Below are 115,343 nucleotides of genomic sequence, written 5' to 3' on the forward strand. Positions count from 1 at the left end.
GATGGCATCCGTCGTGGCGGAAGGCACCACCACCGCCTGATCGAGCAGCTTGTAGTGCTCAGCGCCCATTTCGAAAGGGGTCTGGACAAATGAGAAATAGGGATAGTAGGGCACGATGGTTTCAGGGAAAACGGCAAAGTTCACGCCCTTTTCGCCCAGTTCAAGAATCTTGTCCACCACCTTGGCCACGGTGCCTTCACGGCTGTAAAGCACGGGAGATATTTGTACGGCGGCTGCTTTGACGATAGTCATGGTAAAGCTCCTCACTGATGGGTTGGGTCTGTAGTGAGGTTTATATTACAAGTGAAATCTATCGGCCATAGGTCGCAGGTGCCACCTTTTCGGACAACCTGCGTTTTCTACCGCCGGCTATATATCGCTGGCCTATGGCCGGTTATGCGCGCCTGGTAGCCGGCATCGACGGGCATTGATGAATTATGCGCGCAATGTTTTCATAAACACTTGCGGCGGCTGACCATAAGCTCTGATAAAGGCGCGGCGCATGCGCTCAGGGTCGCCAAAACCAATCTCGGTCGCCACGACATCTATAGAGTGATGTCCGGCTTCCATCATCATGCGCGCAGACTCCAGGCGCAGATTTTCAATGGCTTTTGCGGGAGACTTGCCTGTTTCGGCGAGAAACACCCGGCTGAATTGCCTGGGACTTAAATGGGCCACGTCCGCCAGCGTCCCGACCGAGAGATCCGTTTTCAGGTGCTGGCGAGCGTACGTCAAGGCTGCCTGGACACGATCGCTTTTGGGATCTAAATCCTGCATCACGGAAAACTGTGATTGGCCGCCGGCCCGGCGGTGATACAACACCAGCTGTCTGGACACCAGACGCGTTATCCCGGCGCCGAGATCGTTTTCCACCAGGGCCAGCGACAGATCAACGCAAGCGCTCATTCCCGCCGCGGTCCAGATTGGGCCGTCATTAACAAAAATGCGGTCTTCATCCACCTTTATTTTGGGATAGGACTTTTGCAGGTCTGGGGCATGCTGCCAGTGAGTCGTCGCACGGCGGCCATCCAGTAAACCTGCTTCAGCCAGCGCCGCGGAACCGGTACAAATAGAGCCGATACGTCTTGTAGCCGCACTGGATTGACGCAAATACGCAATCAACCCCGGGGAGGCGGGCCGTACGACATTATCGCCCAACACCAGGAGGGTATCAAAGCGCCGGTCATCAAAGGCATGGGTGTCTACCCCAAAGCCTGCCGAAGTCATGACCAATCCGCCATGCTCCGATACCAGCGTTATTTCGTAGATAGGTTGGCGCGTAACTATATTGGCAACTTCAAACGTCGCCGACATGGAAAGCCCTATAACCTGAAAACCCGGATAGAGAATCAGCCCTACGCTATGCATGGTTTCCCCGTCCTGTGATCTTAAAGGGGCCGATATGACATCCAGGCCTTTAGATTTTGTTATACCCTTATCGTCCTGAAAAGCCAACGTATCCGCATATAAAGTGCGGCGAACCTCGGCCTGTGCCCTTTCTTCTTTCTTACGTCAACGGTAAAAAAAGGTTTTGACGTCGGTCGAACCGCAGGTGACCCTCAGGCCACGATTTTCACCGGTATCAGCCTTATCTTTATCTGTGGGTTCCATCATTTCTATCGCTTTTGTGGGTCGAGACTCCCCCTCTTGTTTCCCTGCCATACAGACTCCGTTATCATGGGCGCTAAGCTATCAGTGATAACCCATGAGAATAATCATCATCACTACACCCCTTCAATTTAACGAAATGGATATCATAACTCCATGAGTACACCAGAAAATTCTGACGAACATACCCCCATGATGCATTGGTGTGTTGGTATTGATATTTAACATTTATTTTTATAAATAAAGAAAAGACTATACTTTAACCTACATTTTTATAACTGATTGATTTATAGGTCATTACTTTCCTTTGGACGATTATATACCCTAAATAGTTCGAGTTGCAGGTAGGCGGCCACCGAATGAATCCCCAGGAGCTTACTAAGGTAAGTGACTGGGGTGAGCGAGGACAGCCAACAACCCTGCAACTCGAAGTATGACGGGTATAGCACTATGATTGAAGGCTGACCCGGAATACCGATACCCGTAAAGTGGATTGCCCCGATGAACCGATATGATGTTTCCAACAGCGAAGGAAAGTTTGCCGAAAGCTCTGGCGAACAGGTCTTGGCCAACAAGCTGGGGATTTCGAAACCTGATGAAATCAATGGCGCGGAATTGGTTCTGCTGGAAAAATTTTATCAGACTATTTTTGAACAGCAATTCCCCCTTGGGCGCATAACGCTTGCCATGATAAAAAGCTGGCATCGCCGTTGGTTAGAGAGCGTCTATGAGTGGGCTGGACAGGAAAGAACGGTGAATATCAGCAAAGGCGGCTTTATGTTTGCGCCTTCAGCCCAACTACCGAAATTGTTGAGTGAGTTCGAAAAAAAATACCTCGCCAAATACACACCCTGTTCGGGGATGGATAAAGAGCAAGTCACTGAAGCGATCGCCATTGTCCATGTCGAGCTGATACTCATCCATCCCTTCAGGGAAGGCAACGGGCGCTTATCACGGCTTCTGGCTGACGTTATGGCAGTACAGGGAGGGTTTAACCCTTTGAATTATGGATGCTGGGAGCAAAACAAGAACCAATACATATCAGCTATTCATGTAGGTATGTCCATGAATTATGAGCCGATAAAATATTGGGTTAGTAAAGCACTTGAAAACGCTTAATCCCCTAGACGGAGATGGGCGAATTTTTTGCGCTGGGCTTTCAGGGAAGCCTCGATTTGCTCCGAAGACTGACCGGTTTCAATTGCCGTCGAAGTCACCACCGAACGGACGATCTGTTCGCGCGAGGGCTTGTTATAAGATACCACCACTTTTTTACTACTACTCATCACAACTCCTGCGCTGACGGCTGATTGTAGGAACACATTATAAGCCAAAAATGGTGCTGGTGTGTTGGCATTTTTGTCAGTGGAAAAGGTTAATTGGATTAGATGCACAATATTCAGTCGGTCATCTCGTTGGTATGAATTCGTTATAGCATACCCACACCGAGCAACTGCAACATCTTAAATCCTCGCAGTGTAACGGATTAGTTAAATCGCATTATTGCCAATAGCGTTAAATTGCAATTAACAGTTTTTATTATTGGCTGAAAAATCTCAAGAATAATATCGATACTACCATGACACTGAATTTGCCGAACGGCTGCTCGGTCAGTTGCCTCCAGGTTCAGTGAATAGGCCTTATGCAGACCTTATCCTTGTGTTAACGCCGCAACACATCTGGCCGTTTGCCGAACGGCTGCGCGCAGAGCAACGGATGGCGTTCATCCTGTGCCTGCTGGAAACTGCCAAACTGAACTATCATGACCTGGATTGCCCCTGTCCCTCAATCCTGCCCAATTTATAACAATAGTTCCAGCATTGCTGGCTTTCTTGAACGAAGTTGTGCTGATGAAAAAAATCATGATTCACCGACGCGTAGATTCCCTTTCACTCAATAAATTTGAGCGGGGTACATCGATGGCCGAAATCGGCGTACAAGCAATAGGCGACTGATAACAAAATTGACATAAATAATTTATGGTTACTTTTATTCATCAGCTTGACAAAATAGACAAAACGCAAGATTATGCTTAGACATTTCACCGAATCCCTTTTAGGGCTACACAACTTTATACATAAGGTAACTGTTCGCAATGAAGCAACCCTGGGAACTAAACCCTGCTCTAACTCTGGAGCACCTGAAGCAACTGGCGTCCCTGATTCGAGACGTCAGAGATGATGTGGTTGACAGACATGACGAAGATCTTGGTGATTCGGCTCGTTCGACGGGATTAAGAGCTTACGAATGCTGTCGTATGAGAATTATTCGAGCTTCGACAAAGAATAAAGAATGGCCTTGGCTTGGTATAGTAAAAGATGATGGCAGATTTACCTTTTCTATCGATTCCGTTCCAGTACGTTTGTATCGAGGGGGGCCTAGTCGTCCAGAAGAGCGGAGATTAATTCCTTGCGTGGAAGCACTCAGTCAAATGACTTTATTACCTGCTGAAGTAGGTGAAGCTGCTTCCATACTGTGGTTTTTTGCTATCGAAGTTGACGAATTCCGTTATGTAGAACGAGTAACGTTCACAGGTTTTTCAGATGGAGTGCAGGTTTCATGTTGGGAAATCCCTCTTGATGAACGAGTTTCTGCTTTCAGCTTAACTGATGCTGAACTACCAGAACCAGTAAAAACTCAGAAAGCATCAGTCTCTGTTAAAAAGAAGGACAAAAAGGCCGAGAATGATGATTCGAATAATGGTTAGTAAATTATGTCCATAGCATTTTATGGCGAGCGGCTACGGCTCGCTCGCTTATTGAAAGGGTATACGCTACAAGAACTCGGCGATGCCGTTTCGGTAACCCGGCAAAGTATAAATCAGTATGAAAGTGATGTTAGAGCCCCAGCTACTGATGTGCGAAATGCATTGGCTGAATTCCTTCAGGTATTTCCTGATTTTTTTGGTATTCTACTTTCAGGTGATGTTAAACCTGAGCAGTGTCACTTTCGCAAGAGACAAACAACCCCTGCTGGGGTTAAAGAGCGAGTGCAAGCATATAGTACGGTTCTTGAACAACTTGTTGCCGAGTTGCATGAGCATCTAGACTTACCAGAAAACCGTTTTAATTTGATAGATAACAGCAAAATCTCAGAATTAACACCTCTTGTGATTGAAAAAATAGCAGAAGGCGCTCGTATTCGTTGGGGATTAACGCCTGATGCACCGATCGATAATATGGTGAATGTCGTTGAGAACCAGGGGGCTATTGTTACTTGTTTCGATGGCGTCTCTGAGAAAGTTGATGCTCTATCAGTGAATCGGAAATTTCCCATTATAATTCGTAATACAGCTAAAGAAAGCGCATGTCGAATGCGTTTTGATCTGGCTCATGAAAGTGGCCACCTGATCATGCATGATGGTATTGAGACTGGCTGTAAGCAAACCGAGCGAGAAGCCGATGCTTTCGCTAGTGCTTTTTTATTCCCTCGTAAATCTTTTGCGAGAGAGTTTCCTGATTGCTTAGGGAGCGGAGGGGCTATCGATTGGAAAAGGGTTTACAGCCTAAAAATGCGATGGAAGGTAAGTGCCAGAGCGATCGTTTATAGAGCTCATTTTTTAGGATTTATTAATGCCCAACAATATAGAAGTGCTAATGTCTGGTTTAGTCAAACACGGCAAACTAAAAGTGAGAAGTTTGATGACCAAATTCCTTTAGAAGAACCTCATGTTCTAGAAGAAAGTTTAACTATATTGAAAGAACAGTTAGGTATATCTTTCGAAATGTTGGCTAAGAAATTGGGGATCAAACCAGAGCTATTAGCTGATATTTCCGGTGTTAAATATGTAGCCGATCATGATGATGGATTTGATGATGTAATTGTCCCCTTTAACTTTTAAGGAATGATTGATATGCCGGCTTGCGAATAAGCGGCCGGATTATTTATTCGTAAAGGTTAAGTAATTTATTAAAGTTCGTAGATTTTAAAGCTTGTTTAGAATTTGTAAGGATCCTTGATTCTTTAGCTTACGAAATATGATCCTTATGAGTAAAACCACCTGCAACGACATGGTACGGCGGGCCTAATAATTTATTAACGGTGCCCAATCTTGCCAAGTCCGCTTTATTGGTAAGGCGAAAAGTAGTAAGGGGACGGGCGTCTCGCCTTGCTCACGAAATACCATTCCAGCATTCTGATCTCACCCCATAAAATCGGTGTGAGATGGATCATGACGAAACGTTATTCCCTTAGTGAAAGACAGCAACACCTTGATGCTTGGCAATGCAGTGGATTAACCAAACAAGAATATTGTCGGCAGCATCACATAACCGTTAGCGCCTTTTATTATTGGATAAAACATCATAAGGATGAGGTTACCGCGACAGAGACCACCGCCTTTATCCCCGCGCGCCGGGTTGTGGCTGAGAATAATAATGCTAGTGCAGTAACGCTGAACCTGCCTAACGGCTGTTCGGTCAGTTGTCTTCCGGCCCAATTAATGACCGTGATGCAGGCTTTATCACTGTGTTAACGCCACCATGCATCTGGTTGGCACGCGAGCCGGTGGATATGCGCCGTGGCATCGATACGTTGACGCAATACATCACTGATAATTTGCACCAGCCCTGGCAGGAGGGCGCCGCCTTTGTGTTTTGCAATAAAGCCCACTCGCGCATGAAGGTCCTGCGATGGGATAAGCATGGCGTCTGGCTCTGTCTGCGTCGGTTGCACCAAGGCCATTTTGTCTGGCCAAAACAAGGTGATATCGCCTGGATGCTGTCGCCGGAACAGTTCGACTGGCTGATAAAAGGCGTGGACTGGCAGCGCGTTGACGGCCTGGACTTAACCCAGTGGGAATAATGATAAAAATGAATTAATACATTGATTTTAAATGACAATAATAATCTGTTTTGATAAAATCAATGCATGGATATCGACTCGCTGCTGGCCTCACAAAACCCCGATGATCTGCGCTCCCTGGCGTTGAAATTACTCGCGGACCTAGAGCAGAAAACCCAAAAAAACCAGGCATTGGCGCAGTATATCCAGCAACTGGAAGAAGCGCTAAAAAATGCCCGTCACTGGCGCTTCGGACGTAAAAGTGAAGCCTTCCAGGGCGAACAACGCGGCTTGTTCGATGAAGATATCGAGGCCGATGCCGCCGATATTGAACAGCAGTTGGCGACCTTGTTACCTGAGCCAAAAGAATCCCTAGCGGCAACACCTAAACGCCGACCTCTGCCGCCGGAATTACCCCGTGAGGATATCCACCTGGCCCCCGCATCCGATAGCTGCCCGGACTGCGGACATGCCCTGCGCTTCATCCGCGATGAGATCAGCGAGCGGCTGGAATATGTCCCGGCACGTTTTATCGTGCATCGGCATATCCGTCCGCAGTTCAGCTGTGAACACTGCGATACCGTAGTCAGTGCACCACTGCCGGCGCAACTGATCGAAAAAGGCCAGCCCGGTCCAGGTCTGCTGGCGCAGGTGGTCAGCGCCAAATGCCTCGATCACCTGCCACTCTATCGCCAACAGGTTATCTATCAACGCAGCGGTGTTGATATCCCGCGCAGTACGCTGGCCGGTTGGTTCGGCGCGGTGGGCGCGGCGCTCAAACCGCTGGCCGAGCGGCTGCATCATGACCTGCTGCAGCATCCGGTGCTGCAGGCCGATGAAACCACGCTCTCCATCCTTGACCCTGGCAAAGGCAAAACTCTACGCGGTTATCTCTGGGCCTATGTTACCGCCCACAGCGCCGAGCAGGCGATAGTGCTATATGACTGCCAGCCAGGGCGCAGTGGCCAATATGCTCGCGATATCCTTGATGGTTGGCACGGCATCCTGGTAGTCGATGGATATAGCGGTTACCAGGCCTTGTTCGGCAAAACCAAAGACCAGGAAAAAGCCGAAGACAAAGCCAAAGCAAAAGCAAAAGCTAAAGAAGCCGGCTGTATGGCCCACGTTCGGCGTAAGTTCTTCGAGCTTTTTATCGCCAACAAGAGCCCGGTGGCCAAACAGGCGCTGGATATTATCCGCGAGTTATATAAGCTCGAGCGCAAAATTAAACATCGCCCGGTAGAGAAACAGCGCCAGTGGCGACAGCGCTACGCCAAGCCGCAAATGGACGCCTTCCATAAGTGGCTGCTGTTGCAACATTCCCGATCTGCGCCCAACTCCGGACTGCGGCGGGCTCTGGACTACACTCTAAACCGATGGCCGGCTCTGCTGTGCTACCTGGAGGACGGCCGGGTTCCCATAGATAATAACCGTTGCGAAAATGCAATGCGCCCGGTGGCCGTGGGCAGAAAAAATTGGTTATTTGCTGGTTCGTTACGCGCCGGGCAACGCATGGCCGCTATCCTCAGCCTGCTGGAAACCGCCAAACTGAACGGCCACGATCCTTATATCTGGTTGCGGGACGTATTAACGCGCCTCCCCACTTGGCCCAATAACAGAATAGCCGAGCTGTTGCCCTACGCCGAAAATAGCTTCAGTTGATACTGGTCAGTCTATAACATTATTTTATCCGCACAACGTGAGTTCACCGACCCCTTACGAAAAGTATCGACCGGCCAATATCTGACAGCGGGAAAGTTCACCATCCATTTACATCTCATTCATTAATCACAACATTTTAACCGTGTTTTGATTAAGGCTTTCAATTTACAACTCCTTAGGATGTGTAATCCGCTCAGTCTATAACAGGAACAATTAAGCAGAAGCGAACAGAAGTTCTTCTACAATAGCTTGTGCACTTGAGACTACCTTACCCATAAAGACATTCACTCCATCCGTCATCGGAGTTATGTTTTCCAAGTATTCATTAAAGCGTCTAATCATCTCTATACGGCTTTCATTGCTTATCTTTCCAGAAATGCCGAGAAGTCTTAAAGCAGTGATCATGTACGAGCAGTCCGAGTTGCAGAGCAAATTCTGCAGCACAACTTCTGCCGATGAGGAAAATGACCATTTTCGTAGTGCCTCTTGATATTGGGTTGGTAATGCACTCCCTCTTTCCCAAGTAGCATTAATCATTGCTTCAATACAAGTTAGCGCTTTGGCTTTATCACCGGTTATACCGCAAAGTGAAAGTACAATATAAATGGGCATCTTGGGTTGCTCCCCCCTCGCCAATACCGTTTTAAGCAGGTTAGAATCTGGCCACCCAAGTGCTAAAGCATATAACACATTAATTAACAATCCTGTTTTGGGTTCTTTATCTATACCCAAGGATACCCATGTTTCCGCTAACGAGCATAGTGCATCCTCGTTGCCTTCGAATTGCTCTGCGTAAATTCGTTGGGCTTCAGCAATGTTGTCTTCTCGAGTGAAAGATTGCCGATCATTCATCATCTCAACTAAACAAGTGCGTAGTTCATTTGATACAGGTAGAAGTTCAGCCATCAAATTCAAACTTGATGGATTATGTTCTTTAAGTGGCAATGTTTTCAAATGCGCTACTAATTGGTTACGAGAAGAACCATTAATCAAAGCCTCTCTAGCTGTTCCGTTATATATGAACGCGCTCCAATTTATTTCAATACTTTTGCCAAGGAGGCGAGAATCATTGTGTAATTCATCCCAGTGTTCAAATAGGATACGAGCCGCCAAGTTATCTGCTTCATGGTAATCGCTAAGCCAATGGAGAGTAAAGGAAGAGTCTTTGGTTAATATATCAATACATTCTTTATATTTATCAAGGTAAAGCAGAGCAGTAAATGCACTACGTTTACGCATTTCAAAATAGGCTCCCGATGAATTAAATTCTTCATGAAGGTTGTTCAGCAAAGGTGCTATGGTTTCGGGTAGTTGCTGACCTGCAATGCATCTAGCTATAAGCCCAGAGGTACGAATCTGATGATTGCCTTCAGCAAAAATTGCAGAAGTTAACCGCTGAATAATTTCAGGGTTGATGGGGTGTTCACGTATTATACGAAATATTTCGGCTCTAGCATCAGACCTAGCTGGGCGCGCTGTTTTCAACACTTTTGTACGGATTGTAGGATCGTGTTCATGGCTAATGGCTATTGAAGCGATTGAAAAACTATCAATATTTTCGAATGCAGATTCAACCCATTTTTTTACATCATGATCGTTCGCAAAAGTTTCAATTAGCCTATTTTGTATATCAACTTTATTGTAGAACCAAAGTTGTTGGGATAAGGCTGCCTTGACAACATCTAGACATTCGTTATCCTTGAATTCGTCGAGTAAGCGGCCGATAGCGGAGCTGATGTCTCTTTCATTGCCCTTTTTTATCGCTTCAAGTAGCCAACTACGCCTTGCTTCTTTCTCCTTTATAAATAGACGTACCCAGTTGGCAAGGATTGCAACCTCTCCAGGCGGCTTCAAATATTCACTGGATATTAATGCAATCACCGCATCGTCTTTATCCCATCCATTCATAAGGGTAGAACATATCCAGAATTTATCCATACTCTTAGTTGCGGTTAAATAGGCTTCGAGCAACTCTAATTTTTCAGTATCACCACCAAGTGCCAAATAGGCGAGTTGTGTATCCGGCCCCCAATAGATAGCTTGGTATTTTTCTCTACGTTCATCTAATACTTGTCTAATTGTATTCGATAATTGAGGGATACCACTAAATCCTGTCCGTATAGCTTCCCATAAGGATTTTTGATGCATAAAGGACAAAGAAAACTTATGAACATAATTGATAACACAAGGAGCAACTTCTATATCTCCCGGCCATGAATATGTCAAAAATGCAATTAACCGTTCTTGTTCGAATGGAGAATGATTATGCAAATTACGCAACTCTGCCAAAGCAAGCTGCTTTATCTCTACATCTTTTCCCCACCCTTGAATTAATACACGGCAACATGTGTCTTGCAGTTCATATGAGACGGACCCATTGATGAACATCAGCCAAAGTTTCTGGCGATCATCTTTGCTATGCAAACCTTTTGAGATTCGAATTGAAATTCCCATCAGAGCCAAATCCATATTCATGGATTGGCGAGCATTATCTGCCAGTTCATCTAATACATAATGGTTTGGCCAACCTTTCCACAAAGTGTACAAAAAAGCTGCACGCACCCCCATATCAGGCCAGTTTCTGGCTTTTTGGGCTAATTCGTTTCCTATATCACCATCGGAAGAAAATACCTTTGCTAGGCTTTCTGCTGCAGACCATCGACATGTAAGAGCCTCGTCATGCAATGCTAACTTCAGTGTATTTAACAAGTCGTTAGATGGTTTCCACTCACCTAGGGCCCTGATAAGATTAGCTCTGTCCCATTCCGGTCGCGCAGGAATCCAATTAGTTATATGGCTTTCGCAAGTATTGGCTACCGAAGGAGAGCGAAGGCCCTGGGCAATATAACCAGCCAAAACCTGCCGTAACTTTTGAAAAGGCGTCGTATCTACTTGCTCTGCCGCCTCATCAATAGTAGCACGAGCTTCCCTTGGAGAAAGACCAAAATCATTCGAAGCAAGTTCGGTTCGGAGCAATAGAAGTTGGATTTTCTCCCAAGGTGAATTAACAGATTCCTTCAAGTAATCAATGGCATGCTGGGTAGCCCCTTTGCCTTGATCATTCCCTAAAATGCTAAACCATGCCAGAACTACTTCACGCCATTGTGGTTGGTTCCATACTCGAGCTAGCCAAGCAAGTTGTTCTTTCTCATCCTTGCGGATCATAGACTGAGCAGCAAGATACTCCTGAATTGTCAGATGGAAGAAGCCTAATTCGTTCGGTGAACGCTCTACCATCAATCCTAAACCAGACAGTGCGTAATCTGTAATTACTTGAGCTTGACGTTTGGCATCATAATTTGTTAGCCCCGGGCCATGAAGATCGTCAGTTAAAAAAGCACAAAACGAAGCCTGACAAATATCTACGGTAATGACCCCCGCACCTCCCCCCTCCTGAATCTGCAATGCCAGCCTCATCAGCATTTCGCGCATGTCTTCTATGCGAGGAACCATATGACTAGGAAGCCCGGCAGCTTGAAAACGCGCCGCCGGATGGTCCGACAGGAGCATTTCTATTATTTTTTCATATACCCTAACCCGCTGTTCAGGTAGGTGATGAGAATAACGAAAAATATCGACTAAAAGCTGACAGAAAAGCGGTGTTTTTGCAAGTTCCATTATTCGTGGGTTGACTTGGGTTGCTTTCAGAAATTCTTTTGTGCGCTGATAAACATTTTCTAAAGATCCCTCATTGGATGTCGTTTCCGGGAATTCTAGATATTCGAACCACATATTGGCAAACTGTTCGATTTGCTTTTCCTCAAACGCTCCCAAGCGAATGACTGGCCAAGAACCATCAGGGCGAACTCGCTCATAACCTCTTGGCCTACTTGTAAAAACAGCAGGTATAGACCTAATTGCCAAGAATACACTAATTCTATCCATAGCTTGCCTGGCCGCATCCATATCTTGCCCTTCGTCCAAGCCATCAACGAGAAGAAGCATATCACCTTGTCTGACAGCTCTCCGAAATAGTGGGCGGATATCATCTGCTGCATTTTGATGAAGCCAACTATCAAAATAATCCTCAAGGCTGAGATTGGATTGGACCTGGACGGCAGAACTGAAACCACCAAAGGAAATCCAAACAGGTAGTAATCTGCTCCACGGAGTTTTAACAGGGTCATCAGATTTTGAGAGCAATTGCAAAGCAATGATACGCAGCAATGTACTTTTACCATATCCTGGTTCCCCAAGTACTACGCTCCTATTATTCCTTGAGAACCATTCGCCAATAGGGAAGCGAATTTCTTGAGTGATAGTTGACTGTATTCGGGGACGCTGGGGGTGTTGCATTTCTGCATTACTGGGATTTTGCTCTTCCTGTTTAAAAGGAGGTGAAGCCGTTAATGGCTCAGAAGTTGTAATGTTTCGTGATTCAATAACAGCAGGCGCAATATAACGCTTGAGTAACGAGGCGGGCCGTTGAGAACCTAAACGCAATCCCTGGTCATGCCGGAGAAATAATGTCGTATAAACTTCATAAAGTTGTAAACGTAATTTCCCCAGCTCAACTCCATCGAGCTTTTCACCAAGAGATCTCGCTTCCTCCTCACCGTTGAAACGACGGACCCATTCTCTAAGGAAGAAATCATCAACAATATCTGGATATCTTTTAAGTTTCTGAGCTAGCTGACCCCCTTCAGAACCATCCCAAACCTCAAAATTGATATTTACTGCAGCCAGGCGGGCATGCTGGTTAGCAATTTCATCAACCTGCTCTGTTTTGCTAAGAGCTGATGATACGCACAAAACAAAACTTCTTGTTTTGTCAACCCATTTACCAACCAAAAATTTATCAACTGCCTTCTTGATGTCGTCACCAGAAAAATCTTTGATACGTTTGCACTGATAACAACAAAATTCATCAGGTGCTTGCTTTCGGGCTGCAAGGATATCCAGCCCGTATTGAGTTTGTCCAGGTGTTCCGTAAATCCAGCACGCAGAGACTGTTGACTCTCTATCTACCAAACGCCTAATGAGGCGTTCGAAATTTTCCCAAGTTAACTCACAAAAAGGGAGAGTTTGGACACGAGTATCAATTGGCAAAGAAGGGAACTCTCCATCAGGGGGAGCACTCAGCCATGCTGGGATGTCCCCAGACATTTCGGTTGAAATTATGGAAGGTTTAGTTTGTTTGTGCGTATTCAAACTATTGTACAAATCAACCATATCTAATTTTTCGCCTCAATGCCTGCATTAACTGTTAGCTCTGTATCTTAGCTGTACTTTTGGCCAAGATTCTACTTTCTTTTGTCAACACATATCCTCGACAGCAATGGTAAAATCAACCATAGTGATTACCCCTGCCAGCGATACCAATAATCTATTGTAGCAGTCGACGGTTTCTGTTTGGGTGGATGCTATATCGCCGTTCTGTGATGAAAATATCATTTTGGAACATATCAGCATTGGTACCACCACGGCACATGCGTTGGATTTCAAAGTGGTTGGCACGAATATTATTATCTAGCGATATTTCGGACCAATCAACAAATTGATTTTCATCAAGAATTGAGAGCAATTTATTGAAAATAAGATCAATAATACCTGTTTTTAACCATCGGTTAAATGGTTATCAACCGTCTTTCTTGGGCTATAGCGTTCCGGGTATATCCCGCCATGGTGCTCCCACCAAAACATCCCGTTGATGATTCGACAATGCTCTAAGTAACGATGTCCGATGCGTTGGGAATGCTCGATAGACAAATATGGAAGAATGATTTCCCATGCAGGATCAGGAATATCGTAACGAGCCATATCCTAATATATTGATAAATAATTGAATTATTCTATCATTAATAATTAAGGGACCAGTCTAGTAAATCCGGTTCCCGTAATCCCATTACAGAGTTTTTCCGAGTATTCCAAGATTATTGATTACCTGCGGCAAATGTCGCATATGGCATAAGCATCCAACAACGCCATCCGATGCTCTTTTATCACTTTGCTGTGCGTCTCACAGCCGTTTTCAAGTTGGGGCGTGGTTCCCTCCTTTAGATTTGTCGACACCAATGATATCAGTTGTCAACGGCGATTTAAAACTGATACAGGGGGGTGCGGACGTTTTCTTGGACTGGTTTATATTGTCATTCCCAGTTTTTGCCGGTATTTAACCGGACTCATCGCACCCAACGACAGTTTGATGCGTCGTTCGTTATACCACCGGATGTAGGTGTCCACGCTCTGCATAAATCTTTCCAGCGTAGCCCCCGACCAGTCACGACCATAATACATTTCATTCTTAAGCCGTCCAAAGAAGCCTTCGCAGGCAGCATTATCGGGAGAACATCCCTTGCGTGACATTGAGCGGACCAGTCCCGCTACCCGGATACGTTCAAGCCAGCCAGGCCACCGGTAATGCCCGCCTCTGTCGCTATGTATGATCGGCCTGTCATCACCGGTAAGCGTGCTGATGGCTCCATCGAGCATGGTATTGGCCAACTGCGCGTCAGGTCGCGTTCCGATCGACCAACTCACCACTTTACCGTCAAAACAGTCGAGCATGGGTGACAAATAGACCTTCCCTGCCGGAAGCTGGAACTCCGTGATATCCGTCAGCCATTTTTCGTTTGGAGAGCCTGCATTAAAATCTCTTGCGAGCAGATTTTCGGGGGCGGGACCGATTTCACCACAGTAGGAACTGTAACGACGGCGACGAGACTGGCCGACAACGAGCTGCTCCTCTGCCATCAGCCTGCGGATGACCTTTTCTGATATCAAAGTCTCGTTCTGACGCAGCTCGGCATGAATGCGGCGGTAGCCGTAACAGCGGTAATTAATATTGAAGATCTGTGTCATGGTGGCGCGAACATCCGCGTACTTATCGTTCAGGCGCAATCCCGCTCTGTGATAGAAGTAGCAGCTACGTGCAAGTTGCATGGTGGTAAGCAATTCCGCCAGGGGATAAGCCTTTCTCAGGGCATCAACGACCTTTGTCTTCTCCCTGTTTTTTAGGGTCAGGATGTTGATGCCCAGGCCTTTTTTTATCAGTTCACTCGCCTTCGTGAGGATATCCCGTTCCAGCTGTAACCGCTGTACTTGTTGTTTAAGCTGAGTAATTTCATCGAGCAGAGCATCGCGCGTATCCTCAGGCGAAGCCACGTTACGTTTGCGCATGGATTGATATGCCTCGTCACCAAGCATTTCATCCTTCCATTTGTACAATACCTGCCGGCTGACGCCAAGCTTTTGTGCGATGACCCGCGCCGGGATGCGGCGCATGCACAGGTCCCTGACCGCCTGCCGTCTCTGTTCGGGCTCAAAAGTAATGTTATGCTTTTTGGTACTCGTGATCACCCGGAGCCTGCCGGGATGCAGCTCGTCAATCCAGCGCACCAGAAGCTCACTGCAAGGGTATCCAAGTGTCCTACGAGTATATGCTAAACAACAACCGTGGGTCAGATAATGCTCTACTGCAGCCTGTTTTTGCTCGGGCGTATAGCGGGACACCCGCCACTTTTTCCCAGTTAATTCTCCTGAGGCTTCCCATGCACGAACCCAGCGAATAAGATTTTTACGGGATGGATACCCCAGCTCGCGAACAACCGGCGACGCTTTTCTGCCATATTTGACATAGAGTTCAACAGCACGGATACGCTCTTCGAACGAATACATGGACTACCTCCAAAGCAGTCCAAGTTTTCGTCCGCACCCCCCAGTTGCGCCCCCATAGGACTGAAATACCACTGAATTTTACACAATCATTTTTCCTATTTTCAATGGGTTACAGAGCTTCCCCGCCCTGATTTCCGGTTACTGTGTCTCAAAACAAGTGAGGACGAGCCCCAGCCTGGCGACGCATTCTGGCCAATATCCCCAAACTTTTTCCTCCTCGAACAGCGTCAATTCATGTTTATCAATGATCCGTCTAATCTTTCGAGATATCCTCGGCGACTCCGTAGAGCGGCATAAGTGATTCTTCAACCATGTAAGCGTATAATGTTCAGGTCTATTAGCCATAAGTTGCACCATCTTAATATCTTGTAACATCCCCCTGGAGTGGATCTGCAGACGCCTGAACGGGTAGGCCATGTTTACCAGCTCCGACAACATCAAGCATTTATGATTTTGTGACACCGGTCCAGGCTTGTCCCTAGCCTCAATGCGCAGAAAACGGGGAAAATGCTCCAATTCAAGATCCAACTTGCCGCCTTTTTCACGAAACACTTTAGTATCACATCCGACAGCATCTACTTTCTCATAGCAGAGGATATGCAAGGAAGACCGCTTGCTTCCCAACTGTAATCCGGGAAGCCCGTGCTTTTTCTTGTAGCCTTTAAAAACACTCGCATCTTTCAGCCCCCATACATAATCGCAGAGACGGCAGCCATAAACATCCAGCGCCACGTCCACCTGCGTCACCCAGGCTTCTTCCAGCAGAGTCATGAACACGTTATAGCCAATACGTACCGCTAGCCACAGTAACAGCATATCCAGCTCGCGTGGGGTCATATGCTGCGGACCAAATTCAAGCCGGACAGCGCCTGTTTTTTTATTCCGCGGTTCAAAATCGATACGTACCAGCATTTTATTATCTGACTTCCGCCGTATAATTAATCCTTTCCAATAGGGATGACGCTTACCCGTCTTTTTCTTAAACTCCAAACTGATTTTATAACACTTCCATTTTGTTTTACTCATACTGATAAGACGGCCATCAATTTCGTCATAATCTAGCATTTCTTTATATATAGGTAGAATTACCACCAATTTATCTACCCGCATTTTTAACTGATATCCATAATAATCAATCCCGATATCCACCGACTGATTAATTTCCACATTTTTTTTATTAATTAGCATGGCTCCCCCACATTTTGGGAACAGAGACTGTCTGTCGCTGATTACTACTCAGCAAGCAATAGCAACTACTTCAACTCAGCTAACTGGATTGTCCCTGTATGAATGATTGTGTGTGCGTATAACGTGCTATTAGAACGGTGTGCTTATCAGCACACAATCACTACAGTTTCAGCGCCACTTTTTGCAGTTCGCTGATATGGGCCTGAACCTCATCCTGACGCCAGGCAACACGCCTTACCCCTAGCTGAACGGGTTCCGGGAAGATACCGGCTTTAATCTGCCGATAGAGTGTCGCGCGTGAAACCGGATAGATGCCGAGAACGGTTTTGAGATCGATAAGTTTGCAGTTATTCATAATATATCGCTTTAAAAATCCACCCCCACGAGTGGCTGCTGCTGCTTTACAACAGCGATCTCAATCTCTCTTTTTTGCTGAAAAACGGCCTATTTTTGCCTAAAATCAGTAAACCGGTGCAACGGTCACGTTATTATCCCAACGGTTTGCTTGTTTAACAGAGTTTCTCTATAAAGCATTGGATTTAACTGTTGTGACAATCACAACGGTTACGTGACCGTTTTTAGAGTAAGATATGAACCTGGTGACGAGAAACACAAATGACAAAGGATAGAAAAAATGGCAAAGGCTAAAGACAAAAAAATAAGTACTGCCCCTAAATCAAATGCAGAAAGACAAGCAACCAGAAGGGCTAAACTTACTAAAAAAATCGGACCGGCGGTAGCCGTTCATATGGCGGATGATGACAAAATGAGGCTTGACCGAATCGCAAAGATACTCACCGGAAACAAACGACCTGGAACACAGGAACGGAGTCTGGTTATAGCCGAACTGATCAATCAGTATTATACCGGATATGTTATGAAGCGCACCGGGAAAATATCAGAATATATTTATGACAAGTACTGTGAAATTTGGGAAATGCAGATAACTAAGAAAATGGAAGATAAAGATATTGCCACATTAATGAACAAGAGTGGCGAACGGGTGCCGACTAAAATCAATGACGGTTTTATTTCACTGGAAAAACGAGAGTGGCAGGAGAAAGATGCTTATTTATATAGGAGTGCAAAAAGGGTTTACTACCTTTTGAAAAAAGCCAATAAAACGCCCGATAAGTAAAAAGCAGGAATGCAGTACAGTTACATTGGGCATCAGGTATTAATAATGCGGATGCAGCCAGCTGATATAATGGCTATATATACAGACGTCAAAATCGCAGCACCAAAGAGACATGGGCCAGCGCAATCGCTGAGCGCCGATCATACAGCGCTGACGTGTAGATGTCACTGTATCCCGCCAGTTGGCGCACAATATTGATATCCACCCCCCGCACCAATTGCCGGGTGATAAAGGTGCGACGCAGGCGGTCGTAGGGCGTGAAAGGGTAGCTCTAAGCGGTTTTTTCTGTAGCTAACGCAGTATTTTCCGTCAGTCCGGCAGTGGTGAGTGGCAGGCCTGTGATACCCCGGTTCCGGTCTCCAGCAACGATAAAACGATTAAGCGTCCCGACATCGACTAACTCCTATGCATCCCTGCTGACAGCAGCTTTCTCGCCTGCTCACTCAGTGCATATTCCTGCGTTTTCTTGGCTATCTTTCCCCCGTTCAATAAAATAAATGGCTTCCTTGAACAATTGATGCTTTCCGGTCTGCGCACGAAGTGAAAAACCCCGACGGGAAATGCGCTGGTATTTGTAGCTGTCAAAAAAATACAGCCAGTCATTGTCCATCTGAGTAACGACAGACCAGTGATATTGGTCTGAGATCAGCACCACCCTATCCTGGCGTTGAAACAGCCATTGATGGCACTGTTTAAGTATTTTGGTCGTCGTCGAGGGAGTGAAATGTTGAAAAGGTTTCATGATGGTGACCGGATATCGCCGGTAATAGCCGTGCCCGAGGAAAGACAGCAACTTGTCAATCAATGGTGAATCCATCCCTTGAGTCAGACATTCTTCAATAGGTACCAATTCACTGAGATGGCGTACTAGGGCCCGAAAAAGCGGCTTCCGGCGGATGCTATGCCCATATAGCCAAAAAAGCGCATTGACCACGCTATAAAGGCCGCAAAGGCTGTCGAGGTCTCCTTGTCGGGACGGGGTCAATGTTACTTGCGTTTGTTTTTTCATTGCTGAGCCACACTGTTGCTGCTCATGACGTCATGAAGTTTTGCGCGCTGTTTAGGTTATCTTGCCGTGATGGCCAATCCGGCAGTTTTCTGGTTTAGTCTTCTCTCTGGACGGATACTGTATATATATTCATGCGCCAATATTGAATAAAGTTGCGTTGCCACAGTTCAAACAGGGCACCCCCTTCTTCAGGGTCCATATCCCCTATCAGATAGTGCCATATATACTGCTGGCTCCAACTGATATCCATTTCTTTCTCCAATTCAGACCACGGGCTGCCCATAAAGCTGAAGTCGGTAATATAATCATAGTACCACCTATTTTCCCGGTATATCAGCCGTATTTCTACGGGATGGAAACCCCCACTTTCCGCACTATATTTTTGGTCACGAAAGTTGATAACGACGGCGGAACAGGTTTGGCCCGCTGGTGGAGAATAGGATAATGCTTCGTACAGGATATTAATGAAAGCCTGACTGATGGGCAAATGCAGCCCTGACTGATGAACAGTCATTTTAATTTCCATAACAAACTCCAGTGAGTTAATAGCAGTAATATAACTTCATACGGTAATCAGTGGATAAAATATAGATTAAGTAATAGAGTGACTTCATTACTAAGTGAAAACAGTCGACTTTATAAAAAAATGATATGGCCCCTATTTGCATCCAATCATATTTCTCATCTAACTGATTAATAAATTTCCATCGATGAGTTTATAATGCAATAAAAACATTTTATAACTCATATTTTTAATGCCAGTAACCCTCCCCACGGAAGGATAATAAGTACGTATGGTTATATAGCATTGTGTAATGCGTACTGGTACACAGTAAAAAATATATAGCGCCAGTACAGTTAATTATACCAAAACAATGATTGGAAGTAAAACGATTTAAAGTATAAAATATATATAAATCAGGTAGTTATACTGACATCATAAATCATCACGTGCTGGTTCCTGGGGCCTGGAAATATCTTCCGCCACCTGCTTGAGAGCCAGTTGCAGCAGTTTTTCACGGGATGCCGGGCTCATGGATTTGAAAAGCTGTATCCAGAGATTCAGCTTTTCATCCGGTATCATCTGCACGTTCTCACGTTCACTCTTTAACGACATACCCATGGCGCTGATGTGATAAACGAATCCTTTTCCCCGGGTCCGCTTGCGCTTAATCTCAGGGTGCAGTTCAGCCAGTTTTTCAAGGCGCAGGCGGGCACCTTTGGTCGTCCCCGGCATCCCTTCCCTATTAACAAATTGCACTGCTGCCAGCCACTCCTGGTCTTCTGGACCGACAACGGTGGGTGAGACTGACGCAGAGTTCATGCATTCTTCTTTAGTCATAAAAATTTCACCAGATATCAAAGCATTGACAAAAGGAACTCAAATACAATAAAAAGGAACTTGATAAGTTCTCTTTATTCGCTTTTAATATCCCTGTACTGATTCAGCGGAGTTAATACAGTGAATAACTCATCAGCATCGCAAAAAAAGCGAACTAAAGGAAGTCCTCAGGACTGGCACCGGGCTGATATTGTGGCTGCGCTGCATAAACGTGGAGTCACCTTGTCTCAGTTATCTCGCGATCAGGGGCTGGCGGCCAGAACACTTAACAATGCCTTCGAACGCCATTATCCCAGGGCTGAAGGGCTGATCGCCCATGCACTTGAAATGGAGCCGGAGGAAATATGGCCCAGCCGCTACCTTGATAAAACAGCAAAAAGGAAGTCGGAATGAGTACCACTGCATGCCAAGTGATGGAGGGCATCGAATACTGGTTTTGTTCTCTCTGGCGGAAGATGTTTGTCGGAACACTGAGGCTTCATGAATGTACCGAAAGGGAACTGTTAGTATGGGTTCGTTACTATCTTTCGGGAGGGATTACTGACCAGTTCACGTCAGAAGTCACGAGGGAACTTCCGAATGCTGTATGGGATAACGACTATATAGATTTTGTCACTGATGACGTGGTGGAGAGGACGAGGTTAGTTTTCCGGGGACTCGGTGTGTTCATATCAACAGTATCCATTGCCGTGACCGGTGCGGAAATAAAGAAACTGGTAAAATACGACGGCAAAGCCCTACTGGAAATGTTCGATCTCCCGGAAACGCCTTATTCAGAGGCTAGGTTAAGATGTTTACAAAACAAAATTTCTAACGTTAAAAGAAATCATAGCAACGGTATTCAACGTGGGTCGTTTTTATATCGATCACAGCTAATTAATTTTATTGAAATTTTAAGAATAGCATTATTTATTAGTCAGGCTAAGGATCAGCTGCGTTGTAAATCAAGTAAAACTAGATTGTTAATACTTGAACATAAGTACAATTCAAATTATTAATACTACGAGAAAACTCAAAAAAAAATGGAGTTTGGCATTATGAAAAAAATGTTATTGTTGATTGTATTATTTTCCCCGTTTGTCGTAGCAAAAACATTACAACTAGCCAGTCCGACCGCCACTCTGACGGTTAATATGGGTGATAAAACCAGCGCGCCGATCAAGTTCGATGTTATCGGTAACGGACCGGGAATGAATGATCTGCCTAGTGTTTGCGAAATAAGTGGAGAGGCAAAATTTTGGGTCGGAACAGACTTCGGATCATCTTGGATGTATTTGTCACCGGACAGAAAAACGATGGTTATTCTTAAAGGGCGTACCGATGGTAAATGGACCGTTATGGGATTTGTGCCAGACGGGCCTTGTGGCATGGGTTCAGAAAACTCACTTGATGGCGTATATGACCATAACAAGTGAATCATCATTCTGGTAAACCTATTAATATCATTTAATAATCTACAAATTCAGTAGGGGAACATCATGTCTTTGACAAGTAAATTGAAAACCAATCAAGAAAAAAGAAAGTTAAGAGAAAAGAAATTATTGAATGGTGAATATGGGCTAGCGAAAACATTCTGGCTGTTCTGGTTTCTTCCTATAGCTATATTTTCTATTATCGAATATTTCATTGACTCGCGTTGGAATGATGCAAAAATCGATGCCGGTATGATGATATGGAGCTGCGTAATACTAGTAAGTTTGTGGAATACTTCCGGAAAGAAACTATGGAAAACTTTAGCATTAGCCATTACGGGTTTTAATACGTTACTGAACCTGTACACACTTATTCTTATTTTTTCGTAATGCGGGAGAAATTGAAATGTCATGCTTCCGATTGATTATAACCTGTCTAGCTACAGGAATGCTGCTGTCAGGTTGTAACTCAGGTACACCAAAGTGCAATAGTGATGACGCCAGAAATCTGGTGATTAGCATTGCCCGTGAGCAGGTAGCTAAAGAGTTTACCGCGATTAAAAGCTCGCAGTTGTCAGAGATGTACCCTAAAAATATCGATGGAGTTAAATTTTCGGTGAAAAATGTCAGGACAACGAAACATCAGTCATCGCCCGATATTTATGAGTGCGCCGCAGATTTAGAAATGTCAGGTATTGGAAATCCCTCATCACTCCCGATTACGTATAATATTCAGAAAACAGACGATGGTAGTCAGTTCTATATTAATGTGTTAGGGCTGTAATTTTTACGGCGAGGGCATAACGTTGTTCCTGTTTAATACTTATATCAGAAATGGACCGATGGCCGGTCTTGCTGCGTTAGCTGGAGGACAGTCGCGTACCCATCTATAATAAGCGTATCGAAGGTGTCATGCGCCCGGTGGCAGTAAGTAGAAAAAATCTGGCTGTTTGCCGGGTCGCTACGCGCCGGACTGCGAATGGCGGATATCCTGAGCCTGCTGGGAACCGCCAAACTCAACAGTCATGACCCTTATATTTGGCTGAGGGATGTGCTAATGCGGTTGCCTTCCTGGCCCAACAACTGGATAAACGAGCTGTTGCTCTACGCCGAAAACCACTTTGCCTGAGACCCACCCGGTTCGATACGTTATTGATATCCCACCTCGCCGACGCAAGACCCACTGATAAGATGACGCTCCAAACGGAACCGGTCGGTTGATGGGTGGTCGGACCCAGAAAAGTTCGACCAGTACTACGAGCTCACTCACCGTTCTACGTTCACAGCAAAGGAATGAGAGTGAGGTTTATAGTGACAGGGCTGGACTCAATGGTTCCTTAACAGTTCCAAAGTTGCCAAATCTGTTTATGGGAAATGCGAGAGTATCAACCGGTTAATATAGGATGGTAAGGTGACATCCCCGCTCGATTACCTTTTATTTCCTTTACCGCCGTATAAAGAACAAAATTATATTGTCAATATAGTTAAAGAGCTGTTTACTCTATGTGAAACCCTTGAATCTCGCCTGCAATCCGCACAACAAACCCAGCTTCATCTGGCGGATTCGCTCACTAACGTAGCGCTAAACTAATGAACAAAACATGTCGATTCATCGTGCTATCTGGCGCATGAGTGAAAACCCTGAGCCGCTAGCCGCCTGGCTAGCGAGCAAAAATGATCCTGCACGATCCCGTCATTCTATCGAACGAATGGATGCTTATTGGTCATCAGGAGCGCACGCTGGACGGTGGGCGCAATGATCTGCTGGCGATTGGACACCCGATGCCTCGCTGATCCTTATCGAGCCAAAACGTGGCCACACACCATGCGAAGTGGAAGCACATGCATAGATTTTAACAAGGTCTTTGGAGCGTAATATATGGACAGTTATATTTTCAAAAATAGTGACAATGAAATTGGATATTATCAAAAATATAGTGATTATGGGTACATTTATTTAAAAAAACATATTTTTTCTGGTTCTTCAGATATAAGGAAAGTTGATTTATCAACATGGACAAGTTTTCTTCAAAACCCGTCATCTCAACCATTACCAGTTATTTCTAAAGATCCTATATGTCGAGAAATTGGTTATTATTCCTGGTATAACTATATTAATAATTGTCCTGACATTGTGGAAGCAGTCAAGATCTCTGATACAGGTTTATTTTTCTGTAGGACAAACAGGAATGAGCCTGGTCTATATGAATTTACTTATTCTGAAAATAATGTAACTGATGAAGTGCGAGCTTATAATAATATAACGAGTTATTTACTGAATATTTTTGATTTCATAGAACCTGATTACAAAAATCTATCAGCCTTTGGAAACAAAATCAGAGAGTTGCTAATTCTTTCCTGCACGGAAGTCGAATATTTATTAAGCAGTTTTCTAAAAGACAATAATTTTAAAATCGAGAAGGGTTTTCTTACAATGAAACATTATGTAAAAGCATTAAGTCTTTTGAAACTTAACCAATACGAGGTTAAATTAATATTATTTCCTTCTTTAGGAAAATTCAGTCCTTTCAAGGTTTGGGATGAGTTAGAACCATCAAAAACTCTTCCTTGGTATGCTTCGTATAATGCTATTAAACATAACAGAGGAGATAATAAAGGATTAGCCACTCTAGCTAACTTAATTAATGCGGTTGCAGCCATCCATATTTTAATAGAATCTCAGTATGGTGCATTTATTTTTGACAAGCCCCTACACTCAAACTATGAAAGTGTTTTTATTACCAATGAAAATCCAACTTGGGAAATTCAAGATATGCAAGCTCCTCTATTAAAAGATGACGCATTCGAATGGACAGGAAGAAAAAAAATTTTTGATAACATTACTCAATAAGATAATCAATCAACATATTGTAAAGTATATTTTCCTTGCTATATTCAAACCCAAATAAATGGCGTTCAGGATATCTTACAATTATTCCTCTATGCCATACCCGATCACTCGAACCATAATGATGAATCTGTGCAATCCTCTGCGCGGCACCTCCCGCAATGGTCACCTCTGCCGTAATCGCGGTGACTTTGGCTTTCATAAACCTTACGGGGCACAGTTTGGTAAACATCTTACTTCTCATGGAATGCGTACTGTAAAGCGAACCATCAAGATCCAGCTTTTTAAGCCATCCATGAAAATACGGTTATATTGCCTAGTCGGTATATATTGGGAGGATCCAACACGGGATTTAAAGAGATAATCAGAATTACGCAAGTTGGCTATTTCTATCCATACAGCAACTGCTTCTCTTCTTCCTCTGGTTAACTCAAACTGGACAGGGCTACCAGTCTTCTGTTGCAACACATTTGCCCTGCTTAAAATAGAGCGGCCACAAGTAACATCTGACATTTTGAGCTTCACCAAATCGCAGCCGCGAAGTTTGCTATCAAGCGCCAAATTAAAAAGAGCGAGATCACGCGTTTTACCTTCCAGCTCCAGCCTGATTCGAATTCCTCAGATATGAAATATCTGAAGAGGTCTTTTTTGATCGATGATACATTTTTTGTTCCAAGGTGACGTAGTCATAGTTATTCACCTATAATGAGGGAGATTTAATTATGGCTGTCTTACATGAGCGAGAAGTGTACATAACGCCCGCCATAAACGACGCGGGGAAGAACGTCTGCCAACCTCAAGGTGCATATTTGATGGTACTGGTAAAATGTATTTTGCGGGTGAATAAACAACTAGCGAGAACTAAGAAGTAGTGGATACCCCAAACAATCGAGAGTGATTACCTAAAATAAAAAAGTCTAAGCAGTTTACAATGATTAAGCTAATAAAACCAAAGATCGTGCAAATATTTCCTACCATAGTCACCCCCTCTCGAATGCCAGCTATTGAATCGAGTCCCCATTAATCTTCTTAACTTTTCAATCTCTCGATTGAATGGGGCGGGACGGAAAAAACGGTATCATGAACGAGCAGCCTTGTCAATTGCATTGCACAACCCACTTGCAGTTACAATCCGATAAGGCAAAGTGCCGTTAAGTGCAAGCAAGCCACGTTTAAGCCTTTTTTCTCCAAGTCGCTCAATAAGACTTTGTAGTGTAAGAGCATTTATTTTCCCACCCTTTAAGTGTAAAACTCGGCTATTTTGTATCTTTGAATTAAATTTGAATCCATCTAACAGTGTTAAGATTTCTTGAGAAACTTCGGGTGATGGTTGCCGATTAAAAATTCTATTGTTTTCACCAATTACAATACTTTTAGCAACGACAATATTTGTGTTTACAAAAATACAGTTATCAAAGGTACAATTTTTGAAGTTGCTTTTTTCCATCAACACTCTAGAAAATATGCAATATTTGAACGTGGCATTAGTGAAATTTGATTTTTTTATGTTTGTACCTAAAAATTCGACTTGCGTAAATTTAGCGTCTTTGAATTTACAGCTAGTCAAAATTGCACCTTTGAAATTGACATTCACAAAGGATGAATAGGAAAAGTCAGCACGAAAGCACTGCGCCTTTGAGTAGAATTTATTTCGAATATTCCTCGTTTTAGTTTTGCAGCAAAATACAGATAAACGAGATAGGCCTTTTTTACCTTTTGGAAGCATAATACTCTCCAACTTCCTATTCTTATAACGCCCGCGACACCGGACAACTTTGAGCACAGCGAAATGTTGTCTCAAGTGTTTGCTATTGTTAGACAGATAATCTAGCCAGCCTTTTATCCAATGCCCATTCCCAAAACTCACGATTTTTAAGTGAAAGGAGAAACTCATTTTCCTCCTCAAAGGCAGCAACGAATTCTTTACTTATTTCGTCAATAAATACGTCAAGATTTTCCAGCATTTTAATTGTTTTTTTTATCTTAGGATGCTGCCTGTTAAGAGAATAACAACTGTTATCAACATCAAGATACTGCTTACCGACTGCCTCGTCTGCCTCGTCTCTCGTATCTTTATCCTTGAAAGGATCCAAATAAGTGGATTCTCCAGAACCAAAGGCTTTGCACATAACTAGTGAAACGACTCTTGGCAACTCCATTAATTGTGCAACTGCGATCCGGATAAGTTCATCAAACTCATCTTTTTCAGATGAATGCCTCTTCTTGACAGCACGCACTTCTGACTGGTCTTTGCATTGCTCTAGCTCTTTCACTAATATCGATAATTTTTCGTTGTCATCATCTATCTCGGCTAAAGCTGCTTTCGTTTCAGATAACTCTTTTTTCAAAGCCTCATACTCTTCAATCGGAATAATGCTTGGTGCACCGCATTCTGAAATTCGGTCAGGTAGATGCTGGATAAATTTTTTACTCTTAACATTCCACCTTGGAATGCTTACTTTTACCGACGGAACAATATCTTTCAAATCGTTTGCAAATTGACTCAGGGCATTTTCATCATCTATGCGTACCAACTGCGAAGCCTTTAGCACTCCTTGCACATCAGCATATTTCAATGGCGGAACTAACAGAGGAAGAAGTTTATGTGACATTGCCCAAGCTGCGCCAAGTTCACACATGCAGAATTGGGAAGCAAGGTAGTTTTTTGAGATAATCGCGACCACCAGCTTCGGCGATTGGATCTGACCCTTGATATGATCTATGAAGTTGTCACCCGCTGAAATACCTAAGCCTTCAAGCGAAGAACAAAAAACATCATCGTAAGCTAAGTTTACACCCGTTTGAAGAAGGTCTACAAATGCATCAGCCAGCGCTTTGTTGCTAACAGCATGACTTATAAAAATTTGTTTGCTCAAGATGCAACATCTCCTTGCTCAGTCTAACGCTTATTCGCCAGGACAACCCGTGTTTAAGTATGGGTTGCCACGCCTTTATAAATTCAATGTGATAAACATCATGCTGCTTTTCACCAAACTACAAAGAATTATAGGTACAAATGGTTTTAGTGTTGGGGCAAGAACAGAATACCTCTTCTAGCAAGACAAGTTTTTACAATATTTGTATGCCTATACAATGGGTGATTAACCAGAACAAACATCCGCTTGCAGCACTGAGCTGACTATCAGACCTGATTGGACCCAGAGTAGCAAGGCGGTCAGATTAAATACGAGTCAGTACAAATCAGATATATCCCTATTCCAAGCTATCCAAATAATCCGCCCAAACCTGCAACCACTTTTTGCACTCGGCATCGTACTTGTACAGGTTATAGATCCCTTCCACCCCGCCACGCGTATGCCCCAGCACCGCCTCGGCAATTTCATTCGGGCATTGCAAACGCGACAATCCGGTACGAACGGTGCGCCGCAAGTCATGGGGCGTCCAGTGGGGAATATCGAGCATTTGACCCGCCTCACGCAAACGCCATGAGTTTTCCGTCAGGTACTTTTGCTGAATAGGCAGCTTGGTCGCTTGCGAAGGGAACAAATATTTGTTCGAGTTGAGACGCAGGATTTTCAGAAAATCGATAGCCTGGGTTGATAACTGCACATCGCGCTCTACCCCTGTCTTGGTTTCTCGAAGATGTATGGTCCCTTTAGCAAGATCCACGTCGTCCCAGGCCATATTGCACACTTCGCCCGTTCGGCATCCGGTCCATAGGGTCAAGCGTAATACATTCTTAATGGTGGGCGTATAGGCTGATCCCGGCAACCATTTAAGAAATTTGGCCAGCTCGCTCTCGCTCAATACCCGCGTGCCACGCCCACAGGTGAGCTTGATTCTGGTTTGACGTAAACTGGATTTCGCCAGTAGTGCCGGATTGGCAAAGCTTTCTTCCAAGCGCCCTAAGCCAATCGCAAATTCGTATGCCAGCGTGAGTTCTCGTAAAAGACTGCCAGCCTGAACCTTTGCGCCACGGGCGATGACGCCATTGATCAAGTCGATGATATCTTTTCGGGTAATCTGCGCTGCAATACGGCCACCCAGCTTTTCCACCGCGTCCGCATATAAAGTACGGCGAACCTCGGCCTGCCCTTTCTTCTTTCTCGCGCCGGCAATGACCTTGCCATCCGACGCATGGCGATCTTCTATGCGTTCGGAAAGATAGAGTTCAATTAACCCCTGTACCGTCAATTCCGGCGCCGTTTTTTTTGCTGCCGCCTCAGTCTGCTGTTGTTTTTCTTGTTTGAGTTCAGCGGCGGGACAACGCCCCTGCTGGCGAATCTGCCTCAACTCATCAAGCTTTATACGCGCCACAGCCAGTGACATGTGCGGAAAGTTGCCGATTTTAACTTGGGTCAGCTTATTTGTCAGTGGGCTGGTGTAACGGTAAAAAAAGGTTTTGACGCCGGTCGAACCGCAACTGACTCGCAGTCCACGGTTTTCACCGGTATCAGCCTTATCTTTATCTGTCGGTTTCATCATTTCTATCGCTTTTGACGATAGGGGCTTCCCCGCTTGTTTCCCTGCCATGGAGACTCCGTTATCATGGACGCCATACAAAGACGAGCAAAGTGTAGGTTGGTGGTTTAATACGCCATATTATACCAGCCGCAACCAGTAAAACCTACACTTTGACCTACACTTAAATGTAAGATGTAGCGATATTTCTTGAGACATAGTGATAATTCATGAGAACAATCATCATCACTAAACCTATCAAATTCAATGAAATGGATATCATAACTCCATGAGTACACCAGAAAATTCAGACGAACATACACCCATGATGCAGCAGTACCTGCGCCTGAAGGCGCAGCATCCGGACATTCTGTTGTTCTACCGGATGGGCGATTTTTATGAGATGTTTTTCGACGACGCCAAACGGGCGTCGCAGCTGATGGATATTTCCCTGACCCGGCGGGGTCAATCCGCCGGCGAACCCATTCCCATGGCCGGTGTGCCTTATCATGCGGTAGAGACCTATCTGGCCAAGCTGGTCCAGTTGGGCGAGTCGGTGGCCATCTGCGAGCAAATCGGCGATCCCGCCCTTACCAAAGGCCCAGTGGAGCGGCGGGTGGTGCGGATCGTGACACCGGGTACCCTGAGCGATGAGGCTCTGCTGAGCGAGCGCCAGGACAATCTGCTGGCGGCGGTGTGGCAGGATCAGCAAAGCTACGGTTATGCCACTCTGGATATCAGTTCAGGGCGTTTTTTGGTTTGCGAGCCGGCGGACAGCGAGGCCATGGCCGCCGAGCTGCAGCGCACCAACCCGGCGGAGCTGCTTTATCCGGAAACCTTTTCGGACATGGGCTTGATTGAGCATCGCCGGGGATTGCGCCGGCGGCCGATTTGGGAATTTGAACTGGATACCGCCCGCCAGCAGCTTAATCTGCAATTCGGCACCCGGGATTTGAACGGTTTCGGCATCGAGCGCGCCGTGCGGGCCCTGCGGGCCGCGGGGTGCCTGCTACAGTACGCCAAGGATACCCAGCGTACCAGTCTGCCGCATATTCGCGCCGTCACCCTGGAGCGCCAGCAGGACGGTATCGTGATGGATGCCGCCACCCGCCGTAATTTGGAATTGACACAGAATCTCGGCGGCGGAACCGACAATACCCTGGCGGATATTCTGGATCGTACCGTGACTCCCATGGGCAGCCGCATGCTGAAGCGCTGGCTGCATATGCCCACCCGGAATGTCGACGTACTGACCCATCGCCAGCAAACCATTCGCGCCCTGCAGGAGTGTTATGCCGAGCTGCAACCGCTGCTGCGGCAGGTGGGGGATTTGGAACGGGTGTTGGCCCGTTTGGCGCTGCGCTCCGCCCGTCCTCGCGACTTGGGACGGATGCGCCACGCTTTTCGGCAGTTGCCGGAAATCCATGCCGTGCTCGCCCGGCAGGACACCGAGCATATCCGACAGTTGCTCGGGCAAACCGGGTTGTTTACAGAACTGAAGGAACTGCTGGAACGGGCGGTGGTGGAAACGCCACCGATACTGGTGCGGGACGGCGGCGTTATTGCGCCAGGTTATAATGCGGAACTGGATGAGTGGCGGGCGCTGGCGGACGGCGCCACGGATTATCTGGACCGGCTTGAGCTGCGTGAGCGGGAACGAACCGGCCTGGAGACGCTTAAGGTCGGCTTCAACGCCGTCCACGGTTATTATATTCAGCTCAGCCGTGGTCAAAGCCATCAGGCGCCGATTCATTATGTCCGTCGGCAGACGCTCAAGAACGCCGAGCGGTATATTATCCCGGAACTCAAAGAGTACGAAGACAAAGTCCTTACCTCAAAAGGCAAAGCCCTGGCGCTGGAAAAGGCGCTTTACGATCAGCTATTCGATATGCTGTTGCCTCATTTGGCGGCGCTGCAACAAAGCGCAGCGGCGCTGTCGGAGCTGGACGTGTTGAGCAATCTGGCGGAACGGGCGGAAACCCTGGATTATGTCTGCCCTACCCTCACCAGCGTACCTGGCGTCAACATCACCGCCGGCCGCCATCCTGTCGTGGAGCAGGTGTTAAGCGAACCCTTTATCGCCAATCCGCTGTCGCTGTCGGCCCAGCGGCGAATGCTGATTATTACCGGTCCGAACATGGGCGGTAAAAGCACCTATATGCGGCAGAACGCGCTGATTGTCCTGATGGCTTATATCGGCAGTTTCGTGCCGGCCGGACAGGCGGTCATCGGCCCGGTGGACAGGATCTTCACCCGGGTGGGCGCGGCGGACGATTTGGCCTCGGGTCGTTCCACCTTTATGGTGGAGATGACCGAAACGGCCAATATCCTGCATAACGCGACGCCGCAAAGCCTGGTGCTGATGGATGAAATCGGCCGCGGCACCTCTACCTATGACGGGCTGTCCCTGGCCTGGGCCTGTGCCGAAAGCCTCGCCGGCCGCATCAAGGCCATGACCCTGTTCGCCACCCATTATTTTGAGCTGACCCAATTACCGGAAAAAATGGAGGGAGTGGTGAATGTGCATCTGGACGCGCTGGAACAGGGGGAAACCATTGCTTTTATGCATACCGTACAGGACGGCGCCGCCAGCAAGAGCTACGGCCTGTCTGTGGCGGCGCTGGCGGGGGTGCCTCGGGACGTGATTAAACGCGCCCGGCAAAAGCTCAAGGAACTGGAAAATCTGTCTGTCCACGCCGCCACCGGCACCGTGGACGGCTCACAGCTTTCTTTGCTGCAGCCGGAGCCGGAAGAACCCTCCCCGGTGGTGACGGCACTGACCGAACTGGATCCCGATGCGTTGTCTCCGCGCCAGGCCCTGGAGTGGCTGTACCGGCTGAAGGGAATGCTCTAATCCTTTCGCCCGCTTTATTTTTTCCATAAAAAAACGGTGGGATTCGCATCCCACCGTTTTTATGTGGCCTGGGGGGCCGGGCAAAATCGCGGGTATTATTCGCGAAAAAGCGCCTCAAGGTTCAACCCCTGTCCTTGCAGAATTTCACGCAAGCGACGCAGCCCTTCAACCTGGATTTGACGAACGCGTTCGCGGGTCAAACCGATTTCACGACCAACATCTTCGAGCGTTGCGGCTTCATAACCCAGCAAACCGAAACGTCTGGCCAGCACTTCACGCTGTTTGGCGTTCAGCTCGAATAGCCACTTCACGATGCTTTGTTTCATGTCATCGTCTTGGGTGGTATCTTCCGGCCCGCTGTCTTTCTCGTCAGACAAGATGTCCAGCAGCGCTTTCTCGGAATCCCCACCCAGCGGGGTGTCCACTGACGTTATCCGCTCGTTGAGCCGCAGCATCCGACTGACATCATCAACGGGTTTATCAAGCTGTTCGGCGATTTCTTCCGCACTCGGCTCATGATCCAGTTTATGCGACAGTTCTCTGGCGGTACGCAGATAAACGTTCAGTTCTTTTACAATATGGATCGGTAAACGTATGGTACGGGTTTGATTCATGATCGCCCGTTCAATGGTCTGCCGAATCCACCAGGTTGCGTAAGTTGAAAAACGAAATCCTCTTTCCGGATCGAATTTCTCTACCGCACGAATCAGACCGAGATTTCCTTCCTCAATCAAATCCAGTAAAGCCAGTCCACGATTACCGTAACGACGGGCAATTTTCACCACCAGCCGCAGGTTGCTTTCGATCATTCGACGTCGTGAGGCAACATCGCCCCTAAGCGCACGTCTGGCAAAATAAACCTCTTCCTCAGCAGTAAGCAGCGGCGAGTATCCGATTTCACCCAAGTAGAGCTGCGTAGCATCCAACACCCGCTGGCTTGCTGCCTGAGAAAGCAGTTCTTCTTCCGCTAAATCATTATCAGCGGGCTCATCTATCAACGCCTTCTCGTCAAATGTTTCAGCTCCATTCTCATCGAACTCAGCATCTTCATGTAACTCGTTAACCTTCAGCGTATTTTGGCTCATAAGTGGCTCCTACCCGTGATCCCAGGACAGAATACCGAAATATTCCGGCCAATTTATCGCTGCGGAAGATAACGCAGCGGGTTTACGGATTTCCCCTTGTAACGAATTTCAAAATGCAATCTAACCGAGCTGGTTCCTGTACTACCCATGGTAGCGATAGACTGTCCCGCCTTGACTTCTTGTTGTTCCCGGACCAGCATCGAATCATTATGGGCGTAAGCACTCAGGTAATCATCATTATGTTTGATGATAATCAAATTACCATACCCTCGCAACGCATTGCCTGCATAGACAACACGGCCATCGGCCGTAGCCCTGACGGGCTGTCCGCGTGAACCGGAAATATCGATACCCTTGTTTCCGCCTTCCGCTGCGGAGAAGCTATCGATGATTTTTCCGTCCGTCGGCCAGCGCCAACCTGCAATCGCGGTACTGCCAGACGATACAATGCCTGACGTTGTGCTTGGGGCGGTAACTGGCGCGGTTGTCGTGACGGTGGTCGTCACAACGGCACCAGACGTGGGTAACATTTTGCTGCCGTTTGAAGGCAACATTTTCCCTACATTTTGTTTACCTGAATCGTCAGGATACGCATTGTTTGCTTGGGAATCAATACCCGTGCTCACCATTTTCGTATTTGACGGCGGGTTTGGTACGACATTGGCGTCTGATCTAAGCATGTGGCCGTTGTTGCCTGCCAGCATGCCGCCGCCACCCACCACGGCTCCGCTACCGTTGACGGGTGATGTCGTTCCGTTACTTACTACAGCTGTGTTGCCGGTAAGTGGCGCCGTTCCGTTACCTACCTGCAATGTTTGACCAACATTTAATCCATAAGGTTCCGGAATATTATTCCTTTTTGCCAAATCGCGATAATCATTACCGGTAATCCAGGCGATATAAAACAGCGTATCGCCCCGTTTTACCTGGTAAGTGGAACCGCCTGCATAGGAACCTTTGGGAATTGTATTGTAGCTGCGGTTATAAACATAATTCCCCTGCTGGGGCATATTGCCCCCTTGCTGGGGGATAGAGTTCCCTTGCTGGGGGGTATTGATTCCACTTACAGCCGCGGCCCGGTTTCTCTGAACCGGCGCCGGCACCGGGGGGGGTGTCATCATTTCGCCGTTATTATCGCCGCCCACGCTGCTAATCGGTGCTGAAGATTCATTACTGGCACAACCGGCCAACCCGATACTGCCCGCCATTGCACAGACCGCAACGCGGCGCCAATAGCATTTTGGGCTTCCCATGCTCATCTCTCCCCTACGGCAGCAACGCCAATTATCGTTCCAAACATGCTAGACATTTACGTTATACATCCTATTACCGCTCATTACCGCATGAATGAGAGTATTTTCAGCGCTTTCCGAAAACAAACTTCCTGTTGTCAATGCTAGCAATATACGGCAGAGGGTGCCATAGACCAGTTGTATAGAAATTTAAAAAAATGCCGTTGGGCTTTTAAATGCGTATTATCCCGGTTCCCTTCGTGAGCAATGGATAATGTTACCTCAGTTTAAAGATAGACGAAGATATCCCAATAGGCTGATTTTTAATGCTGACCGGCGAATACAGAACCTGGATAGAATAAACACGCATCAGTGGACTTTTAGGGAGATTAACGCGGATTGTCGGGTTTTCAATCCTCCCCGTGGCCGTACTGCTCTCGCTGCCCTGAATGGCATTGGCTGGAGGGAAGAATAGATAGTTGTTTATATTTTATTTAATCAAGCATCTTATTTTGTGATTATCTGCTTGGTTAAAAATTTAAAATTTCACACTAGCCAGATCGGTGCGGGTGGTTAATATTCCAGCAAGATAAAATTGACCCTGAGATTGGTTCCACCTTCCGCACCGGTGAGAATTAAGGGGCGGTTGATGCAGTCCCGCTAACCTATATCACTATGGCGTTACGCCAGTTCCCCCTTGATCAGCGGCACAAAACGGACCGCTTCGACGGTTTCCACCAGATATTCGCCGCCCTGGCGGCGGACGGTGGTCAGATCTTGGTTATCTTCCCCCACCGGCAACACCATAATGCCGCCCTCATCCAATTGCGCCATCAGCGCGGCGGGGATTTCCGGCGGCGCGGCGGTCACGATAATGGCGTCAAACGGCCCGCGCGACGGCCAGCCCAGCCAGCCGTCGCCATGACGTGTGGAGACATTGTGCAAGTCCAGCTGTTTCAGTCGGCGCTTAGCCTGCCATTGCAACTTTTTTATGCGCTCCACCGAGCAGACATGCTGCACCAGGTGAGCCAGGATAGCGGTCTGGTAACCGGAACCGGTGCCGATTTCCAATACGCGGGAGGTGGGCTGCAGGCGCAACAGCTCGGTCATGCGGGCGACGATATACGGCTGGGAGATGGTCTGGCCGGAGCCTATGGGCAGGGCGGTATTGTCGTAGGCCTTATGCTCGAAAGCCTCATCGATAAAGCGTTCACGTGGAACCGTCTCGATGGCCTGCAGCAACCGATCGTCCTGGATGCCCTGCTGCCTGAGTTGAGCTATTAATGTCTGCGTGCGCCGGTTTACCATTTGCCGCTGACCTCCGCTTTAGCCAGCCATGACGTGAGTACCGATTGGGCGGAATAAGCGGTCAAATCCACCTGCAACGGCGTGATGGAAACAAAACCTTGTTCAATGGCGGCAAAATCGGTGTCGGGTCCATTATCAAAGGTTTCCCCCGGCGGTCCGATCCAGAACATCTCGCGCCCGCGCGGATCACGCTGCGGGATGGCCTGACTGGCGGGATGACGGCTGCCGCAGCGGGTCACCTTGATGCCCTTCAGTGAAGATAACGGTAGATCCGGCACATTGACGTTAAGGATTTTACCGGTGCGCAGGGGCTCCTGGGCCAATGCCCGAATCAGCCGGCAGGCGACAATGGCGGCGGTATCATAATGACGCTCGCCATTGAGGGAAATCGCCAGCGCGGGGAACCCCAGATGCCGCCCCTCCATGGCCGCGGCAACGGTGCCGGAATAGATGACATCGTCCCCCAGATTCGCGCCGGCATTGATACCGGAGACCACGATATCCGGCACCGGCCGCATCAGGACGTTCACTCCGAGGTAAACACAATCCGTAGGCGTGCCGGACTGGACCGCGATATCGCCATTGGCCTGCTTAACCGTTCTTAACGGCGCATCCAGCGTCAACGAATTGGAGGCCCCGCTCCGGTTGCGATCGGGGGCGACGACCTGCACGTCGGCAAATTCCCGCAGAGCTACCGCCAGCGATTGAATGCCGGGGGCATGGACTCCATCATCATTACTCAGCAATATGCGCATATCATGATTTGCTTTATTAATTATTAATAGTGAATAACGCGCCGTCCACCCCTTGGACGCAAAAACCAGCCTGCTCCTTGGGGTTGGCAATGAATGGCCGCTGGCTGGGAATAAAAGCAATAATGGCATGAAACGCCACGGTGGTGAAGCCTGGAATTCAGACCGTTACCTAAAATCCGCCTCAGTTTGAATCAGCCGGCGCCATCCGGCGGAACGTCCAGCAATTCACGGACCACGCTGGTGGCGAAACTTCCCGCCGGCAGCGCAAACGACAATCGCAAGGTCCGGTCGTCAAGCCACTGCCACTGCATGTCCGCCGGATGCAGCATCATGGCGCGGCGGGCCGGTTCCACCCGCTCGCGGATAAGCAGCGCCATCAGGTCCGGCTGGTTGTCCAGACAAGACTGTTCAAACAGCAACGCATCGCGTAAGGTGCCCGGCTCGCCATTTCCCGGCAAGGGTGCGGTAATGTCAATATCCCCTTGCCGCAAGCGTGGGGCAAGGGAGGGCAGTTCCTCGTCCGTGGCGACAAACCAGCTGCCGCGGCCGGCCAGCTGCAGCGCGTCGCCGCTCATGAGGTGCCAGCGCCCGTAGAGGGACAACCGTTCACTCACCACGGCGTTGAACAAGACGCTGCGGGCAGCGGAGAGATAAAAACTGCGTTTGGCGCGCTCTTTAACGTGAATCTCGCCCCGTGCCCAGTGAAGCGCCTGAAGGATATTATTACCCTGATGGCCGAAGCGCTGACTGCCGAAATAATTCGGCACGCCGTCACTGCGGATAGCCATTAACCGCTCATCTACAGCGGATTGGCTGCTGATTTCCCGCAGCACCAGGGTAAAGCGATTGCCCTTCAAGGTGCCGATACGCAGTTTACGGCGATGGCGGTCGGTTTGCAGGACAGTGCAGCCCGTCAGCTGAAAGGCGGTAAAATCCGGCGTTTCCTTGCCGGGCAAATGCAGGCAGAACCACTGTTCGGTTACCGCCTGACGATCTTTCAAGCCGGCATAACTCACCGCCCGGGCGGGCAGACCGGCAAACTTTGCCAATGCGTCCGCCACAAAAGGCGTATTGCAATCCTGTTTGCGCACGCGCACCAGGACGTGTTCCCCTTCCCCGTCCGGCACGAATCCCAGATCTTCTTCCACCAGGAAATCCTCGGGGCGGGCCTTGATAAGGCCGCTTGCCGCAGGTTCGCCATGCAGGCGGTATAGCGACTGGAAATCCATCATAGGGCTTTATGCAGCAAAACCACCGCCTCGCAGGCGATGCCCTCGCCCCGTCCGGTAAATCCCAGATGCTCGGTGGTGGTGGCCTTGACGCTGACATCGTCCATGTGACAGCCGAGATCTTCAGCGATATTAATGCGCATCTGTGGAATATGCGGCGCCATTTTCGGCGCCTGGACAATCAGCGTGATGTCGATATTGCCCAAGCTGTAGCCTTTGGCCCGCACCCGCTGCCAGGCCTCCCGCAGCAACACCCGGCTGTCTGCGCCTTTGAACGCCGGATCGGTATCCGGGAACAGTTTGCCGATATCCCCCAGTGCCGCGGCGCCCAGCAGGGCATCTGTCGCGGCATGCAGCGCCACATCACCATCGGAATGAGCCAGCAAACCCTGGCTGTGGGGAATACGGACCCCGCCGATAACCAGCGGGCCGGCGCCGCCGAATTTATGCACATCAAAACCATGACCGATTCGCATTGACGGTTCTCCTTTTATTGGTGCGCGTTAAGAGTGCGCGTTTTGCAAAGAGGGGGTTTGCAGTTGGGAAAAATAGAACGCCGCCAGCGCCAGATCTTCCGGGCGGGTAATTTTGATATTGTCCGCGCGGCCAGGCACCAATAGCGGCTGATAACCGCAATACTCCAGCGCCGACGCTTCATCGGTGATTATCGCGCCGTCGTTCAGCGCCCGGGAGAGACAGGTTTTAAGCAGCGTCAGGGGGAAGAGCTGCGGCGTCAGCGCGTGCCAGAGATCCCGGCGTTCCACGGTATGATCTATAGAATCGCCGCCGGGACCGGCGCGTTTCATAGTATCCCGTACCGGCGTCGCCAGTATGCCGCCGACGGCGGTGGAGGCGGTAATCGCCAGCAGACGCGCCAGATCGTCCTGGTGCAGACAGGGACGCGCGGCATCATGTACCAGCACCCAATCCGCGCCCTGGGCCTGGCTAAGTGCGGCCATCACCGAATCGGCCCGCTCCTTGCCGCCGGTGACCCGGCTCACACGGGGATTGTCCGCCAGGGGCAGACGGGCGAACTGCCGGTCATCCGCGCTGACCGCCACAATCACCCGGCGGATGCAGGGCTGGCGCAACAGCGCCGCAACCGCATGTTCCAGCAGGGTTTTATTCGCTATGGTGAGATACTGCTTGGGACAGTCATTTTGCATGCGGCTGCCGATACCGGCGGCCGGTAATATGGCGATAACATCGGGAAAAACGTCAGAGGCCATTATTGATTATCTTGTGACATCGGGGCGGCCGGTTGGCGTTTGGATTGATCCGGAACCAGCCGATAAAAGGTTTCACCCGGCTTTATCATGCCGAGTTCGTTGCGCGATCGTTCTTCGATAGCCTCTTGGCCATCGTTGAGATCGTCGATTTCAGCAAACAGCTGATCATTACGCGCTTTAAGTTTGGCATTACTGCCCTGCTGGACCGAAACGTCGTCCTGAACCCGGACTAAATCATGCACACCGTTCTTTCCAAGCCACAAGGAGTATTGCAGCCAGCCAAGCAGTACCAGTAATAGCAGCGTCAGTTTACCCATTCCGCCCCCTGATAGACTGCCCAATCATCCCATAACTTGTGGCCGGACTCCACTCCAGCCGGTAAAATGACGCGCTAAACCGGCAAAAAAGCGTTTTTTCGTCCTGATTGATGATGGTTATTTACCATTTGTTACCTGAACACACCCAAAACGTCGATTACCAGCCGGTTAGCAGGGAGAAGACCAGCCAGAAAAGGCTGAATATCGACAGGCCGCTGCAGAGTATCATCAGCCAGATGCGTGCGGCCAGCAGAGTACCGACAATAATGCCGATCAGTACCGACAGGGGCAACAGCGCCAGGAAAAACGGCCAGGTGTAGAGCAGAAAAAACAGGGCATTCGCGCCATAGACCAGAATCGGCACGGCGAACGCCACCCAATAAAAGAGAAACCCCGCCATGGCGCCCCAGAAACCATAGGCCGGCTCCTCGGTTCCGCGTTCACTGCCACGGGCGCTGATAGGCTTCACCGTAACGGGTATGACGTGCTTGGACTGGGTAACATTCAGCATACATCTTTATCCCTGGGCTCTAAATACACCGGCATGCTCCGAGACGCAGAGCCGACAAGATATCTCAGGGTTTGATAATAACGCGACCACGCAGTAGGTCTAATAAATGGTCAGTCAAATGTGTTACCAATTGTTGACCGTCAAGATGGATTTCAGGCTGTTCCGGCGCCTCATAAACCGAGTCGATACCGGTGAAGTTCGGCAGCGTGCCGGCGCGGGCTTTTTTATATAAACCCTTTGGATCGCGGGCTTCGCACACCGCCAGCGGCGTATCCACGAACACTTCGATAAAACGCCCCGCGGGCAGCATATCGCGCACCATGCGGCGCTCGGCGCGATGGGGTGAAATAAAGGCCGTCAAGACCACCAGACCCGCATCCACCATCAACCGGGCAACCTCCCCTACCCGGCGGATATTCTCCCGCCGGTCGGTATCGTTAAAGCCCAAATCACGGCATAAACCATGACGGACATTATCGCCATCCAACAAATAAGTACTTACACCCGTCTGGTGCAATGCCTGCTCAAGGGCGCCGGCCAGGGTGGATTTTCCCGACCCGGACAGGCCGGTGAACCAGATTACCACCCCCTGGTGCCGGTGCAGTCTCTCGCGATCTTCCCGCGCCACCGGATGATCATGCCAGACTATATTGTCAACCGGCGAACTTTCTTTAGGTGAGTTCACTTCGGATGAACTCTCTTCGGTTGGACTCTGTTCCAGCGGGCTTTTTATTGGCGGCGAATGCGGGTCGGCCATGGTTATTTTCCCCCCAGCAAATCACGGGCGCCCCAATGGGGAAAATGACGACGGACCAGGGCGTTCAGTTCCAGTTCAAACTCGCCGTAGGGCGCGGGGTCCCGGAACACTTCCGCCAGCGGCTCGCGTACCATACCCGCGCCGACGGTGACATTGCTGAGCCTGTCGATAAAGATCATGCCGCCGGTCACGGCGTTATGGGGGTATTTATCCAACACCATCGGCTCATCGAAGGTCAGTTCCACCAAACCGATGCCGTTAAGGGGCAGGCTGTCCGTCACCCGCTGCGTCAGGCTGTTAATCTCCACCTGGTACTGGATGTTCTCCACCCTGGCCCGGGTCTTCTTGCCCGCGATTTTAATGTCGAAACTTTGCCCCGCCACCAGCGGCTGTTCGGTCATCCATACCACGTCCACGCTGGCGTTACGCACCGGCTGCAGAGTCTCTTTGGCATCCACCAGTATATCGCCGCGGCTGATATCCACTTCATCCGCCAGGACCAGAGTCACCGCCTCGCCCCACCAGGCCTCGGTTAACTCTCCGTCGAAGGTGACAATGCGGGAAATGGTGGAGGTGATGCCGGAGGGCAGCACTTTAATCTCCTGGCCGACCCGCAGCACGCCGGAGGCCACTGTGCCGGCATAACCGCGAAAATCCAGGTTGGGGCGGTTGACATACTGCACCGGAAAACGCATCGGCTGCTGCTCGTCCAGGTGGACCACTTCCACCGTTTCCAGGACATCCAGCAGGGTCGGGCCTTTATACCAGGGCATGGTGCGGCTCGGCTGCGCCACGTTATCGCCGTCCAGGGCTGAAATCGGCACAAAGGTAATGCTCAAATCCACCGGCAGCTCTTCGGCGAACACCAGGTAATCTTGTTTAAAGCGTTCAAAAACCGCCTGATCGTAGTTCACCAAATCCATCTTGTTCACCGCCACCACCAGATGACGTATCCCCAGCAAGGTGCTGATAAAGCTGTGCCGCCGGGTTTGATCCAGCACACCTTTGCGCGCGTCGATCAGCAAGACCGCCAGATCGCAGGTGGAGGCGCCGGTGGCCATGTTGCGGGTGTATTGTTCGTGTCCGGGGGTATCGGCAATGATGAATTTACGTTTTTCGGTGGAGAAATAGCGGTAAGCCACATCAATGGTGATGCCCTGTTCACGCTCGGCCTGCAGTCCGTCCACCAGCAAGGCCAGATCCAGTTTTTCCCCTTGGGTGCCCAGGCGTTTGCTGTCGGAATGCAGGGTGGTGAGCTGATCTTCGTAAATCTGCCGGGTGTCATGCAGCAAGCGGCCAATCAAGGTGCTTTTGCCGTCATCCACGCTGCCGCAGGTGAGAAAACGCAGCAGGGTCTTATGCTGTTGTGCGTGGAGATAAGCCTCCACGCCGCCCTGTTCGGCGATTTGTTTAGCGATGATAGTGTTCATGGCGATGGCTCCTTAAAAATAACCCTGACGCTTTTTCAGTTCCATCGATCCGGATTGATCGCGGTCGATAACCCGGCCCTGCCGTTCGCTGGTGGTGGCCACCAGCATCTCTTCAATGATTTCCGGCAGGGAACCGGCGTTGGATTCCACCGCGCCGGTGAGCGGCCAGCAGCCCAGAGTGCGAAAACGCACCATCCGCTGGGTTATCACTTCACCGGGCTGCAAATTGATGCGGTCGTCGTCCACCATCATCAGCATGCCGTCGCGCTCCAGGATGGGACGCGGCTTAGCCAGATAAAGCGGCACGATTTCAATATTTTCCAAAAAGATATATTGCCAGATATCCAGTTCGGTCCAGTTGGACAGCGGGAAAACCCGGATGCTTTCCCCTTTGTTGATTTGGCCGTTATAGTTGTGCCACAGCTCGGGGCGCTGGTTTTTCGGATCCCAGCGGTGCAAACGGTCGCGGAAGGAGTAAATGCGCTCCTTGGCGCGGGACTTCTCCTCGTCGCGCCGCGCGCCGCCAAAGGCGGCGTCAAAACCATATTTATTCAGCGCCTGTTTCAGCCCTTCGGTTTTCATGATATCGGTGTGTTTGGCGCTGCCGTGAATAAAGGGATTGATCCCCATCGCCACCCCGTCCGGATTGCGATGGACGATTAATTCAAGGCCATAGGCTTTAGCGGTATAGTCCCGGAACTCATACATTTCGCGAAATTTCCAGCCGGTATCCACATGCAGCAGCGGGAACGGCAACGTGCCGGGAAAGAACGCCTTGCGGGCCAGATGCAGCATGACCGACGAGTCTTTACCGATGGAGTACATCATCACGGGATTAGCGAATTCAGCGGCGACTTCACGGATGATATGGATACTTTCCGCCTCCAGTTGCCGCAAATGAGTGAGTCGTTGTTGATCCATATTTACGTCCTTAAGCCAGGTTGACCAGCGACGCGCGTTTTTGCGTCGCTAAAGCTGTTTGTCCGAACCAGGCGATTTCATCATGAAGGGAGACGACTTCGCCGATAATCAGCAAGGCCGGGGTCGGCGCCTGTTGCGCCAGGGTAGCCAGGTTTTCCAGCGTGCCGGTGAAGACCTGCTGATCCGGCCGGGTGCCGCGGCCGATCACCGCCACCGGCGTGAGGGGCGAGCGGCCGTGTTTAATGAGTTGCCGGCTGATTTCGGCCGCTTTCACCACGCCCATATAAATCGCCAGCGTTTGCCGGCCGCGGGCCAGGGCCTGCCAGTCAAGCTGTTCGCCATCGGGGCGCAGATGGCCGGTGATGAAGGTCACGCTCTGGGCATGATCCCGGTGGGTCAGCGGGATGCCGGCATAGGCGGCGGCACCGGCGGCGGCGGTCACGCCGGGCACCACCTGGAAGGGAATACCGGCGGCGGCCACCGCCTGCAGCTCTTCGCCGCCGCGGCCGAAGATAAAGGGGTCGCCGCCTTTCAGGCGTACCACCCGTTTGCCCTGCCGCGCATGGAGAATCAGCAGCCGATTGATCTCATCCTGCGCCATGGAGTGGGCGCCGCAGCGTTTGCCCACGGCGATCCGCTCGGCGTCGCGCCGCACCAGCTCCAGGATGTCTTCGCTCACCAGGTTGTCGAACAGCACCACGTCGGCCTGTTGAATCAACTGCAGGCCGCGCAGGGTCATCAGCCCGCTATCGCCCGGCCCGGCCCCCACCAGCGCCACTTCGCCCTTGGATTCGGCATCGGCGCCGGTCAATGTATCCCGCGGTGACTGTGAGGTATCGGTGTCTGACGTCTGTTGCCGCACCTGCTCAGAACCGGCGTCCAACGCTTGTTGCAGGGCATCTTCGGCGTTGGCGAGCTGTCCCTGCGCCACCAGGTTGGCGAAGCGGCCGTCAAGAGCCTTTTCCCAAAACCGGCGGCGTCCGGAAACCGAGGGGATATGCTGTTTGACCCGTTCACGCCAGGCACCGGCAATATCCGCCATCGGCCCGAGAAAGGCCGGCAACAGGGACTCCAGCTTTTCCCGCAGAATACGCGCCAGCACCGGCGCTTTTCCGCCTGAGGAGATGGCCACGGTAATCGGCGACCGATCGACAATGGAGGGGAAAATAAAGGAACATAAAGGTTGGCAGTCCACCACGTTCACCAATATCCGGCGCTTATCGGCCGCGGCAAAGACCCGGGCATTGAGATCCGCATCATCGGTGGCGGCAATCACCAGGAAGACGTCATCCAGCATATCGTCGGAAAACTCCTGGCCAAGCCAGCGGATAACCTTCAACTGTGCCTGTTGTTCCAGTTCGGGCAACAGCCGGCGCGTCACCACCCTGACCTGCGCACCGGCGCGCAGCAGCAAATGGATTTTACGCGCGGCGACGTCGCCTCCGCCGACAACCAGCACAGGACGTTGCCTGAGATCGGCAAACAGAGGTAAATAATCCACGGCAACCTTTAACGATGTGACTTAGCAATAAAATGACTATACGTCTTGCAGATAGGTTCTATTAAATTCTTAATTGGAATTACATTTGCTTTAATGGAATAACGCTGCAATTGACATATGGCCGATGAAGCGCAACCAATCGTGCGGTAAGCGCCATAAGCCGGAGGGTACAAATTGTGTTAGCCCCGCGAGCGTTCCATACTATACCCTGAGAACAGCGGCAAAGCAGATTGCCGCATCGATTAACAAGGAAAAGGTTTATGTTTCACCTCGGTCGCATTAAGCGAACCAGGCTGATGGGTCGCGGTAAGCGAGCCAGGTTTATGCGTCACATTAAGGGCGCCGGGCTAATCCTGGGCTTAAGCAGTTTGCTGGCGGTGTGTTTGCCGGCTGTCGCGGCTCCCGATCACTATGCTGAAGAACAGATGCGCTATATCGCGACCTATTTTCCCGGACGCATGGCGGGAAGCCCGGCCGAATTGATGGCTGCGGAATACCTGCAGCGGCACCTGGCGCACATGGGCTATCAAAGCAATCTGCGCACCTTTAACACTCGATATCAATTTCACGGCAGCGACGGCAAGGCCGACTGGCGTAAAATTTCCGCCACCTCGGTGATTGCCGCCAAATCCGGCGCCACCGGCGGCGAAATATTGGTCATTGCTCATTCGGATACATTTATGCCGCGCAGCGACAGCGATCTGAATAATAATCTCGGGGGATTGACATTGCAGGGGGTGGACGATAACGCCTCCGGCGTCGGTGTCATGCTCGATCTGGCCCGACGGCTCGGTCCGGTTCCCCTCGCGGTGGGGGTGCGTTTTGTCGCGCTCAGCGCCGGTGAACCCGAAACCCTGGGGGCCGAGGATTATTTGCAGCGGATGACGCCGCAGGAAAAGCGCAATACCCTTTTAGTCATTAATCTTGATAGCCTGCTCGGCGGCGAAAAGCTGCGGGTGGATTACAGCCCGGACAGCGGCGACAGCCGTCTGCAGGGCTTGGTAAAAACGCTGGGAACCCGTGCGCGACAATCCGGCATTCCGTTGATACTCAATGCCGGTCTTCGCACCTCCGCTGACTGTATGACCGACGCCTTGCCCTTCGCCAAAGCCGGCTTCGCCGTATTGGACGTCAGTTCAGGCATTGCCGAGAACAACTGCCGCGAACGCAAAACCAGCCGCAACTTCCCGCACGGCATGGTGCGTTATCAAAGTCCCCTCGATAACCTGACCTATCTGGATCATCATCTTACCGGCCAAATGGACAAGCGCGCCCGGGACAGCATGGCATTGCTAGGGCCGCTGCTGGAAGGTCTTACCCGCGCCGACAAACCGAAAGAATAACCGGCGGCGGCTCTTGTACGCCGACAGCCGTGAAATTCAAGCGGGTCAATAAGCCCCGCGGATAACCGGCGGCGGTTCGCGGGCACCTCAAGGCTGGCGGTGTTTGCGCTGCCGTCGGCCGAGCTCTCGCTTTCAAACCCTCCGGCGACTATTTGGTGCCAATGGCATTACCGGACCAGAAAGGCGCGCCCATGCCCGAGGTGACCTCGCCGCTCATTTTAGCGGGCTGAGATTGATTCACGCTGGTCTTTTGGCTCGCGTTGGTCAGTTTGGGAACCACAGGCGCGGGTTTGGGCCGTTTGAAATCATCCATCATGTTACCGGTCCAAAAAGGCGCCACGATATTTTCAGCGAAAACAGCGTCGGAAAAAAGTATAGGCATTGCGATGAAAACGCCGGCAATACAAAATTTTATGTTCATGATAGAACCTGTCTTATTTAATGAGTGTTAAACGTTAATGGCCATGGTATTGCGGCATATTGATATCAGGTCATTTATACTTGTCATACTTCACGTTGCAGATGCGTTGGCCTTCCTGCAACTCGAATCATTTGGAGTATATTTATCCGTCCGGCCGCTAGCGTTAAAAATGAAGGTAATCATGCGCTTTGAAAAGTTAATCAAGGTAACAATTTTATTTTTGTCTTATTGATATTTATTCTAAGAAAGACTCTTTGCGGGCGTTATTATGTCAATAGGGAAAGCTAATGCGATTTAACGTAAATTTCTCGTAAACATCATGAAGAAATTAAGGATTAAATATGTTTTGTGACAGCCATTGCAAGGTGGACAATCTCTTTTACGGCCGGATTCCCAGGCAAAATAGCCAAGAAAATCATGGCGTATTGACATGCAGCGTGTGGTCTCGGACAGCGGCGGGAAATAACCGGTAAATATCGGACCCAAAAAATTCATCTGACTGTCATAAATAATATCAACAAACCAAAAAATAAACAATGGCACTGTCATTCGCCGATTTTTCCAGCCGACAGGCGGATTCAGCCCGAGAAATAAAAGACAACCAGTCCTGTTTTTATGAAAGGGAGCGTTAAGGATGCAGCTGCCGGGCGACCGTCATAGTTATGAACGGCGACATACTCATTTACATCGATTGCCCGCAGAGGCCTGGTAAAATTAAGGTACACAAAGACATGTTTGCACTTAAATTTGTTTCAACCAGTTATATTCGTTCAAACATTTATAATATATAAAAATACCATGAGTATTGACCGCCATGAACCTGAACGAACATGTCCAAGGAATATACCCGTCATACTTCATGTTGCAGGTTCGTTGGCCTTCCTGCAACTCGGCCTATTTAGGATATAGTTTAGCGGGATTTATTGGTAAAAAGCAGGGTACCGGTTATGGCTAACTTGCGCAGGATAATATCATGCCGCCCGACTAAGGCGGCATGGCAGGCTGGCGGCAGCTTCAACCTTCGTGCAGGCCGCACTCCCGTTTCAGGCCGAAAAAGCGGGTTTCCTCTTCGCTCATACCCGGTTCCCATTTGCGCGTGGTGTGGGTATCCCCCACCGAGAGATAACCCTGCTCCCACAGCGGGTGATAATCCAGGCCATGTTGTTTCAGATACTGGTACACCTGGCGGTTATCCCAATCGATAATCGGCAGCAGCTTAAATACGCCGCGCTGAATTGCCAGCACCGGTAAATGTGCGCGGCTGTCGGATTGTTCCCGGCGCAGGCCAGCCAGCCAGCTTTGCGCCTGCAGCTGGCTTAACGCCCGGTTCATGGGCTCCACTTTATTGATCTGGTTGTACTGCTCAATGCCTTCCACCCCCTGTTCCCACAGTTTGCCGTAGCGGGCTTCCTGCCAGGCGGGAGACAGCTGTGCACGGAAAACCTGCAGGTTAAGCTGCAACTTATCGGTGAGGGCATCGATAAATTGATAGGTTTCCGGGAACAAATAGCCGGTATCGGTAAGGATCACCGGAATATCCGGCCGCTGGCGGGTGACCAGATGCAGACACACCGCCGCCTGGATGCCGAAACTGGACGACAGCACCACGTCTCCGGGTAGGTTTTCCAGGGCCCAGCCCACCCGCTGCTCGGCGGTGAAAGTTTCCAGCCGACCGTTGATATCGGCCAGAGCCTCCGTCTGTTGCGCCTTATCCAGCGCGTTGAGGCTGCTCAGATTCAGTTCGGTCATAAAGATCCCCGGGTTAATCGTAGAAGTCGCGGGCCGGATCGATAACCGGCTTGACAATACCGGCGCGCAGAACAAAATCGCCATAGGCTTCCTGCGGCTGACGCTCGGCGGCCCAACGGCCGGTGGTGTCATCGATAATCGAAAGAATCTCCTTATCGGTGATATTTTCCCGGTACATGCGCGGAATGCGCGTACCGCTGCGATCGCCGCCCAGATAGAGGTTATAGCGGCCAACGGCTTTGCCCACCAGGCCGATTTCCGCCAGCATCGAACGGCCGCAGCTGTTGGGGCAGCCGGTCACCCGCAAAATGATATCGTCTTTCGCCAGGCCGTGGGCCGACATAATCCCTTCCACCTGCGTAACGAACCCCGGCAGAAAACGCTCGGCTTCCGCCATGGCCAAGGGACAGGTGGGGAATGCCACACAGGCCATTGAGGCTTTGCGCTGCGGGGTGACTTCGTCGTTAATCAGGCCGTACTGCCGCGCCAGCGCTTCGATTTTGGCTTTATCCCGGGTAGCCACGCCGGCCACGATCAGGTTCTGGTTGGCGGTCAGCCGGAAATCACCTTTATGGATGCGGGCGATTTCCGCCATGCCGGTTTTAAGCAATCGGTCCGGATAATCCAGTATACGGCCGTTTTCGATAAACAGGGTCAAATGCCAGCGGTTTTCCACCCCTTTGACCCAGCCGAAACGATCGCCGCGTTCGGTAAAATGATAAGGACGGATAGGTTCGAATTTAATGCCGGTGCGCCTTTCCACTTCCGCTTTGTATGCGTCCACGCCTACCCGCTCCAGGGTATATTTGACCCGGGCGTTCTTGCGATTGGATCGGTTGCCCCAGTCGCGCTGGGTGCCCACCACCGCCTCGGCAAACGCGAGGGTATGCTCCGCCGGGATGTAGCCGAATTCGCTGGCGGCACGGGGATAGGTGGAGGTGTCGCCATGGGTCATGGCCAGGCCGCCGCCCACCAGGACATTAAAGCCCACCAATTGCCCCTGCTCGCTGATGGCCACGAAATTCAGGTCGTGGGCATAGGCATCCACATCATTAAGGGGCGGCACCACCACCGTGGTCTTGAACTTGCGCGGTAAATACGCCGGCCCGAGAATCGGCTCCTCATCGGTAGCCTCTCTTTTTTCCCCATCCAGCCAGACTTCGGCGTAAGCATGGGTTCTGGGCAGCAGATGTTCGGATATTTTTTTCGCCCATTCATAGGCCTGCTGGTGCAACACCGACTCCACCGGGTTGGCGCTGCACATCACGTTGCGGTTGACGTCGCCGGCGGTGGCGATGGAATCCAGCCCCAGCCGGTGCAACATCTGGTGCGCCTTCTTCAGATGGGGTTTGAGCACGCCGTGAAACTGAAAGGTCTGGCGGGTAGTGATGCGAATGCTGCCGTACAGGGTGTCCGAAGCGGCAAACTCATCGATGGCCAGCCATTGCTTAGGGGTAATAATGCCCCCCGGCAGACGGCAGCGCAACATCATGTTGATCAAGGGTTCCAGCTTCTGCTCGGCCCGTTCGGCGCGCAGATCGCGGTCATCCTGCTGGTACATGCCGTGGAAGCGGATCAGCTGGAAATTATCGCTGGTGAATCCGCCGGTTAAGGTGTCGTCAAGATCCTCGGCGATAGTCCCGCGCAGAAAATTGCTCTGCCCTTTTATCCGCTCATTATCGGACAGGGGCGGGGAAGGTTTTTTTTCACTCATTAATAGACGTCCCGCTGATAACGGCGCTCAACGCGCAGTTCGCTTAGAAATTCGTCGGCCTGTTCGATATTCATGCCGCCGTGCTCGGCCACCAGTTCCAGTAATGCCTGCTCCACATCCTTTGCCATATGATTGGCATCGCCGCAGACATAAATATGCGCGCCCTGCTGGAGCCAGCGCCAGACTTCCGCCCCTTGTTCACGCAACCGATCCTGGACATAAATTTTCTGTGCCTGATCCCGCGACCAGGCGAGATCTATCCGGGTGAGCAATCCCTCTTTTTTATAGCGCTGCCATTCCACCTGGTAAAGAAAATCGTCGGTAAAGTGCGGGTTACCGAAAAAAAGCCAGTTGCTGCCGGTGGCGCCGTCCGCTTCCCGCTGCTGCATAAATGCGCGAAACGGCGCGATGCCGGTGCCGGGGCCGATCATGATAAGCGGAATGTCGCCGCTTTCCGGCAGACGGAAATTATCGTTATGTTCTATAAATACCCGCACGTGATCATCTTCCGCCAACCGATCCGCCAGATAACCGGACGCGCCGCCGGTGCGCGGACGACCATCCACCTCATAACGCACGGCGGCGACGGTGATATGCACTTCGTCTTCCGTCTCGGCCTGTGACGACGCGATGGAATAGAGGCGTGGAGACAAGGGTCTTAACAAGCCCAGCAGCTGTTCCGGGGTCAGTTCCACCGGTGCCTGCCGAACCATATCCACAATGGGGGTGGTCTGGGCGTAATGCTGGAGCGCGGCTTTATCGGCCGTCAGGGTCAGCAGCCCCTCATCCCGGGCCAGGGCGGCATATTTTTCCACGATAACGGTGGTATTTTGCGTCAATTCCACATGACCGCGCAGGGCCTCGGCCAGGGGCATCAGCGTCCCTTCCACCGTGACGGGCTGTTCGCCCTTCAGCCACAGCAGTTCCAGCAGTTCATCCACCAGCGCCGGATCATTTTCAAACCAGATCCCCAGGGCATCCCCCGGCTGATAACGCAGTCCGGAATCCCCGAGGGAGATTTCCACATGCCGGATATCCTTTACCGACTGACGGCTGGTGATTTTTTGCTTCACCGACAGGGTTGCCGCCAGCGGCTGGTCTTTGCTATAGGGCGTCGCATCCACTTGATCCAGCGTGCCGCTCAGGGTCCGCTGCAGTTGCGCCGGGTTTTCCCGCGGGACCCGTTCTTTGAGCAACGCCACGATATCCCGGCGCCAGGATTCGGCCACCGCCTGGTATTCAACATCGGCATCAACCCGGTCATGCAGCCGCAGAGCGCCAAGCTCCGCCAGACGCTGGTCAAAATCTTTACCGATTTTGGCAAAATGTTCGTAGGATGTGTCGCCAAGGCCAAAGACCGCAAATTGCGTGTCTTCCAATCGCGGCGCCTTTTTCGAAAACAGGTATTTATACAGGGCTACCGCCTCTTCCGGCGGATCCCCCTCGCCCTGGGTGGAGGCGATAATCACCAGCAGCTTTTCCTGGGCGATATTTTTAAATCGATAGTCGCCGGCATTCACCAGTTTAACATCCAGCTGCGCGGCGATCAGCGCGTCCCGCAGCTGTTCAGCCAAGCGCCGCGCATTACCGGTTTGGGAGGCGGATAGCAGAGTGATGGAAGGTGCATCGGGCTGCGCCGGCGTTGCGGCGGCGACCGCCGTGACCGGTTGCTGGACCTGTCCCCAAAAGTAACCGGAGAGCCAGGCCATTTGCAGGGGAGAGAGGTCGCCGGTGGCGGCTTGCAAACGGGCCAATTGTTCCGGATCCAACGGGAGCAAAGAAGTGGGTGGAGCCTGAGTCGTCATTGCTGCTGAATTTCCTTATGCTTACCGGGATAGCCGGGCATTTATTATGGGATCATTAGAGTTTGTAAGGTTACCGAGTGTGATGCAATCTATAAAAGATGCGATGGCAATAATAAATAACCAAATGGCCTAAAGAGTAATTTCGGTTAAACTTATCGATTAAAGTAATAAGAGCCGTACCGCCCGGATAAAGAGGGACGGCAACGGTGACCGTTGGCGTCAGAGAGCCGTGGCATAGGCGCCGGGCAGTGCGTTAGAATTGCGGCTAATTATTGCATGGCATCGGTTGCGGTATTTCTGTACCATGCAACGTTCGTTTTTTGAAGAGGCCCCATCGTGGTAACCACGTTATTTAAAGATTTTACCTTTGAGGCGGCGCACCGTTTGCCGCATGTTCCCGACGGCCATAAGTGCGGGCGCCTGCACGGGCATTCGTTTATGGTGCGAGTGGAGATTACCGGCCCGGTGGACCCCCATTCCGGCTGGGTGATGGATTTCGGCGAATTAAAAACCCTGTTCAGCCCGGTGCTGCAACAGCTGGATCACTATTATCTGAACGACATTCCGGGACTTGAGAATCCCACCAGCGAAATCCTCGCCCGCTGGATTTGGCGCCAGTTAAAACCGCGCTTGCCGTTGCTCAGCGCCATCATGGTGAAGGAGACCTGTACCGCCGGCTGTCTCTATCGTGGTGAGGAGTAGCCCCTTTATCTCGCTATTTTTTATGTCCTTACTCTTATCACAATACTTTTTATCACATTACTTTTTAAAACAGGGATAGCGCCCGTGCCGGCACGGAACGCGCCATGTGTCATGGCCTCTACGTCTGCGCCGATGCAGCCGCATTTCCCTGTACAAGCGGCGAAACCGGCAGCTTGATAAAGTCGATGAAAACTCTTAAGGCCGCGGGCATATGAGGCTTGCTGGGATAATAGAGATAAAATCCCGCAAAGGGCTTGCACCAGGTCTCCAGCACCTGGATGAGCTCCCCGCTCTTTATGCGGGCCGCAACAAAGCTTTCCGGAAGGAAAGCCAGACCCGTGCCTTGCAGCGCCGCCGCAAGCAGCAGGTCGGTATCGTTGGCGGTCACCAGACTTTCAACCTCGACGTCCATTGACTCTCCCGCACCGTCAAAGTGCCAGCGGAATAAAGCGCCCGTTTCACTCCACCGATAGGTAATGCACCTATGATAGCGGATATCCCGAGGGGTTTGGGGCAAGGGAAGACGCGCGAAGTAGGCCGGTGATCCGACGACGGCCATCCGCAGATCATGCGTCAGCCTGACCGCAACCATGTCCTGTTGCACCAGATCACCCGAACGAATCCCGGCATCAAAACCCTCGGCCACAACGTCGGTGAGATTGTCATCAATCACCAAATCGAGCCGAACCTCGGGATATAACGTCAGGAAGTCCGAGAGGATCGGCGTCACCACAAGACGGGCGGCAATGCGCGGCAGGTTCACGCGCACAACGCCCCTCGGCCGCAGTTGATAGGCGCCCACGTCCCGCACGGCGCCTTCCATATCGGCGATGGCGGGACGCAAGCGATCGGATAACGCTTGGCCGGCGTGAGTCGGCGCGACGCTCCGGGTTGTCCGGTTGAGCAACCTTGCCCCCAGCCGCTCCTCCAGGGACCGGATGGTATGGCTAAGGGCGGAAGGTGACAAGCCCAGCCGCTTCGCGGCTCGCCGAAAACTCCTTTCCTCCGAAACGGCCAAAAAAGCCATCAGCTCGGCGTATTCCGCGCCCTTCATATAGTTGTTCCTTATTCATCAGTCTGTGCCAATTATACGGCATTATCATGCACAATCCAGCGTGCTAAATTATGGTTCATTAATCCGGGGGCCTCTAAGGCGGATGACCGCGAGGAAGGCCCTTTCCCCACAAACCGCAACGAGAGTGAGAAATGACTGAGACCATGAGACGCTGGGAGATGGACGCAATCGGTGTAAACCGACTGGAACTGAGGGACGTTCCGCTGCCGAAGCCGGGACCGGGCGAAGTGCTGGTGAAGGTGGCGGCCGTCTCTCTCAATTATCGCGATAAGATGGTGATGGAGAGCGGTCGCGGCCTGCCCATTGCTTTTCCCTTCACTCCCGGTTCGGACCTGGCGGGAACGGTGGTCACCCTGGGCGGAAACACTACCCGTTTCAGCATCGGCGACCGCGTGATCTCCACCATTACGCCCGACTGGATCGACGGTGTCCGTGAAGGCGACGCCCGTACGCCATCCTACCGAACCCTTGGGGGCTATTACCCCGGCGTATTGGCCGAGTATGTGGCGTTTCCGGAAGAGTGGTTCGTGCGGGCGCCGGTTACGCTGGATGACGCCCTGGCCAGCACGTTGCCCTGTGCCGGCCTTACCGCCTGGTTCGCCCTGGTGGAGCGCGGTCGCCTGCGGGCCGGTGATACGGTGCTGGTGGAGGGTACCGGGGGTGTCGCGCTGTTCGGCCTGCAAATCGCCAAGGCGCATGGGGCCGAGGTGATCGTCTCCGGCAGTGCCGGCAAGCTCGTCCGCGCCAAAGCGCTGGGAGCGGACCATGGTATCGATCGCAGGCAGGATGATTGGGTGGAGGCGGTGCTCAAGGCAACCGGCGATCGCGGCGCCGATCACATTCTGGAACTGGTGGGCGGTGCGCATCTCGGCAAGGCGGTGCAGGCGGCGGCGGTGGGCGGGCGCATCTCTATGATCGGCGCGCTGGAGGGATTCGAGGTGACGGCTCCATCCGCGCCATTGATGTTCAAGGACGTGACCATCCAGGGTATCGGCACCGGCCATCGCCGCGCGCTTGAGGACCTGGTCAGAGCCGTAGATCGGACAGGTCTGAAGCCGGTAATCGATACGCGCTATTCCATGGCGGATTTGTCCGCGGCCCTTGACCATCTCGGCCGGGGCGCTTTCGGCAAAGTCGTGATTGAGATGCCGTGATAATGCATATCTTGACGCTGGTTATAACGTTGTGCATGTCCTGAATCAGGCAATATTCAGATATTTATGGGTTTGCATGGATAAGCGCCAGTTGCGGGCGATGCAGGTGTCGATGCACAGCCGGGTGGCGGACTCTTTCTGACTGACCGGTTGCAGGGCGATGATGCGCGGCTTGTCATCATCCAGCGTGGCCAATAATGCGTCCAACTGTTCAATATCCCGCTGACGCGCCACAGGATGCTTGATTTCATCGGCGCGCTGTAGTGCCTGTGGCAGAATCTCCAATCCGCCGCGCATCTCCACTTTCGGCGATACCGTCACCCAGGTCTGGCTGGTGCAGCGCACTTCATGGGTGCCGCTGGTTTCAATCTGGCAGCTGAACCCCTGCTGCTCCAGCATCTGGGTCAGCGGAAAGAGATCGTGCAGGCAGGGTTCACCCCCGGTAATCACCACATGGCGGGCGGTATATCCCTGTTGATTGATAATCTCCAGCATCTCCTCCGTTGACACGAGGGCCCATTTCGCGCTGTCCGCGGTTTTCAGCGGGATATCCCCCACCGGCACTTCCTCGAGCGGATCCTGTTGCCAGGTGTGTTTGGTATCGCACCAGCTACAGCCCACCGGGCAACCTTGCAGGCGGATAAAAATCGCGGGCACGCCGGTGAAGTAGCCTTCACCCTGGAGGGTCTGAAACAGTTCGTTGAGCGGGTACTGCATGTTTATCTCGATTGATGTCACATCAAATAGGGCGCTGATTATTACAGATTAGGCGACATACGCCAAACCCGCGATGGTTTCCGGCATAAAGCGCGACATCCGGCGGAAGTGATCTTTACGCGCCTGACCGGCGGGACCAAGAGTGGCGGGCAGAGTAACATTAATCGATAACGGAGAGTACCGCGTAAGTTGCACAAGGCGGTGGTTAAGCGATGTATAGCGTTGGTGCGGGGGATTGTTAAAAGTCTAAAAGAATGTGGCGCAGAGACGGCTAACAAATATGTTCGGAGTCAACAAGGCGGGACAGGATGCTGGAAGAGTAAACCGTCCACGCCATGGATGGCGTGGATCGAGCCTCCAGGGATGGATTCACGGCGTGTTTACGATCTAGCATCCTGTCCCGGCCGGGCACGTTGCCAGTAAGCTCAAAAGCCCCACCACACTGGGACTTTGATTACCGGCACCGGGCTATTACGCCTGGCCTTTCACTTCTTTCAGACCGTTGAAGGGAGCGCGTGAACCCAGGGCTTCTTCGATACGGATCAACTGGTTGTATTTGGCAACGCGATCGGAACGGCTCATGGAACCGGTCTTGATCTGGCCGGCCGCGGTACCTACTGCCAGGTCGGCAATGGTGGCATCTTCGGTTTCGCCGGAACGGTGAGAGATGATGGTGGTATAACCGGCATCTTTCGCCATTTTAATGGCGGCCAGGGTTTCGGTCAGGGAACCGATCTGGTTGAATTTGATCAGGATGGAGTTGGCAATGCCTTTTTCAATACCTTCTTTCAGGATCTTGGTATTGGTGACAAACAGGTCGTCGCCCACCAACTGAATTTTGTCGCCCAATACTTTGGTCTGGTAAGCAAAACCGTCCCAATCGGATTCATCCAGGCCGTCTTCGATGGACTTGATGGGATAGGTGTGGGTCAGGCCTTCCAGATAGTGGGTAAATTCTTCGGAGGTGAAGGTTTTGCCTTCGCCCTTCAGTTCATATTTACCGGTTTCTTTGTTGTAGAATTCGGAGGCGGCGCAGTCCATAGCCAGGGTGATATCTTTACCCAGCACATAACCGGCTTTTTCCACCGCTTCTTTAATGGCGGCCAGAGCGGCGGAGTTGGATTCCAGGTTCGGCGCATAGCCGCCTTCATCACCCACCGCGGTGTTCAGACCTTTGGATTTCAGGACTTTAGCCAGGTTGTGGAACACTTCAGAACCCATACGAATGGCTTCTTTAATGGTCTTCGCGCCCACCGGCTGAATCATGAATTCCTGGATATCGACGTTGTTATCAGCATGTTCGCCGCCGTTGATGATGTTCATCATCGGCAACGGCATGGAGAATTTACCCGGGGTGCCGTTCAATTCGGCGATATGTTCGTACAGCGGAATGCCCTTGGAGGCGGCTGCGGCTTTCGCGGCGGCCAGGGACACGGCCAGAATGGCGTTGGCGCCGAATTTGGATTTGTTTTCGGTTCCGTCAAGATCGATCATGATCTTGTCAAGAGCGGCCTGGTCTTTAGCGTCTTTACCCAATAAGGCTTCGGCAATCGGGCCGTTGACAGCGCCAACCGCTTTGGTCACGCCTTTACCCATAAAACGGGACTTGTCGCCGTCACGCAGTTCCAGCGCTTCGCGGGAACCGGTGGAAGCGCCTGACGGCGCAGCGGCCAAACCCACAAAACCACCTTCCAGATGCACTTCTGCTTCAACAGTCGGATTTCCGCGTGAATCGATGATTTCACGGCCGATGATTTTTACAATTTTGGACATTAGTATTTCCTCAGGACAAGTTAAAACAAAATTCTGGACGCACCCCGCGCGCCGTCATACGGCACGCCGATCTTTGCGTCGTTTTTATTTCATCTGACGCTTTTGAAACTCGCCGGCAGCCTTCACAAAGCCCGTAAACAAAGGATGACCGTCACGCGGCGTCGAGGTGAATTCAGGATGGAACTGGCAGGCCACGAACCACGGATGATCCGGGTATTCGATCATTTCCACCAGTTGGTTATCCCCCGACAGCCCGGCGACGCGCATCCCGGCGGCGACAATCGGTTTCAGCAACATATTATTGACTTCATAACGATGACGGTGGCGTTCGACAATGGTCGGCTGGCCGTACATACTGCGCACCAGGCTGCCCTCGGTAAGCTGGCAGGCCTGGCTGCCCAAACGCATGGTGCCGCCTAAATCGCTTTGTTCGCTGCGGACTTCAACGTTGCCGTTTTCATCACGCCATTCGGTGATCAAGGCCACCACCGGGTACTTACAGTCTGGCACAAATTCGGTTGAGTTCGCGTTTTCCATGCCCGCCATATGTCGGGCGAATTCGATTAGCGCCACCTGCAACCCTAAACAAATACCGAGATAAGGAATCTTTTTTTCACGGGCATATTGCGCGGTGAGGATCTTGCCTTCCACTCCGCGATAGCCGAACCCACCCGGGATCAGGATGGCATCGAGATTTTTCAGAATCTCCACACCACGGGTTTCAACATCCTGCGAATCGATAAGCTTGATATTGACCGTCAGGCGGTTTTTCAGGCCGGCATGTTTCAACGCTTCAATAACCGATTTGTAGGCATCCGGCAGTTCCACATACTTGCCCACCATACCGATGGTGACTTCGCCGCCCGGATTGGCTTCCTGATAAACCACCTGCTCCCATTCAGACAGGTCCGCTTCCGGACAGTTCAAGCTGAATCGTTTACAAATATAATCGTCCAGACCCTGCGATTTCAAGAGGGCCGGGATTTTATAAATGGAATCAACGTCTTTAAGGGATATAACTGCTTTTTCCGGCACATTGCAGAATAAAGCAATTTTTGCCCGCTCATTGTTGGGCACCGAGCGGTCGGAACGGCAAATCAGCACATCCGGCTGAATACCGATGGACAGGAGCTCTTTCACCGAATGCTGGGTCGGTTTGGTTTTCACCTCGCCGGAGGCCGCCATATAAGGCACCAGGGTCAGGTGCATGTAGATGGTGTGTTCGCGCCCGACATCCACCGCCATCTGGCGTATGGCTTCCAGGAACGGCAGAGACTCGATATCCCCCACCGTGCCGCCGATTTCCACCAGCACCACGTCGTGGCCTTCGCCGCCTTCGATGATGCGTTCCTTGATGGCATTGGTGATATGGGGGATAACCTGGATGGTGGCGCCGAGGTAGTCGCCGCGACGCTCTTTACGCAGTACGTCTGAGTATATGCGGCCAGTGGTGAAATTGTTGCGTCGCGACATTTTGGTGCGGATGTAGCGCTCATAATGTCCCAGGTCCAGATCGGTTTCCGCCCCGTCTTCGGTGACAAAAACTTCGCCATGCTGGATAGGACTCATGGTGCCGGGATCCACATTGATATAAGGGTCCAGCTTCATGATGGTAACATTGAGTCCCCGGGCTTCGAGAATGGCCGCCAGGGAGGCTGCGGCAATACCTTTACCCAATGAGGAAACAACCCCGCCGGTTACAAAAATATAATTAGTTGTCATGCTGAACCTGAGAATTAGGGTGTAAAGACGGAATAACCAAGACGGGAAAACAGTATACCTGAAGCGCTATTGGGCCACAAACGTTCGTTTTGCTAAATGCGGCAGCGGCGCGGACGGTTTACACTTCCAGCACCCTCTCCTTCTTCCTTAACTCCGCGTTTTAGCCGGCGCTTTCCTGCGCTTTCACCTGCTGCCAGGCGGCTTCCATTTGTGTAAGAGAAGCTTGTTGCAGCGTCAGTCCCTGGGCGAGGATAATCGCTTCCACCTGGCGGAAGCGCCGTTCGAACTTGCGGTTGGCCTTTTGCAGGGCGGTCTCGGCTTTTTTCCCCAGATGGCGGGCAAGATTCACCGTGGCGAAAAGCAGGTCGCCGAGTTCTTCCTCGAGCTTGTCCTCATCCACCACCGCCTGGCGGGCCTCCTGCATCACTTCCTCGATCTCTTCATGGACTTTGTCCACCACCGGGCCGAGGGAGGTCCAGTCAAATCCCACCGTGGCGCAGCGCTGCTGGATTTTTTGCGCTTTCATCAGCGCCGGCAGATTGTCGGGAATATCGTCCATAGGCGAGGTCCGGGCCTTTTCCTCCCGTTCCCGCGCCTTCAGGCTTTCCCACTGCCCCGGCCGGGCCGCCGTAATATTGCCGTCGGCGTCGGGGAAAACGTGGGGGTGGCGGCGCTCCAGCTTATCGCTGATGGCATCGCAGATATCGTCGAAATCAAACAGTCCCCGTTCCCGCGCCAGTTCGGCGTAAAACACCACCTGGAACAGCAAATCGCCCAGTTCGCCGCGCAGATCGTCATAATCGCGCCGGGCGATGGCATCCAGCACTTCATAGGTTTCTTCCAGGGTGTAGGGGGCGAGAGTATCGAAGGTTTGCCGCCGATCCCAGGGACAGCCGCCGCTGGGGTCGCGCAGGCGGGTCATGATGCCCAGCAGCCGCTGCCGGGAAGAAGGGGCGTTGACCCGATCGGACATGTTATTCACCATGCAGTCTGCGGGCGTCGATCACGTCCGGCAATTGATTCAGCTTGGACAATACACGCCCCAGCACCTGTAAGTTATAAATTTCGATGTCCATATCGATGGTGGCCAGCTGCTGTTTGACGTCGCTGCGGCTGGCGACGCCGAGCACATTGACCTTTTCATTGGCCAGGATGGTGGTGATATCCCGCAGCAGGCCGCTGCGATCGTTGGCCACCACCCGCACCACCAGCGAGTAGCCGCTGGAGTAGCTTTCACCCCAGACAGCGTCGACAATGCGCTCCGGCGCGTTGGCCTGCAGGTCCGCCAGCTGCTCGCAGTCGGCGCGGTGAATGGAGATGCCGCGGCCTCGGGTGATAAAACCGGTAATGTCGTCGCCGGGAATCGGCTGGCAGCAGCGGGCGATATGGTGCAGCAAATTGCCGACCCCCTCCACCACCACACGGCCATTATCCTTGGAACGGGGCACCGCCGTGGTCTTGGGCGTCGTCAGCTGTTTGAGGGCTTCGCGATCCTGCTCTTCCGCGCTGGGCTGGTTGAGCTTGTTCTGCAGATAGTTCACCATCTGGTTGATGCGCACGTCCCCGCCGCCGATGGATGCCAGCAGTTCATCCAGCGAGTTGACGTTATAGCGCGGCAACAGCAGCTTTTCCGCTTCCTTGATGCTGATGCCCAAATGTTCCAGCTCGTCGTCCAGCAACTGGCGGCCGGCCAGGATATTTTTATCTCGATCCTGCTTGCGGAACCAGTTGTGGATCTTAGAACGTCCGCGGCTGGTGGTGACATAACCCAGGTTCGGATTCAGCCAGTCGCGGCTGGGATTGGGATGCTTCTGGGTGATGATTTCCACCTGATCGCCCATATGGAGCTGATAGGTGAACGGCACGATACGCCCGCTGATTTTGGCGCCGATGCAGCGGTGTCCCACATCGCTGTGGATATGGTAGGCGAAATCCAGCGGCGTGGAGCCGGCGGGCAGGTCCACCACATCCCCTTTGGGGGTGAAGACATAGACCCGGTCGTCAAACACCTGGCTGCGCACTTCATCCAGGATCTCGCCGGAATCCGCCATCTCTTCCTGCCAGGCCAACAGTTTCCGGAGCCAGGCAATCCGCTCTTCATAACCGGAGCGCACGCCGGTGGTGACGGTGCCCTCTTTGTATTTCCAGTGCGCCGCCACGCCCAGTTCGGCATCTTCATGCATCTGCCGGGTACGGATCTGAATTTCCAGCGTTTTGCCGCGCGGCCCCAGCACCACGGTATGAATGGATTGATAGCCGTTGGGTTTGGGGTTGGCCACGTAGTCGTCAAATTCGTCGGGGAGGTGGCGAAAATGGGTGTGCACGATCCCGAGGGCGGCATAACAATCCTGCAAGCGCTCCACCACCACCCGCACCGCGCGCACATCGAACAATTCGTCGAACTCCAGCGACTTTTTCTGCATTTTCCGCCAGATGCTGTAGATGTGTTTCGGCCGGCCGTAGATATCGGCTTTGATGCCCTCTTCCTTCATGGCGCCGCGCAGCGAGCCGACAAAATCCTCGATGTACTGTTCCCGGTCGATACGCCGCTCATGCAGCAGCTTGGCGATGCGTTTGTATTCGTCGGGATGCAAATAACGGAAGCAAAAGTCTTCCAGCTCCCATTTCAACTGGCCGATGCCCAGGCGGTTGGCCAGGGGGGCGTAGATGTTGGAGCTCTCTTTGGCCGCCAGCACCCGCTCGTCTTCCGGCGCGTCCTTCAATTCCCGCAGATGGGCGATACGTTCCGCCAGCTTGATGACCACGCAGCGGAAATCCTCGACGATGGCCAGCAGCATGCGCCGAACGTTATCCACCTGCTCCGGCGCCATGGAGTCGTTATGGGTGGCTTTAAGCTGGCGGATGGCGTCCATATCCCGCACGCCGTGCACCAGGTCGACGATTTTTTTGCCGAAGTGCTCTTGGAGTACCGACTCCGCCACCACGTTGCCGTCCGCCAGCGGGAACAGCAGGGCCGCGCACAGGCTGTCGCTGTCCATGCTGAGCATGGAGAGGATTTCCACCATTTCGATACCGCGCCATAACAACAGCGGGGCATCGGCGTGATCTTTACACTGCTGCTCGCAATAACGCCAGGTTTCGGCCAGCCGCTCACTTGATTGCGGGTTGGAAAGACCCAGACTGGCTACCCAGTCTTCCGGGACAAACTCGCCCGCCGTATTCAAATGTGCACTTCTTACCGCAACCATATCCACTCCCTACTGTGCGAAGCCGTCTGTATCTTTGATAAATAACGCCATCGACTCAAGATGTCCGCTATGGGGGAACATATCCAGCATAGCCACGCGCGCCAGGGTATAACCCGACGCCAACAACGCTTTGCCGTCCCGTGCAAGCGTCGTGGGGTTACAAGAAACATAGACAATGCGCCGGGGCGACCAACCCGCTATCAGCGGCATCACCACCGGCGCGCCGGCACGGGCCGGGTCCAATACTATTTTATCAAATTTCCGGCGGGCCCAGGGCTGTTTTGCCACCTCGCCTTCCAGATTTTCATGGAAAAACGTGATGTTGTTCATTAAATTCTGTTGTGCATTATATTGCCCATTCGCCACCAGCGCCGCAACCCCCTCGACGCCGATAGCCTGCCCGCAGCGCTTGGCCAGCGGCAGGGTAAAATTACCCATGCCGCAAAACAAATCCAACACGCTTTCCCCCGCCCGCGGCTCCAGCCACGCCATCGTCAGGGCAACCATTTTCCGGTTTACCTCGTCGTTGACCTGGATAAAATCCCGCGGACTGAACCGCAGGGATAAACCGTCGATATGGTAAACCGGCGGTTCGCCCCGCAAGCATTCCAGCGAGTCGCCGTCGGCGGCCAGCCACATCATGGCCTGATGACTCTCGGCGAACGCCGCCAACAAAAGCCGATCATCCTCGCCGAGAGCGTCCAGGTGACGCAATACCACCAGCGGCCCGTTATCCGCCAGCACCAGTTCTACATGCCCTAAACGTTTTACCGCCTTCAGCGTCTGCAAACAGCGTTTCAGCGGCGCCAGCAATTCCTCCAGGGCCGGTCGCAGTATAGGACAAGCCTGAATGTCCACGACCTCGCTGGATTTTGCCTGGCGATAGCCCATGGCCAGATGGCGGGATTTTTGCCGGTAATCCAGCGCCAGCCGGGCGCGACGGCGGTAACCGTAAGCGTCGCCCCCCAAAATGTCCACCGTCGGGATAGGGGCGCCGGTTTCCCGCGCCAGCAAATTCTTCAGGACCGCCGCCTTGCTTTGCTGCTGTAATGCCTGGGCGGCATGCTGCTGCTGGCAGCCGCCGCAGACGGTGAAGTGCGGACAACGCGGGACCACCCGCTGCGAACTGTCGTTAACGCGGCTGATGACCCGCGCCCGGCCAAACTGGCGTTTGTCCTCGGTCACGCGCACCTGGGCCTGTTCGCCGGGCAGCAGCCCGGGAATAAACAGGGTTTTCCCCTCATGGCGCGCCACGCCCTGGCCGAAGGCATCCAGATCGTGACAGGTAACGCTCAGGGTTTGCTGTGTCGCCACGCGACGGTTTGCAGAGTAGAATTGCGCCATAATTGTTGATAACGGGTTTTCCGGATAGCCGATTCGTCATTCTCCCATATTGGAACGCTATGACCAAATACAGCTTGCGCGCACGGATGATGATCTTGATCTTGGCACCGACTTTGTTAATCGGTTTGCTGCTGAGCGCTTTTTTTGTTGTGCACCGCTATAACGAATTGCAAAACCAGTTGGTGGACGCCGGAGCGAGCATTATCGAGCCGCTGGCGGTGTCCAGCGTCAACGGCATGGCATTGCATAACCGGGACGCCGTGCGCCATCTGATTAACCTGTTGCACCGCCACCATTCGGATATTGTGCGCTCCATCAGCGTATTCGACGCCAGTAATACCCTGTTCGTCACTTCGAACTATCGTCACAATCTCGGTCAGCTCCAGTTGCCGCCGGGGGCCACTTTACCCGGTGAACTGACCTTGACCAGGCAAGACGGCATGCTGGTGATGCGGGCGCCCATTGTCTCCGAGGAAGATCTGGTCAACAATGCCGACCTGGCCACAGGTCGGGCGTCTCCCCTGGGCTATATCGCCATCGAACTGGATTTGGATTCAGTGCGCCTGCAGCAGTACAAGGAAGCCTTTGTTTCCACCCTGTTACTGCTGCTGTGCCTGTGTATCGCCATGCTGTTCGCCTATCGCCTGATGCGGGATGTGACCGGCCCGATCCGCAATATGGTCAGTACCGTGGATCGCATCCGGCGCGGCCAGCTTGATAGCCGGGTGCAGGGCTATATGCTGGGGGAGCTGGATATGCTGAAAAACGGCATTAATTCCATGGCCATGTCCCTGGCGGCCTATCATGAAGAGATGCAGCAGAATATCGATCAGGCCACGTCGGATCTGCGGGAGACCTTGGAACAAATGGAAATCCAGAACGTCGAGCTGGATCTGGCCAAAAAACGCGCCCAGGAAGCGGTGCGCATCAAATCCGAGTTTTTGGCCAATATGTCCCATGAACTGCGCACACCGCTGAACGGGGTCATCGGCTTCACCCGGCAAACATTAAAAACGCCCTTGTCCCCCACCCAGCGTGATTATCTGCAAACCATTGAACGCTCCGGCAATAATTTACTCAGCATCATCAACGATGTGCTGGATTTTTCCAAGCTGGAGGCCGGCAAGCTTATCCTGGAAGCCATCCCGTTCGCCCTTAGGACTACCTTTGACGAGGTGGTGGTTCTGCTGGCGCAGACCGCCCATGAAAAAGGGCTGGAAATCACCCTTAACGTTCAGCGGGACGTACCGGATCAGGTCATCGGCGACCCGTTGCGTCTGCAACAGGTGGTAACCAATCTGTTGGGCAACGCCATTAAGTTCACTGAACGGGGCAATATCGATCTGCGTATCGAAAAACATGGGATGGATAACCGGCAAATTGAGCTGGAGGTACAGATACACGATACCGGCATCGGCATTTCCGAGCGGCAGCAGTCCCAATTATTCCAGGCGTTTCGCCAGGCGGATGCCAGCATAACCCGCCGGCACGGCGGCACGGGGTTGGGACTGGTCATCACCCAGAAGCTGATAAAGGAGATGGGCGGCGATATCGGTTTTCACAGCGAAATCAATCGCGGCTCATCGTTTTGGTTTCATATCCCCCTGCAGCTTAATAACCAGGGCCGTCCGGACTCGCTGGACTTTGAGCACCTGCGGGATAAGCGGCTGGCTTTTGTGGAGAGCAACCCCGCCGCCGCCCAGGCCACCCTGGACATGCTGAGCGCCACCCCCTTGCATATCAGTTTCAGCCCGACCTTGGCGCAGTTACCGGCGGGCCATTACGATGTTTTGCTGATCGGCAAACCGGTCGCCCAGCGCACGCCCTTGATTGACATCAAGCGTGAACTGGCGGAGGCGGCGCCCCTGGCGGACTGCATTATTCTGGCGCTGCCCAGCCAATCCATGGTGGAGGCGGAACAGATTAAACGTATGGGTGCCTACGCCTGCCTGGCAAAACCGGTATCCGCCAATCGCTTTTTGCCTTTGCTGTGGAAAGAACCCCGGCCGGCGGTGCCGCGGATAAAACCGCCTTCTCCGTCCCGTCTGTCCCTGCGGGTAATGGCGGTGGACGATAATCCGGCCAATCTCAAGCTTATCGGCGCCCTGCTGGAAGAGCAGGTGGAGCAGACGGTGTTGTGCGGCAGCGCCGCGGAGGCCCTGGCCTATGCCGGCCTGCATTCGCTGGATATCGTTCTGATGGATATACAGATGCCGGAAATCGACGGCCTACGGGCGGCGGAACTGCTGCGGAAGCTGCCGCTGCATGGGCATACCCCTGTCGTGGCGGTGACGGCGCATACGCTGGGCAATGAGCGGGAGGACCTTTTACAGGCCGGTATGGACGATTACCTCGCCAAGCCCATTGATGAGAGCATGTTGCAGCTGCTGCTGAGGCGTTATTCCCCTGTGCCCGTCCCTGAGCTTGCAGTCTCTGCCGACCAGGAGGCCGGACCGCAGCCGGATATTACCCTGGATTGGCAGTTGGCCCTTCGCCAGGCGGCAAATAAAACCGATCTCGCCCAGGATCTGTTGTCCATGCTGGTGGCTTTCCTGCCGGAAGTGAGACAGCGTGTGGAGGCGGTGATGGAGGGCGGGGAGGATAATGATATCTGCGCGTTAATCCATAAATTGCACGGCAGTTGCAGCTATAGCGGGGTTCCCCGTCTCAAGCAGCTTTGCGCCGCTATCGAACGGCAGCTGCGCAGCGGTATTCCGGCGGCCGAACTGGAGCCGGAATGGCTGGAAATGCTGGATGAAATCGAGAACGTTACGCTGGCGTCGGAGCCGTTTATCGCGGAGTGAGCACGGTCTCCCTTTAACACGTTTATTGCACGTCCGATTATCGCGGGCTTACCGCGCCATGAGGCACTCGGTCGGGCAGAAAAACCATGCCCGATTCGACCTTATTGGCACGGTCTCCCTTTAACACGTTTGTTGCACGTCCGATGATCGCGGGCTTACCGCGCCATGAGGCACTCGGTCGGGCAGAAAAACCATGCCCGATTCGACCTCATTGGCACGGTTTCCCTTTAACACGTTAATTGCACCTCCGATGATCGCGGGCTTACCGCGCCATGAGGCACTCGGTCGGGCAGAAAAACCATGCCCGATTCGACCTCATTGGCACGGTCTCCCTTTAACACGTTTATTGCACGTCCGATGATCGCGGGCTTACCGCGCCATGAGGCACTCGGTCGGGCAGAAAAATCACGCCCGCGTCGACCACATCGGTGCGCGCTCCCTTTAACACGTTCGGTTTGACCACGGTGATCCCGGGCCTGGATATTCAGGGGAACTGCATCGCCAATTTAATGGTGGCGGCAATATTCCGGGCGGTCAAACGTACGTTTTCCGCCGCGTTGTCCAGCGCTTGTTCCAGGGTGCAAATTTGGTAAAGCACGCTGAATACCGCATCCAGGCCGTGCTCATGCACCACCGCCACATCGGCGGTCAGGCTGCCGGCGATGCCGATTACCGGCTTGTTGTAACGCTTCGCCACCCGGGCCACGCCGATAGGTACCTTGCCGTGAATGGTCTGGCTGTCGATGCGGCCTTCACCGGTTATCACAAGCGTGGCGTCCCTGACCAGCGCATCCAGTCCCAAGGCTTCAGTAACGATTTCGATGCCCTGGCGCAGTTCAGCGCCGCAAAACGCCTGCAGTCCCGCCCCCATGCCGCCGGCAGCGCCGGCGCCGGGAATATGTTCGACGTCTTTATCCAGATCCCGTTTAATGATCCTGGCGTAATTCTTCAGTGACGCATCCAACAGTTTTATCATATCCGGCGTCGCCCCTTTTTGCGGGCCGAACACGGCGGTGGCGCCATCCTCGCCGGTCAGGGGGCTGGTGACATCGCAAGCCACCTCGAAACGGCAGTCCCGGATACGGGGGTCCAAGGCGCTGATATCGATGTGCGTCAGTTTGTCCAGCTCGCCGCCGCCATAGCCGATTTGTTTGCCTTTGGCATCCAGCAGCCCGCCCCCCAGCGCCTGTACCATACCGGCTCCGCCATCATTGGTGGCGCTGCCGCCGATACCGATAATGATGTGCTTGACGCCATGGTCCAGCGCGCACCGGATCAGTTCTCCGGTGCCGTACGAGGTGGTTAACAGCGGATTGCGATCGCAGGCGCGCACTAACTCCAGCCCGCTGGCGGCGGCCATTTCAATAAACGCACACTTTTTATCGCCGGACAGGCCGAAGAAACCGTCTACTTTCGCGCCCAGCGGTCCGGTAACCCGCACTTTTACAATCTCACCCCCGGTGGCCGCCACCATTGCTTCCACGGTTCCCTCGCCGCCGTCCGCCACCGGCAGTTTGACGTATTGGGCGTCGGGAAACACTTCGCGAAATCCCTTTTCAATCTGCGTTGCAACTTCCAACGCGGACAAGCTCTCTTTATAAGAATCCGGTGCGATTACTATTTTCATAGACTACCTGCGCCTGTTGAACTGGGGCCGACGAAATGACTCTTTCGCCGCCTGATGGGGCGCCTCGCGGCGCCCGACCAAATTACTGCCGTTTAACTTCAACCTTGGCGAGTTTTTCATAATAACAAGCCAACGCGCTATGATCCGCCGTACCGAGATCCTCCTGCTTCAACGCCTGCATCATCTCCATCACCGCCGCGGTCAAGGGCAATTGCGCGCCCACGCCGTGCGATGTGTCCAATGCGTTAGCCAAATCCTTGATATGCAGATCGATACGGAATCCCGGTTTGAAATTGCGGTTCAACACCATCGGCGCCTTGGCTTCCAGCACGGTGCTGCCGGCCAAACCGCCGCGAATGGCCTGGAAAACCTTTTCCGGATCAACGCCGGCTTTGGTGGCCAGTACCAGGGCTTCGGACATGGCGGCGATATTCAGCGCCACGATCACCTGATTCGCCAGCTTGGTGACGTTACCGGCGCCGATATCACCGGTGTGGACCACCGAACCCGCCATGGACTTCATCACGTCATAGTGGCTTTTGAAAACCGCTTCATCACCGCCCACCATCACCGACAGGGTACCGTCGATGGCTTTAGGTTCGCCGCCGCTCACCGGCGCATCCAGCATGGCGATATTTTTTTCCGCCAGCGCCGCGGCGATTTCCCGACTGGCCAAAGGCGCAATGGAACTCATGTCAATCAAGACGCCGCCGGCCTTGAATCCTTCAATGACTCCGTTTTCCCCCAGCACGACTTCTTTTACATGGGGAGAATTCGGCAGCATGGTGATGATAATGTCGCATTGTTCAGCGACGGCTTTCGGCGTGAGGGCCGAGCTGGCTCCGGCGGCGACTACTTCCGCCACCGCGTCGGTATTGCGATCCATTACCACTAAAGCATAGCCCGCTTTCAGCAGGTTTTTGCTCATGGGCTTACCCATAATGCCCAGGCCGATAAATCCGATTTTCATTAAAATTACCTCTTAATTCATTAAATAAGGTGGGGCGCGTCCGGCACGCCACGAGAAATTATTTTTTAAATTTGTCGAACAGCGCCTGCGTGCCGCCGCGGAAGACGCCCAAATCGCTGCCTACCGCCACAAAACGCGCACCCCATTCCAAATAACGACGGGCATCGGCTTCCGCCGGCGCCAGGATGCCGCTGGGTTTACCCAAAGCAGCCGCCCTTTCAAAAATATGGCGGATAACCCGCTGCACTTCAGGATGATTCGGTTGGCCGAGATAACCCAGCGCCGCCGATAAATCCCCCGGGCCGACAAAAATCCCGTCGACACCGTCAACCGCGGTAATAGCGTCGATATTGTCAACGCCTTCCTGGCTTTCGATTTGAACCAATACGGTGATGTTGTCGTTAATGGTGGAGAAATAGTCCGGTACGGTGCCGTAGTTGTTGTTGCGATGGGCAACCGACACGCCGCGGATGCCCGCCGGGGGATAACGGGTGGAAGACACGGCCCGCACCGCCTGTTCTTCGGTCTCAACGAACGGGATCAGGAAATTGTAAAAACCGATATCCAGCAGACGTTTGATAATCACCGGCTCATTGGTGGGGGGACGGACGACCGGCGCGCTGTGGCTGCCCTTCAGCGCCATCAATTGGGGGATAAAGGTCGTAATATCATTGGGCGCGTGTTCACCGTCCAGTACCAGCCAGTCGAATCCCGCCAGACCAAGAACTTCTGTCGTGATCGGATTCGCCAGCGCGCACCAACAGCCGATTTGGATGTCTCCCTGCAGCAGACTCTGACGAAAACGGTTTGGCAGTAGTGGATTGTTCATAATTTACCTCTTAGCAAAGAAACAAAATGTGCTCGGGCCACGCTGTTCCGGGCCCCCTTTTATCAGGACTTGATTAACACCAGACGTTTAATCTCGCCGACCACAACCAGGTAGCACAACATGGCCGCCAGGGCCGAACAGCCGACAAAAACCAATGCGGCGTTAAACGAATGCAACTCTTTAACCATATAACCGATTACCAGCGGCGTAACGATGGAAGCGACATTGCCGAAAACATTAAATACGCCGCCGCATAACCCGACGATCTCTTTCGGCGCGGTATCGGAAATCACCGGCCAGCCCAGGGCGCCGAATCCTTTACCGAAGAAAGCCAACGCCATCAACGCCACCACGATCACATTGTCGTTGGTGTAGTTGCACAAGATGACGCTGGTGGCCAACAGCATTCCCACCACGATGGGGATCTTGCGCGCCGCCGTCAGGCTAAAACCCCGGTTAAGCAGATAATCGGATACGACCCCGCCCAGCACGCCGCCGGCAAAACCGCACAACGCCGGGATGGAAGCCACCAGGCCGACTTTCAGTATGGACATGCCCTTATCCTGCACCAGATAAATCGGAAACCAGGTAAGGAAAAACCAGGTGATGCTGTTGATAAAATATTGGCCGAAGAACACACCCAGCATCATGCGATCGGTGAGCATCTGCTTGATATAATTCCACTTCGGACCGTCCCGGTTGGCGGAGCCGGGGGCGTCCATATCCACCACCGCGCCGCCGGCCGCCATATACTCCAGCTCGTCACGGGAAACGCCGGGATGCTTATTGGGGTTGTGAAGATATTTCACCCAGGCGATGGTCAGGATGAAACCAATCACACCCATCACGGTAAAGACATGCATCCAGCCCAGGGCATAGGTTAACCAGCCCAGCAGCGGCGAAAAGATCGCCAGGGAAAAGTACTGCGCAGAGTTAAAAATGGCTGAGGCGGTGCCGCGCTCTTTGGTGGGAAACCAGGCGGCGACGATGCGGGCGTTCGCGGGAAACGACGGCGCCTCGGCAAAACCCAGCATAAAACGCAGCACAAACAGTGTGAACGCGCCGTACGCCAGGGGGAACCAGCCGACAAACCCCTGCAATAGCGTAAACAGCGACCAGAAAAACAGGCTGTAGGTGTAGACACGTTTGGAACCAAACCGATCCAGCAGCCAGCCGCCCGGAATTTGCATCACCAGGTAGGCCCAGCCGAAAGCGGAAAATATCTCTCCCATCTGTCCGGGATCCAGTCCCAGATCCTTGGCAACGTTGCTGCCGGCGATGGAGAGTGTGGCCCGGTCGGCATAGTTAACCGCGGTGACCAGGAAAATAATCAATAAAATAACGTAACGGACGTGAGTTGTAGTTTTATGGGTAGCCAGAGGTGTAGTGCTCATAGAATACGCTCCAAGCAAGGGAGTCTATTTAAGAATGCAAAAATTACGGCATTAATATTTTTGCGCTACGCGTCTATACAGAAAGTTGATGTTTTTATCCCGATAATTATCTATTTGCTGCTTTTGCTGCATTGCCAAATCAAATTCCTTTCCTTTCATTACCAGAGCAATGCTAGTATAAAAACAGCAGCTTAAAATGACATTATGCATCTGCCCAATTATTTATCGTCAATACTCAATTTTTTTAGGCAAAGCCACGGGGTAACGCGTCTCATGTCACGTTATCACCAACCTGGGTATTTTCACGGCGGGAAAGGCGACTAGCATCACTATTTTTATGACATTAGCCCTATAATGAGCTCATATTCAGCTTAAGAATAGTTCGTTTGCACAATGCAAAACCCTACAAAAACCACTTATACTATCGTCACACCCATACTGTTATCGTTGATGGTCTTCTATTTCGAGCTTTCAAAACTCAAGTAGTATTTACGGAGACATTTATGTCATCAATTATCACCCACAATGTCGACAATGCATTGTATATAAAAGTTCATGATACCGATAATGTCGCTATTATCGTGAACAATAACGGTCTGGCGGCCGGCACGAAATTTCCTGATGGACTGGAGCTTGTCGAGCATATTCCCCAAGGACATAAAGTCGCATTACATGATATTGCCAAAGGCGGCAATATCGTTCGTTATGGCGAAGTCATCGGCTACGCCGTACGGGATATAAAACGGGGAAGCTGGATTGACGAGTCCCTGGTGGCGTTGCCTGAGGCGCCGCCCCTTGAGTCCCTGCCGCTGGCCACCAAAGTTCCGGCTCCGTTACCGCCGCTGGAAGGATATACCTTTGAAGGGTATCGTAATCCGGACGGCAGTGTCGGCACCAAAAACCTGCTTGGCATTACCACCAGCGTCCATTGTGTGGCGGGGGTGGTGGAGTTTGTGGTTAAACTGATCGAACGGGATCTGTTGCCTAAATATCCCAATGTGGACGGCGTGGTGGGCTTGAACCACCTGTACGGATGCGGGGTGGCCATCAATGCTCCCGCCGCTGTGGTGCCGATTCGTACCATTCATAATATCGCCCTGAATCCCAATTTTGGCGGCGAAATCATGATAGTCGGCCTGGGCTGTGAAAAGCTGCAGCCGGAACGTCTGCTGACCGGCACCGAGGATGAAATTCCCATTGCGGTTGAGAGTGCGGGCGTCAGCATTACGCGGTTGCAGGATGAAAAGCACGTCGGCTTTAAATCCATGGTGGACGATATCTTGCAGGTGGCGGAAGAGCATCTGCAACGGTTGAATGCCCGTAAGCGCGAGACCTGCCCCGCTTCCGATCTGGTGATCGGCATGCAGTGCGGCGGCAGCGATGCGTTTTCCGGCGTCACCGCCAACCCGGCGGTGGGCTTCGCCTCGGACCTGCTGGTGCGCTGCGGCGCCACGGTGATGTTTTCCGAAGTCACCGAAGTGCGCGATGCCATTCATCTGCTGACGCCGCGCGCCGCCGATGAACATGTAGGCCGCCGTCTGCTGGAGGAAATGGCCTGGTACGACAACTACCTGAGCAATGGTCAAACCGACCGCAGCGCCAACCCGTCCCCGGGCAATAAACGCGGCGGTCTGGCAAACGTGGTGGAAAAAGCCTTGGGCTCCATCGCCAAATCCGGTACCAGCGCCATTGTGGAAGTGCTGTCCCCCGGCCAGCGCCCCACCAAACGCGGATTGATTTTCGCCGCCACTCCTGCCAGCGACTTTATCTGCGGCACGCAGCAACTGGCGTCGGGCATTACCGTCCAGGTATTCACCACCGGCCGCGGCACCCCTTACGGTCTGGCGGCGATACCGGTGATTAAAATGGCTACCCGTAATGCCCTGGCGGATCGCTGGTACGATTTGATGGATATTAACGCCGGCACCATCGCCACCGGCGAAGCCACTATCGAAGATGTCGGCTGGCAGCTGTTCAATTTGATCTTGGACATCGCCAGCAACCGCAAAAAAACCTGGTCCGATCAGTGGGGCATCCATAACGCCCTGTCGGTATTCAACCCGGCGCCGGTGACCTGATATTTGGAAGACATGAAGGCCAGGATTTCCCGGCCTCAGACTGCTGACAAACGTACTCGGGGTCAATAAGGCGGGGCAGGCTGCCAGAAGAGTAAACCGTCCGCGCCAGGGATGGCGCGGATCGAGCCTACAGGGATGTATTCACGGCGTGTTTACGATCTGGCAGCCTGCCCCGACCGAACACTTTGTCAATAATCTCAGGCCAGGATATCCTGGCCTTTTTGTTTCTATGCCAGTGGCGTACTACCGCACCAGCGCAGGGCGTTTATTATCAAATGTCCAGTTGGGAATCAAATATTGCATGGCGACGGCATCGTCCCGCGCCCCCAGGCCGTGCTTGAGATAAAGCGCGTTGCCTTTCATTACCTGATCCCAATCCAGTTCAATGCCCAGTCCCGATTTTTCGGGTACCTTGACCTTTCCGCCGACAATTTGCAGCGGCTCTTTGGTGAGGCGCTGATCGCCTTCCTGCCAGATCCAATGGGTATCGATAGCGGTAATCTTTCCCGGCGCGGCGGCGGCGACATGGGTAAACATCGCCAGGGAGATATCAAAATGGTTATTGGAGTGTGAACCCCAGGTCAACCCCCACTCGTGACAGAGCTGAGCGACGCTGACCGATCCTTGCATGGTCCAGAAATGGGGATCCGCCAGGGGGATATCCACCGACTGTAGGGCCAGGGTATGCCCCATTTGCCGCCAATCGGTGGCAATCATGTTGGTGGCGGTGGGCAAGCCGGTGGCGCGACGGAACTCCGACATCACCTCCCGGCCGGAGAAGCCCTGCTCGGCGCCGCAGGGATCCTCGGCATAAGCCAGCACGCCGCGCAGCTGTTTGCCCAGGGTAATCGCCTCCGCCAGCGACCAGGCGCCATTGGGGTCAAGGGTGATACGCGCCTTGGGAAAACGTTCCGCCAGCGCGGTAACCGCCTCGGCTTCTTCGCTGCCGGCCAGCACGCCGCCCTTGAGCTTAAAATCGTTAAAACCATATTTCTCATAGGCGGCTTCCGCCAGGCGCACAATGGCGGCGGGAGTCATGGCGGATTCATGGCGCAGACGATACCAGTCACAGCGGTCATCCGGCTGGCTGCGATAGGCTAAATCCGTTCTTCCGCGATCGCCGATATAAAACAGATACCCCAGCATCTCAACTGCGTCCCGCTGCTGCCCTTCCCCCAGTAGCGCCGCCACCGGTACGCCGAGGAATTGGCCCAGCAAATCGAGCATCGCCGCCTCGATACCGGTCACCACATGGATAGTGGTACGCAAATCAAAGGTTTGCAACCCGCGGCCGGAGACATCGCGATCCGCATATAACAAACGCACGGCCCGCATGACATTTTTATATTCGCCGAGGGATTTCCCCACCACCAGGGCTGCGGACTCCTCAAGGGTGAGACGGATTTTCTCGCCGCCGGGTATTTCACCCACACCGGTGTGTCCGGCATTATCGGTGAGAATGACGATATTACGGGTAAAATACGGCCCATGGGCCCCGCTCAAATTCAATAACATACTGTCATGACCGGCAACCGGGATGACTTTCATGGTGGTAATAACCGGAGTCATAATCCTTCCTCTCCTGATACTGATACTGTAGGCGTAAGTGATAACAAGTCGGCATCGACTATAACGTCACTGACGGGTCCGGACACTATGCAAATGCCTAAGCCGCAATCGTTTATCTCGTCAAAATCCAACATCCTGAACCTCTGTTATGAATGTATTCACCCTTCAGCCAACATAGTGAACCAGCCGGCTTTTTGCCCTGAACAAATGTCAACCGCCTTTTTTTGGTGAAGATTTACTCTATTTTCACCATTGCGAACATGATCACAAAACACCGCTTCAAGGTGACAGCGATCACACGGCGCTGTTCCATCGCCTTAAAGCCCACCGGTTTGATAGCACTCATTCAGTCAAAAGCACAATGTGCGCCAGGCTAACTCAATTTATACTCAGCCACTGGTTACCCGTTTTTTGATAGCCGCATCCTTTTACTTACTCTACAGACGTTAAGCTCGAAAAATCGCCGGATGCTGACAGATAATAATCACCTATACCCCACAGGGGAGAGGAATCATGGCTGAAAACTCGATTTCCGTTGCCACCCATAAAACCCATTCCAGGTTTTGGATACTGGCAATTTTATTTATTATCAGTACCGTTAACTATGCGGACCGTTCAACCCTGTCCATTGCCGGCCCTCATGTTGCCAGCGATCTTGGTCTGGATCCGCTGCAGATGGGTTATGTATTTTCCGCTTTCGGCTGGGCTTATACGTTGGCGCAGCTGCCGGGCGGCTGGCTTCTGGATAGATTCGGTTCTAAAATCGTATATGGTAGCGCTATCATGATCTGGTCGGTGTTTACTTTCGCCCAAGGATTTGTGCATTTTTTCGCCACTGCGGCATTGATGCTATTCATTTTACGCTTTATGGTGGGATTTGCCGAGGCCCCGGTGATGCCCGCCAACAGCCGGATTGTTTCGGCCTGGTTTCCGGTCAGGGAGCGCGGCACCGCCTCGGCGATTTTTAATATCTCCCAGTACGCGGCCCTGGTGATCTTTAACCCGCTGCTGGGGTGGATAACCCAGGAAGTCAGTTGGGAATACGTTTTTATCGTGATGGGGCTGGTGGGCGCCGTGCTTGGCCTGGTGTGGTTCAAAACCATGTATAGCCCGTTGAATCATCCCCGGGTCAGTAAAGAGGAAGTGGATTATATTCGGGCCGGCGGCGGTCTGGTGGATATGGATGACGACCCGGTGTTGCTTAAGAAAAGCGCCGGTCCGCAGATGGGCTACGTCATACAATTGTTGTCAAGCCGGATGCTGCTGGGTATCTATCTGGCCAATTACTGCGTTAATGCCATAACCTGGTTTTTTCTCTCCTGGTTCCCGATATATCTGGTGAAAGGCCGCGGAATGTCCATTCTGGATGCGGGTTTCGTGGCGGCCTTGCCGGCGATTTGCGGCTGTATCGGCGGCGTGCTGGGGGGCGTATTTTCCGATTATCTGCTCAACAAAGGGTATTCGCTGTCGGTGGCGCGCAAGACCCCGATCATACTGGGTATGTTGATGTGTACCAGTATGGTTATCTGTAATTACACCACATCCGATGTGGTGGTGGTGGCGGCCATGTCCCTGGCGTTCTTTGGTAAGGGCATCGGTGCGCTGGGCTGGACAGTGAATGCCGATACCGCGCCGAAAGAAATCGTCGGTCTCAGCGGCGGCGTGCTGAATCTGGTCACTCAGATCGGGGCGATTACGACGCCCATTGTTATCGGATATATTTTGAACAAAACCGGTTCCTTTGACGGTGCGTTGCTTTATGTGGCTGGCAACGGTCTGGTGGTGATTTTTTGTTATCTGTTTATCGTCGGGAAAATTCAGCGCCTGGTGCTGAAACCCCTGTCGGTATAACGGTTTTTTGCTCTGGCCGTCAAACGGGCGGCCGAGAATACGAGGAATGATGAATGGATAAGTCTGATTTTTCCGGCGCGCCGACAGTGACCGATATGAAAGTGATTCCCGTGGCCGGCCATGACAGCATGCTGATGAATATCGGCGGCGCCCACGGTGCCTTTTTCACCCGCAATATCGTTATCCTGACCGATAATGCCGGGCATACCGGCGTTGGCGAGGCACCCGGCGGCGAAGTCATTTTGAATACTCTGCTGGACGCCAGGCAGCGGGTGGTCGGACAGAAGCTCGCCACCCTGAACCGCATCGTCTATGACGTGCATAAAGGCCATATCGGCCAGGATTTCGACTCTTTCGCCCAGGGCGCCTGGACCTTTGAGCTGCGGGTTAACGCCGTGGCGGCGCTGGAGGCCGCGCTGCTGGATTTGATGGGTCAGCATCTGGGTGTGCCGGTGGCCGAGCTGCTTGGCCCGGGCAAGCAGCGCGACAGCGTGCCGGTGCTGGGTTATCTGTTTTACGTCGGTGACAGAAAGCGTACCGACCTGCCCTACGAAGCCGGCCCGCAACAGGCATCCCATGACTGGTACCGTTTGCGCCGTGAGGAGGCCATGACCTCCGAGGCCATTGTGCGCCAGGCCGAGGCCGCGCAGGATCGTTATGGTTTTAAAGATTTCAAGCTGAAAGGCGGCGTGCTGGCGGGTGAACAGGAGATTGAAACGGTCACCGCATTGGCCAAGCGTTTTCCCGACGCCCGCATAACCATTGATCCCAACGGCGCCTGGTCGCTGCGGGAGGCCATCGGTCTGTGCAAAAACATGCGGGGTATTCTGGCCTATGCCGAGGATCCCTGCGGTGCGGAACAGGGCTTCTCCGGCCGGGAGGTGATGGCGGAATTCAAGCGCGCCACCGGTTTGCCGGTGGCCACCAATATGATCGCCACCAACTGGCGTGAGCTAAACCATGCGGTGCAGCTCAATTCCATCGATATTCCCCTGGCCGACCCACACTTCTGGACATTGCAGGGGGCTATTCGCGTGGCGCAGTTATGTGATGAGTGGGGTTTGACCTGGGGCTGCCATTCCAATAATCATTTTGATATTTCCCTGGCGATGTTTATCCATGTGGGCGCCGCCGCGCCGGGTAAACCCACGGCGCTGGATACCCACTGGATTTGGCAGGAGGGCCAGCATCTCACCAAAGAGCCGCTGCAAATTGTCAACGGGGCGGTGGCGCTCGGCGATAAGCCGGGATTGGGCGTCGAGATCGATATGGCGTTAATCGAGAAGCAGCATGAGCTGTATAAGCGGATGCCTTCCGGCGCCCGAAATGACGCGGCGGCCATGCAGTATCTGATTCCGGGCTGGACATTCGATAAGAAAAGGCCGGCGCTGGTGCGGTAGCATGAGCATGGTCACCCTTAAACACGTAGGGTTCAATTTCGGTGATAGCGGGCCTACCATGCTGTGGGGCGCTCGGTCGGGCAGAAAAACCATGCCCGATTCGACCCCATCAGCATGGTCTCCCTTTAACACGTCCTTTGCACGTTCGACGATTGCGGGCCTGACATGCCTTTCATCCGATTCTCAGGCCTCATCATCCAGCTGCAATGCGACATAGAGCAGCAGGCGATCGTCGAAATTGGCCAGATCCAGGCCGGTCATTTCCGAAATCCGATTCAAGCGGTACTCCAGAGTATTACGGTGGATGAACAACGCCTTCGACGTGGGGGTCGGCTGTACATTGTGGCGAAACCAGGCAATCAGCGTGCGGCGCAACAGGCCGTTATTGTCCATCGCCTTTAGCTTGGCCAGCGGACGCACCAGTTCACTGGCCTGCCAGCCGCCGCGCAGGCTATCCAGCAGTACCGGCAGCATCAGGTCCGGATAAAAATAGCAGCGCTGATCCGGCAGCCGCTGTTTGCCCACCGCCATGGTGGTGCGGGCGGTACGCCAGGAGCGCGCGATACCGCCAGCACCGGGGAAATAGTTGCCCAGCGCGATACGCACCCGCAGGCGGCTGCTTTCCGTCATGCGGGAAAACAGGGTGTCGACCCGGCGGCGATGCTCTTCCGCATCCCAGCGCCCATGGCCGTTCAGGGCCGGTTTCAGCACCACCATTTCGGTGAGGGAGACGATGGCTATCAGGTTATCCCGCTCCGGCGTGGTCAAGAGGGTTTGCAACTGTTGCAGCTCCGCCATGGCGCTGTCCACACCGAATTGGCCGCTGTCCACTTCCACCACCGCCGCAACCCGCGGCTGGTTGATATCGATCCCCAACCGCTGCGCCCATTCGATTAACGCCGGCGTCACCTCTTCGGCGCGGATCAGGTTCAGCACCAGTTCTTCCCGCAGCCGGCTGTCCTGCGCCAGCATATGCAGCAACCGGGCCTGTTCCAGCATCATTTCCGCCGTCATACACACCAGTTCACCGTACTGGCGCAGCTGGCTGGGATTGCCGGTCAAGCCGATAACGCCCACGATATTGCCGTCGATTTTCAGCGGCAGATTAATCCCCGGGCGAACGCCGTGCAGATGCCGCGCCACGCCGTCGTCGATGTCTACCACACGAGCCTGGGACAAGGCCAGCAGCGCGCCTTCGTGCAATTCGCCGACACGGTCTTCGTCGCCGCTGCCGATTATGCGGCCCCTAGCGTCCATAACATTGATATTGCTGTCGATGATCTGCATGGTCCTTGCCACAATTTCTTGCGCCAATCTCGCATCGAGATGATATGTAGCCATCCTGTTCATGCCCCTCATTAAGCCCTTTGCACTAGCATACCCATTGATAAGGCGACATTCATTGTGCAAATGCATAAAGAGCAGCTTTACCCGCTTAATTTGTGCTGGATATCACATTCCAGGTAAAAAAACAGCGCCCGGAGGCGCTATGAGCTTGTTGACAAAGTGCCCGGCCGAGCCAGGCTGCTAGAACGTAAATACGCCGTAAATCCATCCATGGAGGCTCGATCCGCGCCATCCCTGGCGCGGACGGTTTACTATTCTAGCAGCCTGTCCCGTCTCATAGACTCCAAATACGTTTGTCATTAGTCTGACAGCGCCATATGGCGCTGTGATCTTATTGCGCCAGCAGATAGATAGTGGTATCGCCGCGCTGGATGTTCAGGGCCAGCACCGAGGGTTTGGTGTCGAGAATCTTGCGCAAATCCCCCATGTTCTGCACCGGCTGCTGGTTGACGCCCAGAATGATATCGCCTTTTTTCAGGCCGATACGCGCCGCGGTGCTGCCGGGCTTGACGTTATCCACTTTCACCCCTTTCACATCGCCGGTTTGGACATTGCTCAATTCCGCGCCTTCGATACCGGTGAAGATGTTTGAGGAATCCAGCTGCGGCTGGCTGCTCTGTTCCAGGGTAACCACCACCGTCACCGGTTTGCCGTCACGCAGCAAGCCCAGAGAGACCTTGGTGCCCACCGGCATGGAGCTGACATCGGCCCGGAAAGCGGCAAAGCTGCTGATGGCCTTGCCGTTCATGGTGACAATGACGTCCCCGGCTTTCACCCCGGCCTTGTCCGCAGCCGATTTCGGCAGTACCTGGCTGACAAATGCACCGCGTTGAGCGTCCACTTTCATAGCTTTCGCCAGTTCGGAATTCAACTCGGTGCCCATGATGCCCACTTCGCCACGCCTGACCTGACCGTATTCCACCATCTGCGCGGTGAGGTTCTTCACCATATTGCTCGGGATGGCGAAACCGATGCCGATATTGCCGCCGTCCGGCGCCAATATGGCGGTGTTGATACCGATCAGTTCACCGTTCAGATTAACCAGCGCGCCGCCGGAATTACCGCGGTTAATCGCCGCATCGGTCTGGATGAAGTTTTCATAATTCTCGATATTCAGGCCGCTGCGTCCCAGGGCGGAAACAATCCCGGAGGTGGCGGTTTCCCCCAGGCCGTAAGGGTTTCCGATGGCGACGGTATAGTCCCCTACCCGCAGTTGATCCGAATCGGCCATTTTGATGGCGGTCAGATTTTTAAAATCGATAAGCTGCACCAGGGCCAAATCCGAACGGGGATCCCTGCCGATGATCTTGGCGTCGAATTTGCGGCCGTCATACAGCTGGACCTGAATTTTAGTGGCATCGTTCACCACATGATTGTTGGTGACCACATAGCCTTTTTCCGCATTGATGATCACGCCCGCGCCCAAGGCCATGAATTTCTCCCTGGCCGGCGGGGTATTATTATCGCCGCCACCACCGTTGCCCTGGCACAAAGGCGAACCCTGAAAAGGTGAGCCATCCTGGCACAGCGGGGAGTCCTGGCCGAAAAATTGCTGGAATTGTTGCGGCACCCGCGACGAATTCACCGCCGTGCTGCCTTCCACGCTAATGCTAACAACTGAAGGCATTACCTTTTCCAGCATCGGAGCCAGACTCGGCAGTTGCTGGTTGGTCGAGGCGGTTTCCGCCGCAAAAGCGGAAACGGAGTTTAGCGCCAGCCCTAAACTTAACGCCATTGCACTTAGGACCAAATTCATTCTTTTCATTTAACGTTGTCTCGACTTTTAGTATTAGTAGTACCAGATAATGATTCGAACCGACAGCTGTGGTCATTATGTGAGAGTAATGAAATAACACGAAGTTCAGCAGACTAAAAAACGCAATGGTAAATAATTATTGGCCGGCTTTACAAAACTCGGCACTGCTGGCCGGCTCACTCCGCCGCCATTAATCGACGATATTCATCCCACGCATAAAGGTCAGTCATACCACTAATATAGTCCTGGATTAGCCGCGCCCGATAATAAAATTCCATCATCGATTGCTGCCGTTGCGGATACTGGTTTAATTGAGCAACCGCCTCACCATATGCCAGGCGATGTTTAGTGGATAATTTGTGGAACAGCCGGGTGGGAATCATATAATCACGATGGTAATCCATGGCCGCGAGGTCGGTGAAAGCCTGGCGCGGCATCTCAAGCAGGGGGTTGTAGATTTCCAGCAAACCGCTGATAACCCGATACCCTTGCAGTTCAAGCTGCTCAACCTCCGGATGGTTAAAGACATGTTTAAACGCCACCCCTTTGAATATTTTAAGCAGCCGATAGGCCGGGCTTGAGTCCTCCAATAATCCCTGATTAAAGGATCCGTCAAATATTGTCGCCAGATTGTCAAGAAAACGCTGTGCCGCATGGGGCACCAGACTGGCAACGGTATTTACCCGTAAATACATAAAAAACTGATCGCCGCTGCGTAACCCTTGATTACGCATTATCTTTTCGAAAGCCTGCCCAATCACCTGCTGGAATAGATCGCCTTTTTTTACCTCGCCCCATTCCTGTAAGAGATGGTTATATAATTGCTCTACGGTAAATATCTTTTTTTCCACCGCATCTTCCAAATCGGCAATGCAATAGGAAATATCGTCGGCGGCTTCCATAATATAGGTTAGCGGAAACCGATGGTGCTCACCTAACGCCAATTGATCGCGCAATGTGTTGATATAGGCTTCTTCCGCCAGATAATAGCCCGGTTTTTTCATCAGATAGCTGAATTCGGCCGGTACCGGCCCCTGCCAGTAGGCCGGGCGGGTATATTTCAGGACGCAGCCCACCTGGGCATAGGTCAGGTTGAGTTTAAGCAGGCTGTGCACCATGCGGATAGCCTGGGCATTGCCTTCAAAATGGCACAGATCGAGGCGGATTCGCGCTCGCAAAGCGTTGTCGTCGGTTTCGCCGGCACGCAGGCGCAGAATCTCCACCTGGCAGCGATCGTTGCCCTGAACTTCGTTGCCCAAACCGGCGATATCCAGACGACGGCCGAACCAGTCGTTAATCGCCGCCTCGCCAAAATGGCCGAACGGCGGGTTACCGATGTCGTGCATCAGGCAAGCCATCTCAACGATGCTTTCACAAGGGGCTTCGAGCTGCGACAGCCCCAGTTCCTCAATGCGCCGTTCGCTCTTGAGCTGATGGAAAATCTCTTTGACGATATGCCGACCCACCTGCTGAACTTCCAGGGAATGGGTCAGCCGCGACCTTACCGCCGCATTGCGTTCAAGGGGAAAGACCTGGGTTTTCTGCTGCAGGCGGCGAATGGCGGCGGAATTGATGATGCGTCCGCGATCGCTTTCAAACTGGCGGATGACGGCATATTCGTCCTCGGCGACGATGGGTTGACCGGAAGGGCGCTGAAAACTCAGTTTCTTGCGAAAGTCGATTGCGGACATCATGTTCCCCGATTCTGTTCCTGAGCTACCGTGATACCCATAGCAGAGGTTAAATGCAACCACGGCGGCAATTATTTCCCGCCCCCGGACATGATAGAATGCCGGAACTTACCCCTGGGGTAAATTATCATCCATGTTGGATATCAGAAATTTTTTAACAGTAAGGGCAATGAAATGAGAGTTGGCATTATCGGCGCGATGGAACAGGAAGTCGCCTTGCTGCGTGACCTGATTGAGGATCGGACCACCTGGCAAAAAGCGGGATGTGAAATCTACAGCGGCCGGCTGCATGGCGTCGAAGTGGTGCTGTTGAAATCCGGTATCGGCAAAGTCTCCGCCGCCCTGGGCACCACTCTGCTGTTGGATCATTACCAGCCCGACTTCGTCATCAACACCGGCTCCGCCGGCGGTTTGGCCAGCTCCCTGCAGGTAGGGGACATCGTGGTGTCCACAGAGGTTCGTTATCATGACGTGGACGTCACCGCCTTCGGCTACGAGCCGGGACAAATGGCCCAATCCCCTGCGGCATTTCCCGCCGATGCCTCGCTGGTGGCCCTGGCGGAAAAGTGCATCACCCGGCTGGACCTGCGGGCGGTACGCGGCCTGGTGGTGAGCGGCGATGCGTTTATCAACGGCGCGCAGCCCCTTAGCCGCATCCGCACCCTCTTCCCTCAGGCTATCGCGGTGGAAATGGAAGCCACGGCCATTGCCCATGTCTGCCATCAGTTCGTGGTGCCCTTTGTTGTGGTGCGGGCCATTTCCGATGTGGCGGACCGGGCTTCCCATCTCAGCTTCGACGAGTTTTTGGCGGTGGCGGCAAAACAGTCCAGCCGTCTGGTCGACACTATGGTAGGCGCCCTGGCCGGGCGAGGGTAATGTTATTGATGCCCCGGCACGCCGGATACCTGCTGCTGCTGTTACTCCTCGCGCCCTCGGTTTGGGCGGCGCACCGGGTGATAAGCCTGGCCCCTCATACCACCGAATTGGCCTATGCGGCCGGGATGGGCAGCGTGCTGGTGGCGGCCAGCGCCTGGTCGGACTACCCGCCGGAGGCCAAAAAGCTCGAGCAGGTCGCCTCCTGGCAAGGCATCAATCTTGAGCGGATTCTTGCGTTGAAACCGGATCTGATCCTGGCCTGGCGCGGGGGAAATCCGCAGCGGCAGTTGGATCAGCTCGCCGCATTCGGAATCCCGATCATTTATATCGATCCGCTCACAGTGGAGGACATCGCCAAATCCCTGGACCAACTGGCCGGCTATAGCCCCCACCCGGAACAGGCCCATCGGGCGGCGCGGACCCTCCGCCAACAGGCGGCGGATTTGAAAAAACGCTATGCCGCCAACAGGACGATCCGGGTGTTTATGCAGTTCGGCAATCAGCCTTTGTTTACCGCCGGCAAGCAGACATTGCAGAACCAGATCCTCGGTTTATGCAACGCACGTAATATTTTCGACGACAGCCCGGTGCCCTGGCCGCAGGTCAGCCGCGAACAGGTGCTTATCCGTAAACCGCAGGCCATCGTGACCACCGGCGACGATGGGCGCATTCCCCTGGTTAAGGCCTTTTGGCAACCGCAATTGAAGGTGCCGGTTATCGCCCTCAACGAGGATTGGTTCAATCGCAGCGGGCCGCGCATCATGCTGGCGGCGGAGCAGCTTTGCCGGACATTGGCGGCACGCGATCCCCAGGGTCAGGAGACTACCCTGGCCGCGAAAGTTTCAGGTGTACATTGATGTTGGGTATTTTGGATATTCTGGGCACGGCGGTTTTTGCCATTTCTGGCGTCCTGCTGGCGGGAAAGCTGCGTATGGATCCCTTCGGCGTACTGGTGCTGGGGGTGGTAACGGCCATCGGCGGCGGCACCATCCGGGATATGGCCCTGAACAACGGCCCGGTATTCTGGGTGAAGGATCCCACCGATCTGGTGGTGGCGATGGTGACCTGTTTTGTCACCATCATGGTGGTAAGGCAACCCCGTCATCTACCGGCCTGGATCCTGCCGGTGCTGGATGCCATCGGGCTGGCGGTCTTTGTCGGCATCGGCGTGAATAAAGCCTTTGCCGGCGGCACCGGCCCGCTGGTGGCGGTGTGCATGGGAGTTATCACCGGGGTCGGCGGCGGCATACTGCGCGACGTGCTGGCGCGGGAAATCCCGATGATCCTGCGTACCGAAATTTACGCCACCGCCTGTATCGCCGGCGGCATTGTCCACGCTACCGCTTTTCATACTTTTCAGATGGATGCGCAGCACGCGTCGGTCCTGGGCATGGCCGTTACCCTGATAATCAGGCTGGCGGCGATCCGCTGGCATTTAAAGCTGCCGACCTTTGAACTGGATAAATGACTTCGGGAGGTCAATGCGTTTGAATGATGACGCGTCCGGGGCAAGGATCGTATGTTCGAAGGAGGATTCGACTGGAACAGCGGTCGCTATCCTTAAAAGTCGACGCATCCATGCGTGAGCCGATGCGCGGAAATGCGCCAGCCCTCAGGATAAGAATCGGGATGGGTAACCGTTATCGCCCCTGGATTTAAATGCTAAAGGACGAACCGCAGCCGCAGGTAGTCTTGGCGTTCGGGTTATTAACCACAAAGCGCGACCCTTCCAACCCTTCGGTATAATCCACCGAACCGCCCACCAGGTATTGCAGGCTCATCGGATCGACCACCAGCGCCACGCCCTGTTTTTCAATGGTCATGTCGTCTTCGTTAATCTTATCGTCAAAGGTGAACCCATACTGGAAGCCGCTGCAACCGCCGCCGGTAATGTAGACTCGCAGTTTCAGGTTCGGGTTCTCTTCATCCGCGATCAGGTTCTTGACTTTGCGCGCTGCTGCATCGGTAAATTGTAATGGCAATACCGCGGTTTCACTCATTAACTCACTCCCAAACATGGCCGTCAGGCTGAAGGCAAAACAACCTGATTAGTAATATGATTATCCCCTACCTGTCTTGAACGTTCAAGTATTGTCCATTCCGGATATTTTGTTTGCCGCTGCGTGCGATCCCTTTTCCGACGCTGCGACAACCTCCTGGCGTTCAAGCGTACGGGCGAGAATCGACGAATAGAGCGGTTTCCCGCCCAGAAACTGCGCCACCAGCGTCGCCCCGAGACAGGTAATGATCATGGGCAGAATCAGCTGGTAATTATCGGTCATTTCCAGCACCAGAACAATACCGGTGAGAGGCGCGCGCACCGAGGCGGCAAATAGCGCCCCCATACCGGCAATGGCGAAAGTACCGGGTTGCAGGTCATAGTGCGGGAATATCGCGCCGCCCACCATGCCGAACGCCGTGCCCAGCAGAGTGCCCAGGGCCAGCATCGGCGCAAAAATACCACCGGGCGCGCCGGAGCCGAAACACAGCAAGGTCGTCGCCATGCGGGCGATAAAAAGGAACAGCAAGACGCCGGCGCTGTAATGGCCCGCCGCCGCAATGGGGATCAGCCCGAAACCACCTCCTGCCGCTTCGGGCCTGATCAATCCCAGGACACCGCACATCCCTCCCAGCACGCCGCCAACGAGCAGGATTTTATAATACCGGCCGTTATGCAGCCGTAAAAAAAGATCCTGGGTGCGAAAAATCAGTTGATTGAATACGACACCCACCATACCGAACAATAACCCCAGCAGCAGATACAGCCAGAGCGTATTCACCGGTGCATAGGCCAGCTTGCCTACGTCGATAACCGAGCGCTCGCCGTTAAACAGCCGGAAAACGATGCTCGACATGATCACCCCGATAAACACCGCTTTAACGGAAATCAGGTTGTAGCGAAACTGCGGCCGCATCTCTTCCAGAATAAAAAGGATGCCTGCCAGGGGGGCGTTGAAGGCCGCCGTCAGTCCCGCCGCCGCGCCGGTGGCCAATAAGGAGTGACGGGCTTCGGCGCCGCGCAGGCGAAAAATATCCAATACCATGCGGCCGATATTACCGCCCAACTGTACGGTGGGGCCTTCCCGGCCCAATACCATGCCTGCGCCCAAGGTACCCATGCCCCCCAGGAATTTTACCGGGATAACCCGCCACCAGCGTACCGGACGCAGCTCTTCCAGTGCGCCCTCGATTTCCGGAATACCCGATCCCCCGGCTTCCGGCGCGAACCGCCGCACCAGATAATAACCGATGACCGCCAGCAGCGCGGAGGCGACAAAGGACGCAGGCCCAAGCACCAGCCAATGGCGAGGCAAAACCGCCAGGGCGGCGACACGGCCGGCAATCACCCAATCCACCGCCTTTTCAAACACTACACCTACCACACCAACGATTACGCCAACCAGCGCCGCCATCAGCAGAATGATTAACGGCGTTTTATCCCGGGACAATAACCGCCGGAACATACGCTCGCGCGCCAGCGGTTCCGTCGGTACCGACGTCGAAGAAGGTGATAAATCAGTCATAAAGGCAATACCCGCTAATTGTCATACAATCCGTCCAGCGGTCTATTCTACCTTGTTGCCAAAACGATGTCCGGGAAAATCCCGCCGTTGCCACCGAGCTATGTCGACCGCGCCGGCGAAAAGTTTCGGCATCAATTACTGACAAAGATGTCTTATTAGGAACCAGTTTATTACACTTACCCGGTGAATGTTTTTTCCAACGAGGAACCGATTAATGAGCCATTCCGAAACGCTGTACGCACAGGCACAACAACTGATCCCCGGCGGGGTGAATTCTCCGGTGCGCGCCTTTAATGGCGTCGGCGGAACGCCGCTGTTTATTGAGCGGGCGGACGGCGCCTGGCTGTACGATGTAGATGGTAAGGCCTATATCGACTATGTCGGATCCTGGGGACCGATGGTGCTCGGCCATAATCATCAGGCGGTACGTGATGCGGTCATCGACGCGGTAGGCCGGGGCCTGAGCTTTGGCGCCCCCACCGAAATCGAAGTGAAAATGGCCGCCCTGGTGACCGAACTCATGCCGTCAATGGATATGGTCCGCATGGTGAACTCCGGCACCGAGGCCACCATGAGCGCCATTCGCCTGGCCAGGGGTTATACCGGCCGAGATAAGATCATCAAATTCGAGGGCTGCTATCACGGCCATGCCGACGGCCTGCTGGTGAAAGCCGGTTCCGGCGCGCTGACCCTGGGCCAGCCCAGTTCTCCGGGCGTGCCGGCGGATTTTGCCAAGCACACCCTGACCTGCACCTTTAACGATGTCGAATCGGTGCGCCAGGTGTTCGAGCTGTATCCGCGTGAAATCGCCTGCATCATCGTCGAGCCGGTGGCCGGTAATATGAACTGCGTGCCGCCGCTGCCGGATTTCCTGCCGGGGCTGCGGGCGCTGTGCGATGAATTCGGCGCGCTGTTGATTATCGACGAGGTCATGACAGGTTTCAGAGTGGCGCTGGCGGGGGCGCAGGATTATTACGGCGTGGTGCCGGACCTGACCTGCCTGGGCAAGATTATCGGCGGCGGTATGCCGGTGGGGGCCTTTGGCGGCCGGCGTGAAGTCATGCAGGTGCTGGCGCCCACCGGGCCTGTTTATCAGGCCGGTACCCTGTCGGGCAATCCCATCGCCATGGCCGCGGGATACGCCTGTCTGAATGAAATCGCCAAGCCGGGTATCTACCAGACCCTGACCGGGCTCACTGAACGATTGGCGCAAGGGTTGCTTAACGCGGCGCGGGCCGAAGGCGTTCCCCTGGTGGTCAATCACGTCGGCGGCATGTTCGGACTGTTTTTTACCGATGCGCCCGCGGTGACCTGTTACCGGGATGTCATGGCCTGTGATATAGAACGCTTTAAGCGCTTTTTCCATATGATGCTGGAAGAAGGCGTCTACCTGGCGCCCTCGGCCTATGAATCCGGCTTTATGTCGCTGGCGCACAGCCACGAGGATATCGACCGCACCGTGGATGCCGCCCGCCGCAGTTTTGCCAGGTTATAACGCCGGCATAAGCGTCACAGGGCGGGGAAACACACTGGGACAATAAGGCGGGTCAGCGCAAGCTGCCAGCCCGCTAATCAATAGACAAAACTCACCGGCGCGCCGCCGCCGGGATGAGGCAAAATACCCATGGGAATGCCGTAGATTTGCTCCAGCACGTCACCCCGCATCAACGCCTCCGGCGAGCCCTGGGCGATGATTTCGCCGCTGCGCAACGCCGCCAGATAGTCGCAATAGCGGGCCGCCATATTGATATCGTGCAGTACGACGATAACCGTCAGGCCCCGTTCATGGCTCATGCGCTTAATCAGCGCCAGAACATCCACCTGATGGGCAATATCCAGCGCTGAGGTGGGTTCATCCAGTAACAGGCACCGACTATCCTGCGCCACGGTCATGGCCATCCAGGCGCGCTGACGTTCGCCGCCGGACAGGCTGTCCACCAACCGCTGGGCGAAGGATTGCAATCCCACCAGTTGGATGGCGTCTTCCACATGCTCCCGGTCGGCCGCGCCGAACCGGCCCAGCGCGCCGTGCCAGGGATAACGGCCCAACGCCACCAATTCGCGCACCGTCAGACCTTCCGCCGGCGGCAGCTGCTGAGGCAAATACGCCACCTGGCGGGCAAAGGCTTTACTTTCCCAGGCCGATAGCGGTTTGCCATTAAGCCGGGCTTCGCCGCCGGTGGCGTCCTGATGCCGGCCGAGGATTTTCAGCAGGGTGGATTTTCCCGAGCCATTGTGGCCGATAAGGCCGCAAACCTTGCCCCGGGGAAATGAAAATGAGAGCGGCTGAAGCAGTACCCGGCCGGGAACCGAAAAACTCACCTGGTCTAAGACGAAATCGGCGTGCTGTGATACGAGAGAATCTTGCATAACCCCAATCTTGTTTGCGCGGCTGATAAAGTTAATGAGAATTATTCAAAGACGCAATCATAGGCGTAACGGATTGGGGTCTGCAAGGGGAATCTCGCGCCGGTTCACATGGTCCGCCCGCTGAATACCGTCCACCACTGCATGATAGCGTTGGCGCGCGCTCTTTTACGCCCTCGGTTCAGGCCACGGTGATAGCGGGTTTACCATACTGTGGGCCGCTCGGTCGGGCGGAAAAACCATGCCCGATTCGACCCCATCAGCATGGTTTCCCTTTAACAGGCTCGTAGTCACGCTCGGTGTTGGCGGGCCTAGCGTGCCATGAGGCACTCCCCCTTTAACACGCGCTCAATTTAACATTTGGCGTTCGCCGGCGTTTATTTCCCAAACATATCCTTGATCCAGCCGGCGACCCCATCGCTCTTTTCCGAATCCTGAGCCGGTTGCTGCTGCTGGGCCGGCTGTTGCGCCGGTTGTCCGTCGCCCGGCTGTGTCGGCACGCCCGGCTGCTGCACTATGGGCTGGCTGGCCTGGCACAACGACTGCGGACTATCGGTCCAAACCGGGATTACCCGCATATTGCTGTCGCCGCCGCAAATAAAGTTACCGGCATAATCGATGGAGATCGAGTTGATCCCCTCCGGCGGAATTAAATTTAACGTCAGCGGCGGCTGGTTTTCCAGGTAACGACGATAGAGGGTCAGCGCGCCGTTGGCGCCGGTTATCTTGGCCGGGCCGTTGTTGTCGCGGCCGACCCAGGTGACGGTCACTTCCTTGCCGTCCACCCCGGCAAACCAGCTATCCCGTAAATCATTGGTGGTGCCGGTTTTACCCGCCAGATGGAAGTTGGGGAATTTTACCGACAGCGAGCGGGAAGTCCCGCGCGCCACCACCTGCTGCATACCGTACAAGGTCAGGTAAGCCGCCTGGGCCGGCACCACGCGTTCCGCCTGCGGGAAGCTCTGGTACAACACCCTCCCGTCCTCGCTGATAACGGAACGCACCGCCGACAGCGGCGCTTTGTTGCCGCCGCTGGCAATGGCCTGGTACTCCTGCGCCACTTCCATCGGCGTCAGGCTGATAGCCCCCAGCAGCATCGACGGCACCGGGTCGATAACCTCTTTCGGAATACCCAGTTTTTGCAGAGTGCCGCTGATCTCCGGCAACCCCACCGACAGCCCCAGATTCACCGTCGGCACATTCAGCGAGTTGGCCAGGGCATCCACCAGCATCACCTTGCCGCGGAATTCACGATCGTAATTTTTAGGCGCCCACAGGGTACCGTTGGGCTGCCTGAGGGAAATCGGCTCATCCGCCAGCCAGGTATTGAGGCGATATTTATCAGGCTGGCTCAGGGCGGTAAGGTAGGTGGCGGGTTTTGCCAGCGACCCCACCGGACGGCGGGCGTCCATGGCGCGGTTGAAACCGGCGAACTGTGGTTGCGATCCGCCCACCATGGCGCGGACTTCGCCGCTAAAGCGGTCCACCACCACCATCGCGCTCTCCAGGTCGTTGACCCCCCTGGCGGCACGCAGCGCCGGAACGCCGTCTTCCACCGCCTTTTCCGCCGCATCCTGGGAAATCGGATCCAGGGTGGTAAAGATCTTCACACCGGACAGATCGTTGAATTTATCACCCAGCTTCTGCTGCAGCTCCTGGCGCACCATCTGCATAAACGCCGGCTGCGGCGTAATCACCCCGCCGCGCGGCTGCACGCCCAGCGGACGTGCGCTCAGCATGTTATACAAATCGCCGTCAATCACCTGCTGTTCCTGCAACAATCTCAATACCAGGTTGCGGCGCTCCAGCGCCAGCTGCGGATTACGCCAGGGATTATACAAAGAGGCGCCTTTGACCATGCCCACCAGCAGCGCCTGCTGATCGAGGCTGAGTTCGTCCACCGGCCGGCCGAAATAATAGAGGCTGGCCAGGGGAAACCCGCGGATTTGCTCGCTGCCGCTCTGACCGAGATACACTTCGTTCAAATAGAGTTCGAGGATGCGATCCTTGCTGTAACGGTAGTCGAGGATCAGGGCCATATAGGCTTCATTGGCTTTACGCCACAGAGATCGCTCATTGGTCAAAAAGAGGTTTTTCACCAGTTGCTGGGTAAGCGTGCTGCCGCCCTGTACCGCACGGCCGGCGGTGATATTCGCCAGAAACGCGCGACCGATGGAGGAGATGCTGATACCGTCATGCTGATAAAAATGGCGATCTTCGGTGGCAATCAGGGTATCCACCAGCAAATCGGGGAAACCGGCGCGGGGCACAAACAGCCGCTGCTCGCCGTTGGGGGATTGCAGCATGGTGATAAGTTTGGGATCGAGCCGGAAAAAACCGAAATTGCGCTGGGTATCCTGATTTTGGATTTCCAGCAGCTTGTCGCGATCAAACGTCAGAAGGGCGTGGATTTGTCCCTCTTTGCCGTCGGGAAAATCGAACGGACGACGCAACATGTCGATGCTATTGGCCCGCACGGTAAATTCCCCCGGTCGGGTGATACGGCTTACCTGGCGATATTGCATGCCTTCCAGCAGGTTGACCATCTCGTTCTTGTTATAGGGCATGCCCGGCTCGAGGTTGACCATGCGGCCGTAGACCGCCGCCGGCAATTGCCAGACTTTGCCGTCGATTCGGCTGCGCACCTGGGCGTCGAGATAAAAACCATAGCAAACCAGCACAATCATCAGCAGGATAAAAAGTTTTATCATCCAGCCCAGCAGACGCCTTCTTTTACGCGGCGGACGCGACTTCCCTTTCCCTTTATGCGGCGGCATCACATTTTCCTCTTCGTCGTCATAATCATCCTGATCGTCTTCATAGTCGTCATCACGGCGGCTGCGCGCCGGCTGCTTACGTGGCACTTTGCGATCGGACGGCCGTCCATGACGTCCGATTGGTTCGCGGTCATCCCCAGACATCGTTGTTACTCTCCATACTACCGACGGAATCCCCGCCTACTCTGTTCCCCTGCCGGCATCTGCGATAGGGGAAACCTCTGAAATTAAACTCGATATTACTGATATTTCTTGGTACGCCGGGTCGGTGAAGCCCGCCCGGGATCATCCGGCCACACATGTTTGGGATAGCGCCCTTTCATCTCTTTTTGCACTTCGCGGTAAGCACCCTGCCAGAATGCCGCCAGATCGCCGGTGATTTGCAACGGATGCCGCGCCGGCGACAAAAGTTCCAGTACCAGCCCGACGCGGCCGTCCGCCAGCATCGGGGTACGCTGTTCGCCGAATATTTCCTGCATCCGCACCGCCAATACCGGCGGCTCGTCGTGGCGGTAACGCACCGGCAGCCGACTGCCGGTGGGCACAGTGTAGTGGCTGGGCAGCGCACTCTCCAGCCGTTGACGCAATTGCCAGTCCAACAGCCGCATCAGCGCTTCGCTGACATTCACCTGTCTAAGCGCGCGCACATCGTGCACGCCGGCCAACGAAGGCTGCAGCCATAACGGCAGATTCGCCAGAAGCGCGGCATCGTCCACCGCCGGCCAGTCTGTTTCCGGCAGCCACTCGCGGGCGCACAGCAGGCGTTGGCGAAGCTGCTGCGCCGGTTCATCCCAATTGAGCACCGACAGGCCCTGCTCCCCAACCCAGGTCAGCAGCGCTCGCTGCATCAATTCGGCGGACGGTCTGGCCTGCGGTTGCTCAAGCAATACCAGGCTGCCGAGCCGCTCCCGTCGCACCACCCGCAAACTGCCTTTCTCCCGGTCCCACTGCATGGCGGTTTCCACGGTGACCCACTGAGGGAATTTCTCGGTGAGTATGGCGATATCCAGCGGCATTGCCAACCGAATGGCCGCATCGGGGTTATGGCTCAATTGCAGCAGACCCGGCGCAATCAGCCATTCGGCGGCGGACAGGGCTTCGTCGGGAGCCAGCGCGGCTCCGAGACCGTTGGAAAGCAGGTAACGCCCCGAGGCATCCCGGCGACGGGCAATGCGATCCCGGAAACCCCAGGCCAACAATTCTTCCGCCCGCCCGCTATCCGGCTTGCCCCAGCGCGGCGACAACCGCCCGGCCAGCTGTTTGGCGCGCCGCAGCCAGTGGGATTGCGGTCGGGCCAAATAATCGCGCAGATCGGGCGAGCCGCTGCGGGGCGGTTCTTCAATAATCGCCGCCAGCAGCGCGGCGGTGGCCAGACTGTCGTCATGGCCTTCGCCGTGGCACAGCATTGCCGCCAGGCGGGGATCGCAGCCCAGTTGCGCCATGGCGCGCCCGACGGCGGTAAGCCGTCCGACATCGTCGGTGGCGCCCAATTGCAGCAAGGCGCCGCGGGCCGCGGCCAATATCGGCTCCGGCGGACTGTCCAGCCAGCGGAGTTCCGAAGCGTCACGGCAGCCCCACAGCAGCAGCTCCAGATACAGGCCGCACAGGTCGCTGTGCAGAATTTCCGGCTGGCCGTATTCCGGCGCCCGCTCGGCCTGCGGCTGACTGAACAGATGCCAGCAGATGCCCGGCGTCAGCCGGCCGGCACGGCCGGCGCGCTGCGCCATGGAAGCCTGGCTGATGCGTTGGGTCTGCAGCCGGCTAAGGCCGCTGCGGGCATCGAAGTCGGTAACCCGTTCCAGGCCGCTGTCCACCACCAGCCGGATCCCTTCGATGGTCAGGCTGGTCTCGGCGATATTGGTGGCCAGCACCACCTTACGGCGTCCTGCGTCCGCCGGCCGGATGGCCCGCTGCTGCTCGTCCAGGGACAGCGCGCCGTACAGCGGGCATAAGTCCACGTCCGACGCCACCAGCGCCGCCAGCAAATCCCGTACGCGGCGGATCTCGGCGACGCCGGGCAAAAACAGCAGCAATGACCCGGGATGGAGCCGCAGCATGCGGCTCACATCGGCGGCGATGGCCGGTTCAGGCCACCCTTGGGACGGCAGCGGATGATACGACCGTTCCACCGGGAAACTGCGGCCGACGGAACGGATGACCGGCGCGCCGGGCAACAGCGTCAACAGCCGCTCATCGTCAAGGGTGGCGGACATGATCAGCAAACGCAGATCCTCGCGCAACCCCTGCTGTACATCAAGCAGCAGGGCCAGCGCCAAATCCGCCTGCAGGCTGCGTTCATGAAACTCATCCAGGATCACCAGCGACACGCCGGGCAGCTCGGGATCCTGTTGCAACATACGGGTCAGTATGCCCTCGGTCACCACCTCCAGCCGGGTCCCGCCGCCGATGCGGCTCTCGGCGCGCATGCGGTAGCCCACGGTCGCCCCGACATTCTCCCCCAGTTGCGAAGCCAGCCGCAGGGCGATATTTTTGGTCGCCAGCCGCCGCGGCTCCAGCATCAATATGCGCCCCGGCAGTTCGGCGCGGCGCAGTATTTCCAGCGGCAGCCAGGTGGATTTGCCGGCGCCGGTGGGGGCGTGCAACAGCACCTGTCCGGCGTCTCGCAGCGCCGCCAGCAGTTCATCCACCACGGCGCTGACCGGTAATGACGTCACGTTGTCTCCGTTAAGGGTTAACATTTAAAGTCGGGCATTGTAGCATCGCTTGATTAAAGAACAGAACAATCGGCATCCCCGTAAACATTTTCCACCGGATTTACCGCGGGGATTACACTATTTTTCCAGGATTCCGTGGAGGTACACGCCCTATGACCGACACCCGGCGTCTGTTTTTTGCCCTGCCGTTACCGGAAAAACTCCGGCAAGAGGTGATCCAATGGCGTGCCGCGCAGTTTCCGGCCGAGACCGGGCGACCGGTTGCCGCGGACAATCTGCACCTTACCCTGGCGTTCCTTGGGGAGGTCAGCGCCGTTAAAGAGCAGGCTTTACGCGCGGCGGCCGGCCGATTGCAACAAGCGGCCTTCCAACTGACCCTCGACGATTGCGGTCATTGGCCGCGCCCCGGCGTGGTTTGGCTCGGTCTGCGCAGCCCGGCGCGGGGTTTGCTGCAGTTGGCGCAGTGGCTGCGGGCGCAGGCCGCCCGCAATGGCTGCTACCAAAGCCCTATGCCTTATCACCCGCATATCTCACTATTGCTCCAGGCATTTACCGGCGTCTCCCTGCCTGACGGCACGCCGGGCTGGCGAACGGAGGTTACCGCCTTCAATCTGTATCATTCGGCGTTTGAAAACGGCCGTACCCGATATATGCTGCTGGAAAGCTGGCCGCTCACGGCGCGGCTCCCATGATCCTCCAACGGAACATCCCCTAACGGAAACCCTATGCAATTTACACCGGTGTTAAAGCCCGCCCGTTTGATACAACGTTACAAACGGTTTCTGGCGGATGTGGTCACAGCCGACGGCGAGGAATTAACGATTCATTGCGCCAATACCGGTGCCATGACCGGTTGTGCGGTGCCCGGCGACCAGGTGTGGTACTCAACGTCGGATAATCGCAAGCGCAGATATCCGCACAGTTGGGAACTAACCCAAACCGCTTGTGGTCAATGGATAGGAGTGAACACGCTTCGGGCCAATCACCTGTTGGGAGAGGCGTTATGTTCCAATGCCGTTCCGGAGTTGTCCGGTTATCAGAGCTTCAGGGCCGAAGTGGGCTATGGTGCAGAAAATAGCCGTGTTGACTGGTTATTATCAGCAGAAAATCGCCCTAACTGCTATATTGAGGTGAAATCGGTAACATTGTTGCAGCAACAATGGGGATACTTTCCCGATGCCGTAACAATACGTGGACAAAAACACTTACGAGAATTACAAGCTATGGTGGAATCGGGGCAGCGAGCCGTCCTGTTTTTCGCGGTGCTGCACTCCGGCATTACCCGGGTGGCGCCCGCGCGGCATATCGATCCGCTATATGCAGAAATGTTATTGCAGGCGCAGCGCAGAGGAGTAGAAGTACTTTGCTATGGTGCGCAGTTATCTCCTGACGGTATAAGGTTGCACACACCGATACCGTTTTTTAATTTTGATGATGATTTAAGCCGTGAAAACAACAAAAGGTCCCGTATTTCCTTGGCTTAAGGGGTCGTCGAATACGCCTTTCTTGGCACTCTTGTCAAGTGGACGTCAGGAATAATTGCCAACCATAGCGTCATCTGTTATTTATAGCGGCCTGTTTTTTCCCCACGTTGGGGATCGATAGTGCGTGTTATGAAGGAGAAGCAACATGCAAGAAGGGCAAGACCGTAAGACATCCTCCTTGAGCATTCTCGCCATCGCCGGGGTGGAACCATACCAGCAGAAGCCGGGTGAAGAGTATATGAACCCCGCCCAGCTACTGCATTTCAGGCGTATTCTCGATGCGTGGCGCAACCAGCTCAGAGATGAGGTGGGGCGCACCGTTTCACATATGCAGGACGAGGCGGCCAACTTCCCCGACCCGGTCGACCGGGCGGCGCAGGAAGAAGAATTCAGCCTCGAACTGCGCAACCGCGATCGGGAACGAAAGTTAATCAAGAAGATCGAAAAGACCCTGAAAAAGGTGGAAGACAGTGATTTCGGCTACTGCGAATCCTGTGGAGTGGAAATTGGTATTCGTCGCCTGGAAGCGCGGCCGACCGCCGATTTATGTATTGATTGCAAGACGCTTGCTGAAATCCGCGAAAAGCAGATGGCAGGCTAAGAATCAATCACGTTTACCGATGCCTCTCAGGGAACAGAGTTCGGGCATCGGGATAACGCTACCGGTTCGCCTTTCCTCATAAATGTCTGCACATAGCCAATATACGGGGCGTTTCGCCCCTTCGCCTTCAGGCGCCCTCCATTTCGGATCCCTTGTGGCCGCCCTGGGCAGCTATCTTCAGGCCCGAGCGTCACGCGGGCTGTGGCGGGTCCGTATCGAAGACATCGATCCTCCCCGCGAAATCCCCGGCGCCGCCGACACCATCTTACGCCAGTTGGCTGATTACGGCCTGCATTGGGACGGCCCGGTGTGGTACCAGTCACGACGCCATGAAGCCTATCTCGACGTGCTGGCGGATTTGAAACGGCGCGGACTCAGCTATTATTGCCATTGCAGCCGCGCCCGTATCCAGGCTCTCGGCGGCCGCTATGACGGTCAGTGCAGCCGGCTCGCATTGCCGCCGGAGCATGCCGCCATTCGTTTGCGCCAGTGCGGACCGGTCATGTCTTTTCACGATCGCCTGCGCGGCGAGATCCTGGCCGACCCGGCCTTGGCGCGGGAGGATTTTATCATCCGCCGCCGCGACGGGCTGTTTGCCTATAACCTGGCGGTGGTCGTGGATGACGCGGCGCAGGGGATTACCGAAGTGGTGCGGGGGGCGGACTTAATCGAACCCACCGTACGTCAATTGGCACTCTACCGGCAATTGGGTTATAAAGAACCGGCGTATATTCATTTACCGTTGGTACTGACCCCGGCCGGGACCAAGCTGTCAAAACAAAATCATGCGCCGGAGTTGCCCGGCGGCGATCCCCGCCCGACGCTACTGGCGGCGTTACGTTTTTTAAATCAACCGGTAGTGCAAGGGTGGCGGGATTTGACGCTGGGGAGTATGTTAGACTTGGCGATAGAGCACTGGTCGCTGTCGGCCGTACCGCTATCGTCTTGCGCCATCGAGCCGGTTATAAGCCCTGCCCCGTTCTCAAAGAACGCGGGGTGAGCTATTATTAGCCGCTGTTATTTGCTGCTACTGTTTATTTGTTACTATTGAGGTGTACTATTTTTACCCGTGTAGCCAACTTCTGCCGTAAGGTGTTAAACCGTGAAAGCGCGGAGACGGCACCAGAGGATAGACGCCCTTTGACGATTATCCCGCGCGATCAACACTCTATCTCCCGTAAGGAGATCAGTGAAAACGCATTGAAGGTGCTTTACCGCTTAAATAAAGCCGGGTATGAGGCCTATCTGGTCGGGGGCGGCGTACGCGACCTGCTGCTGGGTAGAAAGCCGAAGGATTTCGACATTACCACCAATGCCACTCCTGAACAGATGCGCAAGCTGTTTCGCAATTGCCGCCTGGTGGGCCGCCGTTTTCGTTTGGCCCACGTCATGTTCGGGCCGGAAATCATCGAAGTCGCCACCTTCCGCGGCCATCATTCGACCCATGAGCCGGAGGATGACGCCGTAGCCTCACAGGCGCCGGTAGCCGCGCTGCAAGCTCATAACGGCATGCTGCTGCGGGATAATATCTTCGGTTCCATTGAAGAAGACGCCCAGCGCCGCGACTTTACCGTCAACAGCCTGTATTACAGCGTGGCCGATTTCACCGTGCGCGATTATACCGGCGGGATGCGCGATTTGCAGGCGGGCATCATTCGCCTGATTGGCTCCCCGGAAACACGCTACCGGGAAGATCCGGTACGCATGCTGCGGGCGGTGCGTTTTGCCGCCAAGCTGAACATGACCGTGGATGCGGCCACCGCCGAGCCGATTCCGCGCCTGGCCTCCCTGCTTCGGGATATCCCCGCGGCGCGGCTGTTTGAGGAATCGCTGAAACTCTTGCAAGCCGGTTATGGCGAGCCCACTTACCGTCTGTTGTGCGAATACCAGTTATTCCAGCCGATGTTCCCCCTGATCAGCCGCAACTTCACCGAGCTTGGCGACAGTCATATGGAACGCATGGTGACGCAGGTGCTGAAAAACACCGATCAGCGTATTCAAAACAACATGCGGGTAAACCCGGCGTTCCTGTTTTCCGCCATGCTGTGGTACCCGCTGCTGGAACAGGCGCAAAAGCTGGCGCAGGAAGGCGGACTGGTCTACTTCGACGCTTTTTCACTGGCGCTGAACGATATCCTCGACGAACAGTGTCGCTCCCTGGCCATTCCCAAACGCCTGACGACGCTGATGCGCGATATCTGGCAATTGCAGCTGCGCCTTTCCCGCCGCCAGGGTAAACGGGCCTTCAAGCTGATGGAGCATCCGAAATTCCGCGCCGCCTACGATCTGCTGGCGCTGCGCGCCGGAGTGGAAAACAGCGCCGAACTGCAACGCCTGACGCAGTGGTGGGGAGAATTCCAGGTTGCCGCGCCGCCAAGCCAGAAATCCCTGCTCGGTACCCTGGGTGAAGATAGTGCGGGCCACCCGCGCCCGCGCCGTCCCCGTCGTCGTACCCCCTATCGCGACCCGGCGTAATGACGCCGGTCTGGCTGGCCATCGGCAGTAACCTGGCGGAACCCCTGCGCCAGGTTGATGCCGCGTTAATCGCCTTGTCCATGTTGCCCGATACGCAATTAACGGCCTGCTCCTCTTATTATCGCAGCCGGCCGCTGGGACCGCGGGATCAGCCTGATTATCTCAATGCGGTGGTGGGGTTTGATACCGCGCTTTCCCCCGAGACGCTATTGCAACACACCCAGGCCATTGAACGGCAACAGGGGCGCGTACGCAAAGCCAACCGCTGGGGACCCCGCACTCTCGATCTTGATATCCTGCTGTTTGGCGACCGGCAAATACATACCGATCGGCTGACCATCCCGCACTACGATATGAAAAACCGCGAATTTATGCTTTATCCGCTGGCGGAACTCGCCCCCAAAATGGTTTTTCCCGATGGCGAGCGGCTTGACGCCCTGCTGTCCCGAGTGCCGCTCAACGGCCTGGACTTCTGGGACGACCTGCACCGCGGACAGCGCTTCTAACCGACGGTGGTCGCCGTCATCCTTCACCATCAAGCCCGCATCACCCCGATGACTCACTCCGCCCGCCCACGCCGGTCGGTTATCATCCAGATACTTGCAATTACCATGACTCTGTTGCGCCGACCAGATCGGATAATTTTCCGCGGTTTTTATGCAGAGATCGCTATCACCCTTTAGCCGGTTCCTTTAGAATAATCCGCCATTCTGTAATGTTTAGCCTACTCCGGCCAGACTGAGGTTATGATGAAAATGACCACCGTTTCCCATCTGCGCGCATGGAAACAGCAAAAGCGCAAATTCGCCTCCATTACCGCCTACGACGCCAGCTTTGCCCGACTATTCGAGGAGGCGGGCATCCAGGTTATGCTGGTGGGGGATTCCCTCGGCATGACCATGCAGGGACACGACTCAACCCTGCCGGTCCGGGTGGAAGACATTGTTTACCATACCCGCTGCGTACGGCGCGGAGCGACGGCCTGCCTGTTGCTGGCGGATTTGCCGTTCATGAGTTACGCCACGCCGGCGCAAACCTATGAAAGCGCCGCTGAACTGATGCGCGCCGGCGCCAATATGGTCAAGCTGGAAGGCGGGTCCTGGCTGGGGGACACCGTGCGCGGTTTGACCGAACGGGCGGTGCCGGTGTGCGGCCACCTTGGCTTGACCCCTCAGTCGGTGAATATCTTCGGCGGCTATAAAATACAGGGCCGCGACGCCGACAGCGCCGAGCAGTTATACAAAGACGCCCAGGCCCTTGAGCAGGCCGGTGCGCAATTACTGGTGCTGGAATGCGTGCCGGTCTCCCTGGCGCAGCGAGTCACCGAGGCGCTGTCCATACCGGTTATCGGTATCGGGGCAGGGAATGTCACCGACGGACAGATTCTGGTCATGCAGGACGCACTGGGTATTACCGGGCAGGGTACGCCCAAATTCGCGAAGGATTTTCTCGCTCAGGGGGGAGATATCCGCTCAGCCGTTCGCTTGTTTGCCGAAGAAGTGGAACAAGGCATTTACCCCGCCCCGGAGCATAGTTTTTTCTAATTGACAGGAGAGATGGCGTGCTAATTATCGAGACCCCGCCGCTATTGCGTCAAACCGTCAAACAGTGGCGGCAGGAAGGTAAACGTATTGCGCTGGTGCCCACCATGGGTAATCTGCACGACGGTCATATGACTCTGGTGGACGAAAGCCGTGCCCGGGCCGATATCGTTGTGGTCAGTATATTTGTGAACCCGATGCAGTTTGATCGCGCCGAAGACCTGGCGGCCTATCCCCACAGCTTGCAGGAAGACTGCGAAAAACTGACCCGCCGGGGGGTGGACATGGTTTTCGCCCCGGCGGCGGAAGTCATTTACCCGCAAGGATTGGAAGCTCAGACATTTGTGGATGTTCCGCGGTTTTCCGGCATCTTGGAAGGCGCTCTACGTCCGGGTCATTTCCGCGGCGTGGCCACCATTGTCAGCAAGCTGTTTAATCTGGTTCAACCGGACGTGGCCTGTTTCGGTCAGAAGGATTACCAGCAGTTGGCATTGATTCGCCAGATGGTGGCGGATATGGGCTACGATATCGACATCGTCGGCGTTCCCACGGTACGGGACGCCGACGGCCTGGCATTAAGTTCACGCAACGGCTATCTCAGCGCCGAGGAGCGCCTTCTGGCGCCGCAGTTGCACAAGGTATTGGAGTCGTTGGTGACCAAGCTGAAAAATGGCGAACGTCACACCGGCGATCTGCTGGAAGAAGCGGCAAACCAGCTGAAGCTGGCGGGATTATCCCCTGACGCCCTGGATATCCGCGATGCCCTCACGTTGCGGCCCCTGACGGCCGAAAGTACCAGGGCGGTGATTCTGATGGCCGCCTGGTTGGGTAAGGCGCGTTTAATCGACAATGCACAAGTTGACCTGACTCTTTAAAGGTGTTTGACTCTATACCTGTCATACTTCAAGTTGCAGGTGCGTTGGCTTTCCTCGCTCACCCCAGTCACTTACCTGAGTAAGCTCCTGGGGCTTCGCTGCGTTGCCGCCTTCCTGCAACTCGAATTATTTAAGGTATATATTGATTGCACCGACCGAAATCCATTTTTGAACTCCCCCCGCGGGAAAGTACAAAGGCTTAACGTTATGCTACGCACCATGCTACGAGGTAAGCTGCACCGGGTCCATGTTACCCAGGCGGATTTACACTATGAAGGTTCTTGCGCCATCGATCAGGATTTTCTTGAGGCAGCGGGTATTCTGGAGTACGAGGCTATCGATATTTACAACGTCGATAACGGCCAGCGTTTTTCCACCTACGCCATCGCCGCCGAACGCGGGTCGCGCATTATTTCCGTTAACGGTGCGGCAGCACGGTGCGCCTGTGTCGGCGATCTGCTGATTATCTGCGCCTACGTGCAATTACCCGATGAAGAAGCCCGGCGTCATCAACCGAAAGTCGCCTATTTCGACGACGAAAATCAATTGAAACGGACCGCCAAAGCGGTGCCGGTTCAGGTGGCCTGATTTTTCCCTTAATGCCGCCGCGGCGTCCCCTCCCTCCCGGGATAAGGGGCGCCGGTAAAACCCTCCCCCGTCAGGTACGCAATCCGCTTCCGCGTTGAATCAGGTACCAGCATAACCAATAAAACCCCAGAATAAAAATAATCAGTACCGACAGGGTCAGCGCCAGCGGGACATCGCTGATACCGAGAAAGCCGAACCGGAAGCCGCTTATCATATACACGATAGGATTTAATTTTGACACCGCCTGCCAGATAGGCGGCAACAGGGTCAAGGAATAAAACACCCCGCCCAGATAAGTTAGCGGCGTCAGGATGAAGGTGGGAATCAGGCTGATATCGTCAAAGCTTTTGGCGAAGACCGCATTTAACAGGCCGGCCAGGGAGAACAGCACCGCGGTAAGCACCAGGGTAATGGTCACCACCCACCATGAGTGAACATGGAAAGGCACAAAAAACAGCGACACCGCGGTCACCAGGATACCGACTAAAATCCCGCGCGCTACCCCACCCCCCACGTATCCGGCGATAATCACATGGGTGGGCACCGGTGCGACCAATAACTCTTCAATGTTGCGCTGAAATTTGGCGCTGAAAAATGACGAGGCCACATTGGTGTAGGCGTTGGTGATCACCGCCATCATAATCAGGCCCGGCACGATAAATTGCATGTAGGAGAAACCATGCATATCCCCGATGCGCGAACCGATAAGATTACCGAAAATGATAAAATAGAGCGTCATGGTAATCACCGGCGGCACCAGGGTTTGAATCCAGATACGGCCGAAACGGTTAATTTCTTTACGCCAGATACTCTGTAACGCTATCCAATACAGCCGCATCATGCTTTAGCTCTCCTGCTGTCCCTATCATCCGTCACCAGCGTTACAAACAGCTCTTCCAGCCGATTGGCCTTGTTGCGCATACTCAGTACCTGCACGCCCTGGGCGCTCAATTGGCTAAACAGACTGTTCAATCCCTGCTCGCGCATCACCTCCACCTCCAGGGTGCCGGTGTCCAACAGCTGGTTGCGATAACCCTGTAACTTGGGCAAGGCGCTTTTTGCCGCCAAATCGAGGATAAACGTCTCGGATTTCAATTTGGAAAGCAGCTGGCGCATGGAGGTGTTTTCCACCAGTTCGCCGTTTTGAATTATACCGATATTGCGGCAGAGCATTTCTGCTTCTTCCAGATAGTGGGTGGTTAAGATAATGGTGGTGCCGCTGCTGTTCAGGTCACGCAGGAAGCCCCACATCGAGCGGCGCAGCTCGATATCCACGCCGGCGGTGGGTTCGTCGAGAATCAATAGCTTAGGCTCATGCATCAGGGCGCGGGCGATCATCAGGCGACGTTTCATCCCGCCGGACAGCATGCGCGCGCGTTCCTCGCGTTTACCCCATAAATCTAATTGTTTGAGGTATTTTTCGGCGCGTTGTTCCGCCACTTTGTGCTCGACGCCGTAATAGCCGGCCTGATGCACCACGATCTGCGAAACGGTTTCAAAGGGGTTGAAATTGAATTCCTGCGGAACCAATCCCAGTTGGCGTTTGGCGTTAACGATGTCTTTATCGATATCGTAGCCGAACACCCTGACCTTGCCGGACGACTTATTCACCAATGCGCTGATAATGCCGATGGTGGTGGATTTTCCGGCCCCGTTCGGGCCAAGCAGCGCATAAAAATCCCCGGCTTCCACGTTCAAATCTATCCCTTTTAGCGCCTGTACGCCTCCCGCGTAGGTCTTGGTTAACTTTTCCAATTCCAGTGCATATGTCATATGTAGCGAATTACCTTATTCTCAGTGGACGTGACGAACTAATTTAAAAAAAACTAGGCATAGCCTATATTAACCCATCGCAATATGACGCTACGGGCTAAAAACCACAATGAAAGACATCACCGATCTCATCTCCAATAACCAGGCGTGGTCCAAACATCTTAAAGAGGAAGACCCGGGATTTTTCGAGCAATTATCTCTGGCCCAGCGGCCGCGCTTTTTATGGATCGGCTGTTCAGACAGTCGTGTCCCGGCGGAGCGCCTGACCGGGCTGGAGCCCGGCGAGCTTTTTGTCCATCGCAACGTGGCCAACCTGGTCATTCATACCGATCTGAATTGTTTGTCGGTGGTGCAATATGCCGTGGACGTGCTGGAGGTCGAGCATATTATCATTTGCGGCCATTACGGCTGCGGCGGCGTTCAGGCCGCTATCGATAATCCTGAGCTGGGCCTGATAGACAACTGGCTGCTGCATATCCGTGATTTGTGGTACAAGCATAGCTCACTGCTGGGGGAGCTCCACCCAGACGAGCGTATCAATACGCTGTGTGAGATTAACGTGATAGAACAGGTGTATAACCTCGGTCATTCCACCATTATGCGTTCGGCCTGGGCGCGCGGACAAAAAGTGCAGTTGCACGGCTGGGTCTACAGTATACATGATGGATTGCTGCGCAATCTGGATGTTTCGGCCACCAGCCGGGAAACATTGGAGCAGCGTTACCGTCAGGGTATCGCCACTCTGCTGCAACAGCACGGTAAGTAAGCCCCGCTCCGACCTCGTTGGCGCTCTCCCTTTAACAGGCTCGTTGCGCGTTCAGTGTAAGCGGGCCTACCACGCCATGAGGCACTCGGTCGGGCAGAAAAACCATGCCCGATTCGACCTCATTGGCACGGTCTCCCTTTAACAGGCTCGTTGCGCGTTCAGTGTAAGCGGGCCTACCGCACCATAGGGCACTCCGGCGGGCAGAAAAACCATGCCCGATTCGACCTCATTGGCACGGTCTCCCTTTAACAGGCTCGTTGCACGTTCAGTGTAAGCGGGCCTACCGCACCATAGGGCACTCCGGCGGGCGGAAAAACCACGCCCGCTTCGACCCTATTGGCGCGCTCTCCCTTTAACAAGCTCGTTGCACGTTCAGTGTAAGCGGGCCGCACCATAGGGCGCTCTCCCTTTAACAAGCTTGATTCATGATCGGTGATGGCGGGCCATGATGGCTTGGCGGCAGGGGTTATTCTTCCAGTTTCAGCACTTTGCCGACATAGGGCAGATGCCGGTAGCGTTGGGCGTAATCGATGCCGTAGCCGACGACAAATTCATCGGGAATGACAAAACCCACCCACTCCACCGTCACCGCGACTTCGCGCCGGTCCGGTTTATCCAGCAGGGTGCAGATGGCCAGAGACTTGGGCTGGCGCAACTTCAGTATCTCGCGGACTTTGCTCAAGGTGTTGCCGGAGTCGATGATATCCTCCACGATCAGCACGTCCTTGCCGCGAATATCTTCATCCAGGTCCTTGAGGATTTTGACGTCGCGGGTGCTGCTCATGCCGCTGCCGTAGCTGGAGGCGGTCATAAAATCCACTTCATGAGGTACGGTCACGACGCGGCATAAATCGGCCATAAACATAAAAGAGCCGCGCAACAGGCCGACCAATACCATTTCGCTGCCGCTTGCCTGATAATGCGCGCTGATTTCGCGCCCCAGTTCGGCAATGCGGGTTGCGATCTCCTGCTCGGAAATCATGACGTCCACGGTGTGTTTCATAACAAAGCCAGAAAAAGAATCGGGAAAGGAAGCGGATTTTATCACAACCCGCCGGGTGCGGCGATATGTCCGTGCCGGCGCCCGGTTGATTACCGGAGAAATCTATTTATCCGCGACGGGGGACAGTCGGCCCAGGCTGAACCATACTTTGAACAGGTCTGCGTCGGCGGGTGCGGCGATGGACAAAAAACATAGGGCGCAAATCATTAAATATGATAACGTCATCGTATAATGACTGATTCAGGTTTTAACATGAAACACACCGTATTGACGATGCTGTTATTAGGGTTATTGGGGTTCTCCTCCGCGTCGCAAGCCTTGTCCGAAGCAGAAGCCGAGGATATGGCCGATTTAACCGCCGTGTTTGTTTATTTAAAAAACAACTGCGGTTATACCGATATGCCCAATGAACAGATACGCCGCGCCATTCTGATTTTCGCCCAGCAGAATCGTTGGGACCTGAGCAATTACGGCAGCTACGATATGCGCGCCATGGGAGAAGACAGTTACCGCGACCTGAGTGGTATCGCTATACCCACGCCGAAAAAATGTGAATCCCTGGCCACCAATTCGCTCAGCCTGCTCGCCTACGCCAAATAATGAGTTATTAAAGCATTTTGTGTGAAATTGCTCCGTGCATCCCCCAGCGGAGTTGGTTATCATGTTGCGCCGTTTTCTCATGGCGAATTCGCCGAGGATCAGCCCAACATGCCGCAACCCGATTTGTTACCAAAAGAAGCCTGGTGCGAGACGCTGCACGATAGCTTCGGCCAGCGTTTTGACGTAGATAAAATTCTGTTTCGGGAAAAGACCGAGCATCAGGACCTGATAATCTTCGAAAACGCCGCTTTCGGCCGGATCATGGCATTGGACGGCGTGGTGCAAACCACCGAGCGCGATGAATTCATTTACCATGAAATGATGGCTCATGTGCCCCTGTTGGCGCACGGCCAGGCCGAAAAGGTCCTGATCATCGGCGGCGGCGACGGCGCCATGCTGCGGGAAGTGTGCCGGCATTCCCAGGTAAAACACATCACCATGGTTGAAATCGACGCCGGGGTGGTGCAATTCTGCCGTCAATATTTACCCCAACACAACGCCGGCTCCTTTGACGATCCGCGTTTTCATCTGGTCATCGACGACGGCGTTAACTTCGTCACCCGCGGCCAAGAAAAATTCGATGTCATCATTTCCGACTGCACCGATCCCATCGGTCCGGGTTCCAGTCTGTTCACCTCGGCGTTTTATCAGGGCTGCGCTCGCTGCCTCAATAACGGCGGCATTGTTGTCGCGCAAAACGGCGTCTGTTTTCTACAACAGGACGAAGCGGTGGACAGTTATCGCAAACTCGGCGGCTATTTTGCAGATGTGGGATTTTACCAGGCGGCGGTACCTACCTATTACGGCGGCATCATGACCTTTGCCTGGGCCAGCCAGAATCCGGCGCTGCGCCACTGTGATATCGCCACTTTGCGGGCGCGGGCCGAAACGGCCGGGTTGGTTTGCCGCTACTATAATCCGGCGATTCATGTCGGCAGCTTCGCCCTGCCACAATACATACTGAATGCGTTATCAGCGTCCGTCTGAGACGGCATCCATAAGGAGGTGAATCCAATTGCAGAAGTTAAAACTACACGGCTTTAACAATTTGACCAAGAGCCTGGGTTTTTGTATTTACGATATCTGTTATGCCAAGACCGCCGACGACCGCGACGGTTATATCGCTTACATTGACGAACGATATAACGCCAATCGTTTAACGGAAATCCTGAGCGAAACCTGCGCCATGATCGGCGCCAGTATTCTCAACGTGGCGCGCCAGGACTACGAGCCACAGGGCGCCAGCGTGACGATCCTGGTGAGTGAAGAGCCGGTGGACCCCCTCAGTATCGATCAATCCGAACACCCCGGGCCGTTATCAAAATCGGTGGTGGCGCATCTTGATAAAAGCCACATCTGCGTCCATACCTATCCGGAAAGCCATCCGGAGGGCGGTTTATGCACCTTCCGCGCCGATATCGAGGTTTCCACCTGCGGCGTGATTTCACCGCTGAAGGCGCTGAATTACCTGATACACAAGCTGGAATCGGATATCGTGACCATCGATTACCGGGTGCGGGGTTTTACCCGCGACGTCTACGGCATCAAACACTATATCGACCATGAGATCAGTTCCATCCAGAACTTCCTGTCCAAAGATATGAAAGCGCTCTATCACATGATGGACGTGAATATCTACCAAGAGAATATTTTTCATACCAAGATGATGCTCAAGGATTTCGATCTCAAGCATTATCTGTTCAACGCCACCCCGGCCGATCTCAGTCCGGACGAGCGTAAAACCATCACTCAACTGTTATATAAAGAGATGCGGGAAATCTATTACGGCCGGAATTTACCGGTCATGTAATTAACCGGATGCGCGCCAACCGCCGTGGAGCAATGCGGCGGCGTTCATCGAATCGAAAGCATCCGGTACGGCCTTCTTAAGCACGCTCGATTCAAGTTGGGTAATGACAGGCAAGCAATCTTGGCCAATATTCGGCATCCTTGCCTTTGTGCGGGATGAAACAAGGCTGCCGTTTTTATGACTGGCGGAAGAAATCGCGGTACTGGGTTAACACCTGCAAAAAATCGTCGGAGCCACACAGCGACAGGCTCTCTTCGTCATAGTAATTCATGCCCTCTTCCAGCTCCTCGCTGACAAAGGTGAGTTCATTGGCGCGTATCATCACCTCTTCGCCATCGGTCCAGAGTGTGTACTCGTGACCCTCACATTGCCAACTGCGTTCAGTGCCGGCGAGCTGGCGTATCTGGGCTTCCACCTGATCAAGCAGGACGAAATCGCCTTTGACTTCCTCATTCAGCCAATGACCGATGGCCTCGTGCCCCATTGAGAACGTGACCTTTACCTGCCCGGTGATATCGCGCAAAAATTCATAATCCATTATCTTTCCCGCCTGCTGAAAGTGACCCGCCTTAAGATAGAATTTTAACCGGTCCACCATAAGAAAGCGTTAACTGAATGGGATTTCATAAAAATATATATTTCCGTATAAAATCAAGCAGAATTTGTTGGCGTTTAGAGCAATCTCGTCTTGCTGTTTAACAATGCATTAACTGAGACATAAACTGGCGAGGAGTGCGAATGACCATCACCTGATTACTTGCAATTGTTTGATGTGTTGAAAACATTAAACTCTAGTGGCTATTCCTCTTGAATAGCCTCCTCGCAGCGGCTTTTATTCGCCCCATGGTCGCACAATAATTTAATCATGGACTTATCGGAGCGGGACAAAGCAAGGGAAAGCGCGGTAGTGTCGTTTGGCCCGCTGTAGTTAACATTGGCACCTCTTTCAAGCAGGTATTTGGCCATCTCAACATGCCGGCAGTCCACAGCACGCATTAATGCCGTCCATTGCTTGCCATCCAATACGTTTATATCAGTATGATAAGATAAAAGTTGATTAAGAGCCTGTACATTTCCGCTGCCGGCTGCAAGGATCACTGGCGCTAAACCACCTTTACCTGGTGCCTGCATATTAACGCCCGCCATCATAATCAAGGCCCTGAGAACCTCTTCGCTCGCGCCATTATTTATAGCGATAGTGAGCGCTGTGTTGCCTTCATCGTTTTCAACATTAGGCTGTAGGTCTCTCTTTTTTGAAAGATTTATAATCAGCCCGGCATCGTTGTTGATAACAGCAAGCATTAAGGGGGTCAATGACTTTGCCCCGGCCTTATTCATATCGGCGCCAGCGTTGAGCAGAATGTCGATTGCGGTGGATGCATGAGCTCTGATGGCCAATGTCAATGCCGTATTGCCTTCCTTATCCCGGTCATTAAGTTGATGACCCTGCTGAATCAGTTGAGAAAGTTGCTGGGAATTATTCAATATGGCCGCCACCATTAATGCGCTTCGAAGAGACCCATCTAGGGAATTAATACTCGCCTTATTAGCAATAACGTTATTAAGAATATTAGTATTCAAGATAATTTTAGTCTCAGGAATTTCAGTGAATAAATCTATGACTCTAAGCGGGCATGCTATGCTGATATTGTAACTTCTTTTTTTACGGTTGAGATCGTACTGTTTTGAAAAAACGATATCATCATTTATGTTTAGCCTCCCCTGCTCTAATTCCCCCTCACTCTTAACGATTTCTTCTTTGATATTTTTAGGTAAAATAGCGGTAATCTGCACTAAAAAAGACACGGTGTTAGAAGCATTATTAATTTTTAATGGGAAGTCAGAATTAATCACTCCAAATTGATTATAAAACGAATTGGTTGGAGTATAATTTGAATTTAATTGAATATTATATTGAATCGAAGGCAGCATAATCTCTCCTGAAAAAAAAGATTGGATTTAAAAAAATAGTCTGACCGGTTAATTTAAACTCTATATTACCCAGAACAATACTGAAATAAAAATCATCATAGAAAAGCGTATCCGTTTATATTCAAACTCAATTAAAATGAGTTAAAATTGTGTCAATTATTTAAGTTTTATTTAACACACAAAAACTCCTTAACGTCGACACTTATTTATATGGAGCAGCAAAGAGGATACCGCTTTATTAAATATGAGGCATCCTCACAATAAAAAAGAATGTACCTCAGTCCGATTTTTTCAATCTGATCAATCATTACTTCCTGCGAATCAACTACCGGACTGAGTCTTACTTACTTTCTCTAATGAGCGAGGGGCGTTAAACACGCGGTTGCTGAGGCATAAATTGCCGTAGGGTATTAAAAATCATCATTGTGACGGCAGTCAGAATCGTCGGCAGCCAGATCCACCGCAGAGCAGGTTCGGTTACGATGGTATAGGTATAAACATTATCATCGTCCACTGGGAGAATGTCTTGATCTCTCGTAATATCGTACGGTGTCAAAGTTGGTAACAGCGCACCACTTGCCGATACATTATCTTTTAATACTGGCTCAGCTTCTGCTGGTGCTTTCGCGGGAATGGTGGTTGCTTCAATGTTTTTCATTGTTGTAAGCAACTCCGTTACCGGCGTTGAAGGTTCACGGGTCACTGAAATTTCCCCATTTTGTTTTAAGTTTTGCGATTGAACTGCTCCTTTAACGTCGATTTTGCTTTCAGAAACATGAGGAATTGATTGTTCATTTTTTAACAGCGGCGGTAACATCCCATCATTACCTCGTTTTATACGAATACCTTTGTATTGTTTTGCGTAGACAATATTATCATTGATTTTTAACTCACCTTGCTTGAGCTTCTTCTCATTTATTTTAATTTCTCTCTGTATTATTTTAGGAAAATAACCGGTACCAATCGCTGACCTAGATGCGATATCAATTGCATTTTTAACCTGTCTTGTTAGAGCGAAATTATTCAATTTATTTTTAAGCAATGGTGTGTAATTCGAGGTAGTATCTAAATGAAACGGTGCATTGGTATGAATCATGTCGAGCATATTTTTTCCTAAAAATGAATGGATAAAAGAGTGAATAGCCTTATAGACTGGGTTGAATCATACACAGGGCCTTGAAGCAATATACAAAAATCTTGGAAAAAATGAGTTCGCGTTTATTTTACTGAATGCAGATTAAATAATATAGTAAAAATATACACTAAATTCAAATCGCATTATAAAATTAAAAAATAATAAAAAAAGATTAGCATTTTATCTTACTTATTTTTTATTTGTTAAAAATATCTCTGGCTCCCTTCGCTTAGAAAAAGTAAAGTTTAACTGCATTCAATTACTAAGGAGCACAACATGCGTATTTCACCCCATAAAACTGAAGGGAAAATAATTGAAAAGGATTTATTAAGCAACTCAACAAGCTGGCAGGAATATCATGAAGCTAAACATTTGTTTCGCACATTAAAATCCGTAAGAATGCAGGAAAATACAGAATTAGAAAGACCGGTGGCGCCGGGAAAGGCCACTTACAAAAATCTTGCCACACGGCTGTTGCTTGCCACGAGTTACTCACCGATAGCATCAATGGCAGGTAATATTACCGCGCAAAGACATTATAGCCGTGACATTAGCTTCCAATCAATCGACGGAGGATTTTTCTCGGAAAATGGTGGTCCATTGGCTTACCAAGGCGCTGGTGCCGCCGCTTTACCCAATAAAACCGTTGATTCATTCCTACGCAATAGCGCAATAGCAGGCAAGAATAAGGCTCGACGAGTGGTTAGAAGCGCTGAAGAAAACGAATCCCCTTATCTCCCACCCACTGCTTCAGCCTTTAAAAGCTTGACCTCATACCTCATACATAACTCTTTGATAAAAAGAGAAAGTATAGAAACCCCCCTTGCTGTGATTAATGCTTTGAGAACTGCTTCGATAAATGATAAAGGTTTGGAAAAAATCGCTAAACATTTACTAAGATTTTCCGGTCTGTTTGGGAGTAAAAAGAATGAAAAACTCACTACTGCTCACCAACAAAAGATCCTGACAGCTTGGATTAGTTCATATATGTTTAACATGAGGACGGAAAGATTTTTGGTTGAAAAATTTATCGAATTATCTAAGAAAAAATTTCTCGAAAAAGATGTGTCGCTACGCAACTTTATTTTTTATCTTTCGCACATCGTGAAAGAAAAAATCATGGAAAGTCCTAATTTTATCCACGATACGAATTCAATTACAACCTATAATTTTATCATACACAGTGTTTTATACCCAATAATGCCGACGTTACTTTATGCACATATTGATGAATTAGTGGTAAAATATCCAACGGGTTCATTAGAATGGGGTTATTTACATGCTGGATTGAGTTTTGCCATGAGTATAAATCTGCTCCATTTCCAAATCCCAACAAAAGAACTTCCATCGCTAGGCATAATGCTAGAATCCATGCTTAGAGAGGGATTAGCGGATCTTTCTTTGGTCAGATTTTTTGTGATGCCTGCTATGCTTTATTATGTAAAAAAAAGATTAGATAAAGGCATGGACGTGAATATCGATGATATTATTGGGCAGAAAGGAGTAAGAGAGTCTGTATTTAAAGAATACTTTTCTGCCTGCGATGAATTTAACGCCATTAAAGATCCGATAATATATTTATCTCAAGCCCTGCAATCGTTTCATTCCCGATCAGCGATGGCGGAAAAGTTAATAAATATCAATTGCAAATTGCAGATCAAACCAAAGCTACCCTATTTTGACACCTATCAATATAATAATTACGAAGAAAAATGTTCAGATAATTCAAATAATACAACGGATAAATTTCAGCCACATCTCAATTTGGAAACATTATTTATAAAACAAAATACCGACATAGTCGACACCTTTTTAAATATTGATAGAGCTGTTATTTATGATTCTCTTACCGGCATCGATATAAACGAAGTTGATTTCCTGTCTCTGTCAAAAATCATATTGCTTAGGGTCGTTTTCGAACCTCGAGTTGCTCCTCAATCACCATTAGCTCATTTTAGCAAAGGGTATGATAATTTAGCCATCAAAGAAAATGTCAATGTATTTTTAGCAAAACAAGGTAATTCCAGCAGGGTTTATGCATTAATCAAAGAAAAAGGGGAATATCGTTTTAATCGCATTGACGATCATTTGTCACTCTATTTTCAACTTATGAAATATTTTAGGCCTACTTTTGAGGAACAAGGTAATATCAAATTAAAATTGTTTGATGCTAGGGTAAAACCTCTGAAGGAGGTCAATGACTCGCTTACCATGTTAGCAAATAGCGTGGCCCAAATACATCGCGACAAATTACTTAATCACCTCAATGCCCGCGATGATGCAAACACAGTGGATGAGACGGCTAGTGAACTTTTCTCATCCTTTATACCTTTTTATAATTGTAACCCCCAGGTACATTGGACAAAAGATGGCAACCCTCAAACGACCTGTTACCTTAACATTGCGGGGCTGTCTCCCATTGCTGCCAAGGGGTCCAACAAGATCAATCCGGTCTCGATAAATAAGAATAATACAGTGAAAGCATCTGATGAGGTGGCAAGCGGTTTAGCCGCCAGGGAATCTCTTAGGGCAGCAATAGAAAACGGTACACTCACCCTGCACAGATTTGCGGTTTTGCCAGCTGGGGTTATCAATTCTCTGGCTATGAGTAAATTAAGCATTGAATTTTTTCGCGTATTTGATCCGGGACTGGAAATAATCGGTCATTTAAGCGGTTCAATTTTAAAACAGGTTACCGATAGTATAACCATAGTTAGACGGGTTCATCCCATACTGGACAATATTCTGGAGGAGTTGAAAGGAAAAAACATCAAGCCCCATTTCAACCCGCCTGCCCATTATATAATGGCGCACCTGCCTGCCTTGGGATTGGAGATACCTGTGGTTAAACTTGGCGGCGATACCCTCCACGGTAAAGAAATCTATCTACGAATAAATCCCGAAAATAATGACATATTCAGCCGAAAATATTTGATGGACGCGGATAAAACACTGATTCCTATTCCCATTCCGCAAGGGAAAGGACTGCGAAACTTACGTCCTCAAGGCCTGGGGGGAGCAGGAGAAAGAGTGATGTTAGAAAACTGGTTTTTGCACAAGCGCGACATTTTCTGGAAAAAAGATTATTCCGATCTTGAAATTGTACTGCCGACCGATTATGACCATTGTAAAATCGAACACTCAAATAACTCATATGATGCAACGGTTAAAAACCTTGAACAACCCGAGACGACTGAGAAATATTTGCCACCGCAATTTTCCATCGGCCCACGCGACGAGCGAGTTAGTGAAAAAAAAATCTGTCCCGAATATGGCATTTCATCACCTAGTGAAGCAATAGATCTTGATGAATATGCTAAAGCCTATGCAAAGTTAAACAATAGGCAGAAAGAAGTGATACACAGGTGGACCTTGACGGATAGTGATGTAGGATTAAACTGGAAACTAATGGTAGGGGAAACATTAAATCCCGAAGAACAGGAAATTTACGATAGCCTATTGAAATTATCCCAAGCCGATTTTTCTCGACAGCGTGGGAGTTATTTTCATACCGCTGAATACGAAAATAGTCATTGCGCGTGGTTTTGTAATATCCGTGAGGGGGATATTGTTACCAATTATCCGCAGTTTATGATTACGACAGCTTACAACAACTTCGCTCGAAGTTGCGTAAAGCAGGCTACAGAAAATTCTAAACGCAAGAGACCTTATAGCTCTATTACCTACCGTATTGATAATGCGAATAAATGCACTCCGATTTTACCTCTGAACTTCAGTGACGTGAAATCTCCTACAGATTATTTCTATCCTCCTCAATCTTATTTCCTCGTTAAAGGTGTCAATGGGGCTTCAGAAGAAATAGAAACCACTTTCCGAAAGTGGAGCGTGGGCGTTGTATTGGAGGAGTTGACAGAAATACCTTATAGCGCCAAAAATCTATTTACAGGTGATACCTATATATATAATTCATCCAGGAGATACTATACGTATAATAATTTATATATTTTAGAATAGAAAATGCACGCAGCTCAAAGTGTATGGATCCTCAGGAGGCTAATACATACGGGTTCACTTCGTTTTTTATAGGATCGCGATAAATATTTTCATTCATGTTAAAAACACGCCTTGATCAAAAAACTATTATTGTGACGATAATTTCGATTATTCTTCCAAATACAAAACTCATGGGAGGAATAAAATGTAAATTGATTTTTTCATGACCTATTCAATATTCATTGAAGATAGCTCTGGCTCCTCCAGCTAAAAAAAAGTAATGTGAAATACCTTCTTTATGGAGAAAATTTAAATGTTAATTTTTTATCAAAAAAATCATGAAAGTGAAATAGAAAAAGAATTATTATCCAACTCGGCCAATATGC

At 52.6% G+C, this 115,343-nt stretch carries 98 protein-coding genes and 4 pseudogenes (2 of these 102 cut by a window edge); 42 read left to right on the forward strand and 60 right to left on the reverse strand.

Going from position 1 to position 115,343, the window contains the following annotated elements; translation table 11 throughout:
- The 3 genes from HB631_RS12590 to HB631_RS12600 form a co-directional block, all read right to left on the reverse strand.
- Positions 1–252: the start of a nitrilase-related carbon-nitrogen hydrolase gene (locus HB631_RS12590; RefSeq protein ID WP_213991510.1), read on the reverse strand. 723 nt of this gene lie to the left of the window's left edge; only the first 252 of its 975 coding nucleotides appear in the window; its start codon is at positions 250–252; its stop codon lies beyond the left edge, outside the window.
- A gap of 183 nt (positions 253–435) precedes the next feature.
- Complete coding sequence (locus HB631_RS12595) at positions 436–1,368, reverse strand: GlxA family transcriptional regulator (RefSeq protein ID WP_213991511.1); 933 nt, start codon at positions 1,366–1,368, stop codon at positions 436–438.
- A gap of 144 nt (positions 1,369–1,512) precedes the next feature.
- Positions 1,513–1,662: an integrase gene (locus HB631_RS12600; RefSeq protein WP_213991512.1), complete on the reverse strand. Its 150-nt coding sequence runs from the start codon at positions 1,660–1,662 to the stop codon at positions 1,513–1,515.
- A 447-nt stretch (positions 1,663–2,109) separates the two neighbouring features.
- On the opposite strand from HB631_RS12600, the gene HB631_RS12605 reads away from it, so the two are divergent.
- Positions 2,110–2,727, forward strand: a complete 618-nt coding sequence (locus HB631_RS12605; RefSeq protein WP_213991513.1) for a Fic family protein — start codon at positions 2,110–2,112, stop codon at positions 2,725–2,727.
- Here HB631_RS12605 and HB631_RS12610 read toward each other — a convergent pair.
- Positions 2,724–2,894 (reverse strand): hypothetical protein, encoded by a 171-nt coding sequence (locus HB631_RS12610; RefSeq protein ID WP_213991514.1) that lies wholly within the window; start codon positions 2,892–2,894, stop codon positions 2,724–2,726. The two genes, HB631_RS12605 and HB631_RS12610, sit on opposite strands and share 4 nt — an antisense overlap.
- Before the next feature lie 809 nt (positions 2,895–3,703).
- On the opposite strand from HB631_RS12610, the gene HB631_RS27030 reads away from it, so the two are divergent.
- The 5 genes from HB631_RS27030 to HB631_RS12635 all read left to right on the forward strand — a co-directional run bounded on the left by HB631_RS27030 (position 3,704) and on the right by HB631_RS12635 (position 8,052).
- Positions 3,704–4,315, forward strand: coding sequence for a hypothetical protein (locus HB631_RS27030; protein WP_255556965.1), 612 nt, complete (start codon positions 3,704–3,706; stop codon positions 4,313–4,315).
- Between the two features lie 6 nt (positions 4,316–4,321).
- Positions 4,322–5,449, forward strand: a complete 1,128-nt coding sequence (locus HB631_RS12620; protein ID WP_213991515.1) for an XRE family transcriptional regulator — start codon at positions 4,322–4,324, stop codon at positions 5,447–5,449.
- 330 nt (positions 5,450–5,779) lie between these two features.
- A complete protein-coding gene (locus HB631_RS12625) occupies positions 5,780–6,082 on the forward strand; it encodes a hypothetical protein (RefSeq protein WP_255556967.1) in 303 nt (100 codons plus the stop codon).
- The gene (gene tnpB / locus HB631_RS12630) at positions 6,076–6,411 is read left to right on the forward strand and encodes an IS66 family insertion sequence element accessory protein TnpB (RefSeq protein WP_213991516.1); all 336 of its coding nucleotides are present in this window, start codon (positions 6,076–6,078) and stop codon (positions 6,409–6,411) included. The genes HB631_RS12625 and tnpB overlap by 7 nt, the downstream gene beginning before the upstream one ends.
- A gap of 66 nt (positions 6,412–6,477) precedes the next feature.
- On the forward strand, positions 6,478–8,052 hold the full coding sequence (locus HB631_RS12635; protein WP_213991517.1) for an IS66 family transposase: 1,575 nt from the start codon (positions 6,478–6,480) through the stop codon (positions 8,050–8,052).
- 213 nt (positions 8,053–8,265) lie between these two features.
- Here HB631_RS12635 and HB631_RS12640 read toward each other — a convergent pair whose 3' ends face one another.
- From HB631_RS12640 to HB631_RS12655, 4 genes are all read right to left on the reverse strand, one after another.
- Complete coding sequence (locus HB631_RS12640) at positions 8,266–13,224, reverse strand: NACHT domain-containing protein (RefSeq protein ID WP_213991518.1); 4,959 nt, start codon at positions 13,222–13,224, stop codon at positions 8,266–8,268.
- 909 nt (positions 13,225–14,133) lie between these two features.
- The gene (locus tag HB631_RS12645; RefSeq protein ID WP_213991519.1) at positions 14,134–15,669 is read right to left on the reverse strand and encodes an IS3 family transposase; all 1,536 of its coding nucleotides are present in this window, start codon (positions 15,667–15,669) and stop codon (positions 14,134–14,136) included.
- Between the two features lie 138 nt (positions 15,670–15,807).
- On the reverse strand, positions 15,808–16,857 hold the full coding sequence (locus HB631_RS12650; protein ID WP_213991520.1) for a hypothetical protein: 1,050 nt from the start codon (positions 16,855–16,857) through the stop codon (positions 15,808–15,810).
- A gap of 160 nt (positions 16,858–17,017) precedes the next feature.
- A complete protein-coding gene (locus HB631_RS12655) occupies positions 17,018–17,212 on the reverse strand; it encodes an AlpA family phage regulatory protein (protein WP_213991521.1) in 195 nt (64 codons plus the stop codon).
- A gap of 279 nt (positions 17,213–17,491) precedes the next feature.
- Here HB631_RS12655 and HB631_RS12660 point away from each other — a divergent pair, with 279 nt between their 5' ends.
- Entirely contained in the window at positions 17,492–17,995 is a 504-nt protein-coding gene (locus HB631_RS12660) for a hypothetical protein (protein WP_213991522.1), read from the forward strand.
- An 88-nt stretch (positions 17,996–18,083) separates the two neighbouring features.
- Here the strand turns inward: HB631_RS12660 and HB631_RS27035 are convergent.
- The 4 genes and pseudogenes from HB631_RS27035 to HB631_RS12675 all read right to left on the reverse strand — a co-directional run.
- Positions 18,084–18,326: pseudogene (locus tag HB631_RS27035) on the reverse strand (site-specific integrase); the annotation flags it as partial.
- 108 nt (positions 18,327–18,434) lie between these two features.
- Positions 18,435–19,004, reverse strand: a complete 570-nt coding sequence (locus HB631_RS12665) for a hypothetical protein (protein ID WP_213991523.1) — start codon at positions 19,002–19,004, stop codon at positions 18,435–18,437.
- Between the two features lie 94 nt (positions 19,005–19,098).
- Complete coding sequence (locus HB631_RS12670) at positions 19,099–19,530, reverse strand: DUF2787 family protein (protein ID WP_213991524.1); 432 nt, start codon at positions 19,528–19,530, stop codon at positions 19,099–19,101.
- Positions 19,531–19,941: 411 nt separating this feature from the next.
- Positions 19,942–20,346 carry a hypothetical protein gene (locus tag HB631_RS12675; protein ID WP_213991525.1) on the reverse strand — a complete coding sequence of 135 codons (405 nt, stop codon included), beginning with the start codon at positions 20,344–20,346 and terminating at the stop codon, positions 19,942–19,944.
- 120 nt (positions 20,347–20,466) lie between these two features.
- Between HB631_RS12675 and HB631_RS12680 the strand changes: the two genes are divergently transcribed.
- The 8 genes and pseudogenes from HB631_RS12680 (at position 20,467) to HB631_RS12710 (ending at position 24,609) form a co-directional block, all read left to right on the forward strand.
- Positions 20,467–20,739, forward strand: a complete 273-nt coding sequence (locus HB631_RS12680) for a helix-turn-helix domain-containing protein (protein WP_213991526.1) — start codon at positions 20,467–20,469, stop codon at positions 20,737–20,739.
- Complete coding sequence (locus tag HB631_RS12685) at positions 20,736–21,344, forward strand: hypothetical protein (protein ID WP_213991527.1); 609 nt, start codon at positions 20,736–20,738, stop codon at positions 21,342–21,344. Before HB631_RS12680 ends, HB631_RS12685 begins: the two co-directional genes overlap by 4 nt.
- A 39-nt stretch (positions 21,345–21,383) precedes the next feature.
- Positions 21,384–21,761, forward strand: a complete 378-nt coding sequence (locus HB631_RS12690) for a hypothetical protein (RefSeq protein ID WP_213991528.1) — start codon at positions 21,384–21,386, stop codon at positions 21,759–21,761.
- A 63-nt stretch (positions 21,762–21,824) separates the two neighbouring features.
- Entirely contained in the window at positions 21,825–22,148 is a 324-nt protein-coding gene (locus HB631_RS12695; RefSeq protein ID WP_213991529.1) for a hypothetical protein, read from the forward strand.
- Positions 22,149–22,164: 16 nt separating this feature from the next.
- Positions 22,165–22,542 (forward strand): hypothetical protein, encoded by a 378-nt coding sequence (locus HB631_RS12700; RefSeq protein ID WP_213991530.1) that lies wholly within the window; start codon positions 22,165–22,167, stop codon positions 22,540–22,542.
- A 50-nt stretch (positions 22,543–22,592) separates the two neighbouring features.
- Positions 22,593–22,887 (forward strand): annotated as a pseudogene (locus HB631_RS27040) (transposase domain-containing protein); the annotation flags it as partial.
- Between the two features lie 472 nt (positions 22,888–23,359).
- A pseudogene (locus tag HB631_RS27045) lies at positions 23,360–23,605 on the forward strand (nuclease); the annotation flags it as partial.
- A gap of 32 nt (positions 23,606–23,637) precedes the next feature.
- Positions 23,638–24,609, forward strand: a complete 972-nt coding sequence (locus HB631_RS12710; protein WP_213991532.1) for a hypothetical protein — start codon at positions 23,638–23,640, stop codon at positions 24,607–24,609.
- Here the strand turns inward: HB631_RS12710 and HB631_RS12715 are convergent.
- The 5 genes and pseudogenes from HB631_RS12715 to HB631_RS12735 form a co-directional block, all read right to left on the reverse strand.
- Positions 24,599–24,838 (reverse strand): phage virion morphogenesis protein, encoded by a 240-nt coding sequence (locus tag HB631_RS12715; protein WP_255556983.1) that lies wholly within the window; start codon positions 24,836–24,838, stop codon positions 24,599–24,601. The two genes, HB631_RS12710 and HB631_RS12715, sit on opposite strands and share 11 nt — an antisense overlap.
- Before the next feature lie 6 nt (positions 24,839–24,844).
- A pseudogene (locus HB631_RS12720) lies at positions 24,845–25,296 on the reverse strand (tyrosine-type recombinase/integrase); the annotation flags it as partial.
- 388 nt (positions 25,297–25,684) lie between these two features.
- Positions 25,685–26,332 carry a pentapeptide repeat-containing protein gene (locus HB631_RS12725; RefSeq protein WP_213991533.1) on the reverse strand — a complete coding sequence of 216 codons (648 nt, stop codon included), beginning with the start codon at positions 26,330–26,332 and terminating at the stop codon, positions 25,685–25,687.
- Between the two features lie 88 nt (positions 26,333–26,420).
- Positions 26,421–27,482, reverse strand: coding sequence for a toll/interleukin-1 receptor domain-containing protein (locus HB631_RS12730; protein WP_213991534.1), 1,062 nt, complete (start codon positions 27,480–27,482; stop codon positions 26,421–26,423).
- 337 nt (positions 27,483–27,819) lie between these two features.
- Positions 27,820–29,100: a site-specific integrase gene (locus tag HB631_RS12735; protein ID WP_213991535.1), complete on the reverse strand. Its 1,281-nt coding sequence runs from the start codon at positions 29,098–29,100 to the stop codon at positions 27,820–27,822.
- A 217-nt stretch (positions 29,101–29,317) separates the two neighbouring features.
- Here HB631_RS12735 and mutS point away from each other — a divergent pair, with 217 nt between their 5' ends.
- Complete coding sequence (gene mutS / locus HB631_RS12740; RefSeq protein ID WP_213991536.1) at positions 29,318–31,882, forward strand: DNA mismatch repair protein MutS; 2,565 nt, start codon at positions 29,318–29,320, stop codon at positions 31,880–31,882.
- A gap of 95 nt (positions 31,883–31,977) precedes the next feature.
- Here the strand turns inward: mutS and rpoS are convergent, their stop codons facing one another.
- The 13 genes from rpoS to cysG form a co-directional block, all read right to left on the reverse strand.
- Positions 31,978–32,967, reverse strand: coding sequence for an RNA polymerase sigma factor RpoS (gene rpoS / locus HB631_RS12745; RefSeq protein ID WP_213991537.1), 990 nt, complete (start codon positions 32,965–32,967; stop codon positions 31,978–31,980).
- A gap of 53 nt (positions 32,968–33,020) precedes the next feature.
- On the reverse strand, positions 33,021–34,220 hold the full coding sequence (nlpD, locus tag HB631_RS12750; RefSeq protein ID WP_213991538.1) for a murein hydrolase activator NlpD: 1,200 nt from the start codon (positions 34,218–34,220) through the stop codon (positions 33,021–33,023).
- A gap of 660 nt (positions 34,221–34,880) precedes the next feature.
- Positions 34,881–35,507, reverse strand: a complete 627-nt coding sequence (locus tag HB631_RS12755; protein WP_213991539.1) for a protein-L-isoaspartate(D-aspartate) O-methyltransferase — start codon at positions 35,505–35,507, stop codon at positions 34,881–34,883.
- Entirely contained in the window at positions 35,501–36,262 is a 762-nt protein-coding gene (gene surE, locus HB631_RS12760; RefSeq protein ID WP_213991540.1) for a 5'/3'-nucleotidase SurE, read from the reverse strand. Before surE ends, HB631_RS12755 begins: the two co-directional genes overlap by 7 nt.
- 191 nt (positions 36,263–36,453) lie before the next feature.
- Positions 36,454–37,491, reverse strand: a complete 1,038-nt coding sequence (truD, locus tag HB631_RS12765; protein ID WP_213991662.1) for a tRNA pseudouridine(13) synthase TruD — start codon at positions 37,489–37,491, stop codon at positions 36,454–36,456.
- Positions 37,491–37,967, reverse strand: a complete 477-nt coding sequence (gene ispF / locus HB631_RS12770; protein ID WP_213991541.1) for a 2-C-methyl-D-erythritol 2,4-cyclodiphosphate synthase — start codon at positions 37,965–37,967, stop codon at positions 37,491–37,493. Before ispF ends, truD begins: the two co-directional genes overlap by 1 nt.
- A gap of 27 nt (positions 37,968–37,994) precedes the next feature.
- Positions 37,995–38,720 carry a 2-C-methyl-D-erythritol 4-phosphate cytidylyltransferase gene (ispD, locus tag HB631_RS12775; RefSeq protein ID WP_213991542.1) on the reverse strand — a complete coding sequence of 242 codons (726 nt, stop codon included), beginning with the start codon at positions 38,718–38,720 and terminating at the stop codon, positions 37,995–37,997.
- On the reverse strand, positions 38,720–39,037 hold the full coding sequence (gene ftsB / locus HB631_RS12780; RefSeq protein WP_213991543.1) for a cell division protein FtsB: 318 nt from the start codon (positions 39,035–39,037) through the stop codon (positions 38,720–38,722). The genes ispD and ftsB overlap by 1 nt, the downstream gene beginning before the upstream one ends.
- A gap of 157 nt (positions 39,038–39,194) precedes the next feature.
- Positions 39,195–39,548: a DUF3561 family protein gene (locus HB631_RS12785; protein ID WP_213991544.1), complete on the reverse strand. Its 354-nt coding sequence runs from the start codon at positions 39,546–39,548 to the stop codon at positions 39,195–39,197.
- Positions 39,549–39,612: 64 nt separating this feature from the next.
- Positions 39,613–40,305 carry an adenylyl-sulfate kinase gene (gene cysC / locus HB631_RS12790; RefSeq protein WP_213991545.1) on the reverse strand — a complete coding sequence of 231 codons (693 nt, stop codon included), beginning with the start codon at positions 40,303–40,305 and terminating at the stop codon, positions 39,613–39,615.
- Positions 40,306–40,307: 2 nt separating this feature from the next.
- A complete protein-coding gene (gene cysN / locus HB631_RS12795; RefSeq protein ID WP_213991546.1) occupies positions 40,308–41,735 on the reverse strand; it encodes a sulfate adenylyltransferase subunit CysN in 1,428 nt (475 codons plus the stop codon).
- A 12-nt stretch (positions 41,736–41,747) separates the two neighbouring features.
- Complete coding sequence (cysD, locus tag HB631_RS12800; RefSeq protein ID WP_213991547.1) at positions 41,748–42,656, reverse strand: sulfate adenylyltransferase subunit CysD; 909 nt, start codon at positions 42,654–42,656, stop codon at positions 41,748–41,750.
- Between the two features lie 10 nt (positions 42,657–42,666).
- Positions 42,667–44,157, reverse strand: a complete 1,491-nt coding sequence (gene cysG, locus HB631_RS12805) for a siroheme synthase CysG (protein WP_213991548.1) — start codon at positions 44,155–44,157, stop codon at positions 42,667–42,669.
- 323 nt (positions 44,158–44,480) lie between these two features.
- Between cysG and HB631_RS12810 the strand changes: the two genes are divergently transcribed.
- Entirely contained in the window at positions 44,481–45,500 is a 1,020-nt protein-coding gene (locus HB631_RS12810) for an aminopeptidase (protein WP_213991549.1), read from the forward strand.
- 148 nt (positions 45,501–45,648) lie between these two features.
- Here HB631_RS12810 and HB631_RS12815 read toward each other — a convergent pair whose 3' ends face one another.
- The 4 genes from HB631_RS12815 to cysJ form a co-directional block, all read right to left on the reverse strand.
- Complete coding sequence (locus tag HB631_RS12815) at positions 45,649–45,921, reverse strand: hypothetical protein (RefSeq protein ID WP_213991550.1); 273 nt, start codon at positions 45,919–45,921, stop codon at positions 45,649–45,651.
- A 1,014-nt stretch (positions 45,922–46,935) separates the two neighbouring features.
- The gene (locus tag HB631_RS12820; protein ID WP_213991551.1) at positions 46,936–47,670 is read right to left on the reverse strand and encodes a phosphoadenylyl-sulfate reductase; all 735 of its coding nucleotides are present in this window, start codon (positions 47,668–47,670) and stop codon (positions 46,936–46,938) included.
- Between the two features lie 13 nt (positions 47,671–47,683).
- Entirely contained in the window at positions 47,684–49,384 is a 1,701-nt protein-coding gene (cysI, locus tag HB631_RS12825; protein WP_213991552.1) for an assimilatory sulfite reductase (NADPH) hemoprotein subunit, read from the reverse strand.
- On the reverse strand, positions 49,384–51,189 hold the full coding sequence (gene cysJ / locus HB631_RS12830; RefSeq protein WP_213991553.1) for an NADPH-dependent assimilatory sulfite reductase flavoprotein subunit: 1,806 nt from the start codon (positions 51,187–51,189) through the stop codon (positions 49,384–49,386). Before cysJ ends, cysI begins: the two co-directional genes overlap by 1 nt.
- A gap of 333 nt (positions 51,190–51,522) precedes the next feature.
- Between cysJ and queD the strand changes: the two genes are divergently transcribed.
- Entirely contained in the window at positions 51,523–51,891 is a 369-nt protein-coding gene (gene queD / locus HB631_RS12835) for a 6-carboxytetrahydropterin synthase QueD (RefSeq protein WP_213991663.1), read from the forward strand.
- Positions 51,892–52,009: 118 nt separating this feature from the next.
- Here the strand turns inward: queD and HB631_RS12840 are convergent, their stop codons facing one another.
- Positions 52,010–52,945 carry a LysR family transcriptional regulator gene (locus HB631_RS12840; protein WP_213991554.1) on the reverse strand — a complete coding sequence of 312 codons (936 nt, stop codon included), beginning with the start codon at positions 52,943–52,945 and terminating at the stop codon, positions 52,010–52,012.
- Positions 52,946–53,097: 152 nt separating this feature from the next.
- On the opposite strand from HB631_RS12840, the gene HB631_RS12845 reads away from it, so the two are divergent.
- Entirely contained in the window at positions 53,098–54,120 is a 1,023-nt protein-coding gene (locus HB631_RS12845; RefSeq protein ID WP_213991555.1) for an NAD(P)-dependent alcohol dehydrogenase, read from the forward strand.
- Positions 54,121–54,165: 45 nt separating this feature from the next.
- On the opposite strand, the gene queE is transcribed toward HB631_RS12845, so the two are convergent.
- The 6 genes from queE to rlmD all read right to left on the reverse strand — a co-directional run bounded on the left by queE (position 54,166) and on the right by rlmD (position 62,885).
- A complete protein-coding gene (gene queE / locus HB631_RS12850) occupies positions 54,166–54,837 on the reverse strand; it encodes a 7-carboxy-7-deazaguanine synthase QueE (protein WP_213991556.1) in 672 nt (223 codons plus the stop codon).
- A gap of 471 nt (positions 54,838–55,308) precedes the next feature.
- The gene (gene eno / locus HB631_RS12855) at positions 55,309–56,610 is read right to left on the reverse strand and encodes a phosphopyruvate hydratase (protein ID WP_213991557.1); all 1,302 of its coding nucleotides are present in this window, start codon (positions 56,608–56,610) and stop codon (positions 55,309–55,311) included.
- A gap of 84 nt (positions 56,611–56,694) precedes the next feature.
- Positions 56,695–58,332: a CTP synthase (glutamine hydrolyzing) gene (pyrG, locus tag HB631_RS12860; protein ID WP_213991558.1), complete on the reverse strand. Its 1,638-nt coding sequence runs from the start codon at positions 58,330–58,332 to the stop codon at positions 56,695–56,697.
- A gap of 160 nt (positions 58,333–58,492) precedes the next feature.
- Complete coding sequence (gene mazG, locus HB631_RS12865) at positions 58,493–59,305, reverse strand: nucleoside triphosphate pyrophosphohydrolase (RefSeq protein WP_213991559.1); 813 nt, start codon at positions 59,303–59,305, stop codon at positions 58,493–58,495.
- A gap of 1 nt (position 59,306) precedes the next feature.
- Positions 59,307–61,541 carry a GTP diphosphokinase gene (relA, locus tag HB631_RS12870; protein ID WP_213991560.1) on the reverse strand — a complete coding sequence of 745 codons (2,235 nt, stop codon included), beginning with the start codon at positions 61,539–61,541 and terminating at the stop codon, positions 59,307–59,309.
- Positions 61,542–61,550: 9 nt separating this feature from the next.
- A complete protein-coding gene (rlmD, locus tag HB631_RS12875) occupies positions 61,551–62,885 on the reverse strand; it encodes a 23S rRNA (uracil(1939)-C(5))-methyltransferase RlmD (RefSeq protein WP_213991561.1) in 1,335 nt (444 codons plus the stop codon).
- A gap of 59 nt (positions 62,886–62,944) precedes the next feature.
- Here rlmD and barA point away from each other — a divergent pair, with 59 nt between their 5' ends.
- Entirely contained in the window at positions 62,945–65,689 is a 2,745-nt protein-coding gene (barA, locus tag HB631_RS12880) for a two-component sensor histidine kinase BarA (protein ID WP_213991562.1), read from the forward strand.
- 484 nt (positions 65,690–66,173) lie between these two features.
- Here barA and HB631_RS12885 read toward each other — a convergent pair whose 3' ends face one another.
- From HB631_RS12885 to HB631_RS12900, 4 genes are all read right to left on the reverse strand, one after another.
- Positions 66,174–67,316, reverse strand: a complete 1,143-nt coding sequence (locus tag HB631_RS12885; protein ID WP_213991563.1) for a glycerate kinase — start codon at positions 67,314–67,316, stop codon at positions 66,174–66,176.
- A gap of 82 nt (positions 67,317–67,398) precedes the next feature.
- Complete coding sequence (gene garR, locus HB631_RS12890) at positions 67,399–68,286, reverse strand: 2-hydroxy-3-oxopropionate reductase (protein WP_213991564.1); 888 nt, start codon at positions 68,284–68,286, stop codon at positions 67,399–67,401.
- Between the two features lie 58 nt (positions 68,287–68,344).
- Positions 68,345–69,115 (reverse strand): 2-dehydro-3-deoxyglucarate aldolase, encoded by a 771-nt coding sequence (garL, locus tag HB631_RS12895; protein ID WP_213991565.1) that lies wholly within the window; start codon positions 69,113–69,115, stop codon positions 68,345–68,347.
- Positions 69,116–69,177: 62 nt separating this feature from the next.
- On the reverse strand, positions 69,178–70,509 hold the full coding sequence (locus HB631_RS12900) for an MFS transporter (RefSeq protein ID WP_213991566.1): 1,332 nt from the start codon (positions 70,507–70,509) through the stop codon (positions 69,178–69,180).
- A 503-nt stretch (positions 70,510–71,012) separates the two neighbouring features.
- Here HB631_RS12900 and garD point away from each other — a divergent pair.
- A complete protein-coding gene (gene garD / locus HB631_RS12905) occupies positions 71,013–72,587 on the forward strand; it encodes a galactarate dehydratase (protein ID WP_213991567.1) in 1,575 nt (524 codons plus the stop codon).
- Positions 72,588–72,830: 243 nt separating this feature from the next.
- On the opposite strand, the gene gudD is transcribed toward garD, so the two are convergent.
- Positions 72,831–74,156 (reverse strand): glucarate dehydratase, encoded by a 1,326-nt coding sequence (gudD, locus tag HB631_RS12910; protein ID WP_213991568.1) that lies wholly within the window; start codon positions 74,154–74,156, stop codon positions 72,831–72,833.
- Between the two features lie 513 nt (positions 74,157–74,669).
- Here gudD and HB631_RS12915 point away from each other — a divergent pair.
- Entirely contained in the window at positions 74,670–76,007 is a 1,338-nt protein-coding gene (locus HB631_RS12915) for an MFS transporter (RefSeq protein ID WP_213991569.1), read from the forward strand.
- 53 nt (positions 76,008–76,060) lie between these two features.
- Positions 76,061–77,407: an enolase C-terminal domain-like protein gene (locus HB631_RS12920; protein WP_213991570.1), complete on the forward strand. Its 1,347-nt coding sequence runs from the start codon at positions 76,061–76,063 to the stop codon at positions 77,405–77,407.
- 183 nt (positions 77,408–77,590) lie between these two features.
- On the opposite strand, the gene HB631_RS12925 is transcribed toward HB631_RS12920, so the two are convergent.
- The 3 genes from HB631_RS12925 to dgt form a co-directional block, all read right to left on the reverse strand.
- Positions 77,591–78,748 (reverse strand): CdaR family transcriptional regulator, encoded by a 1,158-nt coding sequence (locus HB631_RS12925; protein WP_213991571.1) that lies wholly within the window; start codon positions 78,746–78,748, stop codon positions 77,591–77,593.
- Between the two features lie 337 nt (positions 78,749–79,085).
- A complete protein-coding gene (degP, locus tag HB631_RS12930; protein ID WP_213991572.1) occupies positions 79,086–80,519 on the reverse strand; it encodes a serine endoprotease DegP in 1,434 nt (477 codons plus the stop codon).
- A 167-nt stretch (positions 80,520–80,686) separates the two neighbouring features.
- Positions 80,687–82,201, reverse strand: a complete 1,515-nt coding sequence (gene dgt / locus HB631_RS12935; protein ID WP_213991664.1) for a dGTPase — start codon at positions 82,199–82,201, stop codon at positions 80,687–80,689.
- 174 nt (positions 82,202–82,375) lie between these two features.
- Here dgt and mtnN point away from each other — a divergent pair, with 174 nt between their 5' ends.
- Genes mtnN through HB631_RS12950 form a run of 3 tightly spaced genes read left to right on the forward strand, consistent with a single transcriptional unit; the run spans position 82,376 to position 84,545 of the window.
- Positions 82,376–83,077 (forward strand): 5'-methylthioadenosine/S-adenosylhomocysteine nucleosidase, encoded by a 702-nt coding sequence (gene mtnN / locus HB631_RS12940; protein ID WP_213991573.1) that lies wholly within the window; start codon positions 82,376–82,378, stop codon positions 83,075–83,077.
- A gap of 8 nt (positions 83,078–83,085) precedes the next feature.
- Positions 83,086–83,934 carry a vitamin B12 ABC transporter substrate-binding protein BtuF gene (gene btuF / locus HB631_RS12945; RefSeq protein WP_213991665.1) on the forward strand — a complete coding sequence of 283 codons (849 nt, stop codon included), beginning with the start codon at positions 83,086–83,088 and terminating at the stop codon, positions 83,932–83,934.
- On the forward strand, positions 83,931–84,545 hold the full coding sequence (locus HB631_RS12950; RefSeq protein WP_213991574.1) for a TRIC cation channel family protein: 615 nt from the start codon (positions 83,931–83,933) through the stop codon (positions 84,543–84,545). The genes btuF and HB631_RS12950 overlap by 4 nt, the downstream gene beginning before the upstream one ends.
- A gap of 187 nt (positions 84,546–84,732) precedes the next feature.
- Here HB631_RS12950 and erpA read toward each other — a convergent pair whose 3' ends face one another.
- Both erpA and clcA read right to left on the reverse strand, forming a co-directional pair.
- Complete coding sequence (erpA, locus tag HB631_RS12955) at positions 84,733–85,077, reverse strand: iron-sulfur cluster insertion protein ErpA (RefSeq protein ID WP_213991575.1); 345 nt, start codon at positions 85,075–85,077, stop codon at positions 84,733–84,735.
- 84 nt (positions 85,078–85,161) lie between these two features.
- Entirely contained in the window at positions 85,162–86,601 is a 1,440-nt protein-coding gene (clcA, locus tag HB631_RS12960) for a H(+)/Cl(-) exchange transporter ClcA (protein WP_213991576.1), read from the reverse strand.
- A gap of 214 nt (positions 86,602–86,815) precedes the next feature.
- Here clcA and hemL point away from each other — a divergent pair, with 214 nt between their 5' ends.
- Complete coding sequence (gene hemL, locus HB631_RS12965; RefSeq protein ID WP_213991577.1) at positions 86,816–88,096, forward strand: glutamate-1-semialdehyde 2,1-aminomutase; 1,281 nt, start codon at positions 86,816–86,818, stop codon at positions 88,094–88,096.
- A gap of 77 nt (positions 88,097–88,173) precedes the next feature.
- On the opposite strand, the gene fhuC is transcribed toward hemL, so the two are convergent.
- The 3 genes from fhuC to hrpB all read right to left on the reverse strand — a co-directional run bounded on the left by fhuC (position 88,174) and on the right by hrpB (position 94,444).
- Positions 88,174–88,971 carry a Fe3+-hydroxamate ABC transporter ATP-binding protein FhuC gene (fhuC, locus tag HB631_RS12970; RefSeq protein WP_213991578.1) on the reverse strand — a complete coding sequence of 266 codons (798 nt, stop codon included), beginning with the start codon at positions 88,969–88,971 and terminating at the stop codon, positions 88,174–88,176.
- Positions 88,972–89,345: 374 nt separating this feature from the next.
- A complete protein-coding gene (gene mrcB / locus HB631_RS12975) occupies positions 89,346–91,889 on the reverse strand; it encodes a bifunctional glycosyl transferase/transpeptidase (RefSeq protein ID WP_213991579.1) in 2,544 nt (847 codons plus the stop codon).
- A gap of 95 nt (positions 91,890–91,984) precedes the next feature.
- Positions 91,985–94,444 (reverse strand): ATP-dependent helicase HrpB, encoded by a 2,460-nt coding sequence (gene hrpB, locus HB631_RS12980; RefSeq protein WP_213991580.1) that lies wholly within the window; start codon positions 94,442–94,444, stop codon positions 91,985–91,987.
- A gap of 128 nt (positions 94,445–94,572) precedes the next feature.
- Here hrpB and thpR point away from each other — a divergent pair, with 128 nt between their 5' ends.
- The 9 genes from thpR (at position 94,573) to panD (ending at position 101,984) form a co-directional block, all read left to right on the forward strand.
- Complete coding sequence (gene thpR / locus HB631_RS12985; protein ID WP_213991581.1) at positions 94,573–95,112, forward strand: RNA 2',3'-cyclic phosphodiesterase; 540 nt, start codon at positions 94,573–94,575, stop codon at positions 95,110–95,112.
- 33 nt (positions 95,113–95,145) lie between these two features.
- Complete coding sequence (gene sfsA, locus HB631_RS12990) at positions 95,146–95,904, forward strand: DNA/RNA nuclease SfsA (RefSeq protein ID WP_213991582.1); 759 nt, start codon at positions 95,146–95,148, stop codon at positions 95,902–95,904.
- A gap of 145 nt (positions 95,905–96,049) precedes the next feature.
- Entirely contained in the window at positions 96,050–96,505 is a 456-nt protein-coding gene (gene dksA, locus HB631_RS12995) for an RNA polymerase-binding protein DksA (protein ID WP_132926073.1), read from the forward strand.
- An 82-nt stretch (positions 96,506–96,587) separates the two neighbouring features.
- Positions 96,588–97,505: a tRNA glutamyl-Q(34) synthetase GluQRS gene (gluQRS, locus tag HB631_RS13000; protein ID WP_213991583.1), complete on the forward strand. Its 918-nt coding sequence runs from the start codon at positions 96,588–96,590 to the stop codon at positions 97,503–97,505.
- Between the two features lie 59 nt (positions 97,506–97,564).
- On the forward strand, positions 97,565–98,980 hold the full coding sequence (gene pcnB / locus HB631_RS13005; protein ID WP_213991666.1) for a polynucleotide adenylyltransferase PcnB: 1,416 nt from the start codon (positions 97,565–97,567) through the stop codon (positions 98,978–98,980).
- The gene (folK, locus tag HB631_RS13010; RefSeq protein ID WP_213991584.1) at positions 98,980–99,486 is read left to right on the forward strand and encodes a 2-amino-4-hydroxy-6-hydroxymethyldihydropteridine diphosphokinase; all 507 of its coding nucleotides are present in this window, start codon (positions 98,980–98,982) and stop codon (positions 99,484–99,486) included. The genes pcnB and folK overlap by 1 nt, the downstream gene beginning before the upstream one ends.
- A 243-nt stretch (positions 99,487–99,729) precedes the next feature.
- Entirely contained in the window at positions 99,730–100,524 is a 795-nt protein-coding gene (panB, locus tag HB631_RS13015) for a 3-methyl-2-oxobutanoate hydroxymethyltransferase (RefSeq protein ID WP_213991667.1), read from the forward strand.
- Between the two features lie 17 nt (positions 100,525–100,541).
- Positions 100,542–101,396, forward strand: a complete 855-nt coding sequence (gene panC, locus HB631_RS13020; protein ID WP_213991585.1) for a pantoate--beta-alanine ligase — start codon at positions 100,542–100,544, stop codon at positions 101,394–101,396.
- A gap of 207 nt (positions 101,397–101,603) precedes the next feature.
- Positions 101,604–101,984: an aspartate 1-decarboxylase gene (panD, locus tag HB631_RS13025; protein ID WP_213991586.1), complete on the forward strand. Its 381-nt coding sequence runs from the start codon at positions 101,604–101,606 to the stop codon at positions 101,982–101,984.
- 70 nt (positions 101,985–102,054) lie between these two features.
- Here panD and HB631_RS13030 read toward each other — a convergent pair whose 3' ends face one another.
- Both HB631_RS13030 and HB631_RS13035 read right to left on the reverse strand, forming a co-directional pair.
- Positions 102,055–102,822, reverse strand: coding sequence for an ABC transporter permease (locus HB631_RS13030; RefSeq protein WP_213991668.1), 768 nt, complete (start codon positions 102,820–102,822; stop codon positions 102,055–102,057).
- A complete protein-coding gene (locus HB631_RS13035) occupies positions 102,822–103,757 on the reverse strand; it encodes an ABC transporter ATP-binding protein (protein WP_213991587.1) in 936 nt (311 codons plus the stop codon). Before HB631_RS13035 ends, HB631_RS13030 begins: the two co-directional genes overlap by 1 nt.
- Before the next feature lie 109 nt (positions 103,758–103,866).
- Between HB631_RS13035 and can the strand changes: the two genes are divergently transcribed.
- The gene (gene can, locus HB631_RS13040) at positions 103,867–104,523 is read left to right on the forward strand and encodes a carbonate dehydratase (RefSeq protein WP_213991588.1); all 657 of its coding nucleotides are present in this window, start codon (positions 103,867–103,869) and stop codon (positions 104,521–104,523) included.
- A gap of 466 nt (positions 104,524–104,989) precedes the next feature.
- On the opposite strand, the gene hpt is transcribed toward can, so the two are convergent.
- Positions 104,990–105,526, reverse strand: coding sequence for a hypoxanthine phosphoribosyltransferase (hpt, locus tag HB631_RS13045; protein ID WP_213991589.1), 537 nt, complete (start codon positions 105,524–105,526; stop codon positions 104,990–104,992).
- Between the two features lie 252 nt (positions 105,527–105,778).
- Here hpt and HB631_RS13050 point away from each other — a divergent pair, with 252 nt between their 5' ends.
- The 3 genes from HB631_RS13050 to speD all read left to right on the forward strand — a co-directional run bounded on the left by HB631_RS13050 (position 105,779) and on the right by speD (position 107,936).
- Positions 105,779–106,126, forward strand: a complete 348-nt coding sequence (locus tag HB631_RS13050; RefSeq protein ID WP_213991590.1) for a YacC family pilotin-like protein — start codon at positions 105,779–105,781, stop codon at positions 106,124–106,126.
- Between the two features lie 123 nt (positions 106,127–106,249).
- Positions 106,250–107,113: a polyamine aminopropyltransferase gene (gene speE / locus HB631_RS13055; protein WP_213991669.1), complete on the forward strand. Its 864-nt coding sequence runs from the start codon at positions 106,250–106,252 to the stop codon at positions 107,111–107,113.
- Positions 107,114–107,141: 28 nt separating this feature from the next.
- Positions 107,142–107,936, forward strand: a complete 795-nt coding sequence (gene speD / locus HB631_RS13060) for an adenosylmethionine decarboxylase (RefSeq protein WP_213991591.1) — start codon at positions 107,142–107,144, stop codon at positions 107,934–107,936.
- A gap of 175 nt (positions 107,937–108,111) precedes the next feature.
- Here speD and yacL read toward each other — a convergent pair whose 3' ends face one another.
- The 3 genes from yacL to HB631_RS13075 form a co-directional block, all read right to left on the reverse strand.
- Positions 108,112–108,474 carry a protein YacL gene (gene yacL, locus HB631_RS13065; protein WP_213991592.1) on the reverse strand — a complete coding sequence of 121 codons (363 nt, stop codon included), beginning with the start codon at positions 108,472–108,474 and terminating at the stop codon, positions 108,112–108,114.
- A gap of 260 nt (positions 108,475–108,734) precedes the next feature.
- Complete coding sequence (locus HB631_RS13070; RefSeq protein ID WP_213991593.1) at positions 108,735–109,868, reverse strand: ankyrin repeat domain-containing protein; 1,134 nt, start codon at positions 109,866–109,868, stop codon at positions 108,735–108,737.
- Between the two features lie 370 nt (positions 109,869–110,238).
- Positions 110,239–110,973, reverse strand: coding sequence for a hypothetical protein (locus HB631_RS13075; protein ID WP_213991594.1), 735 nt, complete (start codon positions 110,971–110,973; stop codon positions 110,239–110,241).
- A gap of 306 nt (positions 110,974–111,279) precedes the next feature.
- On the opposite strand from HB631_RS13075, the gene HB631_RS13080 reads away from it, so the two are divergent.
- Both HB631_RS13080 and HB631_RS13085 read left to right on the forward strand, forming a co-directional pair.
- Positions 111,280–114,978, forward strand: a complete 3,699-nt coding sequence (locus HB631_RS13080; RefSeq protein WP_213991595.1) for a hypothetical protein — start codon at positions 111,280–111,282, stop codon at positions 114,976–114,978.
- A 292-nt stretch (positions 114,979–115,270) separates the two neighbouring features.
- A protein-coding gene (locus HB631_RS13085) for a hypothetical protein (RefSeq protein ID WP_213991596.1) crosses the window boundary here: on the forward strand, positions 115,271–115,343 show its beginning. 2,693 nt of this gene lie beyond the right edge of the window; only the first 73 of its 2,766 coding nucleotides appear in the window; its start codon is at positions 115,271–115,273; its stop codon lies beyond the right edge, outside the window.

It is taken from the genome of Sodalis sp. dw_96 (assembly GCF_018449575.1).
Classification (GTDB): Bacteria; Pseudomonadota; Gammaproteobacteria; order Enterobacterales; family Enterobacteriaceae; genus Acerihabitans.

What these genes read in the sequence shown, in the direction of transcription:
- HB631_RS12595 (WP_213991511.1), bottom strand. Translation starts at nt 1,368, where the DNA reads ATGCATAGCGTAGGGCTGATTCTCTATCCGGGTTTTCAGGTTATAGGG.
- HB631_RS12600 (WP_213991512.1), bottom strand. Translation starts at nt 1,662, where the DNA reads ATGGCAGGGAAACAAGAGGGGGAGTCTCGACCCACAAAAGCGATAGAA.
- HB631_RS12605 (WP_213991513.1), top strand. Translation starts at nt 2,110, where the DNA reads ATGAACCGATATGATGTTTCCAACAGCGAAGGAAAGTTTGCCGAAAGC.
- HB631_RS12610 (WP_213991514.1), bottom strand. Translation starts at nt 2,894, where the DNA reads ATGAGTAGTAGTAAAAAAGTGGTGGTATCTTATAACAAGCCCTCGCGC.
- HB631_RS27030 (WP_255556965.1), top strand. Translation starts at nt 3,704, where the DNA reads ATGAAGCAACCCTGGGAACTAAACCCTGCTCTAACTCTGGAGCACCTG.
- HB631_RS12620 (WP_213991515.1), top strand. Translation starts at nt 4,322, where the DNA reads ATGTCCATAGCATTTTATGGCGAGCGGCTACGGCTCGCTCGCTTATTG.
- HB631_RS12625 (WP_255556967.1), top strand. Translation starts at nt 5,780, where the DNA reads ATGACGAAACGTTATTCCCTTAGTGAAAGACAGCAACACCTTGATGCT.
- HB631_RS12635 (WP_213991517.1), top strand. Translation starts at nt 6,478, where the DNA reads ATGGATATCGACTCGCTGCTGGCCTCACAAAACCCCGATGATCTGCGC.
- HB631_RS12640 (WP_213991518.1), bottom strand. Translation starts at nt 13,224, where the DNA reads ATGGTTGATTTGTACAATAGTTTGAATACGCACAAACAAACTAAACCT.
- HB631_RS12645 (WP_213991519.1), bottom strand. Translation starts at nt 15,669, where the DNA reads ATGTATTCGTTCGAAGAGCGTATCCGTGCTGTTGAACTCTATGTCAAA.
- HB631_RS12650 (WP_213991520.1), bottom strand. Translation starts at nt 16,857, where the DNA reads ATGCTAATTAATAAAAAAAATGTGGAAATTAATCAGTCGGTGGATATC.
- HB631_RS12655 (WP_213991521.1), bottom strand. Translation starts at nt 17,212, where the DNA reads ATGAATAACTGCAAACTTATCGATCTCAAAACCGTTCTCGGCATCTAT.
- HB631_RS12660 (WP_213991522.1), top strand. Translation starts at nt 17,492, where the DNA reads ATGGCAAAGGCTAAAGACAAAAAAATAAGTACTGCCCCTAAATCAAAT.
- HB631_RS12665 (WP_213991523.1), bottom strand. Translation starts at nt 19,004, where the DNA reads ATGAAAAAACAAACGCAAGTAACATTGACCCCGTCCCGACAAGGAGAC.
- HB631_RS12670 (WP_213991524.1), bottom strand. Translation starts at nt 19,530, where the DNA reads ATGGAAATTAAAATGACTGTTCATCAGTCAGGGCTGCATTTGCCCATC.
- HB631_RS12675 (WP_213991525.1), bottom strand. Translation starts at nt 20,346, where the DNA reads ATGACTAAAGAAGAATGCATGAACTCTGCGTCAGTCTCACCCACCGTT.
- HB631_RS12685 (WP_213991527.1), top strand. Translation starts at nt 20,736, where the DNA reads ATGAGTACCACTGCATGCCAAGTGATGGAGGGCATCGAATACTGGTTT.
- HB631_RS12690 (WP_213991528.1), top strand. Translation starts at nt 21,384, where the DNA reads ATGAAAAAAATGTTATTGTTGATTGTATTATTTTCCCCGTTTGTCGTA.
- HB631_RS12695 (WP_213991529.1), top strand. Translation starts at nt 21,825, where the DNA reads ATGTCTTTGACAAGTAAATTGAAAACCAATCAAGAAAAAAGAAAGTTA.
- HB631_RS12700 (WP_213991530.1), top strand. Translation starts at nt 22,165, where the DNA reads ATGTCATGCTTCCGATTGATTATAACCTGTCTAGCTACAGGAATGCTG.
- HB631_RS12710 (WP_213991532.1), top strand. Translation starts at nt 23,638, where the DNA reads ATGGACAGTTATATTTTCAAAAATAGTGACAATGAAATTGGATATTAT.
- HB631_RS12715 (WP_255556983.1), bottom strand. Translation starts at nt 24,838, where the DNA reads ATGTTTACCAAACTGTGCCCCGTAAGGTTTATGAAAGCCAAAGTCACC.
- HB631_RS12725 (WP_213991533.1), bottom strand. Translation starts at nt 26,332, where the DNA reads ATGCTTCCAAAAGGTAAAAAAGGCCTATCTCGTTTATCTGTATTTTGC.
- HB631_RS12735 (WP_213991535.1), bottom strand. Translation starts at nt 29,100, where the DNA reads ATGGCAGGGAAACAAGCGGGGAAGCCCCTATCGTCAAAAGCGATAGAA.
- mutS (WP_213991536.1), top strand. Translation starts at nt 29,318, where the DNA reads ATGAGTACACCAGAAAATTCAGACGAACATACACCCATGATGCAGCAG.
- rpoS (WP_213991537.1), bottom strand. Translation starts at nt 32,967, where the DNA reads ATGAGCCAAAATACGCTGAAGGTTAACGAGTTACATGAAGATGCTGAG.
- nlpD (WP_213991538.1), bottom strand. Translation starts at nt 34,220, where the DNA reads ATGGGAAGCCCAAAATGCTATTGGCGCCGCGTTGCGGTCTGTGCAATG.
- HB631_RS12755 (WP_213991539.1), bottom strand. Translation starts at nt 35,507, where the DNA reads ATGGTAAACCGGCGCACGCAGACATTAATAGCTCAACTCAGGCAGCAG.
- surE (WP_213991540.1), bottom strand. Translation starts at nt 36,262, where the DNA reads ATGCGCATATTGCTGAGTAATGATGATGGAGTCCATGCCCCCGGCATT.
- truD (WP_213991662.1), bottom strand. Translation starts at nt 37,491, where the DNA reads ATGGATTTCCAGTCGCTATACCGCCTGCATGGCGAACCTGCGGCAAGC.
- ispF (WP_213991541.1), bottom strand. Translation starts at nt 37,967, where the DNA reads ATGCGAATCGGTCATGGTTTTGATGTGCATAAATTCGGCGGCGCCGGC.
- ispD (WP_213991542.1), bottom strand. Translation starts at nt 38,720, where the DNA reads ATGGCCTCTGACGTTTTTCCCGATGTTATCGCCATATTACCGGCCGCC.
- ftsB (WP_213991543.1), bottom strand. Translation starts at nt 39,037, where the DNA reads ATGGGTAAACTGACGCTGCTATTACTGGTACTGCTTGGCTGGCTGCAA.
- HB631_RS12785 (WP_213991544.1), bottom strand. Translation starts at nt 39,548, where the DNA reads ATGCTGAATGTTACCCAGTCCAAGCACGTCATACCCGTTACGGTGAAG.
- cysC (WP_213991545.1), bottom strand. Translation starts at nt 40,305, where the DNA reads ATGGCCGACCCGCATTCGCCGCCAATAAAAAGCCCGCTGGAACAGAGT.
- cysN (WP_213991546.1), bottom strand. Translation starts at nt 41,735, where the DNA reads ATGAACACTATCATCGCTAAACAAATCGCCGAACAGGGCGGCGTGGAG.
- cysD (WP_213991547.1), bottom strand. Translation starts at nt 42,656, where the DNA reads ATGGATCAACAACGACTCACTCATTTGCGGCAACTGGAGGCGGAAAGT.
- HB631_RS12810 (WP_213991549.1), top strand. Translation starts at nt 44,481, where the DNA reads ATGCGTCACATTAAGGGCGCCGGGCTAATCCTGGGCTTAAGCAGTTTG.
- HB631_RS12815 (WP_213991550.1), bottom strand. Translation starts at nt 45,921, where the DNA reads ATGAACATAAAATTTTGTATTGCCGGCGTTTTCATCGCAATGCCTATA.
- HB631_RS12820 (WP_213991551.1), bottom strand. Translation starts at nt 47,670, where the DNA reads ATGACCGAACTGAATCTGAGCAGCCTCAACGCGCTGGATAAGGCGCAA.
- cysI (WP_213991552.1), bottom strand. Translation starts at nt 49,384, where the DNA reads ATGAGTGAAAAAAAACCTTCCCCGCCCCTGTCCGATAATGAGCGGATA.
- cysJ (WP_213991553.1), bottom strand. Translation starts at nt 51,189, where the DNA reads ATGACGACTCAGGCTCCACCCACTTCTTTGCTCCCGTTGGATCCGGAA.
- HB631_RS12840 (WP_213991554.1), bottom strand. Translation starts at nt 52,945, where the DNA reads ATGAAGGGCGCGGAATACGCCGAGCTGATGGCTTTTTTGGCCGTTTCG.
- HB631_RS12845 (WP_213991555.1), top strand. Translation starts at nt 53,098, where the DNA reads ATGACTGAGACCATGAGACGCTGGGAGATGGACGCAATCGGTGTAAAC.
- queE (WP_213991556.1), bottom strand. Translation starts at nt 54,837, where the DNA reads ATGCAGTACCCGCTCAACGAACTGTTTCAGACCCTCCAGGGTGAAGGC.
- eno (WP_213991557.1), bottom strand. Translation starts at nt 56,610, where the DNA reads ATGTCCAAAATTGTAAAAATCATCGGCCGTGAAATCATCGATTCACGC.
- pyrG (WP_213991558.1), bottom strand. Translation starts at nt 58,332, where the DNA reads ATGACAACTAATTATATTTTTGTAACCGGCGGGGTTGTTTCCTCATTG.
- mazG (WP_213991559.1), bottom strand. Translation starts at nt 59,305, where the DNA reads ATGTCCGATCGGGTCAACGCCCCTTCTTCCCGGCAGCGGCTGCTGGGC.
- relA (WP_213991560.1), bottom strand. Translation starts at nt 61,541, where the DNA reads ATGGTTGCGGTAAGAAGTGCACATTTGAATACGGCGGGCGAGTTTGTC.
- rlmD (WP_213991561.1), bottom strand. Translation starts at nt 62,885, where the DNA reads ATGGCGCAATTCTACTCTGCAAACCGTCGCGTGGCGACACAGCAAACC.
- barA (WP_213991562.1), top strand. Translation starts at nt 62,945, where the DNA reads ATGACCAAATACAGCTTGCGCGCACGGATGATGATCTTGATCTTGGCA.
- HB631_RS12885 (WP_213991563.1), bottom strand. Translation starts at nt 67,316, where the DNA reads ATGAAAATAGTAATCGCACCGGATTCTTATAAAGAGAGCTTGTCCGCG.
- garR (WP_213991564.1), bottom strand. Translation starts at nt 68,286, where the DNA reads ATGAAAATCGGATTTATCGGCCTGGGCATTATGGGTAAGCCCATGAGC.
- garL (WP_213991565.1), bottom strand. Translation starts at nt 69,115, where the DNA reads ATGAACAATCCACTACTGCCAAACCGTTTTCGTCAGAGTCTGCTGCAG.
- HB631_RS12900 (WP_213991566.1), bottom strand. Translation starts at nt 70,509, where the DNA reads ATGAGCACTACACCTCTGGCTACCCATAAAACTACAACTCACGTCCGT.
- garD (WP_213991567.1), top strand. Translation starts at nt 71,013, where the DNA reads ATGTCATCAATTATCACCCACAATGTCGACAATGCATTGTATATAAAA.
- gudD (WP_213991568.1), bottom strand. Translation starts at nt 74,156, where the DNA reads ATGACTCCGGTTATTACCACCATGAAAGTCATCCCGGTTGCCGGTCAT.
- HB631_RS12915 (WP_213991569.1), top strand. Translation starts at nt 74,670, where the DNA reads ATGGCTGAAAACTCGATTTCCGTTGCCACCCATAAAACCCATTCCAGG.
- HB631_RS12920 (WP_213991570.1), top strand. Translation starts at nt 76,061, where the DNA reads ATGGATAAGTCTGATTTTTCCGGCGCGCCGACAGTGACCGATATGAAA.
- HB631_RS12925 (WP_213991571.1), bottom strand. Translation starts at nt 78,748, where the DNA reads ATGGCTACATATCATCTCGATGCGAGATTGGCGCAAGAAATTGTGGCA.
- degP (WP_213991572.1), bottom strand. Translation starts at nt 80,519, where the DNA reads ATGAAAAGAATGAATTTGGTCCTAAGTGCAATGGCGTTAAGTTTAGGG.
- dgt (WP_213991664.1), bottom strand. Translation starts at nt 82,201, where the DNA reads ATGTCCGCAATCGACTTTCGCAAGAAACTGAGTTTTCAGCGCCCTTCC.
- mtnN (WP_213991573.1), top strand. Translation starts at nt 82,376, where the DNA reads ATGAGAGTTGGCATTATCGGCGCGATGGAACAGGAAGTCGCCTTGCTG.
- btuF (WP_213991665.1), top strand. Translation starts at nt 83,086, where the DNA reads ATGCCCCGGCACGCCGGATACCTGCTGCTGCTGTTACTCCTCGCGCCC.
- erpA (WP_213991575.1), bottom strand. Translation starts at nt 85,077, where the DNA reads ATGAGTGAAACCGCGGTATTGCCATTACAATTTACCGATGCAGCAGCG.
- clcA (WP_213991576.1), bottom strand. Translation starts at nt 86,601, where the DNA reads ATGACTGATTTATCACCTTCTTCGACGTCGGTACCGACGGAACCGCTG.
- hemL (WP_213991577.1), top strand. Translation starts at nt 86,816, where the DNA reads ATGAGCCATTCCGAAACGCTGTACGCACAGGCACAACAACTGATCCCC.
- fhuC (WP_213991578.1), bottom strand. Translation starts at nt 88,971, where the DNA reads ATGCAAGATTCTCTCGTATCACAGCACGCCGATTTCGTCTTAGACCAG.
- mrcB (WP_213991579.1), bottom strand. Translation starts at nt 91,889, where the DNA reads ATGTCTGGGGATGACCGCGAACCAATCGGACGTCATGGACGGCCGTCC.
- hrpB (WP_213991580.1), bottom strand. Translation starts at nt 94,444, where the DNA reads ATGTTAACCCTTAACGGAGACAACGTGACGTCATTACCGGTCAGCGCC.
- thpR (WP_213991581.1), top strand. Translation starts at nt 94,573, where the DNA reads ATGACCGACACCCGGCGTCTGTTTTTTGCCCTGCCGTTACCGGAAAAA.
- sfsA (WP_213991582.1), top strand. Translation starts at nt 95,146, where the DNA reads ATGCAATTTACACCGGTGTTAAAGCCCGCCCGTTTGATACAACGTTAC.
- dksA (WP_132926073.1), top strand. Translation starts at nt 96,050, where the DNA reads ATGCAAGAAGGGCAAGACCGTAAGACATCCTCCTTGAGCATTCTCGCC.
- gluQRS (WP_213991583.1), top strand. Translation starts at nt 96,588, where the DNA reads ATGTCTGCACATAGCCAATATACGGGGCGTTTCGCCCCTTCGCCTTCA.
- folK (WP_213991584.1), top strand. Translation starts at nt 98,980, where the DNA reads ATGACGCCGGTCTGGCTGGCCATCGGCAGTAACCTGGCGGAACCCCTG.
- panB (WP_213991667.1), top strand. Translation starts at nt 99,730, where the DNA reads ATGAAAATGACCACCGTTTCCCATCTGCGCGCATGGAAACAGCAAAAG.
- panD (WP_213991586.1), top strand. Translation starts at nt 101,604, where the DNA reads ATGCTACGCACCATGCTACGAGGTAAGCTGCACCGGGTCCATGTTACC.
- HB631_RS13030 (WP_213991668.1), bottom strand. Translation starts at nt 102,822, where the DNA reads ATGCGGCTGTATTGGATAGCGTTACAGAGTATCTGGCGTAAAGAAATT.
- HB631_RS13035 (WP_213991587.1), bottom strand. Translation starts at nt 103,757, where the DNA reads ATGACATATGCACTGGAATTGGAAAAGTTAACCAAGACCTACGCGGGA.
- can (WP_213991588.1), top strand. Translation starts at nt 103,867, where the DNA reads ATGAAAGACATCACCGATCTCATCTCCAATAACCAGGCGTGGTCCAAA.
- hpt (WP_213991589.1), bottom strand. Translation starts at nt 105,526, where the DNA reads ATGAAACACACCGTGGACGTCATGATTTCCGAGCAGGAGATCGCAACC.
- HB631_RS13050 (WP_213991590.1), top strand. Translation starts at nt 105,779, where the DNA reads ATGAAACACACCGTATTGACGATGCTGTTATTAGGGTTATTGGGGTTC.
- yacL (WP_213991592.1), bottom strand. Translation starts at nt 108,474, where the DNA reads ATGGATTATGAATTTTTGCGCGATATCACCGGGCAGGTAAAGGTCACG.
- HB631_RS13070 (WP_213991593.1), bottom strand. Translation starts at nt 109,868, where the DNA reads ATGCTGCCTTCGATTCAATATAATATTCAATTAAATTCAAATTATACT.
- HB631_RS13075 (WP_213991594.1), bottom strand. Translation starts at nt 110,973, where the DNA reads ATGCTCGACATGATTCATACCAATGCACCGTTTCATTTAGATACTACC.
- HB631_RS13080 (WP_213991595.1), top strand. Translation starts at nt 111,280, where the DNA reads ATGCGTATTTCACCCCATAAAACTGAAGGGAAAATAATTGAAAAGGAT.